This is a genomic window from Tabrizicola oligotrophica, from assembly GCF_011008935.1.
GTDB classification, from domain to species: Bacteria; Pseudomonadota; Alphaproteobacteria; order Rhodobacterales; family Rhodobacteraceae; genus Tabrizicola_A; species Tabrizicola_A oligotrophica.
This window is the reverse complement of the sequence record NZ_JAAIVJ010000008.1, coordinates 1-111,843: the sequence shown is the minus strand read 5'-3', so window position 1 is coordinate 111,843 and position 111,843 is coordinate 1. Positions and strand designations below refer to the sequence as shown.

Annotated in this window: 104 protein-coding genes, 1 tRNA gene, 1 other RNA gene and 1 CRISPR repeat array (1 of these 107 only partly in view); of the genes, 62 read left to right on the top strand and 44 right to left on the bottom strand. The window is 66.6% G+C overall.

Translation table 11 applies throughout. The features are described 5' to 3' along the window. Window positions 1-109 carry the 3' portion of a cytochrome P450 gene (locus G4Z14_RS13730; RefSeq protein WP_164626680.1) on the top strand. The gene continues 1,235 nt to the left of window position 1, outside the view, so the window shows 109 of its 1,344 coding nt (coding positions 1,236-1,344); its start codon lies beyond the left edge, outside the window; the stop codon is at window positions 107-109. An 80-nt stretch (window positions 110-189) separates the two neighbouring features. Here G4Z14_RS13730 and G4Z14_RS13725 read toward each other — a convergent pair whose 3' ends face one another. From G4Z14_RS13725 to G4Z14_RS13680, 10 genes are all read right to left on the bottom strand, one after another. Next, window positions 190-420 carry an N-(5'-phosphoribosyl)anthranilate isomerase gene (locus G4Z14_RS13725; protein WP_164626678.1) on the bottom strand — a complete coding sequence of 77 codons (231 nt, stop codon included), beginning with the start codon at window positions 418-420 and terminating at the stop codon, window positions 190-192. 35 nt (window positions 421-455) lie between these two features. After that, window positions 456-674: a ribbon-helix-helix domain-containing protein gene (locus G4Z14_RS13720; RefSeq protein ID WP_164626676.1), complete on the bottom strand. Its 219-nt coding sequence runs from the start codon at window positions 672-674 to the stop codon at window positions 456-458. Continuing rightward, window positions 671-844, bottom strand: a complete 174-nt coding sequence (locus G4Z14_RS13715; protein WP_164626674.1) for a DUF4169 family protein — start codon at window positions 842-844, stop codon at window positions 671-673. Before G4Z14_RS13715 ends, G4Z14_RS13720 begins: the two co-directional genes overlap by 4 nt. A gap of 3 nt (window positions 845-847) precedes the next feature. After that, window positions 848-2,242, bottom strand: a complete 1,395-nt coding sequence (gene fumC / locus G4Z14_RS13710; RefSeq protein ID WP_164626673.1) for a class II fumarate hydratase — start codon at window positions 2,240-2,242, stop codon at window positions 848-850. An 81-nt stretch (window positions 2,243-2,323) separates the two neighbouring features. Next, complete coding sequence (locus G4Z14_RS13705; protein WP_164626671.1) at window positions 2,324-2,905, bottom strand: class I SAM-dependent methyltransferase; 582 nt, start codon at window positions 2,903-2,905, stop codon at window positions 2,324-2,326. Window positions 2,906-2,921: 16 nt separating this feature from the next. Continuing rightward, complete coding sequence (locus tag G4Z14_RS13700; RefSeq protein WP_164626669.1) at window positions 2,922-3,377, bottom strand: SspB family protein; 456 nt, start codon at window positions 3,375-3,377, stop codon at window positions 2,922-2,924. 64 nt (window positions 3,378-3,441) lie between these two features. Next, complete coding sequence (gene chrA / locus G4Z14_RS13695; RefSeq protein WP_164626667.1) at window positions 3,442-4,695, bottom strand: chromate efflux transporter; 1,254 nt, start codon at window positions 4,693-4,695, stop codon at window positions 3,442-3,444. Next, on the bottom strand, window positions 4,692-5,483 hold the full coding sequence (locus G4Z14_RS13690) for a chromate resistance protein ChrB domain-containing protein (RefSeq protein WP_164626666.1): 792 nt from the start codon (window positions 5,481-5,483) through the stop codon (window positions 4,692-4,694). The genes chrA and G4Z14_RS13690 overlap by 4 nt, the downstream gene beginning before the upstream one ends. Window positions 5,484-5,781: 298 nt before the next feature. Next, window positions 5,782-6,135, bottom strand: a transfer-messenger RNA (tmRNA) gene (gene ssrA / locus G4Z14_RS13685). Between the two features lie 95 nt (window positions 6,136-6,230). Next, the gene (locus tag G4Z14_RS13680) at window positions 6,231-7,283 is read right to left on the bottom strand and encodes an ABC transporter substrate-binding protein (protein WP_164626664.1); all 1,053 of its coding nucleotides are present in this window, start codon (window positions 7,281-7,283) and stop codon (window positions 6,231-6,233) included. Between the two features lie 349 nt (window positions 7,284-7,632). Here G4Z14_RS13680 and G4Z14_RS13675 point away from each other — a divergent pair, with 349 nt between their 5' ends. From G4Z14_RS13675 to G4Z14_RS13645, 7 genes are all read left to right on the top strand, one after another. After that, window positions 7,633-8,865: an aminotransferase class V-fold PLP-dependent enzyme gene (locus G4Z14_RS13675; protein ID WP_164626662.1), complete on the top strand. Its 1,233-nt coding sequence runs from the start codon at window positions 7,633-7,635 to the stop codon at window positions 8,863-8,865. A gap of 166 nt (window positions 8,866-9,031) precedes the next feature. Next, window positions 9,032-10,447, top strand: a complete 1,416-nt coding sequence (locus tag G4Z14_RS13670; protein WP_164626660.1) for a cryptochrome/photolyase family protein — start codon at window positions 9,032-9,034, stop codon at window positions 10,445-10,447. 57 nt (window positions 10,448-10,504) lie between these two features. Continuing rightward, on the top strand, window positions 10,505-11,713 hold the full coding sequence (locus G4Z14_RS13665) for an SAM-dependent methyltransferase (protein ID WP_164626658.1): 1,209 nt from the start codon (window positions 10,505-10,507) through the stop codon (window positions 11,711-11,713). A gap of 18 nt (window positions 11,714-11,731) precedes the next feature. Next, window positions 11,732-12,172, top strand: a complete 441-nt coding sequence (locus tag G4Z14_RS13660; protein WP_164626657.1) for a TrgA family protein — start codon at window positions 11,732-11,734, stop codon at window positions 12,170-12,172. 86 nt (window positions 12,173-12,258) lie between these two features. Continuing rightward, window positions 12,259-13,212: a methyltransferase domain-containing protein gene (locus G4Z14_RS13655; protein ID WP_164626655.1), complete on the top strand. Its 954-nt coding sequence runs from the start codon at window positions 12,259-12,261 to the stop codon at window positions 13,210-13,212. Window positions 13,213-13,234: 22 nt separating this feature from the next. After that, entirely contained in the window at window positions 13,235-13,900 is a 666-nt protein-coding gene (locus G4Z14_RS13650; protein WP_164626653.1) for an NUDIX domain-containing protein, read from the top strand. 59 nt (window positions 13,901-13,959) lie between these two features. Continuing rightward, window positions 13,960-14,631 carry a GntR family transcriptional regulator gene (locus tag G4Z14_RS13645; RefSeq protein ID WP_227751738.1) on the top strand — a complete coding sequence of 224 codons (672 nt, stop codon included), beginning with the start codon at window positions 13,960-13,962 and terminating at the stop codon, window positions 14,629-14,631. A gap of 298 nt (window positions 14,632-14,929) precedes the next feature. On the opposite strand, the gene G4Z14_RS13640 is transcribed toward G4Z14_RS13645, so the two are convergent. The 5 genes from G4Z14_RS13640 to G4Z14_RS13620 are packed head-to-tail and all read right to left on the bottom strand — an operon-like array spanning window position 14,930 to window position 20,728. Continuing rightward, complete coding sequence (locus G4Z14_RS13640; protein WP_164626651.1) at window positions 14,930-15,526, bottom strand: DUF3726 domain-containing protein; 597 nt, start codon at window positions 15,524-15,526, stop codon at window positions 14,930-14,932. Then, window positions 15,523-17,187 carry a hypothetical protein gene (locus G4Z14_RS13635; protein ID WP_164626649.1) on the bottom strand — a complete coding sequence of 555 codons (1,665 nt, stop codon included), beginning with the start codon at window positions 17,185-17,187 and terminating at the stop codon, window positions 15,523-15,525. The genes G4Z14_RS13640 and G4Z14_RS13635 overlap by 4 nt, the downstream gene beginning before the upstream one ends. After that, the gene (locus G4Z14_RS13630; protein WP_164626647.1) at window positions 17,184-18,197 is read right to left on the bottom strand and encodes a membrane dipeptidase; all 1,014 of its coding nucleotides are present in this window, start codon (window positions 18,195-18,197) and stop codon (window positions 17,184-17,186) included. Before G4Z14_RS13630 ends, G4Z14_RS13635 begins: the two co-directional genes overlap by 4 nt. Then, window positions 18,194-19,645 carry an aldehyde dehydrogenase family protein gene (locus G4Z14_RS13625; protein ID WP_164626645.1) on the bottom strand — a complete coding sequence of 484 codons (1,452 nt, stop codon included), beginning with the start codon at window positions 19,643-19,645 and terminating at the stop codon, window positions 18,194-18,196. The genes G4Z14_RS13630 and G4Z14_RS13625 overlap by 4 nt, the downstream gene beginning before the upstream one ends. A gap of 54 nt (window positions 19,646-19,699) precedes the next feature. Next, on the bottom strand, window positions 19,700-20,728 hold the full coding sequence (locus G4Z14_RS13620; RefSeq protein ID WP_164626643.1) for an Ldh family oxidoreductase: 1,029 nt from the start codon (window positions 20,726-20,728) through the stop codon (window positions 19,700-19,702). 54 nt (window positions 20,729-20,782) lie between these two features. On the opposite strand from G4Z14_RS13620, the gene G4Z14_RS13615 reads away from it, so the two are divergent. Then, the gene (locus tag G4Z14_RS13615) at window positions 20,783-21,706 is read left to right on the top strand and encodes a LysR family transcriptional regulator (RefSeq protein ID WP_164626641.1); all 924 of its coding nucleotides are present in this window, start codon (window positions 20,783-20,785) and stop codon (window positions 21,704-21,706) included. An 85-nt stretch (window positions 21,707-21,791) separates the two neighbouring features. Continuing rightward, entirely contained in the window at window positions 21,792-23,186 is a 1,395-nt protein-coding gene (locus G4Z14_RS13610; RefSeq protein ID WP_164626639.1) for an aspartate aminotransferase family protein, read from the top strand. Between the two features lie 48 nt (window positions 23,187-23,234). On the opposite strand, the gene G4Z14_RS13605 is transcribed toward G4Z14_RS13610, so the two are convergent. Beyond that, window positions 23,235-23,603 (bottom strand): YbaN family protein, encoded by a 369-nt coding sequence (locus tag G4Z14_RS13605; protein ID WP_164626637.1) that lies wholly within the window; start codon window positions 23,601-23,603, stop codon window positions 23,235-23,237. 156 nt (window positions 23,604-23,759) lie between these two features. Between G4Z14_RS13605 and rnd the strand changes: the two genes are divergently transcribed. Continuing rightward, window positions 23,760-24,917, top strand: coding sequence for a ribonuclease D (gene rnd, locus G4Z14_RS13600; RefSeq protein WP_164626635.1), 1,158 nt, complete (start codon window positions 23,760-23,762; stop codon window positions 24,915-24,917). Between the two features lie 9 nt (window positions 24,918-24,926). Here the strand turns inward: rnd and G4Z14_RS13595 are convergent, their stop codons facing one another. Further along, window positions 24,927-25,385 (bottom strand): hypothetical protein, encoded by a 459-nt coding sequence (locus G4Z14_RS13595; RefSeq protein WP_164626633.1) that lies wholly within the window; start codon window positions 25,383-25,385, stop codon window positions 24,927-24,929. Window positions 25,386-25,511: 126 nt separating this feature from the next. Here G4Z14_RS13595 and G4Z14_RS13590 point away from each other — a divergent pair, with 126 nt between their 5' ends. Beyond that, on the top strand, window positions 25,512-25,919 hold the full coding sequence (locus tag G4Z14_RS13590; RefSeq protein WP_164626631.1) for a SufE family protein: 408 nt from the start codon (window positions 25,512-25,514) through the stop codon (window positions 25,917-25,919). A gap of 255 nt (window positions 25,920-26,174) precedes the next feature. On the opposite strand, the gene G4Z14_RS13585 is transcribed toward G4Z14_RS13590, so the two are convergent. Both G4Z14_RS13585 and cobT read right to left on the bottom strand, forming a co-directional pair. After that, the gene (locus G4Z14_RS13585) at window positions 26,175-27,980 is read right to left on the bottom strand and encodes an aminopeptidase P family protein (RefSeq protein ID WP_164626629.1); all 1,806 of its coding nucleotides are present in this window, start codon (window positions 27,978-27,980) and stop codon (window positions 26,175-26,177) included. Between the two features lie 74 nt (window positions 27,981-28,054). Further along, window positions 28,055-29,926 carry a cobaltochelatase subunit CobT gene (gene cobT, locus G4Z14_RS13580; RefSeq protein ID WP_164626626.1) on the bottom strand — a complete coding sequence of 624 codons (1,872 nt, stop codon included), beginning with the start codon at window positions 29,924-29,926 and terminating at the stop codon, window positions 28,055-28,057. 65 nt (window positions 29,927-29,991) lie between these two features. Between cobT and G4Z14_RS13575 the strand changes: the two genes are divergently transcribed. Together G4Z14_RS13575 and G4Z14_RS13570 are read left to right on the top strand one after the other, a co-directional pair. After that, window positions 29,992-30,192 carry a type II toxin-antitoxin system HicA family toxin gene (locus tag G4Z14_RS13575; protein WP_164626624.1) on the top strand — a complete coding sequence of 67 codons (201 nt, stop codon included), beginning with the start codon at window positions 29,992-29,994 and terminating at the stop codon, window positions 30,190-30,192. Next, on the top strand, window positions 30,189-30,581 hold the full coding sequence (locus G4Z14_RS13570) for a type II toxin-antitoxin system HicB family antitoxin (protein ID WP_164626622.1): 393 nt from the start codon (window positions 30,189-30,191) through the stop codon (window positions 30,579-30,581). Before G4Z14_RS13575 ends, G4Z14_RS13570 begins: the two co-directional genes overlap by 4 nt. A 180-nt stretch (window positions 30,582-30,761) precedes the next feature. On the opposite strand, the gene cobS is transcribed toward G4Z14_RS13570, so the two are convergent. Then, on the bottom strand, window positions 30,762-31,736 hold the full coding sequence (gene cobS, locus G4Z14_RS13565; RefSeq protein WP_227751737.1) for a cobaltochelatase subunit CobS: 975 nt from the start codon (window positions 31,734-31,736) through the stop codon (window positions 30,762-30,764). Window positions 31,737-31,917: 181 nt separating this feature from the next. Between cobS and msrB the strand changes: the two genes are divergently transcribed. The 3 genes from msrB (at window position 31,918) to G4Z14_RS13550 (ending at window position 34,499) form a co-directional block, all read left to right on the top strand. Beyond that, window positions 31,918-32,376: a peptide-methionine (R)-S-oxide reductase MsrB gene (msrB, locus tag G4Z14_RS13560; RefSeq protein WP_164626618.1), complete on the top strand. Its 459-nt coding sequence runs from the start codon at window positions 31,918-31,920 to the stop codon at window positions 32,374-32,376. Between the two features lie 117 nt (window positions 32,377-32,493). Next, window positions 32,494-32,838: a hypothetical protein gene (locus G4Z14_RS13555; RefSeq protein ID WP_164626616.1), complete on the top strand. Its 345-nt coding sequence runs from the start codon at window positions 32,494-32,496 to the stop codon at window positions 32,836-32,838. Beyond that, the gene (locus G4Z14_RS13550; protein ID WP_164626615.1) at window positions 32,835-34,499 is read left to right on the top strand and encodes a glycosyltransferase family 4 protein; all 1,665 of its coding nucleotides are present in this window, start codon (window positions 32,835-32,837) and stop codon (window positions 34,497-34,499) included. Before G4Z14_RS13555 ends, G4Z14_RS13550 begins: the two co-directional genes overlap by 4 nt. A 115-nt stretch (window positions 34,500-34,614) precedes the next feature. On the opposite strand, the gene G4Z14_RS13545 is transcribed toward G4Z14_RS13550, so the two are convergent. After that, window positions 34,615-35,247: a DnaJ domain-containing protein gene (locus G4Z14_RS13545; protein WP_164626614.1), complete on the bottom strand. Its 633-nt coding sequence runs from the start codon at window positions 35,245-35,247 to the stop codon at window positions 34,615-34,617. Between the two features lie 66 nt (window positions 35,248-35,313). Here G4Z14_RS13545 and G4Z14_RS13540 point away from each other — a divergent pair, with 66 nt between their 5' ends. Continuing rightward, on the top strand, window positions 35,314-35,565 hold the full coding sequence (locus G4Z14_RS13540; RefSeq protein WP_164626613.1) for a BolA family protein: 252 nt from the start codon (window positions 35,314-35,316) through the stop codon (window positions 35,563-35,565). A 32-nt stretch (window positions 35,566-35,597) separates the two neighbouring features. Here the strand turns inward: G4Z14_RS13540 and G4Z14_RS13535 are convergent, their stop codons facing one another. Beyond that, complete coding sequence (locus G4Z14_RS13535; RefSeq protein ID WP_164626612.1) at window positions 35,598-37,739, bottom strand: malate synthase G; 2,142 nt, start codon at window positions 37,737-37,739, stop codon at window positions 35,598-35,600. A 181-nt stretch (window positions 37,740-37,920) separates the two neighbouring features. Here G4Z14_RS13535 and G4Z14_RS13530 point away from each other — a divergent pair, with 181 nt between their 5' ends. Genes G4Z14_RS13530 through G4Z14_RS13520 form a run of 3 tightly spaced genes read left to right on the top strand, consistent with a single transcriptional unit; the run spans window position 37,921 to window position 39,647 of the window. Next, a complete protein-coding gene (locus tag G4Z14_RS13530) occupies window positions 37,921-38,283 on the top strand; it encodes an ArsR/SmtB family transcription factor (RefSeq protein WP_164626611.1) in 363 nt (120 codons plus the stop codon). Continuing rightward, window positions 38,273-38,758: an SRPBCC family protein gene (locus G4Z14_RS13525; RefSeq protein ID WP_164626610.1), complete on the top strand. Its 486-nt coding sequence runs from the start codon at window positions 38,273-38,275 to the stop codon at window positions 38,756-38,758. Before G4Z14_RS13530 ends, G4Z14_RS13525 begins: the two co-directional genes overlap by 11 nt. Window position 38,759: 1 nt before the next feature. Further along, window positions 38,760-39,647 (top strand): SRPBCC domain-containing protein, encoded by an 888-nt coding sequence (locus G4Z14_RS13520; RefSeq protein WP_164626609.1) that lies wholly within the window; start codon window positions 38,760-38,762, stop codon window positions 39,645-39,647. A gap of 112 nt (window positions 39,648-39,759) precedes the next feature. Here G4Z14_RS13520 and G4Z14_RS13515 read toward each other — a convergent pair whose 3' ends face one another. Continuing rightward, on the bottom strand, window positions 39,760-41,238 hold the full coding sequence (locus G4Z14_RS13515; protein WP_164626608.1) for an FAD-binding domain-containing protein: 1,479 nt from the start codon (window positions 41,236-41,238) through the stop codon (window positions 39,760-39,762). A 99-nt stretch (window positions 41,239-41,337) separates the two neighbouring features. On the opposite strand from G4Z14_RS13515, the gene G4Z14_RS13510 reads away from it, so the two are divergent. Then, window positions 41,338-41,685, top strand: coding sequence for an arsenate reductase family protein (locus G4Z14_RS13510; protein ID WP_164626607.1), 348 nt, complete (start codon window positions 41,338-41,340; stop codon window positions 41,683-41,685). 81 nt (window positions 41,686-41,766) lie between these two features. Then, entirely contained in the window at window positions 41,767-44,343 is a 2,577-nt protein-coding gene (pepN, locus tag G4Z14_RS13505) for an aminopeptidase N (protein ID WP_164626606.1), read from the top strand. A gap of 348 nt (window positions 44,344-44,691) precedes the next feature. On the opposite strand, the gene G4Z14_RS18905 is transcribed toward pepN, so the two are convergent. Further along, window positions 44,692-45,180: a transglycosylase SLT domain-containing protein gene (locus G4Z14_RS18905; RefSeq protein WP_227751736.1), complete on the bottom strand. Its 489-nt coding sequence runs from the start codon at window positions 45,178-45,180 to the stop codon at window positions 44,692-44,694. Window positions 45,181-45,498: 318 nt separating this feature from the next. Here G4Z14_RS18905 and gatB point away from each other — a divergent pair, with 318 nt between their 5' ends. Together gatB and G4Z14_RS13490 are read left to right on the top strand one after the other, a co-directional pair. Then, on the top strand, window positions 45,499-47,010 hold the full coding sequence (gene gatB / locus G4Z14_RS13495) for an Asp-tRNA(Asn)/Glu-tRNA(Gln) amidotransferase subunit GatB (protein ID WP_164626604.1): 1,512 nt from the start codon (window positions 45,499-45,501) through the stop codon (window positions 47,008-47,010). Between the two features lie 135 nt (window positions 47,011-47,145). Then, on the top strand, window positions 47,146-47,526 hold the full coding sequence (locus G4Z14_RS13490) for a DUF4177 domain-containing protein (protein ID WP_164626602.1): 381 nt from the start codon (window positions 47,146-47,148) through the stop codon (window positions 47,524-47,526). Between the two features lies 1 nt (window position 47,527). Here the strand turns inward: G4Z14_RS13490 and G4Z14_RS13485 are convergent, their stop codons facing one another. The 3 genes from G4Z14_RS13485 to G4Z14_RS13475 all read right to left on the bottom strand — a co-directional run bounded on the left by G4Z14_RS13485 (window position 47,528) and on the right by G4Z14_RS13475 (window position 52,560). Then, window positions 47,528-48,631, bottom strand: coding sequence for a pyridoxal phosphate-dependent aminotransferase (locus G4Z14_RS13485; RefSeq protein WP_164626600.1), 1,104 nt, complete (start codon window positions 48,629-48,631; stop codon window positions 47,528-47,530). A gap of 232 nt (window positions 48,632-48,863) precedes the next feature. Next, window positions 48,864-51,965 (bottom strand): valine--tRNA ligase, encoded by a 3,102-nt coding sequence (locus G4Z14_RS13480; protein ID WP_164626805.1) that lies wholly within the window; start codon window positions 51,963-51,965, stop codon window positions 48,864-48,866. A gap of 163 nt (window positions 51,966-52,128) precedes the next feature. Beyond that, window positions 52,129-52,560: an Lrp/AsnC family transcriptional regulator gene (locus G4Z14_RS13475; protein WP_164626598.1), complete on the bottom strand. Its 432-nt coding sequence runs from the start codon at window positions 52,558-52,560 to the stop codon at window positions 52,129-52,131. Between the two features lie 440 nt (window positions 52,561-53,000). Between G4Z14_RS13475 and G4Z14_RS13470 the strand changes: the two genes are divergently transcribed. Together G4Z14_RS13470 and G4Z14_RS13465 are read left to right on the top strand one after the other, a co-directional pair. Continuing rightward, window positions 53,001-54,146, top strand: coding sequence for a type III PLP-dependent enzyme (locus tag G4Z14_RS13470; RefSeq protein WP_164626596.1), 1,146 nt, complete (start codon window positions 53,001-53,003; stop codon window positions 54,144-54,146). 106 nt (window positions 54,147-54,252) lie between these two features. After that, window positions 54,253-55,362: a DUF2235 domain-containing protein gene (locus tag G4Z14_RS13465; protein ID WP_164626594.1), complete on the top strand. Its 1,110-nt coding sequence runs from the start codon at window positions 54,253-54,255 to the stop codon at window positions 55,360-55,362. A 6-nt stretch (window positions 55,363-55,368) separates the two neighbouring features. On the opposite strand, the gene G4Z14_RS13460 is transcribed toward G4Z14_RS13465, so the two are convergent. The 3 genes from G4Z14_RS13460 to gltX form a co-directional block, all read right to left on the bottom strand. Next, the gene (locus tag G4Z14_RS13460) at window positions 55,369-56,103 is read right to left on the bottom strand and encodes a heparan-alpha-glucosaminide N-acetyltransferase (RefSeq protein WP_164626592.1); all 735 of its coding nucleotides are present in this window, start codon (window positions 56,101-56,103) and stop codon (window positions 55,369-55,371) included. A 143-nt stretch (window positions 56,104-56,246) separates the two neighbouring features. Beyond that, window positions 56,247-57,542, bottom strand: a complete 1,296-nt coding sequence (gltA, locus tag G4Z14_RS13455) for a citrate synthase (RefSeq protein ID WP_164626590.1) — start codon at window positions 57,540-57,542, stop codon at window positions 56,247-56,249. Between the two features lie 75 nt (window positions 57,543-57,617). Then, window positions 57,618-59,021: a glutamate--tRNA ligase gene (gene gltX, locus G4Z14_RS13450; protein WP_164626588.1), complete on the bottom strand. Its 1,404-nt coding sequence runs from the start codon at window positions 59,019-59,021 to the stop codon at window positions 57,618-57,620. An 85-nt stretch (window positions 59,022-59,106) separates the two neighbouring features. On the opposite strand from gltX, the gene G4Z14_RS13445 reads away from it, so the two are divergent. Continuing rightward, complete coding sequence (locus tag G4Z14_RS13445; RefSeq protein WP_164626586.1) at window positions 59,107-61,284, top strand: ComEC/Rec2 family competence protein; 2,178 nt, start codon at window positions 59,107-59,109, stop codon at window positions 61,282-61,284. A 91-nt stretch (window positions 61,285-61,375) separates the two neighbouring features. On the opposite strand, the gene lexA is transcribed toward G4Z14_RS13445, so the two are convergent. The 7 genes from lexA to G4Z14_RS13410 form a co-directional block, all read right to left on the bottom strand. Beyond that, window positions 61,376-62,062 carry a transcriptional repressor LexA gene (lexA, locus tag G4Z14_RS13440; protein ID WP_164626584.1) on the bottom strand — a complete coding sequence of 229 codons (687 nt, stop codon included), beginning with the start codon at window positions 62,060-62,062 and terminating at the stop codon, window positions 61,376-61,378. Window positions 62,063-62,223: 161 nt separating this feature from the next. Beyond that, a complete protein-coding gene (locus G4Z14_RS13435; protein ID WP_164626582.1) occupies window positions 62,224-63,405 on the bottom strand; it encodes a molybdopterin molybdotransferase MoeA in 1,182 nt (393 codons plus the stop codon). Next, window positions 63,402-63,881 (bottom strand): cyclic pyranopterin monophosphate synthase MoaC, encoded by a 480-nt coding sequence (gene moaC, locus G4Z14_RS13430; RefSeq protein ID WP_164626580.1) that lies wholly within the window; start codon window positions 63,879-63,881, stop codon window positions 63,402-63,404. The genes G4Z14_RS13435 and moaC overlap by 4 nt, the downstream gene beginning before the upstream one ends. Further along, complete coding sequence (gene trpC, locus G4Z14_RS13425; RefSeq protein WP_164626578.1) at window positions 63,878-64,690, bottom strand: indole-3-glycerol phosphate synthase TrpC; 813 nt, start codon at window positions 64,688-64,690, stop codon at window positions 63,878-63,880. The genes moaC and trpC overlap by 4 nt, the downstream gene beginning before the upstream one ends. Before the next feature lie 123 nt (window positions 64,691-64,813). Further along, complete coding sequence (locus G4Z14_RS13420) at window positions 64,814-65,458, bottom strand: uracil-DNA glycosylase (RefSeq protein WP_164626575.1); 645 nt, start codon at window positions 65,456-65,458, stop codon at window positions 64,814-64,816. After that, window positions 65,451-66,479, bottom strand: coding sequence for an anthranilate phosphoribosyltransferase (gene trpD, locus G4Z14_RS13415; protein ID WP_164626573.1), 1,029 nt, complete (start codon window positions 66,477-66,479; stop codon window positions 65,451-65,453). The genes G4Z14_RS13420 and trpD overlap by 8 nt, the downstream gene beginning before the upstream one ends. Continuing rightward, on the bottom strand, window positions 66,476-67,063 hold the full coding sequence (locus G4Z14_RS13410) for an anthranilate synthase component II (RefSeq protein WP_164626571.1): 588 nt from the start codon (window positions 67,061-67,063) through the stop codon (window positions 66,476-66,478). Before G4Z14_RS13410 ends, trpD begins: the two co-directional genes overlap by 4 nt. 377 nt (window positions 67,064-67,440) lie before the next feature. Between G4Z14_RS13410 and cas3 the strand changes: the two genes are divergently transcribed. The 10 genes from cas3 to G4Z14_RS19175 all read left to right on the top strand — a co-directional run bounded on the left by cas3 (window position 67,441) and on the right by G4Z14_RS19175 (window position 82,723). Beyond that, entirely contained in the window at window positions 67,441-69,942 is a 2,502-nt protein-coding gene (cas3, locus tag G4Z14_RS13405; protein WP_164626569.1) for a CRISPR-associated helicase Cas3', read from the top strand. 76 nt (window positions 69,943-70,018) lie between these two features. Further along, window positions 70,019-71,479 carry a type I-E CRISPR-associated protein Cse1/CasA gene (casA, locus tag G4Z14_RS13400; RefSeq protein WP_164626567.1) on the top strand — a complete coding sequence of 487 codons (1,461 nt, stop codon included), beginning with the start codon at window positions 70,019-70,021 and terminating at the stop codon, window positions 71,477-71,479. Further along, window positions 71,476-71,997 carry a type I-E CRISPR-associated protein Cse2/CasB gene (gene casB, locus G4Z14_RS13395; protein WP_164626565.1) on the top strand — a complete coding sequence of 174 codons (522 nt, stop codon included), beginning with the start codon at window positions 71,476-71,478 and terminating at the stop codon, window positions 71,995-71,997. Before casA ends, casB begins: the two co-directional genes overlap by 4 nt. After that, window positions 71,994-73,064: a type I-E CRISPR-associated protein Cas7/Cse4/CasC gene (gene cas7e, locus G4Z14_RS13390; protein WP_164626563.1), complete on the top strand. Its 1,071-nt coding sequence runs from the start codon at window positions 71,994-71,996 to the stop codon at window positions 73,062-73,064. The genes casB and cas7e overlap by 4 nt, the downstream gene beginning before the upstream one ends. Then, window positions 73,064-73,744, top strand: coding sequence for a type I-E CRISPR-associated protein Cas5/CasD (cas5e, locus tag G4Z14_RS13385; RefSeq protein WP_164626561.1), 681 nt, complete (start codon window positions 73,064-73,066; stop codon window positions 73,742-73,744). Before cas7e ends, cas5e begins: the two co-directional genes overlap by 1 nt. Continuing rightward, a complete protein-coding gene (gene cas6e, locus G4Z14_RS13380; protein ID WP_164626558.1) occupies window positions 73,741-74,412 on the top strand; it encodes a type I-E CRISPR-associated protein Cas6/Cse3/CasE in 672 nt (223 codons plus the stop codon). The genes cas5e and cas6e overlap by 4 nt, the downstream gene beginning before the upstream one ends. 23 nt (window positions 74,413-74,435) lie before the next feature. Continuing rightward, window positions 74,436-75,365: a type I-E CRISPR-associated endonuclease Cas1e gene (gene cas1e / locus G4Z14_RS13375; RefSeq protein WP_164626556.1), complete on the top strand. Its 930-nt coding sequence runs from the start codon at window positions 74,436-74,438 to the stop codon at window positions 75,363-75,365. Beyond that, entirely contained in the window at window positions 75,362-75,649 is a 288-nt protein-coding gene (gene cas2e / locus G4Z14_RS13370; RefSeq protein WP_164626554.1) for a type I-E CRISPR-associated endoribonuclease Cas2e, read from the top strand. Before cas1e ends, cas2e begins: the two co-directional genes overlap by 4 nt. Window positions 75,650-75,729: 80 nt before the next feature. After that, window positions 75,730-79,850: direct repeats of the CRISPR family, unit length 29 nt; unit sequence CTGTTCCCCGCCCACGCGGGGATGATCCG. A 315-nt stretch (window positions 79,851-80,165) separates the two neighbouring features. Next, a protein-coding gene (locus tag G4Z14_RS13365) for an IS5 family transposase (protein ID WP_407703833.1) occupies window positions 80,166-80,935 on the top strand; the annotation gives its coding sequence in 2 pieces (ribosomal slippage) (window positions 80,166-80,484 and window positions 80,484-80,935; 771 coding nt in all). Between the two features lie 183 nt (window positions 80,936-81,118). Continuing rightward, window positions 81,119-82,723, top strand: a complete 1,605-nt coding sequence (locus G4Z14_RS19175; RefSeq protein ID WP_164626552.1) for a divergent polysaccharide deacetylase family protein — start codon at window positions 81,119-81,121, stop codon at window positions 82,721-82,723. A gap of 436 nt (window positions 82,724-83,159) precedes the next feature. Here G4Z14_RS19175 and trpE read toward each other — a convergent pair whose 3' ends face one another. From trpE to fabI, 6 genes are all read right to left on the bottom strand, one after another. Beyond that, window positions 83,160-84,668, bottom strand: a complete 1,509-nt coding sequence (trpE, locus tag G4Z14_RS13355) for an anthranilate synthase component I (RefSeq protein ID WP_164626550.1) — start codon at window positions 84,666-84,668, stop codon at window positions 83,160-83,162. A gap of 7 nt (window positions 84,669-84,675) precedes the next feature. Beyond that, a complete protein-coding gene (locus G4Z14_RS13350; RefSeq protein WP_164626548.1) occupies window positions 84,676-86,562 on the bottom strand; it encodes a peptidylprolyl isomerase in 1,887 nt (628 codons plus the stop codon). A 72-nt stretch (window positions 86,563-86,634) separates the two neighbouring features. Then, window positions 86,635-87,813: an aminotransferase gene (locus tag G4Z14_RS13345; RefSeq protein ID WP_164626547.1), complete on the bottom strand. Its 1,179-nt coding sequence runs from the start codon at window positions 87,811-87,813 to the stop codon at window positions 86,635-86,637. 93 nt (window positions 87,814-87,906) lie between these two features. After that, entirely contained in the window at window positions 87,907-88,431 is a 525-nt protein-coding gene (gene gpt / locus G4Z14_RS13340) for a xanthine phosphoribosyltransferase (RefSeq protein WP_164626544.1), read from the bottom strand. Window positions 88,432-88,444: 13 nt separating this feature from the next. After that, a complete protein-coding gene (locus G4Z14_RS13335; RefSeq protein WP_164626543.1) occupies window positions 88,445-89,059 on the bottom strand; it encodes a LysE family translocator in 615 nt (204 codons plus the stop codon). 4 nt (window positions 89,060-89,063) lie between these two features. After that, window positions 89,064-89,885, bottom strand: coding sequence for an enoyl-ACP reductase FabI (fabI, locus tag G4Z14_RS13330; protein ID WP_164626541.1), 822 nt, complete (start codon window positions 89,883-89,885; stop codon window positions 89,064-89,066). Between the two features lie 107 nt (window positions 89,886-89,992). On the opposite strand from fabI, the gene pdxH reads away from it, so the two are divergent. The 24 genes from pdxH (at window position 89,993) to G4Z14_RS13210 (ending at window position 110,997) form a co-directional block, all read left to right on the top strand. Next, complete coding sequence (gene pdxH / locus G4Z14_RS13325) at window positions 89,993-90,613, top strand: pyridoxamine 5'-phosphate oxidase (protein WP_164626538.1); 621 nt, start codon at window positions 89,993-89,995, stop codon at window positions 90,611-90,613. Window positions 90,614-90,739: 126 nt separating this feature from the next. Continuing rightward, window positions 90,740-91,267 carry a cold-shock protein gene (locus G4Z14_RS13320; protein ID WP_164626803.1) on the top strand — a complete coding sequence of 176 codons (528 nt, stop codon included), beginning with the start codon at window positions 90,740-90,742 and terminating at the stop codon, window positions 91,265-91,267. Next, window positions 91,243-91,734, top strand: coding sequence for a DUF192 domain-containing protein (locus G4Z14_RS13315; RefSeq protein WP_164626536.1), 492 nt, complete (start codon window positions 91,243-91,245; stop codon window positions 91,732-91,734). The genes G4Z14_RS13320 and G4Z14_RS13315 overlap by 25 nt, the downstream gene beginning before the upstream one ends. A 40-nt stretch (window positions 91,735-91,774) precedes the next feature. Next, window positions 91,775-91,851, top strand: a tRNA-Pro gene (locus tag G4Z14_RS13310). Between the two features lie 55 nt (window positions 91,852-91,906). Then, entirely contained in the window at window positions 91,907-92,644 is a 738-nt protein-coding gene (locus G4Z14_RS13305) for a hypothetical protein (protein ID WP_164626534.1), read from the top strand. 391 nt (window positions 92,645-93,035) lie between these two features. Beyond that, window positions 93,036-94,415, top strand: a complete 1,380-nt coding sequence (locus tag G4Z14_RS13300; protein ID WP_164626532.1) for a protein adenylyltransferase SelO — start codon at window positions 93,036-93,038, stop codon at window positions 94,413-94,415. A gap of 120 nt (window positions 94,416-94,535) precedes the next feature. Continuing rightward, entirely contained in the window at window positions 94,536-95,096 is a 561-nt protein-coding gene (locus G4Z14_RS13295; protein ID WP_164626530.1) for a helix-turn-helix domain-containing protein, read from the top strand. Window positions 95,097-95,245: 149 nt separating this feature from the next. Next, window positions 95,246-96,433, top strand: coding sequence for a glycine C-acetyltransferase (locus G4Z14_RS13290; protein WP_164626528.1), 1,188 nt, complete (start codon window positions 95,246-95,248; stop codon window positions 96,431-96,433). Continuing rightward, a complete protein-coding gene (gene tdh, locus G4Z14_RS13285) occupies window positions 96,433-97,458 on the top strand; it encodes an L-threonine 3-dehydrogenase (protein ID WP_164626526.1) in 1,026 nt (341 codons plus the stop codon). The genes G4Z14_RS13290 and tdh overlap by 1 nt, the downstream gene beginning before the upstream one ends. Before the next feature lie 266 nt (window positions 97,459-97,724). Then, complete coding sequence (locus G4Z14_RS13280) at window positions 97,725-98,522, top strand: zinc metalloprotease (protein WP_164626524.1); 798 nt, start codon at window positions 97,725-97,727, stop codon at window positions 98,520-98,522. Window positions 98,523-98,675: 153 nt separating this feature from the next. Beyond that, window positions 98,676-99,197 (top strand): tetratricopeptide repeat protein, encoded by a 522-nt coding sequence (locus tag G4Z14_RS13275; protein ID WP_164626522.1) that lies wholly within the window; start codon window positions 98,676-98,678, stop codon window positions 99,195-99,197. Window positions 99,198-99,218: 21 nt separating this feature from the next. Beyond that, window positions 99,219-99,704, top strand: a complete 486-nt coding sequence (locus tag G4Z14_RS13270; protein ID WP_164626520.1) for a prepilin peptidase — start codon at window positions 99,219-99,221, stop codon at window positions 99,702-99,704. Between the two features lie 97 nt (window positions 99,705-99,801). Then, complete coding sequence (locus G4Z14_RS13265) at window positions 99,802-101,322, top strand: pilus assembly protein TadG-related protein (RefSeq protein WP_164626518.1); 1,521 nt, start codon at window positions 99,802-99,804, stop codon at window positions 101,320-101,322. Between the two features lie 353 nt (window positions 101,323-101,675). After that, window positions 101,676-101,879: a hypothetical protein gene (locus G4Z14_RS13260; protein WP_164626516.1), complete on the top strand. Its 204-nt coding sequence runs from the start codon at window positions 101,676-101,678 to the stop codon at window positions 101,877-101,879. Between the two features lie 175 nt (window positions 101,880-102,054). After that, window positions 102,055-103,080 carry a Flp pilus assembly protein CpaB gene (cpaB, locus tag G4Z14_RS13255; RefSeq protein ID WP_164626514.1) on the top strand — a complete coding sequence of 342 codons (1,026 nt, stop codon included), beginning with the start codon at window positions 102,055-102,057 and terminating at the stop codon, window positions 103,078-103,080. A gap of 46 nt (window positions 103,081-103,126) precedes the next feature. Then, window positions 103,127-104,611 carry a type II and III secretion system protein family protein gene (locus G4Z14_RS13250; protein WP_227751734.1) on the top strand — a complete coding sequence of 495 codons (1,485 nt, stop codon included), beginning with the start codon at window positions 103,127-103,129 and terminating at the stop codon, window positions 104,609-104,611. A 13-nt stretch (window positions 104,612-104,624) separates the two neighbouring features. Next, on the top strand, window positions 104,625-104,786 hold the full coding sequence (locus tag G4Z14_RS13245; RefSeq protein WP_164626498.1) for a hypothetical protein: 162 nt from the start codon (window positions 104,625-104,627) through the stop codon (window positions 104,784-104,786). Window positions 104,787-104,869: 83 nt separating this feature from the next. Next, the gene (locus G4Z14_RS13240; RefSeq protein WP_164626513.1) at window positions 104,870-105,337 is read left to right on the top strand and encodes a TadE/TadG family type IV pilus assembly protein; all 468 of its coding nucleotides are present in this window, start codon (window positions 104,870-104,872) and stop codon (window positions 105,335-105,337) included. Next, entirely contained in the window at window positions 105,334-105,945 is a 612-nt protein-coding gene (locus G4Z14_RS13235) for a TadE/TadG family type IV pilus assembly protein (protein WP_321573048.1), read from the top strand. Before G4Z14_RS13240 ends, G4Z14_RS13235 begins: the two co-directional genes overlap by 4 nt. Then, a complete protein-coding gene (locus tag G4Z14_RS13230; RefSeq protein ID WP_164626509.1) occupies window positions 105,942-107,123 on the top strand; it encodes an AAA family ATPase in 1,182 nt (393 codons plus the stop codon). Before G4Z14_RS13235 ends, G4Z14_RS13230 begins: the two co-directional genes overlap by 4 nt. Next, the gene (locus G4Z14_RS13225) at window positions 107,120-107,683 is read left to right on the top strand and encodes a L,D-transpeptidase (RefSeq protein ID WP_164626507.1); all 564 of its coding nucleotides are present in this window, start codon (window positions 107,120-107,122) and stop codon (window positions 107,681-107,683) included. Before G4Z14_RS13230 ends, G4Z14_RS13225 begins: the two co-directional genes overlap by 4 nt. Window positions 107,684-107,709: 26 nt before the next feature. Next, window positions 107,710-109,086: a CpaF family protein gene (locus tag G4Z14_RS13220; RefSeq protein WP_164626505.1), complete on the top strand. Its 1,377-nt coding sequence runs from the start codon at window positions 107,710-107,712 to the stop codon at window positions 109,084-109,086. Between the two features lie 9 nt (window positions 109,087-109,095). After that, window positions 109,096-110,052, top strand: a complete 957-nt coding sequence (locus G4Z14_RS13215; protein ID WP_164626503.1) for a type II secretion system F family protein — start codon at window positions 109,096-109,098, stop codon at window positions 110,050-110,052. Between the two features lie 21 nt (window positions 110,053-110,073). Further along, window positions 110,074-110,997 carry a type II secretion system F family protein gene (locus tag G4Z14_RS13210; RefSeq protein WP_164626501.1) on the top strand — a complete coding sequence of 308 codons (924 nt, stop codon included), beginning with the start codon at window positions 110,074-110,076 and terminating at the stop codon, window positions 110,995-110,997. A gap of 39 nt (window positions 110,998-111,036) precedes the next feature. Here G4Z14_RS13210 and G4Z14_RS13205 read toward each other — a convergent pair whose 3' ends face one another. Beyond that, a complete protein-coding gene (locus G4Z14_RS13205) occupies window positions 111,037-111,774 on the bottom strand; it encodes a CHAD domain-containing protein (protein WP_164626499.1) in 738 nt (245 codons plus the stop codon). Window positions 111,775-111,843: the final 69 nt, after the last annotated feature.

Genomic DNA, 111,843 nt, shown 5'->3' with positions numbered 1-111,843 from the left:
GGCGAAACATTGGCGATTTGAGCGGGTTGCGGGCCGCGATCCGGTACCGGTGGCGCATCTGACAGTGCGGGCGAAGGACGGGATCTGGCTGACCCTTGGCCGCCGCTAGCCAGAGTTTGGACCAAACTCTGGTGCCGGAGTTTGCGCGCAAACTCCGCAAATGATTTCTGTGCGCAGAAATCGCTGCCGTCAGGCCAAGCGTCGGATGGGTTCGTTGTTGCAGAACACCACGAATTGTCCTGCGTTCTCGACAACCGGAAAGCCGCGTCGTTTCATTTCTTCAAGGAATGCGCGGCGGCCATAATAGCGTTCTACGTCGCGCACCTGTCGCCGGACAATGCCGCCTTCCAGGGCGGCTTGCGACGCAAAAAGATGTCTGATCCAGCCTTCGGGCGAGAGCGGGCGAACAAGGTTGGTCATGGCTTTCCTCCTGCCGGAAGCATGCCAAAACACCCTTAACGCGCCGTTAAAGCCCGCAACACCCAAACCCGGATGGCCGAAGCCAGCCCCGCATCGCCGATGCGCCCGGCGTCCACCTCGGCGGCAAGCTCATTCACCGACACCCCGCGCGCCTGGGCAAAGCCTTGAAACGCTTCCCAGAATTCCGCCTCCAGCGAGACGCTGGTGCGGTGGCCCTTCAGGGTCAGCGAGTGTTTGACGGGCCGCCCGGTCATTCGCGTTCATGCCCGTCAAGGTCGCGGCGGGCCTTTTCGGCCCGCGCTTTTTCAAGGTCTTTCTCGGCCTTGGTCCGGCCGAACTTCGCGGCGTTCTCATCGCCCTGCGCGCGGGTCCGATCCCGGTCCCTGGCCTTGCGGGCCGTGCGCAGGTTGATGATTTCGGCCATCGCTCAGCCTTTCGGGCCGATCATGTCCTCGGGCCGCACGATGCGGTCGAAGGTTTCGCCATCGACGTAGCCCAGCGCAATCGCCTCTTCGCGCAGCGTGGTGCCGTTCTTGTGGGCGGTCTTGGCCACCTTGGTCGCTGCGTCATAACCGATGGTGGGCGCCAGTGCCGTCACCAGCATCAGCGATTCCTTCATCAGCTTTTCAATGCGGGCGGTGTTGGCCTGCGTGCCGACCACCATGTTGTCGGTGAACGACCCCGCCGCATCGCCCAGAAGCTGCATGGATTGCAGCACGTTATAGGACATCATCGGGTTGTAGACGTTCAGCTCGAAATGGCCCTGCGACCCAGCAAAACCCACCGCCGCGTCATTGCCCATGACATGGGCGCAGACCATGGTCAGCGCCTCGGCCTGGGTAGGGTTCACCTTGCCCGGCATGATCGACGAGCCGGGCTCGTTTTCCGGCAGGATCAGCTCGCCCAGCCCCGAGCGCGGGCCAGAGCCCAGCAGCCGCAGGTCATTGGCGATCTTGAACAGGCTGGCGGCGACGGTCTTCAGCGCGCCCGAGAACATGACCATGGCGTCATGCGCGGCCAAGGCTTCGAACTTGTTCGGGGCGGTGACGAAGGGCAGGCCGGTGATCTCGGCAATCTGCGCCGCAACGCGGCCGTCAAAGCCGACCTTGGTGTTCAGCCCGGTGCCGACGGCGGTGCCGCCCTGCGCCAGTTCGTAGATATGCGGCAGGCACATCCTGACCCGTTCGATCCCGCGCTCCACCTGCTTGGCATAGCCGCCGAATTCCTGCCCCAGGGTCAGGGGCGTGGCATCCTGGGTATGCGTCCGGCCGATCTTGATGATGTCCTTGAACTCGGCCGATTTCGCCGCCAGCGCCTTGTGCAGCTTTTCCAGCCCCGGCAACAGCACATCGCGCGCCATCATGCCGATGGCCACATGCATCGCGGTCGGGAAAGTGTCGTTCGACGACTGGCCCATGTTCACATGGTCATTCGGATGCACCGGCTTTTTCGAGCCCTTCACTCCGCCCAGCATTTCGATGGCGCGGTTCGAGATCACCTCGTTGGCGTTCATGTTCGACTGGGTGCCCGAGCCGGTCTGCCAGACGACCAGCGGAAAGTTGTCGTCGAACTTGCCCGCGATCACCTCTTGCGCCGCCGCGGCGATGGTCTTGCCCAGATCGGCATCCAGATCCCCCTGTGCGATGTTGACCAGCGCGCAGGCCTTCTTGATGACGCCAAGCGCGCGGATGATCGCGACCGGCTGGCGTTCCCAGCCGATGGGGAAGTTGATGATCGAGCGCTGGGTCTGTGCGCCCCAATACTTGTCGGACGGAACCTCCAGCGGGCCAAAGCTGTCGGTTTCGGTGCGGGTCGCGGACATGGGTCTTGCCTCCTGATGTGTTGCAAGCCTCATAGGGGCAGCGTCGGGAAATTTCAATCGGCATACCGTCGCATACCGATTTCAATGCGTCGCGGACGAAGCTTCCGATTGGCGGTAAAAGCGGAAGATCCGGGCTGGCGGGATGTTGCGCCAGATCCGCGGCCCGGTCGCGACCGCGAGGCCCAGCCGTTCAAGGCTTTCCGGCGGCAACGGCGGCTGCGCGCCATAGGTGAACTGCACCATGGCCCCACCGGGAGCCAGAGTGCCGAAGGCGGCGGCAACGATGGCTTCCCGCAGGGCGGGCGGCATCGACAACAGCGGCAGGCCCGAGATGACCTTGCCCACCCGGTGCGTGCCAAGCAGTTTCGGGGCATCCTGTGCGGGGCCGTGATGCACGGTGACGCCGGGAAAGCGGGCGCGCAGGTGCCGCACGAAATCGCCGTTCATCTCGAAAAGCACCAGATCATGCGGCGCGACACCGCGCGCCAGAATGGCCTCGGTCAGCCGCCCGGTGCCGGGGCCGAACTCCACCACCTTGCCCATCGCGGGGTGAAGGCCTGCGGTCATGCCGCGGGCCAGCCAGGGCGAGGACGGCGAGATCGCCGAAACCTGCCGCGGGTTGCTGATTAGCTGCCGAAGAAAGAGCGTGGTTTCCGAACTCATGCTGTCGCCCATCCGCCTAATGCTTGCGGAACTTGTCGAGGCTGACGACCTGCGCATCGTGCTGCGGCGGCTCGGGATCGTCCTCGGGGTCGTCCTCCTCGTCTTCGTCCTCGTCCTCGTCATGGGTTTCGAACCTGAGGCCGAATTCGACCGAGGGGTCGACGAAGGTGCGCACCGCGTCAAAGGGAATGATGAGCGGTTCCGGGCTGTTGCCGAAGTTCAGCGTGATCGAGAAGCCGTCCTCGGTAACGGTGAGGTTTTCGAACCAGTGCTGGATGACGATGGTCATTTCCGCCGGATAGCGCGCGCGCAACCAGTCGGCGATCTCGACGCCTTCGACGGTGGTGTCGAAGGTGATGAAGAAATGATGCGCGCCCGGCAGGCCATGGGCGGCCACATCCCTGAGAACGGTCTGGATCAGGCCCCGCATCGCCCGATGCATCAGATTGCCGTAATCAATGGATCTCGCCATGCCTGCTCCATTCGCTGCGCTGCGGCCAGCATAGGGGATTCGTTCGTGAAGGGAAGGGGCCGGGTCAGATCAGGGTTGCAAGAGTTGAGGCAAGCGCAGCCGTGGCCAGAACCGCAGGCAGCGGCCAGTGGCGGCGCAGCAAAAGCCAGGCCGCGACGCCTGCAATGCCAAGCGCCACGGGCTTGAGGCTGGTCGGGTCCGGCAGGCTGAGGCGGAGCGGGCCGAGATCAAGCGCGGTGACGGTGCCGAAAATCACATGCAGGGCAAACCACAGCGACAGATTGGCGATGACGCCGACGACGGCGGCCATGATGCCCGCCAGCGCCCCGGCAAGGCGGGGCTGCGCGGTCAGCCGCGCGATATGCGGGGCACCGAGGAAGATCCACAGGAAACAGGGGGCAAAGGTCATCCACAGCGCGACCGCCGCCCCCGCCAGCGCCATGGCCCAGCCCCCGGCGTGCCAGCCCGCCATGAAACCGACGAACTCGGTCACCAGGATCAGCGGCCCCGGCGTGGTTTCGGCCAGTCCCAGCCCGTCCATCATCTCGGCGGTGCTGAGCCAGCCCTGCACCTGTACCACCTCCTGCACCATCCAGGCCAGAACCGCATAGGCACCGCCAAAGGTCAGCAGCGCGAGTTTCGAGAAATAAAGCCCGATCTGCGCCAGCAGTCCGGCCTCGATCAGCCAGAGCGCGGCAAGCGGGCCAAGCCAGACGGCGGACCAGATCAGCGCCGTGCGCAGGCTGTGGTCCCGTCGGGCATGCGGGGCAGGGGAAAGCGGGGCGGTGCCCTTGGCCAGCCACGCCGCACCGGCCAGACCGGCGGCCAGAATGACCACCGGGAAGGGCAGGGCAAGGGCGAAAAGGCCAAGGAAGGCCGCCAGCGCGATCATCCGCTCGGTCCGGCCCTTCAGGGCGCGGCGCGACACCCGCAGCAGGGCTTCGATCACGATGGCGACGACGGCGGCCTGAATGCCCTGAAACGCGGCTGCAACCAGTGGCACGCCGCCAAAGGCGGCATAGATTGCCGACAGCGCCAGCACCACGCAGGCCCCGGGCAGCACGAACAGCCCGCCCGCGATCAGCCCGCCCAGCGTGCCATGGGTGCGCCAGCCGATCCAGGTCGCCAGCTGCATCGCCTCGGGGCCGGGCAGCAGCATGCAGAAGGACAGCGCCGAGAGGTAATCCTTCTCCTCGACCCAGCCATGCTCATCGACGATCTCGCGGTGCATCAGCGCGATCTGCGCCGCCGGACCGCCAAAGGACAAAACCCCGATGCGGGCGAAGGCGCGGGTGAGATCAGCGAGCGAGGGCGTCATTGCGCGCGCCCCGCCGGCCAGTCATGGCCTTCGTCAAACCCGTCGCGCGCCCAGCGATACAAGGCGTCGTAAAGCGGCATCGCCGCCTCCAGCTGTTCAAGGTCATCGCGGTATTGCCGCGACAGGCCGACGGACAGCGCCAGCAACCCGGCCGCCTGTGGCGCAAGGTCGTGGCGGTCGGTGTCGGCGCCGCGCACCACCGTTGCCAGCCGCTCCAGCGCTGGCGTCGACAGGCCGAAATCGGCGATCAGGGCGTCAAAGCTGCACTGCTCGCCGCGATGGCTGAACGTCACGCCTTCAATATCGAAGGGCGTGGCGCCGAAGCGCTCGGCGACGGCGGTGACTTCGGACGGAGCGACGAACAGGAAGCGCGCGGCGGGGTTGAGGAAGCGGCGGATCAGCCAGGGGCAGGCGATCCGGTCGATCTTGGGCCGGTGCCGCGTCACCCACAGCGCGGTGCCGGCGACCAGCGCCATTGGCACGACCGGCAGCCCCGCCTCGCGCCAGGCCACCTGCCCGCCTTCCAGAATTTCGGCCTGCCCGCCATTGGCGCGGATCAGGGCGGCGACGCCTTCGGACAGCTTCCGCCCCCGATTGCAGATGACGACGACCGGGCGGTCGGCCCGCACCGCGCCGGCTTCGCCATAGGGGACAGGCCGGGCGGCCGGAACGAGGAAGGGGTCGGCCGCCAGGTCTTCGGGCAGGCGCACATCCAGCAGCAGGGGCGCGTCGGGCGTGCCGATCAGGCGCAGCAGTTGTGCAGGGGAAATCACGCTCGGTCTGGGCATGGGGCATCCGATCAGAAGAGGGGATGCGACGCTTTGGCCTGACGCCTCACGAGGCGCTCGCTTGGCCCCACGATCCATGAATTAGCGTCAGGCTTGCCACCGGTCAAGCGATCTTGCGGCGCGGGCAGGTTAAGCGGCTGAAATCAGAAAGCTATCTGGAAAAGTGCCGGATTCTGTTGCCAGGCTCCGCCGCCGGTCTGATTGCCGGAGCCCTGGCCAATGTCGGAAAAGGTGCCGGATTCTGTTGCCAGGCTCCGCAGCCAGTCTGATTGCCGGAGCCTTGGCCAATGTCGGGAAAGGTGCCGGATTCTGTTGCCAGGCTCCGGCGGGCCCCGCCTTACGCGGCTAAGCGGAAGGGCTTAGGTTTCGATGTTCGGACCGCTTACGCAGCCAGAGCCATCGGAGCACGGTTGTCGTTGGCAACTGTACTTGTGGTCCGATAACGGTGGTACCTACCGAGCGAAAGCTGGCCTCTTTAGACGTCCGTCGATCCTGTTTCGGCCCCATGCCCGCGCAACGCCGCGTGGATTGGTGGAGCCGCCGGGTACCGCCCCCGGGTCCGAGCCGTTTATTACAGGTGCGTTTATCGCCATAGTCCGGGTTGCCCCGGACAAGGCCAGATATAGGCGCGGGGCGGCTGCGGCGCAAGATCGGCTTTTCCCGGGGCGGGCGCGAAGCGCGGCGGCTGGGCAAAAAGAAAACGCCCGGGCGGGTGGCCCGGGCGTTTCGGTCATGAAGAAGGCCGGATCAGAAGCCGGTCTTGATCAGCTCGAACTCTTCCAGCATGCGCTCGCGCATGGCGTGGTCGATCGGCGTCTGGGCCAGAAGCGTGCCGTCGATCGGGTTCACGTCGGCCGCAACCAGCTCTTCGGCCGGAATGGCGGCCATGGCGGCGTCGTTCGAATGGGCATAGCCGAAGTTGGCCAGAAGCCCCTTGGCCGAGCCATGGTCAAGCCAGGCGTTGATGAAGTCATAGGCCTTGTCTTCGTTGCCGGGCGCGTCCTTGAAGTTGACATAGCCGCAGAACCACGACGAGGCGCCTTCCGCCGCCGTGCGCTGGAAGCCGACGGGGAAGTTCTCCTCGCGCATCAGCGCAATCGAATCGTTCCACGACCAGGCCACCAGCACTTCGCCCGAGGCCATCAGCTGCGACAGCTCCGAGGGGTCCGACCAATAGGCGCGGACGTTCGGATGCACTTCGCGCAGCCAGGCGGCGGCGGCGGCAAACTGTTCGTCGGTGACTTCGGTCCAGTTGGTCACGCCGGTTGCCAGCAGCGCCAGCGACCACACGTCATCGGTGTTGTCGGGCAGCGAGATGCGGCCGGCGTATTTCGGGTCCTTGAAGACGTTCAGGCTGGCGACATCGGCCTCGGGCACGTCCTTGGTGTTCCAGGCGACGGCGGTGTAGGCATAGTCGGTCGGGATGAACCAGACGCCGCCATCATCGGCGAAAATCTTGGAATCCTTGAAACGCGGCGCGATGTTGCCGTATTCCGGAATGCGGCTGACATCCCAAGGCTCGATCAGGTCGGCCTCGCGATACTTGGACACCATCTGTGAGCAGGGGTGCGCCACGTCGGCCTTGAAGCCCGAGGACATCTTCTGGAACGCCTCGTCATCGTCGGCGAAGAAGGCATAGGTCGGCAGCTGCCCATGCTTGGCCACATAGCCCTCGATCAGCGACTGGTCTTCGAAACCTGCCCAGTCAAACACCGTGAGCTCCGCGTCAGCGGCGCGCGCGGCGGTGGAGAAGGTCAGCGCCGTTGCGGTGCTGGCAAGAAGAAGGGACAGTTTTTTCATGGAAAACCTCTGCTGTTGGGGCCCGGCATGTGATTTGATCATATTCCTGCCGTGAGCGGTGGCCATGACGCTATCGGCTGGCCCGGCCGCGATCAAGCCCCTACGCGCAGCTGCGCGGCTTGGGCGCAGGCGCGGCCAAAGCAAACGGCAGGCGGTCGGCGGATTTGCCTTTCCGACGGGGCTTTACCTTCCCCGCGCCGCCGCTTAGCATTTTGGCGATGCCTGCCGCCGGCTTCGGGGGCGGGGTCTGCCCTGTGGCCCCGAACGGGCCGTGGAGGCTTGGCGGGAAGACCTGCCACGGGTGCGCCCGCGTGCCCGTCCCAAGCCCGACAACACACAGGATTCCCAGATGACCCAACTTCTCGACCTCGATTTCGTGCGCGCCCAGTTTCCGGCCTTTGCCTCGCCCGTGCTCTCGAGCCATGCCTTCTTTGAAAATGCCGGCGGTTCCTATCCCTGCCGGCAGGTGGTGGACCGGCTGCACCGCTTCTACCTTGACCGCAAGGTGCAACCCTATGGGCCCTATCCGGGCGCGCAGGCGGGCGGGGCCGAGATGGACGAGGCGCGCACACGGCTGGCGGCGATGATGGGCGTCGCGCGCGAGGAGGTCAGCTTTGGCCCCTCGACGTCTGCCAATACCTATGTGCTGGCGCAGGCGGTGCGGCAATGGCTGCGCGGGACGAATGCGGCCATTGTCGTGACCAATCAGGACCATGAGGCCAATTCCGGCGTCTGGCGGCGTCTGGCCGATGAAGGCATTGAGGTGCGCGAGTGGCAGCTTGATCCGGCGACCGGCAGCCTTGACCCCGAGGCGCTGCGCAAACTTCTGGCCGATGGCCGGGTGCGGCTGGTCGCGTTCCCGCATTGCTCGAATGTGATTGCCGAGATCAACGACGTCGCCGCAATCTGCGCCATGGCGCGCGAGGCGGGGGCGCGGACGGTGGTCGACGGGGTGAGCTATGCGCCGCACGGTTTCCCCGATGTGCCCAGCCTTGGCTGCGATGCCTACCTGTTTTCCGCCTACAAGACCTATGGCCCGCATCAGGGCATCATGGTGCTGCGCGAGGGCTTCGGCATGGACCTGCCGGGGCAGGCGCATTTCTTCAACCACGGCACGCTCTACAAGCGCCACACCCCGGCCGGCCCGGACCATGCCCAGATCGCGGCCTGCGCCGGGATGGCCGATTATGTCGATGCGCTGGCGGCGGCGCATGGGGTGACCGGCGATGCGCTGGCCCGCAACAGGGGCGTGCATGACCTGATGCGGGCGCAGGAGGTGGCGGTGATCGCGCCCTTGCTCGACTATCTGGCGGCGCGCAACGATGTCCGACTGATCGGCCCGCGCGACGCCGCGCGGCGCGCGCCGACAGTGGCGGTGGACCTGGACTGCGCCGCCGAGCCGGTGTCGGAGGCGCTGGGTCGCAACGGCATTGCCTGCTGGGCCGGCGATTTCTATGCCGTGCGGCCCCTGGCGGCGCTGGGCATCGACCGGCAGAAGGGGGTGCTGCGGATGTCGGCCACGCATTACACCAGCGCCGAGGAGGTCAGCCGGCTGATCGCGGCGTTGGACCGGGTGTTGTAAGACAAAGGCGCGCGTGCCGCGCAGGGTTGGTCGTCGCCTCTGGCCTGCGGCCAACCGGCTCCGGGAGGGGGGCGCCGCCCCCCGCTGCGCGCCCCCGGGGATATCTTGCAACAGGTGATGAACCGGAGGCGGTTGGGCTGCGTATGCCTTGAAAGGGGAGCTTTGGATGTCTGAGGCGCCGTTGATCCTGTGGTTCCGCCGCGACCTGCGGCTGGGCGATCATCCTATGCTGGCGGCGGCACGGGCCACGGGGCGGCCGCTGATCCCGGTTTTCATTCTGGACCCCGAGACGGAGGCCATGGGCGCGGCGGCGAAGTTCCGGCTGGGGCTTGCAGTCGACCAGTTCGCGGCGACGCTTGCGGCCCTTGGCAGCCGGCTGATCCTGCGGCGCGGGCCGGCGCTGGCGGTGCTGGAGGCGCTGGTCGCCGAGACCGGGGCGGTGGGGGTGCTGTGGAGCCGGATGTATGATGCGCCCGCGCGCAGCCGCGATCAGGCTGTGAAGGCGGCGCTGAAGGCGCGCGGGCTTGGCGCGACAAGTCACCCCGGCGCGCTGATCTTCGAGCCGTGGGAGGTGGAGACCGGGCAGGGCGGGCCCTACCGGGTGTTCACCCCGTTCTGGAAGGCGGTGCGGGGCCGTCCGGTGCCTGCGGCTCAGCCTGCGCCCGGCGCCTTGCCGGGGCCGGGGCTTTGGCCGCGCTCGGAGCGACTGGAGGACTGGCAGATGGCGGCTGCGATGCGGCGCGGCGCGGCGGTTGTGGCGGCGCATCAGCGGGTGGGGGAGGCCCGCGCCCTGGCCCGGCTGGAGGAGTTTGCCGCCGGGCCGCTGGCGGCCTATGCCGCCGACCGGGATTTTCCGGGGCTGAGCGGCGCGACCAGCGGGCTGTCGGAAAACCTCGCCTGGGGCGAGATCGGGCCGCGCGCGATCTGGCATCGGGGCTGGCGGGCGATGGCCGAGGGCAATGCCGGGGCCGAGACCTTCCTGAAGGAGCTGGTCTGGCGCGAATTCGCCTGGCATCTCTACTACCACTTTCCGCAGATGGACCGGGCGAGCTGGAAGGCCGACTGGCAGGCCTTCCCGTGGCGGGCCGACAATCCGGACGCCGAGGTCTGGCGGCGCGGCCTGACCGGCGAGCCGCTGGTCGATGCCGGCCTGCGCGAGATGTATGTGACGGGCCGGATGCACAACCGCGCCCGGATGATCGTGGCAAGCTATCTGACCAAGCATCTGCTGACCGACTGGCGCGTTGGCCTGCGCTGGTTTGCCGAATGCCTGACCGACTGGGACCCGGCGGCGAATGCGATGGGCTGGCAATGGGTGGCCGGCTGCGGCCCCGATGCCGCACCTTATTTCCGCATCTTCAACCCTGCCGGTCAGGCCGGGAAGTTCGACGCCGACCAGACGTACTGCCGCCGCTGGCTGGCCGAACTTGGCCGCAGTCCGGGGGCAGAGGCGTTGAGCTATCATGCGGCGGTGCCGAAATCCTGGGCGCTGGAGCCGGGGCGCCCCTATCCGATGCCGCTGATCGACCTGACAGAGGGGCGCGCGCGCGCTTTGGCGGCGCTGGCGCAAGGAAAAGCTTGAGTGAAGCGCCATGTTCTGGAAAACTTTCCGCATCGGAAACCCTTGGGGGGAGTTTCTATGGAGGTCCTGGCGTCGGTAGCGGGCCAGCCCGGCCTGCCGCGCTATTTCGCGGCGGCGTTCGACATGGCCCGGAGATTGCGGAATGGCCGGCTGGATTTCGTCCTGCCGGACGGGCGGCGGTTTCGGGCCGAGGGGCAGGGCCCCGGCCCGGCGGCGGAAATCCATGTCCGCGACGGGGATGTCTTTGCCCGGCTGATCCGCGAGGGCGATCTGGGGTTCTGCGAGGCCTATCTGGATGGCAGCTGGACTACGCCCGATCTGCTGGCAGTGATGGATCTGATGCAGGCCGGCAACAACGAGGTGCTGGACGGCTTTCCCGGCATGGTGCTGGTGCGTCTCTATGAGCGGTTGCGCTTCCGGCTGCATGGCAATTCCAGGCGACAGGCCCGGCGCAACATCGCGGCGCATTACGATCTGGGCAATGACTTCTACCGGCTCTGGCTGGATGACAGCATGACCTATTCCTCGGCGCTGTTCCGCTCGGGGCAGGAAAGCCTCGAGGCGGCGCAGGAGCAGAAATATGCCAGCATGGTGGACCGGATCGGCGCGAAACCCGGCGATCACGTGCTGGAGATCGGCTGCGGCTGGGGCGGGTTTGCCGAATATGCAGCGGCAAAGCGCGGGTTGAAGGTGACCTGCCTGACCATCTCGCAGGCGCAATACGATTTCGCCGTGGCCCGCATCGCGCGGGCAGGGCTTGCGGACCGGGTCGAGATCCGCCTGCAGGATTACCGGGATGAAACCGGCAGCTATGACGGCATCGCCAGCATCGAGATGTTCGAGGCGGTGGGCGAGAAATACTGGCCGGCCTATTTCGCCACCCTGCGCGAGCGGTTGAAGCCGGGGCGGCAGGCGACCTTGCAGATCATCACCATCGGCGATGACCGCTTCCAGCTTTACCGCCGCGGCGTCGATTTCATCCAGAAATACATCTTCCCCGGCGGCATGTTGCCCTCGCCCTCGGTGCTCAGGGCTGAGATCGCGCGGGCGGGGCTGGTGTTCCAGAATTCGGTGGAGTTCGGCCAGAGCTACAGCCAGACCTTGCGGCGCTGGTATGAGGTGTTCAACGCCCGCTGGGCCGAGGCGCAGGCCATGGGGTTCGACGACCGGTTCCGGCGGATGTGGAATTTGTATCTGACCTCTTGTGCGGGCGCGTTTCAGGGGGGAAACTGCGACGTGACGCAGGTGACCGTGAAGCGGCCCTGACCTGACCCCGAGGACCGCATGCCCACCGCCCCCAAGCTGACCGCCGCCGTGATCTTTGCGCTTGTCGCGGCCATCGCCGCGCATCTTTTCATCCCGGCGTTGCCCGAAGGCACTCAGGTCAAGCTGTTCCGCGAAATCTCGGCTGCCATCGGGTTTCTCTGTGGCTGGCTCATCATGGGGCGCATGACCGGGCGCGGCATGGTCGAGGCGATCAACCGCGGGCTGGTGACTTCGGTGTCGATCCTGTTCTGGTGCCTGCTGGTGTTCTCGATCTACTTCATGATCCGCAAATCCACCCGCATGATGTATGACGGTCCGATGGAGGCGGTGCTGGGGATTTTCGAGATGATGCTGGAATTCGGCATGTTGCTGAAAAGCCCGGCAACGCCGGTGGCGCTTGCCGCCGGCGGGGTGCTGGGCGGCATGCTGACCGAGGCCGCCAGCCGCCGCTGGAGCTGACGCAGCCCGGCCCGGACGGTTCCGGGGCTTGTGCGGGGCCGGCCCCGCGTTTAGGGTCCGGCGCCGTAAACCGGCGCGAGGACACCATGGCGGATGCAGAGCTGAAAGACGATCTCAAGGGATTGCTTGAGCTTGTCGACAAGACCTTTGGCATCGACCGGGTTCTGGCGGACAAGGGCCGTGACCTCATCAAGGAATATTACGCCCAGTCCGGTCCGGCCTATGAGGCGGCGCATTCCAAAGCCGGCTGCATGCATCTGGCGCTGAACCCGGACGGCGAGTTCTCGTTCGACGGCTATCGCCGCCAGCCGCGCTCGATCGTCAAGGAAATGACCGAGATCGGCGGCAGCCGGGTGCTGGAACTGGGCTGCGGCAAGGGCTTCAACAGCCTGATCGTCGCCCAGCGCCTGCCCGAGGCGACCTGCATCGGAACCGACCTGCTGGAGGATCATCTGGTCAAGGCGCGCGAGCTGGCCCGCGAGGCAGGGGCGTCGAACCTGAGCTATGATCAGGCCAGCTACGAGCCGCTGCCCGATCGTTTCCGCGACATGGATGTGATCTTCGCCGTCGAGACGCTGTGCTATGCCAAGGATATTGACGCCGTGGCGCGCGCCATCGCCGCCGCCCTGCGGCCGGGCGGGCGGTTCGTGATGTTCGACGTTCATTCCTGGCAAGATGCCGACAGCCTGCCGCCCGATCTTTCCATGGCGACGCGGCTTTACGAAACCTCGATGGTGGTGACGCGCGGCTTTATCCGCGCCGGGGCCTGGGAGGCGGCGCTGCAGCGCGCAGGGTTGGCCGTTGACGAAACCCGCGACCTGTCGCGCGCCGTGCAGCCGGGCCTGCGCCGGTTGCAAGGCATGGGGCTGGGCGCGCTGGGCGACTGGAAGAAGCGCCTCGCGCTGAAGGCAATGCCGCAATACATGGCGCGCAACGGCATTTCGGCGCTGCTCGGCCCACTGGTCTATCGCCTGCCCAAGCGCAACCGCGAGGCGGCGCTGTGCTATCAGCGCATCAGCGCCACCAAACCTGCCGCCTGAAACGCCGGGCGAGGGGGAAGCGATGAGATCTGACGACACTGCGCACCGCATCCGCGCGGCGGCGACCACGCCGGCAGAGGTGCGTCGCCGAGCCCTGCCGCAGGATGTGACGGTCGAACGTCGGTCGGAACCCTACAGCCAGTTCTTTGCCCTTGAAGAACAGGATCTGCGCTTTCGCCGCTTTGACGGCGCCATGAGCGCCCCGGTCCACCGCGCCGCCTTTGTTTCGGGCGATGCGGTCACAGTCCTGCCCTATGACGCCGCCCGTGACCGGGTGCTTCTGGTCGAGCAGTTCCGCTTTGGCCCGCATGTGCACGGCGACGCCAACCCCTGGCAGCTGGAGGCCATCGCCGGGCGGATCGACGCCGGCGAAACGCCCGAGGCCGCCGTGCTGCGCGAGGCGCAGGAAGAGGCGGGGCTGCTGCTGGACCGGCTCTTGCCGATTGCCGGCTATTATCCCAGCCCCGGCGCAATGACGGAATATCTCTGGTCCTACCTTGCCCTTGTCGATCTGCCCGACAGCGCCGCCGGCCATTTCGGCCTTGCGACCGAGGCCGAGGATATCCGGGCGCATCTGCTGTCCTTTGACCGGCTGATGGCGCTTTGCACCTCGGGCGAGATCGCCAATGCGCCCTTGCTGCTTTCGGCGCTGTGGCTGGCGCGCGAAAGGCCCGGCTTGCGCGGCTGAGGCCCATCTGTACCCTTGCAACGCTTGCCCCGAGCGGCGTAACTGTGCGGACCTTTTCGATGAGTGCCGCAATGCCCGATGATGCCCGCAAAGTTCCAAGCCACGAGCTGACCTATGTCCGCCTGCGCGACATGGTGCTGTTCGGCACGCTGGCGCCGGGACAGCCGGTGACCATTCAGGGGCTGATCGGCGATCTTGGCGCCGGCATGACGCCGGTGCGCGAGGCGATCCGCCGGCTGACCGCCGAAGGCGCGCTGGAACCGCAGGGCAATCGCCGCGTGACAGTGCCGCGCCTGCAGCCCTCGGTGCTTGACCAGCTGGCCTTTGCCCGCCTGACCATCGAGCCGCAACTGGCGCTGATGGCCGCCGCCCATCTGAGCCCGCGGCTGATCGACCAGCTGGCCGCGCTGGACGGCCGCGTGGACGAGGCAATCCGGACAGGCGACATCACCGGCTATCTGACCGCAAACCACGCCTTCCACTTCGCGCTTTACGAGGCCTCGGGGGCCGGGGTGCTGATCGACATGGCGCGCTCGATGTGGCTGCGTTTCGGCCCCTCGCTGCGGGTGGTGGCGACGCTGGCCGGGGCCGCCGGCCTGCCCGACCAGCATGTCGAGGCGCTGGCCGCGATGCGGGCGGGCGACGGCGCGCGGCTGGCGCGTGCGGTGCATGACGACATCGCGCAGGGCGTGGAAGAGGTCCGCGCGGCGCTGGCGCGCGGCGAGATCTGACCCGCAGCACCGGTTGCGCCCGCCCTCAATCATTGCCCAGCTGGACGCTTCGGCATTGCGCCGGGAGGACGGGGACGGCGGCACGGTGGTTTGCCGCGCCAGAGCCTCCAGGCCGTCAAGACGTGACCGCGACGGACCGGGCCGGACGGGGTGTCCTGCCCTCAGTCATTGTCCAGTATGGCCGCGCCGGCATTGCGACGGCAGGACGCGGACGGCGGCAGAGTGGTTTGCCGCGCCAGAGCCTCCAGTCCGTCAGGGCGCGAGGCCGGCGGGCCGGGCAGGACGGGGTGTCCCGCCCTCAGTCATTGTCCAGCATGGCCGCGCCGGCATCGCGTCGGGAGGATGCGGACGGCGGCACAGTGGTTTGCAGCGCCAGAGCCTCTAGGCCGTCGAGAACCGACCGCGACAGGGCGAGGCGGGCGGCGAAGCCTGCCGCCTGCGCCAAAGTGCCCGGGTGCAGCGACAGCCGCCACCCGGCCGTCCGCGCTTGCCAGCCCGGACCGAAGCTGACGCGGCCCTCCGCCCCGACTTCGGCCACCTCGCCCTGGGCCGAGGTCAGCCGCATGCAGGCGGCTTCGGGCGTGATGCGGTGCAGGAAGGGCAGAAGATAGCCCGGTGCGGCAAGCCCGTCGGGCAGGGGGGCGCCGTCGGGCACTGGCCCGCCCGCCAGCCGGTCGGCCAGCGCCACTCCGGCCGAGATCGGATCCGGCCCACCCGCCAGCCGGTCGGCAAGCCAGAGCGCCGCCCAATCCGCCGCCGGCAGACCCCGGCGCGCGAGCCATTCGGCGGCCCAGCCCGCCTCTTCGGCCAGACCCCAGGACAACCCGGCCCCGCGCGCGGCCTTGGTCACAAGGCTGCGCAGTTCCGACAGCGACAGCGTCACGGTATCGCTCATGCGCTCACCTCATCAGGAAAGGGCAGGCCCTTGAACAGGCTGATGCGCACCCAGCGGTCCGAGCGCGGATCGAAATGCGTGGCGCCGAAGAACGCGAGCTTGCAGCGCAGGATGTCGATCGGCAGCATGTCGGGGGCCAGCAGGTTGTCGCGGATTTCGGCATAGGGCAGGCCGTGCAGGGTCTGCACCCGGCGTATCGTGTGGCGATGTTCGGGATGGGCCAGCAGGAAACCAGCCAGCCCCTCGGCCTCGTCCCGGCCCGCCAGCGCCGCCGAAAGGGCGGCCACCGCCTGCGCGATGCCCAGCGGCTGTTCGCGCTCTTGTCCCGCCTCGGCGCGGCGGTCGCCCAGCCGGGGTTCCAGCTTTTCCTCCGAGACATACCAGAACCGCGCCGATTGCGCCGGATCGGCCAGATCAAGCGCCGACACCCAGGGATAGCCCGCCGCGATCAGCGCCTTCAGCCGGCCGAGCGTCATGCGGGGGTCAATGGCAAAGCCGGTGGCCTCATCGGCATCGAGCCTGTCGGCGAGATCGTCGACCAGCGCCCCGTGCGGTTCGAGCAAAAGCGCCAGCAGGCTTTCCTGCCCCTCCTCGGTCAGGTTCGCCTCGCCCCAAAGCCAAAGCGCGTTCCAAGGCAGCGGGGCGTCGTGGCGCCAGCCGGTTTCGGTCCAGCCCTGCAACTGCGCCAGATCGGTCCGCAGATCGGCCAGCTTGCGGATCTGGGCCGGGTGGTTGCTGTGCCAAAGGGCGGCATTGTCCCGCGCCGCGGCCAGTGCGCTGGCAAAGCCGGCCAGAGTGTCCGGACCCGCCTTGGACAAGGAGCGCACGCGGGCCAGCGCGGTTTCCCGCGCGGTCATCCAGGCATTCAGCAGGGCGGGATGGCGAACAAGGAAGGGCGCCATGCCAAGCCCGGTGGAATTGCCGACACCAAGCCGGCGGCGCAGGGCCGGGTCCAGCCGCACAGCGGTTGCGCCGCTGCGAACGCGGGCGAGATGCTCGGCAATGTCCACGGTGAAGGCGCGGGTCAGCCAGACCGACAGCATCTCGGCCTGAAACGGTGCCTTCAACTCGGGCCGGTCGCAGATCTCGTCCCGGTCGGCTGCGCCGAACTTGCCCGAACCATAGACCGCCGTGGTGCGCATCAGATAGCCCACGGCGTCGATTTCCGCGGCATCGGGCTGGCGACCTTCGGCCAGACGGTCGACCACATGGGAAAACAGCCGCACCGAGCGGTTGGCCCGGCTGAGCGACAGCTCGCGCCCGGAAATCCGCCCGGCCTCCTGCAAGGGCACATTGGCAGCAAGGCGCTGAAGGTCGTCCTCGGTCGGCTCGCCGTCGACAAGGGCAAAGGTCGCGTCCCAGGCGGTGGCGATCACCCGGTCCGAGCGCATGTCGTCGGGCAGGTCATGGGCGAAGGCGACAAGCGAGTAGGTCCGCTCTGGCCCGCGAGCGCGGTAGACTGCGACGCCGACACCCCTGTCATCCACCCGCCAGAGCGGCCGGTCAAAGCGCCAGTCTTCGGTCCGGACGCGCCGCAGCAGCACGCGCAGGAAAGACAACCGCATGGGATGCGCCGATCCCATGCGCGATAGGCGCATCACGGTATCGGGGCTGCGCGGGGCGATGGCCAAGGGCAGGTCCAAAGGGATTTCCCTGTTCATTCCGCCGCCCGTCCTTCCATCTTGCCCGCCGCAAGCGCCGGCCCGAAAGAGCTGGCAAAGAACCGCGCCCAGTTGCCGCCCAGCAGCGCCGCGATCTCGTCGGGGGCAAAGCCCACCGCCCGCAGCCCCTCGCCCAGCCCGCGAAAATCGCGGGTGTCGCGGAACCAGCCGGGCATCGGCGGAAAGCCCGGCGCCTCCTTGCTGCCTTCGCCGTAGTCCACCGTCTTGGACCAGCGCCCGGTCCGCATCCATTCGACGACGCTGTCGGGCTGGTCCTGGCACAGGTCGGAGCCGATGCCGAGGAAATGCGTGCCGAACCGCTCGGCGGTGCGCGCGATCATGGTGCAGAAGGCCTCCCGCGTGCATGTGCTGCCGCCCTGCAGGTGGTGGGGGTAAAGCGAAAAGCCCAGCATGCCGCCGGTTTCGGCCAGGGCGCCGATCACGGTGTCGGACTTGTTGCGCCGGGCGGGATGCCAGACGGCGGGGTTGGCATGGGTGATGGCGATGGGGCGGGTGGACTGGTCCACCGCCGCAAGGGTGGAGCGTTCGGCCGAATGGCTCATGTCGACCACCATGCCGACGCGGTTCATCTCGGCCACCACCTCGCGGCCCATCCGGGTCAGGCCGCTATCCTCGGTCTCGTAGCAGCCGGTCGCCAGCAGCGACTGGTTGTTGTAGCTCAGTTGCAGGAAGCGCAGGCCCAGCCGGTGCAGCACCTCGACAAGACCGATGTCGTCCTCGATGCAACTGGGGTTCTGGGCGCCGAAGAAGATCGCGGTGCGGCCGGTGGCGCGGGCATGGGCCAGATCGGCCGCGGTGAAGCCCTGAAAGATCAGCTCGGGAAAGCGCTCGAACCAGCGATTCCATTGTTCAAGCCGCGCCACTGTCTCGCGGAAGGTTTCGTGATAGGTGAGCGTCACATGCACCGCGTCCAGCCCGCCGGCGCGGATCTGGCGGAAGATGCTCTCCGACCAGTTCGAATATTGCAGCCCGTCGATCACAAAGCTCATTCCGGCACCCCCGCCGCCGTATAGGCGGTCTTGACCGTGGTGAAGAATTCCGCCGCGTAGCGCCCCTGTTCGCGCGGCCCGAAGGACGACTGGCCCCGCCCGCCGAAGGGGACGTGGTAATCGGTGCCGGCGGTGGGCAGGTTCACCATGACACATCCGGCGCGCATGTTGGCGCGGAAATGCGCGGCGCGGGCAAGGCTGCGAGTCATGATCCCCGCCGTCAGGCCGAAGGGCGTGTCATTGGCGATGGCCAGCGCCTCGGCATAGCTGTCGGCGGACAGGATGCAGGTAATCGGCGCGAACATCTCCTCGCGGTTGATCGCCATGTCGTTGCGGGTGCGGGCAAAGATGGCAGGGGCCATGTAATGACCCTCGGTCGCTCGCGACAGCCGGGTGCCGCCAGTCAGAAGCTCGGCCCCTTCGGCGCGGCCCCTTGCGATCCAGTCAAGGTTGGCGGCAAGCTGGCCCGCGCTGACCACCGGGCCGATCTGCGTGCCCTCGGCCAAAGCATGCCCGACGCAGAGCGCCTCGGCCGCCCGGACCAGCTTTTCGGTAAAAGCCTCCAGCACGCGGTCATGCACGATCAGCCGCGAGGCGGCGGTGCATTTCTGCCCGGTGCCGCCAAAGGCCGCATTGGCGGCATGGGCCACCGCGAGGTCAAGGTCGCAGTCCTCCATGATGACCATGGGGTTTTTCGATCCCATTTCCATCTGCAGTTTCGCCCGGTTGCCCAGCACGCGGGCGGCAATGCCGCGCCCGACCTCGGCTGAGCCGGTGAAGCTGACCGCATCCACCCCCGGATGACCGACCAGCGCGTCGCCCACAGTGGCGCCCGGCCCCATGACCACGTTGAACGCGCCCGCTGGCAGGCCCGCCCGCGCGATGATCTCGGCCAGCGCCAGTCCCGAAGCCGGAGTCAGGTTCGCCGGTTTCCAGATCACGGCATTGCCATAGGCCAGCGCCGGGGCGATCTTCCACGCGGCGGTGGCCACTGGAAAGTTCCACGGCGTGACAATGGCGACGACCCCCACCGCCTCGCGCCGGACCTCGATCTCGATGCCCGGCCGCACGCTTTCGGCCTGATCGCCCTGCAGTCGCAGCGCCTCGGCGGCAAACCATGTGAAGAACTGGCCGGCGCGGGTGACTTCGCCCTTGCCCTCGGCCAGCGGCTTGCCTTCTTCGCGCGACAGAAGCGTGCCGATCTCGGTTGCCCGCGCCATCAGCTCGGTGCCGATCGCCATCAGCGCGTCATGCCGGCGCTGGATGCCTGCCGCTGCCCATTTCGGCTGGGCCGCGCGCGCGGCGGCGACCGCCTCGTCCACATCCGCGGCGCTGCCTTGGGCGAACAGACCGACAAGGTCGCCCAGGTCCGAGGGGTTGCGGTTTTCCACCACCTCGGCCCCGTCCCGCCAAGCGCCGGCGATGTAATTGCGTGTTTCAAGCGCCATCTGTCTTTCCCTTCCGGCAAGGCCTCTGCCCCACCTGTCCGCATCCTGTGCCCGTCATCCCCGCCCCAGCCGGGCCGCAAGGTCGGCATCCACCTCGACGCCTTCGATCTCGGTTCTTGCCCGCGCCACCAGCCGCCGGGTGCCGGGCAGCCGCGCGCCCTCCTGCGCGGTGATGGCAAGGGCCAGCCCTTCGATCCGGTCGGCAAAACCGGCGGCAAAGGCGGTGGAGTCGATGGCGATGAAACATTGCCCGGTGCCGGGCGGCCCGCCCGCCGGGCCGGAGAACGCGCTGGCCTCGCGGCTGGGCACCGCGCCGGCAAGGGCCGAGGCCAGAACCTCAACCAGCAGGCCCGCGCCAAAGCCCTTCACCCCGCCCGCCGGCAGCATCGAACCTTTCAACGCCGCCGCGGCATCGGTCGTCGGCTGGCCCTCGGCATCCAGCGCCCAGCCCGGCGGTAGCGCCTCGCCGCGCCGCGCCCGGAGCAGCACTTCGGACTTGGCCACCACGCTGGCCGACTGGTCCAGCACGAAGCGCGCGCCGCCGTGCCCATCGGGTACGGCCAGCGCGAAAGGGTTGGTGCCGATCACCGGCACCTTGCCGCCGACCGGCGAAATCGAGGCCGGGGCGTGGGTGAAGCCCAGCCCGATCAGCCCCGCCTCGGCGATGCGTTCGGCGTGATGGCCAAGAAGGCCGCAGTTGTAGGACCGCCGCAGCGTCAGCGCCGCGATGCCGCACTCCCGCGCGGCCTCGACCAGAACCGGCAGACCAAGATCAATCGCCGGATGCGCAAAACCATGGGCCGCATCGACCACAACCGCCCCGGCGCGCGGCCGGGCAAGCTGCGGCCGGGCTTGCCCGTCGACCTTGCCGCAGCCAAGATGCTCGGCATAGACCGGCAGATACAACAGCCCGTGCGACCGCATCCCGTCGCGTTCCGCCAGCCGGATCGACTGCGCCACCGGCACCGCCTGCGCCCCGGATGCCCCGGCGGCGACAAGGGTGTCAAAGGCCAGCGTCTCGATCTCGTCCAGTGTCAGCCGCACGTCCTGCCCCCCGGGTCTCACTGGCTCCACAAGCCCCATTGCGGACTTCAATTCAACTCAGTAGTTTTGATAAAAACTTAAGGGAAATTGAACATGATCCGGCTGGAGGCCCTGCGTGTCTTTGTCGAGGTCGCCGAACAGGGCAATATCAAGGACGCGGCCGACAAGCTGTTCCGCACGCCCTCTGCGGTTTCGATGACCCTGAAACAGATCGAGGACCGGCTGGGCTGCGCGCTGTTCGAGACCGACCGCAAGTCGAGCCTGACCGAGATGGGACAGTTCCTGCAGGCACAGGCGCAGGGGCTGTTGCGGGATTACGACCGCGCGATGGAGCGGATCGAGGCGCAGGCCAAGGCGCGCAGCGGGCGGCTGCGGCTGGCCTCGGTGCCGTCGGTGGCGGCGATTCTGCTGCCCGGCTTCCTGCAGGGCTTTCTGCGCGAGCGCCCCGATCTGGAAATCGACCTTGTGGACACCGACAGCAGCGATGTCCGGCATCTGGTGGAAAGCGGGCAGGTTGACCTTGGCATCGCCGGCATCGGTCCGGCACGGCCGGGCCTTGGCTGCGAGCCGATCTTCCGCGACCCGTTCCGGCTGGTCCTGCACGCCGACCATCCGCTTGCGGCGCGGGGTGGGACGCTTGACTGGTCCGACCTTGCGGGCGAAGCGCTGATCCTGAACGAGGCGGCGCGGCATCTGCCCTCGGCCGCCTTTCAGGATCTGGCCTCCGAAGCCCGGTTTTCGGTGCGCAACGTCACCTCGCTGGTGGCGATGGTCGGGGCGGGCATGGGGGTGACGCTGCTTCCGGCGCTGGCGACGGTGGCCTTGCCACCCAGCCTGACGGTTCGCCCGCTGCAAGACCCGGCCTGCCTGCGGACCGTCGGCCTCATGTGGCGCGAGGGCAGGGTGCCGAGCCCCGTCGCTGCGCGCTTCCGCAGCGCCTTTGCCGCTGCCGCGCGGCAGAAGGCCGGGGAATTCGGGCTGGAGACGGTAGGGGAAAGGTTCGCCTCACAAATTTGATCAAATTTCTTGAACGCCCCGGGCTTTGATCATATTCTGCATCCAAAGCCCCTGACTCGGGGCCATTGGACCGAAGGGATAGCCCATGAACATGATCACCAACCACATGTCGACGGCCGAGCTGCAAAAGCTGGACGCCGCCCACCACATGCACCCCTTCACCGATGCGAACGGTCTGGCCGCCAAGGGCGCGCGGATCATCAAATCGGCCAAGGGCGTCTATCTGACCGACAGCGAAGGTCACAAGATCATCGACGGCATGGCCGGCCTGTGGTGCGTCAACATCGGCTATGGCCGCCCGGAACTGGGCAATGTCGCCAAGCGCCAGATGGACGAGCTGTGCTATTACAACACCTTCTTCCAGACCACCCATGTCCCCGCCATCGCGCTGGCCGCCGAACTGGCGAAGATCGCGCCTGCGGGCATGAACCACACCTTCTTTGCCGGCTCGGGGTCTGAGGCGAACGACACCAACATCCGCCTTGTCCGCCGCTACTGGCAGGTCAAGGGTATGCCGGAAAAGCGTGTCATCATCGCCCGCAAGAACGGCTATCACGGCTCGACCATGGGCGGCGGCTCGCTTGGCGGCATGTCGCCGATTCATGCCCATGGCGGCAAGATCGACGGCATCCATCACATCGACCAGCCCGACTGGTGGAGCGAAGGCGGCGACATGACGCCCGAGGACTTCGGCCTTGAGCGTGCCCGCCAGCTGGAAACCGCCATCAATGAAATCGGCGTCGACAAGGTTGCGGCCTTCATCGGCGAACCGATCCAGGGCGCCGGCGGCGTGATCGTGCCGCCCGCGACCTACTGGCCGGAAATCCAGCGCATCTGCGACAAGTATGGCATCCTCCTGATCGCCGACGAGGTCATCACCGGCTTTGGCCGCACCGGCAACATGTTCGGCTCCACCACCTTCGGCATTCGTCCGCATATCATGACGATCGCCAAGGGCCTGTCGTCGGGCTACCAGCCGATCGGCGGCTCGATCATCCATGACGAGGTGTTCAACGTGGTCGCCGAGGGCGGCGAGCTCTATCACGGCTACACCTATTCCGGGCATCCGGTGGCGGCGGCGGTCGCGCTGGAGAACCTGCGGATCATCCAGGAAGAGGGCATCGTCGAGCATGTCCGCGACGTCGCCCACCCCTATCTGGCCGAGAAGTGGCACGCGCTGGCCGATCATCCGATGGTGGGCGAGACGAAGCTGGTCGGCCTGATGGGCTCGATCGCGCTGACGCCGAACAAGGCCACCCGGGCGAAGTTCGCCGCCGAGGCCGGCACGGTTGGTTTCAAGGTGCGCGAGCGCTGCTTTGCCAACAATGTCATCATGCGCCACGTCGGCGACCGCATGATCATCGCCCCGCCGCTGGTCATCACGCCTGCGGAAATCGACGTGCTGATCGAACGGGCGAAGAAGTCGCTGGACGAGGCCTACAAGATCGTCAAGGACGAAGGGCTTTTCGTCGCCAAGTAAGGCCGGGCCAATCCGCCCCTTCCCCCGCGGGGAAGGGGAACCGGGCCGTCAGGCGCCGGCCTCCGGCCCGTCGGGCCGGGTCCAGATCCAGCTTCCCATCACGCCCAGAACCCCGGCCTGCAGCGCAAGGATCTTCCAGTCGAGGCCGAGGAGGAGGCTCAGCCCGAGGGCCGCGGTCATCGCGGTCAGGGCCATGCGCTTGGCCTTGGGCGAAATCGCCCGGTAGTCGCGCCAGTCGCGGATCGTGGGGCCAAAGACCCGATGGCCGAGCAGCCAGTCATGCAGCCGGGGCGAAGACTTGGCAAAGGCCGCCGCCGCCAGCAGCATGAAGGGGGTTGTCGGCAAGAGCGGCAGCGCCAGACCCGCCGTGCCAAGGGCGAGGGCCAGAAGGCCGAGGGAGATCCAGACATAGCGCATCGGGGCGGGGCTTTCGCTTGCGGCTTGCCTTTGCTAGCGCAGGCGGGCCGTGCCTGCCAGCCCGCCCCTCGCCTGCTCTTCCCTTTTCCGCCCCCCGCCCCTATAGCGGAAGGGATTGCGGGATGCCCCCGCGCCCCTTGCCGCGAAAGGCCGCCCATGCGGACCATTACCACGACCGAGGACCTCGCCGCATTTTGCGAGGCCGCCAAAGCCGCCCCCTATGTCACCATCGACACCGAATTCCTGCGCGAACGGACCTATTGGTCAAAGCTCTGCCTGATCCAGATGGCGCTGCCCGGCAAGGAGGGCGACGCAGTGCTGGTCGACCCGATCCTTGGTCAGGACATGTCGATGGAGCCGCTTTATGACCTCTTCCGCCACAAGGCGACGGTCAAGGTGTTCCACGCCGCCCGGCAGGATCTGGAGATCTTCTTCGTCGAAGGCAAGGTGTTCCCCGAGCCGCTCTTTGACACCCAGGTCGCCGCCATGGTCTGCGGCTTTGGCGAACAGGTCGGCTATGAGACGCTGGTCAAGAAGATCGCCAAGGAAAACCTCGACAAGACCAGCCGCTTCACCGACTGGTCGCGCCGGCCGCTGACGCAGGCGCAAAGCGAATATGCGCTGGCCGATGTCACCCATCTGCGGGTGATCTACGAATGGCTCGCAAAGCAACTCGACAAGAACGGCCGCCATGCCTGGGTGGACGAGGAGCTGGCGCTGCTCACCGATCCCGCGACCTATACCGTGCTTCCCGGCGAAGCCTGGCAACGGGTCAAGACTCGCACCACCTCGGGGCGGTTTCTGGCCGTGGTCAAGGAACTGGCGCGCTTCCGCGAGGAATATGCGCAGGGCAACAACGTGCCGCGCTCGCGCGTGATGAAGGATGACGCGCTGCTGGAACTGGCCTCGACCCGGCCGGCCAGCATGGAAGAGCTTGGCAAGTCGCGGCTCCTGCAGCGCGAGGGGCGCAAGGCCGAGATTGCCGAGGGCATTCTGGCGGCCATCAAGTCGGGCCTCGAAATGCGGCCCGAGGACATGCCGAAGCCCGATCTGGCGCGCGAGCAATTGCAGGTGAACCCGGCCCTGGCCGATCTCTTGCGGGTGCTGCTCAAGGCCAAGTCGGAAAGCCTTGGCGTCGCACCGCGGCTGATTGCCTCGGCCAGCGAGCTTGACGCCATCGCCGCCGGCGAGCGCAACGTGGACGCGCTGAAGGGCTGGCGGGCCGAGGCCTTTGGCGAGGATGCCATGCGGCTTTGCCGCGGCGAGATCGCGCTGTCGGCCAAGGGCAGCGAAGTGCGGGTGGTCCGGGTCTGAGGCCCGGGCCTAGCGGCTGCTGGAGCGGGCGTTCTCGGCGCCCTGCACCACGATCTGCGTGATGCCTTCCAGCTTGATATGCGACAGATGCGCGGCGGCGGTCACTTCGCGGCTGCGCTCTGCGCCGACGGGTTTCGGCTCGGGCGGCGGCATCAGGCGGAAGTCATAGACCAGAACCCCGTTCTCGTCGACCGGACGGGCCACCAGCTCGGCATCATAATAGCCCTGCATCGGCGACAGCCCGGTGGCGCGCACGATGGCGCCGGTGGGCGTCTGCTCGACCGCCATGCCCAGAACCTGCGCCACCAGCGGGCGCTGCTCGTCGGGCAGCGCGACGCCGAACTCATCCGTCTGCCTCTCTTGCGACCGACCGAACCAGTTGAACGGGTTGAAGCGCGACTCGCGGATCGCCGCGCAAGAGGTCAGGGCCATCACGGCGGTCAGGGCAAGAGTGAGAGGCAGGCGCATCAATCGGGTGTCCTTGCAAGCAGGTTCCTTTGGGTAGCCCATCGGGGGGGCTTTGAAAAGGCCGCTGAGTCTGGACATGGGCCCCCGCACGAATTAGCTCATGGGCACGCAGGAAGGAGCCGCACCATGGCCACAGCCGCCTTTGAAGAGATCGCCGAAACCTTCGAGTTTCTCGACGACTGGGAGGACCGCTATCGCCATGTGATCGAGCTGGGCAAGGCCATGGCGCCCTTGGACGACAGCTTCAAGGTGGCGGGCTACAAGGTGGACGGTTGCGCCAGCCAGGTCTGGCTGCGCCCGGTGATTTCGGGCGGGGTCTTCGACTTTCAGGGCGATTCGGATGCGATGATCGTGCGCGGGCTGATCGCAGTGCTGCACGCGCTATATTCCGGCGTGCCGGTGGGGCAGGTCGGCGCGGTCAACGCCCCGGCAGAGCTGGGGCGTCTGGGGCTGAACGAACACCTCTCCTCGCAACGCTCGAACGGCCTGCGCGCCATGGTCGAGCGTATCCGCAAGGTCGCGGCCGAGGCCTGAGCCTCTTCGTCGGCTGCGCCGCTCATCGGGGCATTGGCCCGACTGGGCAGCGATGTGACGGCGCGGGGCATGATGAACCGTATCCCGCATGGTGTGGCCAGTTACGGCCAGCAGGCCGCCGCATCGGCCTGTGGCCTTCGGACCTCAGCCATGCCTGAACAGCCTTTGCCGCCCAAAGGCTGCACTATGGAACTTCGTCAGTCCGGCGGACGAGCCTTCGCCTCTGGAACCGCGGGCGCGGCGCGGCCGGGCGGCCTAAAGCGGCGCACAGGCCGCCTTGCACCACGCCAGCGCCGCCGGCGACAGCCGCGCACCGAGCTTGTCCAGAACCTCGGCGTGATAGGCGTTCAGCCAGTCCCGCTCACCCGGGGCGAGCATCGCGGCAACGACCAGCCGCCGGTCGAAGGGCGCGAAAGTCAGGGTTTCAAAGCGCAACTGCTCGCGCTCGGCGTCGCCGCCCGGCAAGTCCGGTGCGGTTTCCACCACGATCAGGTTTTCCAGCCGGATGCCGAACTCGCCCTCGCGGTAATAACCCGGCTCGTTCGACAGGATCATCCCCGGCTCCAGCGGCACTTCGGAAATTCGGCTCAGGCGCTGCGGGCCTTCATGCACCGACAGGAAGGCCCCGACACCATGGCCGGTGCCATGGTTGAAATCCTGACCCGCCAGCCACAAGGGCGCGCGGGCGAGAGGGTCAAGATCGCGGCCGGCCAGCCCGGCCGGCCAGCGCACGCGGCTGATGGCAATCGTGCCCTGCAACACGCGGGTATAACAGGCGCGGGCATAATCACCCGGATCGCCCACCGCGACAGTGCGGGTGATGTCGGTGGTGCCATCCAGGTATTGCGCCCCGGAATCCACCAGAAGCAGCGCGTTCTGCGCCACCACGCGGTTCGATTGCTCGGTCACCCGGTAATGCATGATCGCGCCGTTCGGCCCGGCACCGCAGATGGTGTCAAAGCTGATGTCATGCAGCGCATTGGTGGCGCGGCGAAAGCCCTCCAGTGCCTTGACCACGTCGATCTCGGTCAGGCCGCTCTGCGGCAGGCGGGCGTCAAGCCAGCACAGGAATTCCACCACCGCGGCGCCATCGCGTAGATGCGCCTCGCGCATGCCATTGATCTCGCCAGCGTTCTTGCACGCCTTCGGCAGCCGGCAGGGATCATCTGCAAAAGCGACGGTCAGCCCGGCCTCCTCCAGCTCCATGCTGACGGCGAGCGGCGCGGTGGCCTTGTCCACCCGAACCGTCCCCTGCAAGGTGCGCAGCGCCGGCACAAAGGCCGCGACCGGGCGCAGCGTGACATGCTCGCCCAGATGGGCGCGGGTGGCCTCGTCGAACTTCGCGGCTTCGGCAAACAGGCTGACGCGGGCGTCGTCGTGCAGGATGGCATGTCCATGCAGGATCGGGTTGCGCGGCACATCGGCGCCGCGGATGTTCAACAGCCAGCACAGGCTGTCGGGCAGGGTGATGACCGCCGCCGTCTGGCCCGCCTTGCGCAACCCATCGGCCAGCCGCGCGCGCTTGGCCGCGCTGGTTTCGCCGGCCAGTGCGTCGGGATGGGCAAAGGCCCGGCCCATCGGAGCCTCGGGCTGGCCGGTCCAGATCCGGTCGACCATGTTCTCGCAGGACCGCAGCGTGATCCCGCTACTCTGCAACCCGGCCTCCAGTTTCCCGATTTCCTCCGCCGTGTGCAGCCAGGGGTCAAACCCCACCACGCCGCCCGTCATGTTCTGCCGCAGCCAGTCGGCGGGCTTCACCTCGGGCCAGGACACGGGGGTGAAATGGCCAAGGTCCACCTGCCCCTTGACCTGAGTCCGGTAACGCCCGTCGATGAACACCCCCGCCACCGCGCCAAGCACGATGGCAAACCCCGCCGAGCCGGTGAAGCCGGTCAGCCATTGCAGCCGCTCGTCGCGCGCCGCGACATATTCGCCCTGATGCACATCGGCGCGCGGCACGAGAAAGCCCGCCAGCCCCTCGGCGGCCAACACCTCCCGCAGCGCCGCCAGACGGGCCGGACCCTGCGCGGGGTTGGCATGGGACTCGAATGTCTGAAACATCGCGGACTCCTTCAATGTGGTTCAAATATCCTCGGGGGTGAATTGGCGCAGCCAAGAGGGGGCAGAATGCCCCCTTACCCCGCCTTCCGCTGCCCCAGCGCCCGGGCGCGTTTCTTCGGGTCCACCTCGAAGAGGCTCGCCAGCTGTTCGGTCATCGCACCCGCCAGTTGCTCGACATCGGTGATCGTCACCGCGCGCTGGTAATAGCGCGTCACGTCATGGCCGATGCCGATGGCAATGAGTTCCACCGCCCGGCGCTTCTCTACCATGGCGATCACGTCGCGCAGGTGCTTTTCCAGAAAGCTCGCCGCATTGACCGAGAGCGTCGAATCGTCAACCGGCGCGCCGTCCGAGATCACCATCAGGATCTTGCGGGCCTCGGGCCGGCCAAGCGCGCGGCGGTGCGCCCATTCCAGCGCCTCGCCGTCGATGTTTTCCTTCAGGAGGCCTTCTTTCATCATCAGGCCAAGGTTCGGCCGCACCCGGCGCCAGGGCGCATCGGCGGATTTGTAGATGATGTGGCGCAAATCGTTCAGCCGGCCCGGCGCCTGCGGGCGGCCCTGCGCCAGCCAGCGCTCGCGCGATTGCCCGCCCTTCCAGGCCCGGGTGGTGAAGCCCAGAATCTCCACCTTGACCGAGCAGCGCTCCAGCGTGCGGGCCAGCACATCGGCGCAGATCGCCGCAATCGAGATCGGCCGGCCCCGCATCGAGCCCGAATTGTCGATCAAGAGCGTCACCACGGTGTCGCGGAACTCGGTGTCCTTTTCCTGCTTGAAGCTGAGCGGCGTCGTCGGGTTCGCCACCACCCGCGCCAGACGCCCGGCGTCCAGCGTGCCTTCTTCCAGATCAAAGAGCCAGGACCGGCTTTGCTGCGCCTGCAGCCGGCGTTGCAGCTTGTTGGCCAGCCGGCTGACCGCGCCTTTCAGCGGCTCAAGCTGCTGGTCGAGATAGGCGCGCAGGCGTTCCAGCTCGGCCGGTTCGGCCAGTTCCTCGGCGCGGATTTCCTCATCGAAATCCGTGGTATAGACGGTGTAGTTCGGGTCAGCGTCGGAATAGGGCGCAGGCGGCGGCGGCTCGAGCGGCGCCTCGCCCTCGGGCAGTTCGGTCTCGTCGCCTTCCTCCATGTCGGCGCTGTCTTCCATGGTGACCTGCGCCTGGGACTGGTCTTCCTGTTCGTCCTGCGACCGCTCGGGGCTGGCCTCGGTTTCGTCCGAGTCCTGTTCTTCCGAGCCTTCGCTGTCGGGGTTGTCCTGATCCTCCTCGGCCTCGTCGCCGGCCTCGTCCTCGTCGGGCGCATCGGGATCGTCGCCAAGCTGGTCGCCATAGCCGAGATCGGCAATCACCTTGCGCGCAAGACGGGCAAAGGCGGCCTGATCGGCCAGCACATGATCGAGATTGTCGAGCGTGTCGCCCGCCTGCTCCTCGATGAAGCCGCGCCAGAGGTTCATCACGTTCTCGGCCGCCTTTGGCAATTCGCGCCCGGTCGCCAGATGCCGCACCAGATAGCCCGCCGCGACCGACAAGGGCGCCTCGCCGGGGCTGGTCAGGCTGCCATAGCCCTTGCGGTCGGCCTCGAAGGCGATCTTGGCGTCGATGTTGGTGGCGGTGCCGGGCATCACCCGCGCCCCCACCGCCTCGCAGCGGGCGATCTCCATGGCGTCATAGATTTCACGCGCCAGTTGCCCGGTCGGGGCATAGCGGGCCGAGGTCGCGTCATTGTGATATTTGCGGCGCAGCGCGAAGGCATCCGCCGTGCCGCGCGCCAGCATCACCTCGTCGCGCGTCATCCGGCGCGAGACCTGCGGCAGGCGAACGCCTTCCTTGGTCATGCCGGCCGGGTCGACCGAATAGGTGACGGTCATCTCCGGATCATCGGCCATGACCTTGGTGGCCTCGGCGAGGGCCTTCTTGAACGGATCGGCGGGGTTGTCGGTGGGTTTGGTCATTTTGCCGGTCCGGTCTTGACGAGAGGGCGAATTTCGCTATTTATATACACACAACGTGGGGTGAAATGCAGATACCAACCAACAGCCGCGACATCATCCGCAGGCTTGAAGCCGAAGGCTGGGTCTTGGTGTCGTCCAAGGGCTCGCATCACAAGTTCCGCAAAGGGGGGCAGACGGTGATCGTCCCGCACCCGAAGAAAGACTTGCCACAGGGCACGGCACGCAACATCGCGCGCTTTGCCGGATGGCTGAAGGAGATGCCATGAAAACCTATCTTGCGCTGGTCCACAAGGAGGCAGGCACAGCCTTTGGGCTGTCTTTTCCCGATCTGCCGGGGTGCTTTGGCGCAGCCGACGATGAAGGCGGGATTTTGCGGGCGGGGATCGAGGCTTTGGAGCTGTGGTTCGAAGATGCTGCCCCGGTTGCTCCGCGTGGCCCCGAGGCCATCTCGCGGGAGGTGGCCGCTGATCTTGCCGCCGGGGCCTTCCTGATCGCCATTCCCCTGGTGCAACCGCAGAGTCGGCAAAAGCGTGTGAACATCAGTCTTGATGCCGGAACCCTGGACGCCATCGACGCGGCGGCAGAGGGGGTGGGCCTGACCCGATCAGGGTATCTGGTCATGGCCGCTTTGAACGAGATCAGGGGGCAGCATTAAGCGTTCTTGAGCGGATTGGGGCATGGTCTGCCCCGTTGCGCCTGTGGCTGGCGGCCCCCCCTCCCATCCTCCCCCACGAGGGGGGAGGAGGTGCCCCTTGTCGCAGGTCGTTCAACGGTCCGTCCCCATGGCGATGATCGCCTCCCTCCCCCCTTTGTGGGGGAGGGCCGGGGAGGGGGGTTACTTCATCGCCATCGACGCTGCCGATTCCGGCAGTTCCTCGCCAAAGCAGCGCTGGTAGAATTCGGCCACGGTCTGCCGCTCCAGCTCATCGCATTTGTTCAGGAACGACAGGCGGAAGGCGTAGCCGATGTTGCGGAAGATCTCGGCGTTCTGCGCCCAGTTCAGCACGGTGCGCGGGCTCATCACAGTCGACAGATCGCCGTTCATGAAGGCGGTGCGGGTCAGGTCGGCGACGGTGACCATCTGGGAAATGGTCTTGCGGCCCTTCTCGGTGTTGTAATGCGGGCTTTTCGCCAGCACGATCGCGGCCTCGGCGTCGTGGCTGAGATAGTTCAGCGTCGCGACAAGGCTCCAGCGGTCCATTTGGGCCTGGTTGATCTGCTGGGTGCCGTGATAAAGCCCGGTGGTATCGCCCAGACCCACGGTGTTGGCCGTGGCGAACAGCCGGAAATAGGGGTTCGGGGTGATGATCTCGTTCTGGTCGAGAAGCGTCAGCTTGCCGTCATGTTCCAGAACGCGCTGGATGACGAACATCACATCCGCGCGCCCCGCGTCATATTCGTCAAACACGATGGCGACGGGGTTGCGCAGCGCCCAGGGCAGGATGCCTTCGTGGAATTCCGTCACCTGCTTGCCGTCGCGCAGCTTGATCGCATCCTTCCCGATCAGGTCGATGCGGGAAATATGGCTGTCGAGGTTGACCCGCACGGTCGGCCAGTTCAGCCGGGCGCCGACCTGTTCGATATGGGTCGACTTGCCGGTGCCGTGATAGCCCTGGATCATCACCCGGCGGTTATAGGCAAAGCCCGCGAGGATGGCCAAGGTGGTATCCGGGTCGAACTTGTAGGTCGGGTCGACGGCCGGCACGCGGTCGGTGGCCTCGGCAAAGCCTTTCACCTTCATGTCGGTGTCGATGCCGAACACATCGCGGACCGAGATTTCTTCGGTGGGTTTCATCTGGGTCTCGGCCATCGTCATCGTCCATGTGCTAACGCCGGGCAAAGGCCCGCAATCAGGGAAGTTGTGGAGCATATCGGCAGGGGCTGCAAGGGCTGGACTTAACGGTTTTTCGCAACTTGGTGAGGCGCTGTAACCTTTGCTCGCCGGTCGGCCCGGTCATGCTAGCTTTGGGGGGCAACAAGGAGTTAGCCCCATGCAACGCCGCGTTTTCCTGATCGCTTGCCTGGTCGCGCCCGGGCTGGCCCGCACCGCCCGGGCCGAGAGCTTCGACGTCACGCTGACAGATGCCGAATGGCGGGCGCGGCTGTCGCCCGAGGCCTATCAGGTCTTGCGCCACGAGGCGACGGAACGGGCGGGTTCCAGCCCGCTTGACCGCGAAAGCCGGGCCGGGGTGTTCCATTGCGCCGGCTGCGATCTGGCGCTGTTTTCGTCGGCGGCGAAATATGACAGCGGCACCGGCTGGCCGTCGTTCTGGCAGCCGTTGCCGGAGGCCGTCGGCACCCGCACCGACTCCGGGCTGTTCGGCAGCCGCACCGAAGTGCATTGCCGGCGCTGCGGCGGCCATCTTGGCCATGTCTTTGACGACGGGCCGCAGCCGACCGGCAAGCGCTATTGCATGAACGGGGTGGCGCTGGTGTTTCGTCCGGGCTGAGGAGGGCACGGCGGGGCTGCCGGGCATCGGTGGACAGGGCGTGCCGGCGCCGCTAGGGTCCGGCAGAACCGGATTTTGCGGAGCTTGCCCTTGGCCGATTTGTCCCAGCCTTCGCAGTTGACCCTGTCCGTGACCCAGACCCTGCAACAGATCCTGTCCGGGCCACCCAGCCCCACCAGTCTGGAGGCGTCGCTGCGCTATCTGGCGAAATGGCGGGCTGAGCTTGTGGCCAACACGTTTGCGGCGCGCCAGGGGCGCGTGGTCGCTTCTGGCCCGTTCAAGGGAATGGCCTATGTGGTGAAGCGCTTCGCCGCGACGCACAAGGTGACGGAAATCGGCCGCAGGCTGGATGACACGGGGCTACCGGGCTGGATGGAGGAACTCTCCGATCTTGACCGGCTGATCGCGCTTTGGGAATGGCGCGCAGGACCGACCCCCTGGCTTTGGATGGAGAAACAATGACTCGCCCCGAGAACGCCGCGATCTGGTATGCGCAGGACGGGTTCGACCCTGCCGCAAAGGGCATCAACGGCCGTCGCGTGGCGGGGGAGAGCTTTCTCAGGGGCTATCTGCGCCACGCCGAGGTCGAGGAATTCGTGCTTTTGACGAAATTCCCCGAAGAGGTGGAGCCGGTCCGCGCCTTGGCCGAACGCCTGCGCCCCGGCGTGCCGGTCAGAGCAGCGGGGCTGATGCGCCCGCCGTCGATTGCGCCGGTGGAGACCGTCTTTTACCCCAGCCCGAACTATGCGACCGAGGCCTGGCGGCGCGCGCCCTATGGCACGGGGGCCTTTGCTCTGTCGGGGATCACCCACACCACCTCGACGGCGGCGGTGATGGAGGGCTGGATGAACCTGCGCATCGCCCCGGTCGAGGAGTGGGACGCGGTGATCTGCACCTCGAAGGCGGTGCAGGCGAGCGTCAGCTTCCAGCTTGACCTGATCGACGCGCATCTGAAGCGGCAGCTGAATGCCCAGATGCGCCCGCGCCCGATGCTGCCGGTGATCCCGCTTGGCATTCATTGCGACGATTTCGTGCCAGACCCGGCGGCGGGCCACGCGCTGCGCGAGCGGCTGGGGGCGAAGGAGGGCGATGTGGTCTTTACCACCATCGCCCGGCTGACCCCGCATGAGAAGTTCGATCCGCTGCCGATCTATCTGGCGATGCAGGCGGCGCAACGGAAGATGCCGGCCGGGCAGAAGCTGCACATCGCCTTCTGCGGCGTCTTCCGCGAGGATTATTCGCGCAAGGTCTTCACCGAAGGCGCCCGACGGCTGATGCCGGATGTGGGCTTTGCCCTGCTCGACGGCGCAAAGGCCGAGGAGCGCAGGCAGGTTCTGTCCGGCGCCGATGTCTTCATGTTCCTGATCGACAACATCCAGGAAACCTTCGGCCTTGCGCCGATCGAGGCCATGGCGGCCGGTTTGCCGCTCTTGGTGTCGGACTGGGACGGCATGAAGGACACCGTGACGCCGGATGTCGGCTTTCGCGTCACCAGCCGGATGCTGCCCGGCCCGCATCTGGCGCAGGAGGCGCTGCGCTATCAGGGCGGCTTTGACACCTATGTGCAATATTGCTCGCTGACCTCGGCGCTGACCGAGATCGACATGGGCGAACTGACGGCACGGATCCTTGACCTGGCGCTGAACCCCGGGCTGCGCCGCAAGATGGGTGCGGCGGGACAGGCGCGGGCCAGGACCGGCTATGACTGGGCGCAGATCGTGCCGATGATGCAGGCCTTGTGGGGCGAACAGGCGGCGCGGCGCCGGGCGGCGGGCAAGGCGGTGCGCTATGGTGCGGATGCGCTGCCGATGTCGCCGTCGCCCACCGCGCTCTTTGCCAGCTACCCCACGGAAAAGGCGGGCTTTGCCGGGCTGCGGCTGGTGGCACGCGACCTGACCGGGCGGCTGGGGCCGGAAGAGGTGCTGGATCTGCGCGACTATGCCGGGGTAAAGCGGATCTTCGCGCAGAAGGCGCAGGTGCTGGCAGTCCTGCAGGCCATCGAGGCGGCGGGCCTGCAGGGGGCCGAGGTCGGCGGCCTGGCCACGGGCCTGAACCTGCCCGTTCACATCATCGAGCGCATCGCAATGTGGCTGCTGAAATACGATTTCATCCGGCGGGCGTGACGGGTGGGGGCGGGGGTTTTACACTCCCGCGCCGGATTTGTGCCAAATCCCGCTTCCCGTGGAGTATTGTTGCCTGGGGTGTGGAAAATTTAGATGAATTTTCAAAGACCTGCGGTCAGTCCTTGAAGTAGCGGCTGTCCTTGATCTGGTCCCAGGCCCAGACCACCTCCTGCAGCCGCTCTTCGTCGCGGCGGTCGCCGCCGTTCATGTCGGGGTGCAGTTCCTTGATGAGGCCCTTGTAGGCCTTGCGGATATCGGCCTTGGTCCAGGTGTCGCGGGCGTCGAGGATCTCGATCGCCTTGCGCTCGGTCGGCGGCAGTTTGCGGGTGGCGGTGGAGACCACCTTGCCGGGGTTCTGCGTGGCCTTTTCGCCCAGAAGCGCCATCGGGTCGTTGACGCCCAGCCGCTGCCAGGCCCGCCCGTCATCCTTTTTCGAGAAGGGGCGGGTTTCGCGCTCCCACAGCCGGTCCTTGTCCAGCAGCTTCTGGAATTCCTCATCTGACGCGGCGCCAAAGAAATTCCACTTCAGGTTGTACTCTCGGACGTGGTCTTTGCAGAACCAGAAGAACTCATCCAGAATATCGGGCGATTTCGGGGCGCGGTAGGCGCCCTTTTCCTTGCAGCCGGGATAGTCGCAGGCACGTTGCGAGGTCTCGAACGCGCCCGACATGCCGCCCCGGCGGGTGGTCTTGCGCTTGGCCTTGTCGGAGGACACGCGCAGATCGAACTCGAAGGGGGATTTGGACATCGCTTTGGCCTTTCCGACTCGGGGCCACAAGTTTAGGGATTTGCGCGGCAAGGTGAAGGGGGTCTCATGCGGATCGAAAGCGAAATTCGGCAAAGACTTGAACTGGCCTTTCAGCCGACCCGGCTGGAGGTGGTGAACGAAAGCCACCGCCATGCCGGGCATGCGGGCGACGATGGTTCGGGCGAGAGCCATTTCGCAGTGCTGATCCGGGCGGAAACGCTGGCCGCGATGGGGCGCGTGGCGCGGCACCGCGCGGTTCACAAGGCCTTGGGCGATGTGACGACGCGGGTGCATGCGCTGGCGATCGACGCCGGCTGAGGCGCGATTTTCGGCGGCCAGCCGGGGGGCGCTCAGGCCTTTGCCAGAAGCCTGTAGTGGTGCAGCAAGGGCTCGGTATAGCCCGAGGGCTGCGCGCGGCCCTTGAACACCAGATCGCAGGCCGCCTGAAAGGCGATGCCCTGAAAGCCCGGCGCCATCGGCCGGTAGACCGGATCGCCCGCATTTTGCCGATCCACCACGACCGCCATCTTCTGCAGCGCTTCCATCACGCGGGCTTCGGACACGATGCCATGATGCATCCAGTTGGCGATGTGCTGGGCGGAAATCCGGCAGGTCGCGCGGTCCTCCATCAGGCCGACATCGTTCAGGTCGGGCACCTTGGAGCAGCCGACGCCCTGGTCGATCCAGCGCACGACATAGCCAAGGATGCCCTGGGCGTTGTTCTCGACCTCGCGGATCACCTGGTCCTCGGGCCAGCGCCGCCAGGTGGCGAGCGGAATTTCGAGGACGGCATCGACATGGGCGCGGCGGCCGCCGGCGGCGAGCTTGCGCTGCACCGCCTGCACGTCGATCTTGTGGTAATGCAGCGCGTGCAGCGTCGCGGCGGTGGGCGAGGGCACCCAGGCGCAATTGGCGCCGGCCTTGGGATGTTCGATCTTCTGTTCCAGCATCGCCGCCATCAGGTCGGGCATCGCCCACATGCCCTTGCCGATCTGCGCCCGCCCCATCAGCCCGCATTCCAGCCCGATGTCGACGTTCAGCACCTCATAGGCCCCAATCCAGCCCTTGCGCTTGATGAAGTCCTTGCGGCTGAAGGGGCCGGCCTCCATCGAGGTGTGGATCTCGTCGCCAGTGCGGTCCAGAAACCCGGTGTTGATGAAGGCCACGCGGGATTTCGCGGCGCGGATGCATTCCTTGAGATTGACGCTGGTGCGGCGTTCCTCGTCCATGATGCCCAGCTTCACCGTGTTGCGCGGCAGCCCCAGCACCGCCTCCACCCGGTCGAAGGTTTCGGCGGCGAAAGCCACTTCCTCCGGCCCGTGCATCTTGGGCTTCACCACATAGACCGAGCCGTGGTGCGAATTGCGCAGGCCGGTGGTCTTGCGCAGGTCATGGCAGGCGATCAGCGCCGTGACCATGGCGTCCATCAGCCCCTCGGGCACTTCGGAACCGTCGGGCAAGAGGATCGCCGGGTTGGTCATCAGATGGCCGACATTGCGCACCCAGAGAAGCGCGCGGCCCTTCACGGTCAGGGCGCTGCCATCCGGCGCGGTGTAGGTCCGGTCGGGGTTCAGGCGCCGTTCCAGCGTCTTGCCGGCTTTCTGGAAGGTTTCGGCCAGATCACCGCGCATCAGGCCAAGCCAGTTGCCATAGGCCTGCACCTTGTCCTCGGCATCGACGCAGGCGACCGAATCCTCGCAATCCATGATCGCCGACATGGCGCTTTCCAGTTGCACATCGGCCAAGAGCGCCTGATCGCGCCCGCCGATGAAATGCGCCCGGTCAAAGACCAGCTCGACATGCAGCCCGTTGTTCTTCAACAGGATTGCATCGGGGGCCTTGGGGTTGCCCCGGTAGCCGACGAACTTGCCCGGCTGCACCAAAGGCAGGTCGTCGACCAAGAGCGCGCCGTCCTTGACGATATAGCGCCGGGCATCGGCGTGGCTGGTGCCTTCGATCGGGAAGGCCTCGTCGAGAAACACCCGCGCCCGCGCCACCACGCGCGCGCCCCGGCCACGTTCATAGCCCCCCGCCGGCGGAGCGGATCCCATGGCGTCGGTGCCATAGAGGCAATCGTAAAGGCTGCCCCAGCGGGCATTGGCGGCATTCAGCGCATAGCGGGCGTTGGTGACGGGCACCACCAGTTGCGGCCCCGGCACCTCGGCAATCTCGGGGTCGACATTGGCGGTGTCGATCTGGAAGGCCGGGCCTTCGGGCAAGAGATAGCCGATCTCGGTCAGGAAGGCCTTGTAGGCCTCGGGGTCGTGCAATTGCCCGCGCCGGTCGCGATGCCAGCCGTCGATGCGGGTTTGCAGTTCGTCCCGCTTGGCCAGAAGCGCGCGGTTCTTCGGGGCAAGGTCGGTCAGAAGGGCCGCAAAGCCCTTCCAGAAGGCCGCTTGCTCTACCCCGGTGCCAGGCAGGGCGCGGGCATTGATGAAATCGGCCAGCCCCGTGTCGACCTGAAGGCCCTCGATCCCGATCCGCTTGGCCATGGCTGCCCTCCCTCTGCGCTGCCGGCAGGTTAGGCGGGTCGCGCGCGCCGGACAATGAAAAGCGGGACGCGATTGTCAGGGGATCGCGGAAAGCAGTTTCAGCGAAGCGGTGAAAATGAAACTTTGCCATCTGGCTAAGTTTTTGCTTTTCCGACTCGGGGTGTCCGTGTTACTTAGCCATATGGCTAAGCATGATCCCGCCCTTGACCTGATCTTCCAGGCGCTCTCTGATCCCACCCGCCGCGCCATGCTGGCGCGGCTGGGGCAGGGGGCGGCGCCTGTCAGCGAGCTGGCCCGGCCCACTGGCCTCGCCCTGCCCACGGTGATGAAACACCTGGGCGTGCTGGAGGGCGCGGGGCTGATTGCAACGGAAAAATCCGGCCGGGCGCGGCTGTGCCATGCCCGGCCCGAAACCCTGTCGCTTGCCACCGACTGGCTGGCCGAACAGCGCAGCCTGTGGGAAGGGCGGCTCGACCGGTTCGAGGCCTATGTTCAAACCCTGATGCCCAAACCCTCAACCCCGGAGACGCGCGATGAGTGGTGACCTTGACCCCACCCTTGATCTGGTGCTGGAACGCGAAATCGCCGCCCCGCGCGAGCTGATCTACACCTGCTGGACCACGCCCGAACATCTGGTCCACTGGTTCGTGCCGCGCCCGCATCGGGTGACGGCCTGCCATCTCGACGTCCGCGTCGGCGGCGCCTGCAACACGACCTTCGAGGTCGAGGGCAACATCATGGAAAACAACGGCGTCTATCTTGAAGTGATCCCGAATGAAAAGCTGGTGTTTACCGATGCCTACACCGTCGGCTGGAAGCCCGCGCCCGAGCCCTTCATGACCGCCATCTTGACCTTCGAGGATGCCGGTCCCGGCCGCACCCGCTATCGCGCGGTGGCCCGGCACCGCAATGCCGAAACCGCCCGCCAGCACGAGGCGATGGGCTTTTACGACGGCTGGGGCACAGTGGTGACGCAGCTTGAGGACTATGCCCAGGGCCTGATGAAGAAGGGGGCGTGACATGCCGGGTGAACCCTCTGGCCCCTTCGCCACACTGCGCTTTGACCAAGATGTCGCGGCCCCGGTGGCGACCCTGTGGGAGATCTGGACGGCCCCGGCCGCCCGCGCGCTGTGGTCCGCGCCCTCGCCCGAGGTGACGGTGGACTACCTTGAAAGCGCGCGCGGGGTGGGTGGGCGCGAAGTGTCGCTGTGCAAGGTGGCGGGCGAGCCGGATGTGCGCGTCGAGGGGGTCTGGCTGGCGCTGGAGCCGGGCCAGCGGTCGGTCAATTCCGAGGTGGTGTCCTGTCAGGGCACGACGCTTTCTGCCGCCCTCGTCACCGCCGGGTTCAGCGGCGAGGGCGACACAAGCCGCATCAGCGTAACGGTGCAGCTGTCCTCGCTGGCGCAGGACATGGCCGAGGGCTACCGCCACGGCTTTGGCGGCGGGCTGGCCAATCTGGCCGAGGTGTCGGCCCGCTCGATGCTGTTGAAACGCGCCATCAAGGCGCCGCTGGACCGGGTCTGGGGCGCATGGATCAACGAAAAGACCCTGCCGCAGTGGTGGGGGCCGGAGGGGTTTTCCTGCCGCACCACCCGGATCGACCTGCGCACCGGCGGCGAATGGGTGTTCGACATGATCGGCCCGGATGGCACGGTTTACCCCAACCATCACCGCTATGACCGGATCGAGCCGCAGTCCCGCATCGACTACCGCCTGCTCTGGGGCGAAAACGGCCCGAAGCACGCCGATGCCTGGATCGAATTCGCACCGATCGAGGGCGGCACCGAGGTGACGCTCGGCATGGCCATGGCCACGGCCAGGGAATGGGCCGAGGCCAAGGGCTTTGGCGCCGAGGCGCTGGGCCTGCAGACGCTTGGCAAACTCGCCCGCTTCATCGGGGCGGAGTAAGGTCTTTCATCTGTTTCAAAATATCCTCGGGGGGAGTGGTCCGGCCCGGCCGGACCGCGTGGGGGGCAGACAGCCCCCCGCCACGGCCGGCGGGCGGATGTCCGCTGCGGGCTCAGAGGTCGAAACTCATCTGGGCCGAGGGTTTGCGCGCCGCAGCCCGGCGCGGCGGGCGGGGGGCAGTCGCCGCCGCTTCCTCCCCGCGCCCGGCCATCCGGCGCAAGGACCAGATCGCGGCGCGCGCGGCCTTTTGCGCCGCCTGCGGGTCGACGACGGGTTCAGGATAGCGCCGCCCGGCAAGCGACTGGAAACCCGGCCATTTCCACGGCTCCTGCAGACAGGCATCCGGCACCGGCGCCAGTTCCGGCAGCCAGCGGCGGGTGAAGACGCCAGTCGGGTCTTGCGCCATCCCCAGCCGGACCGGGTTGCACAGGCGCGGCAGGTGAGTCGCTACGACGCCCGCGTGCAGCTGCACCTGCGGCCAGTGGATGCCGGGCTCGTAATCGGTGAACAGCCGCGCAAGAATCGGCCCGGTCGCCCGCCAATCCAGCCCGAGGTAATGGGAGGCCGTCGCCATCACCATCGCCCGCATCCGGAAATTCAGCCAGCCCGTGGCCCGCAGATAGCGCAGGCTGGCGTCCAGAAACGGCAGCCCGGTTTCGCCAGCTTCCCAAGCCGCCAGCCGCCCTGCATCGGGCAGCCGGGCGCGCAGGCTCTCGGCGGCGCGCAGCTGGCAGGCGGTTTCAAGGCCGGGCTGGTCCTCCAGCGTCTGGATGGACTGGTCGCGCCAGAGGAGGCGGTGTTGAAACCCGGTCAGGGCGCCCGGCCATTGCCCGCCGGGCCGCGCGGCCTGTCGCGCCGCAGTGGCCTGCACCGTCTCGCGCAGCGACAGGGTGCCAAAGGCAAGATGGGGCGACAGGCGCGAGCATGCGCGCTCGCCCGACAGGGGCGAGGACATCGCAGTGCGGTAGGGCTCGCCGCGCAGCGTCAGGAAGCTGTCCAGAAGCCGCAGCCCTTCCTCGCGCCCGCCGCGCTGGCGGTGCGGGCAGCGATCCTCGGGCAGACGCAGGGCGCGGGCGGTGGGAAGGAGGCCGGCCTCTACCCCGTCGACCGGGCGCAAGCCCTGGGGCAGGGGCAGCGCCGGGGCGGCCATGAAATCCTCCCGCCTTGCCCGCCAGGTGTCCCGGCGGGCCAGCTGCCGGATGACCCCCGATTGCGGCAGTTCCACCCGGTCAATCCCCGCTCCGCGCGCCCATTGCGCCACCCGACGGTCGCGCGCATGGCTCCAGGCGTTGCCGGTTTCCTCATGGCTGACGATCCGGCTGATCGCATGGCGCAGACAAAGCCGCGACAGGACCTCCACCGCGTCGCCGGTGCGCAGCGCCAGGGTCAGCCCCGCCGCAGCCATCTCGGCCCGCAGGCTGGCAAGGCTTTCCGCGACAAACTCCCATTGCCGGGCCGAGGCATCCGGCCCGAACCAAAGCTCCGGCTCGATGATATAGACCGGCAAGACCGCGCCCATCCCGGCCGCGAGGGTCAGCGCCGGATGGTCGGCAAGCCGCAGGTCGCGTTTCAGCCAGACGAGAACATTCATGGAACATTGGTGTAACGCCGCCACGCGATTCGTAAAGGGTGAAAGCGCTTTTCTCGGGCGGCGACCCGTGGCAGGAAGGGGCAGATCAGGGGGCCTGCCATGACGATCACCATCTATCACAACCCCGCCTGCGGCACGTCGCGCGCTGTGCTGGCTGCGATCCGCGCCACCGGGCAGGAACCAGAAGTCGTGGAATATCTGAAGCTTGGCTGGTCGAAGCCCCAGCTTCAGGCGCTGTTTGCCGCCGCCGGCGTCACCGCGCACGAAGCCCTGCGCCGCGCAAATTCCCCGGCTGCCGGGATGGGGCTGACCGCCGAGGGTGTGACCGCCGACCAGATTCTGGATGCCATGGTGCAGCTGCCCGGCCTTGTGCAGCGTCCCTTCGTGGTGACGCCGAAGGGCAGCGCGCTCTGCCGTCCCGCCGACAGGCTGGCCGCCCTGCTCTGACCTCGGTGCCTTGGCCCCGGTGCCTTGGCCCCTTGCGGCGGCCCGCAAAGGGCGCAAGTCTGCGGCCAAAGGAGTGCCCCCATGACCGCAGCCGACCCGCGCACCGTCTATCTGGCCGATTACCAGCCCTTTCCCTTCACGCTTGACCAGGTGAGCCTGACCTTCCGGCTGGCGCCGCGCGCGACGCGGGTGCTGGCGCGGCTTGCCTTTGCGCCGAATCCGGCCCGCCCCGGCCGCCACGACCTGCGGCTGAACGGCGAGAATCTGCGGCTGGTTTCGGCGGCGGTGAACGGGCAGGCGGTGTCGCCCGCAGTCGATGCCGAAGGCCTGACCATCGCCGCCGCCGACCTGCCGACGGGCGCTTTCACGCTGGACACCGAAGTCGAGATCAGCCCGGAAACCAACACCGCCCTCGAAGGGCTTTACATGTCGAAGGGCATGTACTGCACGCAATGCGAGGCCGAGGGGTTCCGCAAGATCACTTATTACCCCGACCGCCCCGACGTGATGGCGCGGTTTGCCGTGCGCATCGAGGGCGAGATGCCGGTGCTGCTGTCGAACGGCAACCCGCTGGGGCAGGGGCCGGGCTGGGCGGAATGGGACGACCCCTGGCCGAAGCCGGCCTATCTCTTTGCGCTGGTCGCGGGCGCGCTTGTCGCCCATCCGGGGCAGTTCACCACCGCCTCGGGCCGCGATGTGGCGCTGAACATCTGGGTTCGACCGGGCGATGAAAACCGCTGCGCCTGGGGGATGGAGGCGCTGAAGAAGTCGATGGCGTGGGATGAAGATGTCTATGGTCGCGAATACGACTTGGACATTTTCAACATTGTGGCCGTCGATGACTTCAATATGGGCGCGATGGAGAACAAGGGGTTGAACATTTTCAACTCCAAGGTGGTTCTGGCCAGCCCCGACACCGCCACCGACGACGACTTTGCCCGCATCGAAGCGATCATCGCGCATGAGTATTTCCACAACTGGACCGGCAATCGCATCACCTGCCGCGACTGGTTCCAGCTTTGCCTGAAAGAGGGGCTGACGGTGTTCCGCGACCAGCAGTTCTCGGGCGACATGCGCAGTCCTGCGGTGAAGCGGATCGAGGATGTCCTGACCCTGCGCGCCCGCCAGTTCCGCGAGGATCAGGGCCCGTTGGCCCATGCGGTGCGTCCCGAAAGCTTTGTGGAAATCAACAATTTCTACACCGCGACCATCTATGAGAAGGGCGCCGAAGTCATCGGCATGCTGAAGCGGCTGGTGGGCGACGCGGCCTATGCCCGCGCGCTCGACCTCTATTTCAGCCGCCACGATGGCGAGGCGGCGACGATCGAGGACTGGCTGAAGGTGTTTGAGGATGCCACCGGCCGCGATCTGACCCAGTTCAAGCGCTGGTATTCCGAAGCCGGCACACCGCGGCTCAAGGTGCAGGAGGCCTGGGCGGCGGCGCCCGCCGGCGGCACCTATACGCTGACCTTTACCCAGGTGAACCCGCCCACTCCAGGCCAGAGCGCGAAGGGGGCCAAGGTGATCCCGATTGCTGTCGGCCTTCTCAATCCCAATGGCGACGAGGTGGTGCCGACTACAGTGCTTGAGATGAACAAGACTGTGCAAAGCTTTGCTTTCGAAAACCTTTCCGCGCGACCTGTTCCCTCGATCCTGCGCGGGTTCTCCGCGCCGGTGGTGCTGGAACGCGAGGTGCCCCAAGCCGAACGCGCTTTCCTTCTGGCGCATGACACCGATCCGTTCAACCGTTGGGAGGCGGGTCGCGCGCTGGCCAAGGATGTTCTGGCGCGGATGGTGACACAAGGGGCGAAACCGACTGCCGATCTTCTCGACGGCATGGCGCGGCTGGCCTTCGACGACAGCCTTGACCCGGCCTTCCGGGCGCTGGCGCTGCGGCTGCCGTCGGATGACGACATGGCGGCCACTCTGCACGCCGCGGGCCATGTCCCTGACCCCGCCCGCATCCACGCCGCCCGCCGCGCCCTGGGGCTGGCGCTGGCCGAGAGGCTGGCACCGGGGCTGGACGGGCTGGAGCGCAGCTGCCGGGGGACGGGGGAATTTTCGGCCGAGGCCGGGCCGGCCGGCAAGCGCGCGCTGCGACTTGCCGCGCTGGCCTTCCTGACCCGGCTGGATGGCGGCAAGGCGGCCAGCACCGCATTTGTGCAAGCGTACAACATGACCGAGAGCTTCGGCGCTCTGGCAATCCTTCTGGAAAATTGCCATGGCGATCAGGAGCTTGCAGCCTTTGGTTCACGCTGGACGCATGACCGGCTGGTGATGGACAAATGGTTTGCCGTGCAGGTTGGCATGGCCGCGCCTGAGGCGGCGGCGGCCACTGTCGCCCGCCTGACCGCCCGGCCCGATTTCGACATGAAGAACCCAAACCGCTTCCGCGCGGTGATCGGAGCGCTGACGACCAACCATGCGGGCTTTCACCACGACAGCGGTGCGGGCTATCAGACGCTTGCCGATTGGCTGATCCGGCTGGACCCGCTGAACCCGCAGACCGCGGCGCGGATGTCCACCGCCTTCGAGACCTGGCCGCGCTACGACGCCGACCGGCAAGAGATGATCCGGGCCGAACTTGCCCGCATCCTCGCCACACCCGGCCTCAGCCGCGATCTGTCGGAAATGGCGGGGCGGATGCTGGGGGCGTGATCCGAGTGCGCCGCACCTCCGCCAGCGGAGGCGCGGCACGTCTTTGTCTCGCCTCTGGCGGTTCCCGCCAACCGGCTCGGTGCCATGCTTCGCAGAGGATATTTGCACCACATTGAAGGCGCCAGGTCGTCGCGGGCAACCGCACCTCGGGCCTTGCGGGGCAAGGGGGGAGGTGCGGTGCCTTCAACGTGGGCGGTCATCGGGATCCCTCCCTGTACCGCAGGAGCAGTTTGGCCTCGACTGGTTAAGAAAGACTTCACCGCCTTCAATGTGGCGAAAATATCCTCAGGGGGTGAGCGCGGCACGCGCGAGGGGGGCGGAAGCCCCCCTGGTCCGGTCGGGGTGCCGCTATTGGCAGTAGCTTTGCGCGCGAGTCCAGCCGGCGATTTCGGCGCGCTTGGCGGCCTTGCGCAACGGCATCCAGTCGCGCCCGACCCCCCGGTTGCCCGGACCGGCCACCACCTCGTCCTGGGCGACATGGTGGGCGATCATCTCGACCGCGCATTCCAGATTGGCCGCGCCGTCCTTCAGCGCCCCGGCGCTGGTGGCCGTGCAGCCATAGTTGCGGGCCGAGCCGGGCGAGATCTGCATCAGCCCGATATAGCGCCCGCCGCCGCCCGCGGCCGTCGGATTCCAGCTGCTTTCATATTTTGCCACCGCTGACAGCATCCCTGCCCAGAAGGCGCGGCGGTCGGCGAGGCCGTTCTCCTCGTAGCCCGGACACCAGGTCTCGATGTCGGCGGGCACCTGCGCGGCGAGGGCGGCATCCTGTGCTGCAATGGCGGCGAGGCTGCGGGCGGTCCACTCCGCCGCTTCCGGCCGGTGATCCCAGCGCATTGCGGGCCTCTCGCCGGAGGACAGCAGCGCGCCCAGTTTTGGCAGGCCGGCCGGAACGCAGGCCGAAAGCGCAAGCGCGAGGACGGGAAGGGCGGCGACGGGACGGAAACGCGGCAAAGCGGGCTCGGGGTTGTTGCGGACCGCTTGGCGATGCCCTCGCGCGGGGGCGCTTGTCCAGCATTCCGGCAAATCCGGTCGCCCATCGGCGGGTTCTTGCCGCCTTTCGCGCCGGACCAAGGCCGGTTTGCCCGCCCGCCGCCCCTTGCCGCGGCAGCTGTCTTTGCCTAAGACGAAGGCAATCCAGCCAAGGGGTTTGCCATGCTTGACCTGACCTATACCGCGCCGAAACCCAAGGTGATTGCCGGGGCAAAGCACGATTGGGAACTGGTGATCGGCATGGAGATCCATGCGCAGGTCTCCTCGAACGCCAAGCTGTTTTCCGGCGCCTCGACGCAGGTCGGCGCCGAGCCGAACTCCAACGTGGCTTTCGTCGATGCCGCCATGCCGGGCATGCTGCCGGTCATCAACGAGTTTTGCATCGAGCAGGCAGTGCGCTCGGGGCTGGGGCTGAAGGCGCAGATCAATCTGGTTTCGGCCTTTGACCGCAAGAACTATTTCTACCCCGACTTGCCGCAGGGCTATCAGATCAGCCAGCTCTACCACCCGATCGTGGGCGAGGGCGAAGTGCTGGTGGAACTCGCCCCCGGTGTCGCCCGCCGGGTGCGGATCGAGCGCATCCATCTGGAGCAGGACGCCGGCAAGTCGATTCACGACATGGACCCGACGATGTCCTTCGTCGATTTCAACCGCACCGGCGTTGCGCTGATGGAGATCGTCTCGCGCCCCGACATCCGCGGGCCGGAGGAGGCGGCGGCCTATGTCTCGAAGCTGCGCCAGATCCTGCGCTATCTTGGCACCTGCGACGGCGACATGCAGCACGGCAACCTGCGGGCGGACGTGAACGTCTCGGTCTGCAAGCCCGGCCAGTATGAGAAATATCAGGAAACGCAGGACTTCAGCCATCTCGGCACGCGCTGCGAGATCAAGAACATGAACTCGCTGCGCTTCATTCAGGCCGCCATCGACTATGAGGCGCGGCGCCAGATCGCCATCATCGAGGATGGTGGTTCGGTGATGCAGGAGACCCGGCTTTACGACCCGGACAAGGGCGAGACCCGGTCGATGCGCTCGAAGGAAGAGGCGCACGACTATCGCTATTTCCCCTGCCCGGACCTGCTGCCGCTGGAGATCGAACAGGCCTGGGTCGACCAGATTGCCGCCACCATGCCGGAACTGCCCGACGCCAAGAAGGCGCGCTTCATGGGCGATTTCGGGCTGACCGACTATGACGCCAATGTGCTGACGGCCGAGGTGGATTCGGCAGCCTTCTTCGAGGCGGTGGCGCAGGGCCGCGATGGCAAGATTGCCGCGAACTGGGTCATCAACGAGTTGTTTGGACGTCTGAACAAGGAGGGCCGCGCGATTGCCGACAGCCCGGTTTCCGCGGCGCAGTTGGGCGGGATGCTCGACTTGCTGGCCAAGGGCGAGATCACCGGCAAGATGGCCAAGGATCTGTTCGAGATTCTCTGGACCGAAGGCGGCGACCCGGCGGAGCAGGCCGCCAAGCACGGCATGAAGGCCGTGACCGACACTGGCGCCATCGAAAAGGCGCTGGACGAGTTGATTGCCGCCAACCCCGATCAGGTGGAGAAGGCCAAGGTCAATGCCAAGCTCGCCGGCTGGTTCACCGGGCAGGTGCTGAAGGCCACTGGCGGCAAGGCCAACCCGGCGGTGGTCAATGCCATGGTGGCGCAGAAGCTCGGTCTTTGAGCGACGGGGCAGGCGCCCGGCCCTGCAACCGGCGGGGTGGCGCCTCTCCGCCGGCTTTGCCGGAAAGCCCTGCGCTGCCTTGGCCTTGCGGGGCGAATCTGTGTAGATTGCCCGGCATTGCCGATGGAGACGCCCATGCCCCGCTATGAGTTCAAAGTCATTCCCGCCCCGCGCCGGGGAGAAAAGGCCCGCGGGGTGAAGACGACCGAGGACCGCTTCGCGCTGGCGCTGACAGCGCTGATGAACGAGATGGGGGCGCAGGGCTGGGATTACATCCGCGCCGATACCCTGCCCGTCGACGAGCGGTCGGGCCTGACCGGCACCAAGACCAGCTATCAGAACCTTCTGGTGTTCCGCCGGGTGCTGGAGGCCGAGGTCCCGCGCCCTGCGGACCCCCGCCCCGAGACCGGACAGGACGCAGCCTTTGTGGCAACCCGCCGGCTCGGGCCGGCCGAGGTCAGCCCCGGCGCGGCACCGCCAGTCGGCCCGGCCTCGCCCGACATGGCCGCGGAATGACCTAGCGGGCGGCCTGCAGCGCCCGCGGCAGGCAGTCTTCAAAGATGTCCAGCGCTGCCTTGTCGCCGACGCTGACGCGCAGGCAGCGGTCCAGTGGCGCGACGCCCGGCATGCGGACAAAGACGCCAAGCCCGGTCAGTTCGCGCAAGGTGGCGCGGGCGAAATCGCCGTCGCGGCCAAGGTCCATCGTCACGAAATTGGTGGCCGAGGGCAGGGCGGTCGCGCCATTGGCGCGGGCGATGGCGGCCAGCCGGTCACGGCCTTCGGCGACGCCGGCCCGCACCTTTGCCAGCCAGTCCTGATCGGCCAGCGCCGCCAGCGCCCCCGCCTGCGCGATGCGGCCCATGCCGAAATGGTTGCGGATCTTGTCGAAGGCCCGCGCCAGGTCCGGGGCGCAGATCGCATAGCCGACGCGCAGGCCCGCCATGCCGTAACCCTTTGAAAAGGTACGGAAGCGGATGACGCGGGGATCGTCCGGTGCGATCATCGGCGCGGTGCCGGGCGGGGCGAGGTCGATATAGGCCTCGTCCAGAATGAGCAGGCTTTCAGGCGGCAGCGCCGCGACCATGGCTTCGATCACCGGGCCGGCGTGATGGCTGCCCATCGGGTTGTCGGGGTTGGCGAGATAGACCAGTTTCGGCCGGTGCGCCCGGGCGCAAGCGACCAGCGCCTCGGGGTCTTCATGGTCGCCCTTGTAGGGCACGCGGATGATCTCGCCGCCAAAGCCCGCGACGTGGAAGGGAAAGGTCGGATAGGCGCCGAGCGAGGTGACAACCTTGTCACCCGGCGCAATCATCAGCCGGGTGAGATAGCCCAGCAGCCCGTCAATCCCTTCACCGACAACGATATGGTCCGGGCGGCAGGCGTGATGCGCGGCAAGCGCGGCCTTCAGCTCGAAAAGCTCGGGGTCGCCATACATCCAGACTTCTGTCGCGGCCTTGGCCATGGCCGCGATGGCGTGGGGCGAGGGGCCGAACAGGCTTTCATTGGCACCAAGCCGGGCGCGGAACGGGCGGCCAAGGCTGCGCTCCTGCGTCTCAGGGCCGACGAAGGGCACGGTGGAGGGCAGCGAGGCGGCAAGCGGGGTGAGGCGTAGGGCTGTCATGGCAACAGGGAAGCGCAAAAATCCGGTCCGGGCAAGACGCGGGCGGAATTTGGCGCAAATTCCGCGGTCGATTTCTGGCGCAGAAATCGGGGACAGGGGCCCGGAGCTTGCGCCAAACTCCGCCGCGATTTCCGCGCCGGAAATCGCCTGCCGGAAGAAGAAGGGGGGCTGTCTGCCCCCCTTCTGGCCTGCGGCCATTCAACCCCCCGAGGATATTTTCGAACAGATGACCTCAGCCGATTTCGGCGAGCCGGCTGGCGGCAGCCTGCAGCTTGGCGGCCTCGTCCTCGCGGGCTTCCAGATTGGCGCGGGCCTCGTCGATCACCTCTTCGGGGGCAGATTTGACGAAATTGGGGTTGTTCAGCCGCCCCTTGAGGCCACCGATTTCCTTCATCAGCTTGTCCATGGCCTTGGCCAGCCGCGCCTTTTCCTCGGCAATGTCGATCAGACCTTCGAGCGGCAGGGCAAAGCCCGCGCCCTCCATGGCGATGGCGATGGAGCCTTTCGGCGCCGGCCCTTCGCTGAAGCCTTCGATGCGCGCCATGCGGCGGATCAGGGCTTCGTTGCGCGCCCAGGCCGCGCGGGCGGCGGGCGAAAGTTCGGTTGCCACCAGATCGCATTTCAGGCCGACCGGCACATGCACCTGCGCCCGCGCCGAGCGGATTTCGTCGATCAGCCCGGTGACGAAGCCCATCTCGGTCGCCGCCGCCGCATCGGTCAGGTCGGCGAAGGCTGGCCAGTCGGTATGGACCAGCCGCTTGGCGCGGATTCCGGTGGTGGACCAGAGTTCTTCGGTGAGGAAGGGCATGAACGGGTGCAAAAGGATCATCGACTGATCCAGCACCCAGGCCATGGTGGCGCGGGTCTCATCCGCATGGGCGCCATCGAAGAGCGGCTTGGCAAATTCGACATACCAGTCGCAGACCTTGCCCCAGACGAATTTGTAAAGCGTGTCGGCGGCCTGGTCGAAGCGGAAGTTTTCCAGCGCCTCGTTCACCTCGGCCAGGGTGCGGGCGGTTTCTCCGATGATCCAGCGGTTGGCAGTGGCCTCGGCCCTGGGGGCGGCGTTCTGGGTGGCATGGCCCTCCCAGACGCCGTTCATCTCGGCAAAGCGGCAGGCGTTCCACAGCTTGGTGCCGAAGTTCCGGTAGCCGGCGATGCGCTGGGTGTCGAGTTTCAAGACGCCGCCAAGCGAGGCCATCGCCGCATTGGCAAACCGCAGCGCGTCGGCGCCGAATTCGTCGATGATTTCCAGCGGGTCGATGACATTGCCCAAGGATTTCGACATCTTCTTGCCCTTGGCGTCGCGGACAAGCCCGTGCAGATAGACGGTGTGGAACGGAATCTGGTCCACCACCGCCAGCTGCATCATCATCATCCGGGCGACCCAGAAGAACAGGATGTCGGCCCCGGTCACCAGAACGCTGGTCGGGAAATACCGCGCCAGTTCCGGGGTGGGTTCGGGCCAGCCCAGCGTGCCGATCGGCCAGAGGCCCGAGGAGAACCAGGTGTCCAGGACGTCGGGGTCGCGCCAGACCGGGTAGGCCAGATGCGTCGGGTCCTGGCTCAGGTTGTAATCGGCCAGCGACTGCGCCAAGAGCGTCACGGCGGCGTGGCGATTGGCGACCTCGACCACGCGGCAGGCGTTCAAGGGATGCGGCAGGGCGGCGAGATCGTCGCGGAACGCCTCGGTCACAGTGGCGAAATCGGCGGCGCAATGATGGCGGGCTTCGCGTTCGCTCGGACCGCCATCGCCGAGGATGGTGAGCAGTTCCACCTCGTCCAGCGCATCGTCGCCTTCGTCATCGGTGAAGCTGCCCGGGTCGAGCGCCAGCCCATACCACACCGGAATCTGGTGGCCCCACCACAGCTGGCGCGAGATGCACCAGGGTTCGATGTTCTCCAGCCAGTGATAATAGGTCTTTTCGCCCGAGTCCGGGATGACCTTCGTCTTGCCGGTCCGCACCGCCTCCAGCGCGGGTTCGACGATCTTGGCGGTGTCGACGAACCACTGGTCGGTCAGCATGGGTTCAATGACGACCTTGGAGCGGTCGCCAAAGGGCTGCATGATCTTCTTGTCCTCGACGAAAGGCAGGTTCTTCCAGTCTTCCGCGTTGGTCTCCGGGTCGATCGACTTGACCTTGACCACGACGGACAGGCCTTGCGCATTGATGTCGGCCACCACCAGCTTGCGCGCCTCGAACCGGTCCAGCCCGCGGTATTTCTCGGGCACGAGGTTCAGGCTGTCGACTTCGGATTCGCTGGTCGCAGAGCCGGCGGCGATCTCGCGGGCGCGCCGCACGGCGATGTCATAGGCCGCACCATCGGCCCGCATCCGGCCGCGGCTGTCCATCAGCCGGTAGCAGGGCAGGGCGTTGCGCTTGGCCACGCCATAGTCGTTGAAATCATGTGCGCCGGTGATCTTCACCGCGCCCGAGCCGAAATCCGGGTCCGGGTATTCGTCGGCAATGATCGGGATCAGGCGGTCACAGAGCGGCAGATGCACCATCTTGCCGACGATCGGGGCATAGCGTTCGTCACTGGGATGCACCGCCACCGCGCCGTCGCCCAGCATGGTTTCGGGCCGGGTGGTGGCGATCGAGATGTAATCGCGCGTCTCGCGCAGGGTCACAGTGCCGTCGGCGTCCTTCTCGACATAGTCATAGGTTTCGCCGCCCGCGAGCCGGTATTTGAAATGCCACATGTGGCCGGCGACTTCGGTGTTTTCCACCTCAAGGTCGGAAATCGCGGTTTCGAAATGCGGGTCCCAGTTCACCAGCCGCTTGCCGCGATAGATCAGCCCCTTGCGATACATCTCGACAAAGACCTTGATCACGGCGTCATGGAAGTTGCCGGCCTCGCCCGCCGGCGCCCCCGGTGCGCCCGACATGGTGAAGGCCTCGCGGTCCCAGTCGCAGGAGGCGCCGAGCCGCTGCAACTGGCCAATGATGGTGCCGCGCGATTTGACCTTCTGCTGCCAGACCCGGGACAGGAACGCCTCGCGCCCCATTTCGCGGCGCGAGGGTTCGCCGTTCTGCGCCATCTCGCGCTCGGTCACCATCTGGGTGGCAATGCCGGCATGATCGGTGCCGGGCTGCCAGAGCGTGTCATCGCCGCGCATCCGGTGCCAGCGCACCAGAATGTCCTGCAGCGTGTTGTTGAAGGCATGGCCCATATGCAGGCTGCCCGTCACGTTCGGCGGCGGGATCATCACCGAAAACGCAGGGTGTCCCGGCTTGGCATTCGCCCCGGCGCGGAAGGCCTTTTCCTCCAGCCAGAGCTTCGAAATCCGGGCTTCGGCCTCGGCGGGGGAGAAGGTCTTTTCCATCGGCATCGCGGGCATCCTCACATCGTCCCGCAGGCTTTAGCCAATCACGGGCAAAAGGCCAAGCGGCAGTGCTTCCTCTTGGCCCAAATACTCCCGCCGGAGGCTGCATGCTGTCCCTCCGCGCCCCGGTCGGCCGGAAGGGCTGGCAAAGCCCGCCGCTGGTTTCCGCTCAGACCGCCCGATCCAGCCGGGTCGACAGGTGGATCAGGCTTTCGGAGGATTTGACCCCGGTCAGCGCGCCGATCTGGTCCAGCACCGAATCCAGCACCTGAGTGTTCGAAGCGGCGACCTGCAACAAAAGGTCGAACCGGCCCGAGGTGGTGAAGACCCGCTCCACCTCGCCGATGCCTTTCAGCCGGGTCAGGATCGCGGCCTGCGAGCGCGGCTCGATGGTCAGCAGCACGCTGGCGCGAAGCCGTCCCTGCCGCGCCGCCTCGCCCAGTTTCAGCGTGTAGCCGGCGATGATTCCGGTGGTCTCCAGCCGCTCCAGCCGGGCCTGAATGGTGGAGCGCGCCACTTTCAGCCGCCGCGCCAGCGTGGCCACCGACATGCGGGCATCGGCCCCCAGCAGCGTCAGAATGTTGCGGTCCAGATCATCCATGCAGGTCGCAGCCCCGTTTCGTCAGATTGCCTTGCATAGCAAGCAATTCGACCGGTTGGCCAGAGCCTTTTGCCCGAACGGCGCCCGCGGGCGGGTCGTACTGGCGGGTTGGAAATTTGATCATCTCCGTCTGGAAATTTGATCATGTTTCCGCACTGCCACGACAGGCGCTGCCCGACACGCCCGGTCGGGGCGCTTTTCGGGGCAAACCTTGCACAATGTATCGAAATGCTGTCGTTATGCCGTCAAAATCAGGCAGAAATGTAGTTTTAACCGGTGAAGTTGTACCCCATATGCGGCATCCTCAGTTGCAGGAAAAGGGCGGCTCATACGCACCTGGCCTGGTTGGAAAAACCACGCGGGGGCCGAGTCCGTCCATACCATATCTGGTGTGGCAATGGAGGAGGACACGCATCTTGTTGGCAGAAAGGATCACGCCGATGGGACTGTCCAAGACGATCTGGACCAATCCGACCGAATTCCTGAAGACGCAAAGCCCGGAAAACCCGGTGCTGTTCTTCGCCCCCAGCGCCGTGCAGGCCGTGGCGCGCAAGTTTCTGACGGGCTTTCCCGGCCTTGTCACCTATGCCGTCAAATCCAATCCCGGCGAGGAGATGATCGAGAATCTGGTCGCCGCCGGGGTCAGGGGCTTTGACTGCGCCTCGCCCTTCGAGATCGACCTGATCCGTCGTCTCGCCCCCGATGCCGCGATTCATTACAACAACCCGGTGCGCTCGCGCTCCGAGATCGCCCATGCCGTTGCGCGGGACGTGAAGTCCTATTCGGTCGACAGCCACAGCGAACTGGCCAAGCTGATCGAACTGGTGCCGGCGGCAGGTTGTGAAATCTCGGTGCGTTTCAAGCTGCCGGTGGCCGGCGCCGCCTATAACTTCGGCGCCAAGTTCGGCGCGACCGAGGATGTCGCGGTCGAGCTGCTGAAAACGGTGGCGGCAGCGGGCTATATCCCCTCGATCACCTTCCACCCCGGCACGCAATGCACCGATCCGAACGCCTGGGCGGCCTATATCCGCGAGGCGGCGGTGATCGCCCGCAAGGCCGGCGTCAAGATCGCCCGGCTGAACGTCGGCGGCGGCTTCCCGAACCACCGCGCCGTGGGCGTGGCACCGCAGCTGGATGAAACCTTCGCCACCATCGACCGCGTCGCGACCGAGGCCTTCGGCACAGACCGTCCGGCGCTGGTCTGCGAGCCGGGCCGCGCGGTGTGCGGCGACGCCTTCACCCTTGCCGCGCGCGTCAAGGCGGTGCGGGATGGCATCCATGTCTTTCTCAATGACGGGCTTTATGGCTCGCTCTTTGAACTCGGCCAGATCGGCATCATTGACCGCATCACGGTTCTGACGCCCCAGGGCGAGCAGCGCAAGGGCGCGGTGCATGGCCGGGTCTGCTTTGGCCCGACCTGTGATTCGGTGGACCGCCTGCCGGGCGATGTGCCCCTCCCCGATGACATCGCCGAGGGCGATTTCGTGATCTTCGAAGGCATGGGCGCCTATTCCACGGTGACCAACAGCCGCTTCAACGGCTTTGGCGAGCTGGCGATGGTCACGGTTCTGGGCCAGAAACTGTAACTTTCCGCGGAAATTTCAGAACCGTGTGGCGGGCACCCCTTGCGGGTGCCCGTTTTGCGTCATTTTCTTAACCTTGTTCTGTCTATGATGGAGCTGTGGCCGCCTGATGTGGCCGATTGCGGTTTGGGGGTGTGCCACGTCTCTGGTCGAACGCATCGCGCTTTGGTGGCGGGGCAAGCCCGTCGCCACTGCCGAACCCGCCGCGCCGCCGGCGCCGGGGCGGCAAAGAGGTGTTGTCGATCATGTCATCATCCTTGACGGCACGCTCTCGCTGCTGGAGCCGGGATATGAGACCAACGCCGGGCTTTTGCTGAAACTCCTGCTGGAAGATCAGAAGGGTGTGCATCGCCGGGTCTATTACGAGGAAGGCCTGCAATGGGAGGGCATCCGCCACGCCTGGGGCTTCCTGCAGGGCCGCGGCCTCAGCCGCCAGATCTCCCGCGCCTATGGCTGGCTGGCCAGCCAGTATCGCCCCGGCGACCGGATCTTCCTGTTCGGCTATTCGCGCGGGGCCTATGCGGTGCGCAGCCTTGCCGGGGTGATCGACCGGGTCGGGCTGGTGCGGCGCGAAAAGGCGGTGGAGCGGGTCATCAAGCTTGCCTATCGCCATTACCGCATGGGACCGGAGCGCCCGGCGGCGCAGGCCTTTGCCCGCGCCTATTGCCACCCCGAGGCCGCGATCGAACTGGTGGGCGTCTGGGACACCGTCAAGGCGCTGGGGCTGCGCCTGCCGCTGCTGTGGATGCTGACCGACCGGAAATACCGCTTTCACAATCACCACCTTGGCGCCTCGATCCGCCACGGCTTTCAGGCGCTGGCCCTGCATGAGACGCGGGCGGTGTTCGATCCGGTGATGTGGGATTGCCCGCCGGGATGGGAGGGCAATGTGCAGCAGGTCTGGTTCCGCGGCGGGCATTCCGATGTGGGCGGGCAGGTGGGCACCTATCCCGCCGCACGGCCCCTGGCGAATATTCCGCTGGTGTGGATGCTGGAGCGGGCCGAGGCGGTTGGTCTGCGCCTGCCGCAGGGGTGGCACGGGCGGTTCCCCTGTGATCCTTCGGCGCCGATGATGGGCACGACGCGGGGCTGGGCGAAGCTGTTCCTGTTGCGCCGCCCGCGCGTGGTGGGGCGCGATGTGTCGGAGGCGATTCACCCGACAGCCGCAGGTGAGCGCCCCTTCAGCTGGATGCCCTGGCCGCTGACACGTCTGTTCTGAGCGGTGTCAGGGCAGGCGGGTCGACAGGAAGAGCCCGGCGTAGATCAGCCCGATCAGGAGGGGTTGGTGCAGGAGATAGATCACCAGACTGTGCCGCCCCGGCCAGGCGAGCCGGCGCAGGCCGGCTGTGTCGGGCCGGGCCAGCCAGCGCAGGGCGCCAAGCTGATCGGCAAGCTTCGCTGCGGCAAGGCCCAGTAGAAACGGGCCGACCCAGGGAAACAGCGGTTCGAAATCGACAGTCAGCGCCGGCTCGGTCGCAAGGCCAAGGAAGCGCAGGAGGGGCGCGTTGAAGGCCGGCGAGGGCAGCAGGTAGCTCGCGGCCATGACTGCCGTCCCGCCGAGCGCGATGACCGGCACCGGCAGGCGCAGCACGGCCAGCCCGATCAGGCTGCAGACGGCGATGCAATGCAGGATGCCGAAATAGACGAAATACTCGGGCAGCGCCGCGTAGGTGCCCGCGCTGACCAGCGCCGCCGCGGCAACGAGTTTGCCCCAGCGTCGCCAGAAGGCGGGCCAGCGCAGGCCGGCGCCATGGGCCAGCCAGAGCGAGGCGCCGGCGAGAAACAGGAAGCTGCCCGCCACGATCCGGGCGTGCCAGTAGAAGACCGGATGCAGCGTGGTGCCATAGGGCAGGAGGCCGAACATCTGCAGGTCAAAGACCAGATGGAAGGCCGCCATGCCTAGGAGGGCTGCGCTGCGGGCGATGTCGAGGCCGATCAGGCGGCCGCTGTCTTGGGTCAAGCGTCGTGACCGGGGGTTTCACACCCCCGGACCCCCGTGGGATATTTGGGAACAGATGAAGACATGGTGGTTTTGAGCGCCGGGCGCAACGCAAAAGGGCGGTCCACGCCGGACCGCCCTGCTGTCATGCGCGTCTTTCCGCCTCAGCGATGGCGGGTGTCGACATAGTCGCGCTTCGCGGCACCGACGTAAAGCTGGCGCGGGCGGCCGATCTTCTGGTTCTTCTCGCCGATCATCTCTTTCCACTGGCTGATCCAGCCGACGGTGCGCGAGATGGCGAAGATGGGCGTGAACATCGAGGTCGGGAAGCCCATCGCCTCGAGGATGATGCCCGAGTAGAAGTCGACGTTGGGGTAGAGCTTTTTCGAGATGAAATAGTCATCCGACAGCGCGATGCGCTCCAGTTCCTTGGCGACCTGCAGGAGCGGGTTGTTCTCGATGCCGAGCAGGCCCAGCACCTCGTCCGCCGACTGTTTCATCACCGTCGCCCGCGGGTCGAAGTTCTTGTAGACCCGGTGGCCGAAGCCCATCAGGCGGAAGCCCGAGTTCTTGTCCTTGGCCTTGGCGACATATTCCGGGATGCGGTCGACAGTGCCGATTTCCTTCAGCATTTCAAGGCAGGCCTGGTTGGCGCCGCCATGGGCCGGGCCCCAAAGGCAGGCGATGCCGGCGGCGATGCAGGCAAACGGGTTGGCGCCCGACGAGCCGGCCAGACGCACTGTCGAGGTCGAGGCGTTCTGTTCATGGTCGGCGTGCAGCATCATGATGCGGTCCATCGCCTTTTCGAGGACCGGGTTGACGACATAGTCCTCGGTCGGCACCGCAAAGCACATGTGCAGGAAGTTGCCGGCATAGGACAGCGCGTTCTTCGGATAGACGAAGGGCTGGCCGATCGAATACTTGTAGGCCATGGCGGCGATGGTCGGCAGCTTGGCGATCATCCGGATCGAGGCGACTTCGCGGTGCCAGGGGTCGTTGATGTCAAGGCTGTCGTGGTAGAAGGCCGACATGGCGCCGACGACGCCGACCATGGTCGCCATCGGGTGGCTGTCACGGCGGAACCCGCGGAAGAAGTTGTGCATCTGTTCATGCACCATCGTGTGCTTGGTCACACGCGCTTCGAAGTCCTTGAGCTGGGCAGCGGTTGGCAGTTCGCCGTAAAGCAGCAGATAGCAGACCTCGAGGTAATGCGAGTGTTCGGCCAGCTGTTCGATCGGATAGCCGCGATGCAGCAGCTCGCCCTTGTCACCGTCGATATAGGTGATCGTGCTTTCGCAGGCCGCCGTCGAGGTGAAGCCAGGGTCGAAGGTAAAGACATCAGCCTGGGCATAAAGCTTGCCGATATCGACGACTTCCGGCCCGAGGGTCGGGGCGTAGACCGGCAGGTCATAGGTCTTGCCGTCAAGGCTGAGCGTTGCGGTCTTGGTCTGTTCGGCCATCTTCCGTCCCCATCAAAGGCTCCGGCATGGGCCATGCCGGGCGGCGTTCCTGGTTTCCGGCTCTGGGCGGTGGGGTCAGGCCCCGGCGTCCAGCAGCCGTGCAATCGTCTCATCACGACCGATGACCAGCATCATGTCGAACACGCTGGGCGTGGCTGTCCGTCCCGCCAAGGCCGCGCGGAGCGGCGCGGCGAGCTTGCCGAAACCGATCCCGTTTTCTGCGGCAGCATCGTTGAGGATGGTTTCCAGCCCTTCCTTTGTCCAGCTAGCATTTTGCAGGCGCGGCGTCAATGATTTCAGTATACCACGGGATACCGAATCCAGAGTCTTCGCCGCCGCCTCGTCCGGCGCCACCGGGCGCGACGTTAGCGCAAACTCTGCCTTTTCAAGCAGTTCCGGGAAGGTTTTCGCCCGGTCCTTCACGCAGTACAGCCCCCGCGACAGCCGGTCGCGCTGGGTGTCGGTCAGGGCGGGCCGCCCGGCGGCGACAAGGAAGGCCTCCAGTTCATGCAGCAGTGCAGCATCGGCGGTCATCGCCAGGTGATGGCCGCAGGTGTTTTCCAGCTTCCTGAAATCCAGCCGGGCCGGCGCGCGACCGATTCCCTTCAGGTCGAACATCGTCATCGCCTCGGCGCTGGTGAAGATCTCGGCGTCGCCATGCGCCCAGCCAAGCCGCGTCAGATAATTGCGCATCCCCGCCGCCGGATAGCCCATGGCCTGATATTCCTCGACCCCGGTCGCGCCATGGCGCTTGGACAGCTTTTTGCCATCGGGGCCGTGAATCAGCGGGATATGGGCCCAGACCGGCACCGGCCAGCCCATCGCGTCATAGACCATCTGCTGGCGGCCGGCGTTGTTCAGATGGTCATCCCCCCGGATCACATGGGTCACGCCCATGTCGTGATCGTCCACCACCACGGCGAGCATATAGGTCGGCGTGCCATCCGAGCGCAGGACGATCATGTCGTCCAGAGTTTCGTTCCGGATCGTTACGATTCCCTGAACCTCGTCGCGGATTTCCGTCACCCCGTCGCGCGGTGCCTTCATGCGGATCGCATAGGGCGCATCGGGGTAGCTTGCAGGGTCGGCATCGCGCCAAGGGCTTTGAAAGACGGCGTAGGAGGCGCCTTTCGCCTCGGCCTCGGCGCGGAAGGCGGCGATTTCCTCGGGCGTGGAAAAGCATTTGTAGGCGGTGCCGCGGGCCAGCATTTCATGCGCCACCTCGGCATGGCGGCCGCGGCGGTCGAACTGGCTGACCACCTCGCCGTCCCAGTCAAGGCCCAGCCAGCTCAGCCCCTTCAGAATCGCCGCGGTCGCCTCGGGGGTGGAGCGTTCGCGGTCGGTGTCCTCGATGCGGAGCAGGAACTTGCCGCCGCGTCCGCGGGCGTAAAGCCAGTTGAACAGCGCCGTCCGCCCGCCGCCGATGTGCAGAAACCCGGTGGGCGAGGGGGCGAAGCGGGTGACTACCTGGGAGGTCATGCGGCGTTAACCTTTCGGAAACCAAGAGGGCATTAGGATCGGCAGAGCTTTAGGCAATCGCGGGGCGCAAAACAAGGTGGCGGGGATGACGCGCTGGCTTCTCTGGCCGCTGTACCGGCTGCTTGACATGCGGGGGCTGCTGTTTCCGTGGGTGCCGGTGTTTCTTGGCGCGGGAATCGGGCTGTGGTTCGGACTTGCGCAGGAGCCGGGGATGCTAAGCTATGGCGCGGCGGCGCTCGGGTTGGGGTGCTGCCTCGGATTCTGGCGCCATGGGCCGGAACTCGCGCATCCGCTGGCCGTCATTGCGGCCTGCCTGCTGGCCGGGTTTCTGGCAGCGGGGGCGCGGGCGCATCTGGTCGCCGCCCCGATGCTGGAGCAGCCCTATGCCGGCCCGGTGCAGGGCCGCATCGTCGAGATCGACCGCTCGCAGTCCGACGCGCTGCGGCTGACGCTGGACCATGTTGTGCTGGAGCTGCCACCCGACAAGACCCCGGCGCGGGTGCGGATTTCGCTGCACGGCGAGGTGCCGGTGCCGGATCCGGATCCGGGGCAGGTGGTGCTGCTGACTGCCCGCCTTGCCGCACCGGAAGGGCCGACGGAACCGGGCGGCTTCGACTTTCGCCGCATGGCGTTCTTCGATGGTCTGGGGGCGGTCGGCTACAGCCGTACGCCGGTGGTGGTCTGGGAAGACCCCGCCCCCGGCACGCAGCTGGTGAACCGGCTCAGGATGCGGCTGTCGCGCGGGATCATGGCGGCCCTGCCGGGCGATGCCGGAGCCTTTGCCAGCGGGGCGATGACCGGCGACAGGTCGGGGATTTCCAAGGAGACGGTCGAGGCGCTGCGCGATTCGAACCTCGCGCATCTGCTGGCGATTTCGGGCATGAACATGGCCTTCCTCACCGGATTTGTCTTTGTGCTGTTGCGCCATGGGCTGGCGCTGGTGCCGCCGCTTGCGCTGCGGGTGAACACCAAGAAGCTGGCGGCGATCGTGGCCTTTGCGGTGGCGTTGTTCTACCTGCTGCTGTCAGGGGCAAATGTGGCAACCGAACGCGCCTTCCTGATGGTCTCGGTGATGCTGGGCGCGATTCTGTTCGACCGGCGCGCGCTGACCCTGCGGTCGGTGGCGCTTTCGGCGGTGGTGCTGCTGGTGTGGCAGCCCGAAAGCCTGACGGAACCGGGGTTCCAGCTGTCCTTTGCCGCGACCGTCGCCCTGATCGCGGGCTTTGGTGCGCTGGAGGGCCGGGTGATGCGCGAACGCCTGCCGCGCTGGGTTCTGCCGGTGTTCACGCTGGTCCTGTCCTCGGTCATCGCCGGGGCGGCGACGGCGCCCTACGCGGCGGCGACCTTCAACCGGTTCACCGATTACGGGCTGGTGGCAAACCTGCTGACCGTGCCGGTGATGAGCCTTCTGATGGCGGCGGGGGCGGTGGCGGCGCTCTTGGCGCCCATCGGTCTTGCCGCGCCGGCGCTGTGGCTGATGGAACTGGCGGCGCGCTGGATCCTGTTCGTGGCGCACTGGATCGCCGGGCTGGAGGGCGCGGTCACACCCATCGTCGCGCCGGGGCCATGGGTCTTGCCGCTCTTGACCGTCGCGGGCTGCTGGCTGGTGCTGATGCGGGGCCGAGTGCGGGGGTTGTCGCTGTTGCCGCTGGCCTTGGGGGCGGCGCTCTGGGCCATGACCGGGCGGCCGATCCTGCTCATCAGCGGCGATGGCGCGCTGGTCGGTCTCATGGGGCCGGAGGGGCGGGCGCTTTCGGCCGAAAAGGGGGCGGGGTTTACCGCCGGGGCCTGGCTGGAAAAGGACGGCGATCTTGCCACCCAGGCCGCGGCCTTCCTGCGGCCTGGGTTTTCCGGGCCAAAGACGGCGCGGGGCTTTGTGCTGCCGGATGAAAGGCCAGACGTGACGCCAAGCGAGCCGCCAGGTGCCCCCCACCCCCAGCTCCTCCCCACGAGGGGGAGGGGAGCCGAGAGATGCCCCGCGGGCGCAGAGTGCGGCGGGCCGTTCAGAGGTATCGTCCTGACCGGAAAGACCCCCGATCTGGCCGCCGCCTGTGCCGCCGCCGATCTGGTGATCCTTGCCAGCGATGCCGCCGGACGGGCGCCGGAGGGCTGTCGCCTGATCGACCGGGCGCTGTTGCGCAAGACCGGGGCGCTGGCCCTTTGGCGGGGGCGCGAAGGCTGGATCCTCCTGCCCGCGGCGCGGGCGGGCCGCATCTGGACGGGAAAGGCCGGATTGCCCGACCTGCCGGACCTCGTCTGGTGATCCGGGGGCGGCGCGGCTAATGGTATCGGAGCCGCCCCGCGCGCGGCGACTGGCCGCCCGGCAGCGGAATGGCGCGGGCCGGGCGGTTGCGTCAATAGCTCCGGATCAGCCCGACCAGCCGGCCCTGCACCTTGACCAGGTGATCGGGAAACACCCGCGTCTCATAGGCTGGGTTGGCCGCCTCGAGCGCGATCATGTTGCCCTTGCGGCGGAAGCGTTTCAGCGTCGCCTCGTGATCTTCAACCAGCGCCACCACGATATCGCCGCTCTCGGCGGTGTCCTGTTCGCGGATCACCACGATATCGCCATCGTTGATCCCGGCCTCGATCATCGAATCGCCCTTCACCTCCAGCGCGTAATGCTGGCCGCGGCCCGACAGCATGCTGCCCGGCACCGCGACATGGTGCGAGACATGGGAAATCGCCTCGATCGGGACGCCGGCGGCGATGCGGCCCATCACCGGCAGTTCCATTGCATAGACCGCCTCGACCGGCATCGCCCCGCGCGGCGGGTCTACCTTGTCGCCGGCGATCACCTTGGGGGTGAAGCCGGGCTTTTCCATCGCCTCGGGCAGCTTGACGATTTCCAGCGCCCGGGCGCGGTGCGCCAGGCGGCGGATGAAGCCGCGTTCCTCCAGCGCCGTAATCAGCCGGTGGATGCCGGATTTCGAGCGCAGGTCAAGCGCATCCTTCATCTCGTCAAACGAGGGGGGAACACCGTCACGGTCCATCCGGGTCTTGATGAAATCCAGAAGTTCCAACTGCTTGCGCGTGAGCATGCCCGCACCCCGTGGCTTGTGTTTCCGATATGTTCTGCCCTTGTTCCCGCATTGTGTCAAGCCATTCCGCGCGGGCCTTTCATGCTGACCTTTCATACTGGCCCAAATATCCCCGCGCGGAGCGCAGACTGCGGGCAGGCCGAGGCGCGGCACCGGCAGGATCAGAGCGGCAGGTAGTCTACCACCTCGCCGGCGCGGCGCGGCCCGTCGCCAAGCGGGCGGATCAGCAGGGCATCGGCCTCGGTCAGGATGCGCAGCAGCGCGGAATCCTGCGACACGAAGGGGGCGATCAGGGGCAGCCCGTCGCCGGGCGACAGGCGGGCGCGCATGTAATGCACCCGCGGGCCGGCGGGGCCGACATCCTCGGCCAGCACCGCGCGGGCGGTCGGGGAGGCGGCGGCGGGCAGGCCCTGCATCGCCCTGAGCATCGGCAGAAGAAACAGGTGGCCGCAGACGATGGCCGAAACCGGGTTGCCGGGCAGGCCCAGCATCAGCGCCGCGCCCAGCCGCCCGGCCATCAGGGGCTTGCCGGGCCGCATGGCGATCTTCCAGAACGCCCGCTCCAGTCCCATGCCCTCGGCAACCCGGCCGACAAGGTCATGGTCGCCAACCGACGCGCCGCCGATGGTCACGATCAGGTCGGCGCCCTCGGCGAGGGCGAACACCTGCCGCAGGTCGTCCTCGGTGTCGCGGGCGATGGGCAGAAGCCGCACCTCGGCGCCCTCGGCCCGCGCCATGGCTTCCAGCGCAAACAGGTTCGAGGCGACAATCTGCTCGGGGCCGGGGGTGTCGCCGGGCATCACCAGTTCGTCGCCGGTGGCGATGATCGCCACCACCGGGCGGCGGGCGACCGGAATGTCGGCAATGTTCATCGCGGCCAGCAGCGCAAGGTCATTGGCGCGCAGGCGGCGGGGCGCGGAAAGCGCGTCGCCAAGGGCGAAATCCTGCCCTCGCCGGCGGATATTGTCGCCGGGGCGGGTGGCAGCGTTGACGGTGATCGCGCTGCCGGAAACCGTGACATCCTCTTGAATGGCAATGGTTTCCGCGCCTTCCGGCAGGGGGGCGCCGGTGAAGATGCGGGTGGCCTGATCGGGGGAAAGCCGGCCTTCGAAGGCATGGCCAGCCCCGGCCTCGCCAATGACGCTATAGCCGGCCCCGGCGGCGCCTGCGCGGCCAAGCGCGTAGCCATCCATGGCCGAGGCGTCGAATGGCGGCTGGGTCAGGCGCGCGGTGGCGGCGGCGGCCAGCACACGGCCCGCGGCCTGCCGCAGGGGCACGGTCTCGGCCGGCAGCGGCGTGACTAGGGCGAAACAGCGCTGAAGCGCTTCCTCGACAGTGATCATTCCTGTGCCTCAAACCGGCCGGACTTGCCGCCGTCTTTCAGGATCAGGCGGATGCCTTCGATCCGCATGGATTTTTCCACCGCCTTGACCATGTCGTAGATCGTCAGGCAGGCCACCGAGACGGCAGTCAGCGCCTCCATCTCCACTCCGGTCTGACCGCCGGTCTTCACCGTCGCCTCGACGACGATGCCGGGCAGGCTGGCGTCGGGGGTCAGCTCGACCGCGACCTTGGTGATCGGCAGGGGGTGGCAGAGCGGGATCAGATCGGCAGTCTTTTTCGCGCCCATGATGCCGGCCAGCCGCGCCACGCCCAGGACATCGCCCTTCTTCGCGGCGCCAGAGGTGACAAGCGCCAGCGTCTCGGCCGACATCACCACATGGCCCCGCGCCACCGCGACGCGCGCCGTCACGGGCTTGCCGGACACATCGACCATATGGGCCTGACCCTGATCGTCGAAATGGGTGAGGCCGCTCATGCGCCGTTCTCCGAGGTCAGCGGCCGGGACAGGATGGCGCGGGTGGCGGCGGTCACGTCGGCCTGCCGCATCAGCGCCTCGCCGATCAGGAAGCAGCGCGCGCCATAGGCGGCGACATCGGCCAGATCGGCGGGGGTGAAAAGCCCGGATTCCGAGACGATCAGCCGGTCCTCCGGCACATGGCGGGCAAGCTGCCGCGTGGTGTCGAGCGTGACTTCGAAGGTGTGCAGGTTGCGGTTGTTGATGCCGATCAGCGGCGATTTCAACTGCGTCGCGCGGTCAAGCTCGGCCCGGTCATGCACCTCGATCAGCACATCCATGCCAAGGGCGAAGGCGGCGGCCTCCAGCTCTTGCGCCTGTTGGTCGCTGACCGAGGCCATGATGATGAGGATGCAATCGGCCGACAGCGCCCGCGCCTCGGTCACCTGATAGGTGTCGTAGAGGAAATCCTTGCGCAGGCAGGGAAGTTTCACCGCATCATGCGCGGCGACAAGAAAGCTGTCCTCGCCCTGAAACGACGGGGTGTCGGTCAGCACCGAAAGGCAGGTGGCGCCACCGGCCTCATAGGCGCGGGCCAGCGCCGGCGGGTCGAAATCGGCGCGGATCAGGCCCTTGGAGGGGCTGGCCTTCTTGATTTCGGCAATCAGCCCGTAGCCTTGCGCCGCCGCTTCGGTCAGCGCACGGGCAAAGCCGCGCGGGGCGGGGGCGGCCTTGGCCGCATCCTCGACCGCGGCGAGCGGCCGGGCGGCCTTCCGCGTGGCGACCTCCTCGAGCTTGTAGGACTTGATCCGGTCAAGAATGGTCGACATCGGGTTTCCTCTTGGCTGGCGCCCCGGGGGTTTCACACCCCCGGACCCCCGTGGGATATTTCAGCCAGTATGAAAGGCTGGCGTTGTCTTGGGTCTAGCGCGGCCGGGCAGCGAAGGGAAGCCTTACGCGGACCAGTCGACGGGCTGCTCGCCGCGGGCGGCGAGCCAGCGGTTGACGGCGCTGAAGGGGCGCGAGCCGAAAAAGCCGCGATGGGCGGAGAGCGGCGAGGGATGGGGGGCGGTCAGGAACAGGTGGCCAGTGCGGGGCAGGCGGGCGCAGAGCTTTTGCGCCGGGGCGCCCCAGAGGATGAAGGCCTTTGGCCCGTCGTCGGCAAGGGCGGTGAGGATTTGCGCCACAAGCGGCTCCCAGCCCCAGCCCTTGTGGCCATTGGCGGCGTTCAGGGGCACGGTGAGGACGGTGTTGAGGAGGAGAACGCCTTGGGTCGCCCAGCCGGTCAGGTCGCCATCGGCCTTGCTCTGGCCGGTGTCGGCGGCAAGCTCGGCGAGGATGTTGTGCAGCGAATGCCGTGGCCGTTCGCCCGGCGGGAAGGAAAACGCCAGCCCGGTGGCGCGGCCCGGCGTGGAGTAGGGGTCTTGGCCAAGGATCACCACCCGGGTTTGCCCGCGCGGCGTCAGGCGCAGGGCGCGGAACGGGTCGGCGGGTTGCCAGCCCGGCGCGGTGGCAAGGCGGGTGGCAAGGGCGGGCCAGTCGGCGGCAAAGAACGGCAGGTCGGCCCAGCTCTCGGGCGGGGCCGGGATCTCAGCCATGCGCGACCGGGGCGTGGGTGATCCGGGCCAGCGCCTCGATCTTGGCCTTGGCCTTGCCGGAATCCAGGCTTTCGCGGGCGATTTCAACGCCTTCCTTCAGGGTCTTCGCTTTGTCCGCCACCACCAGCGCGGCGGCGGCATTGAGAAGCACCGCATCGCGGAAGCCGCCCTTGGCGCCGTCGAGAAGCGCGCGGAAGGCCACGGCGTTTTCCGCCGGGGTGCCGCCCTGGATCGCCTCGAACGGGTAGGCGGGCAGGCCGGCGTCTTCGGGATGCACCGTGAACTCGCGGATCTCGCCGGCGTCAAGCTCGCAGACCGGCGAGGCGGCGACGATCGACAGCTCGTCCGAGCCATCGCCGCCATGCACCAGCCAGGCCTTTTCAGACCCCAAGGCACGCAGGGTTTCAGCCATCGGGCGGATCAGCGCGGCGGAAAACGCGCCGGTCAACTGCCGTTTCACCCCGGCGGGGTTGGTGAGCGGGCCGAGGATGTTGAAGATCGTCCGGGTGCCAAGCTCCATCCGCACCGGGGCGACATGGCGGGTGGCGGGGTGGTGCATCGGCGCCATCATGAAGCCGATGCCGGCCTCTGCAAGGCAGCGCTCCACCACCTCGGGGCCGACCATGACATTGAGGCCCATCTCGGTCAGCGCATCGGCCGCGCCGGATTTCGACGACAGGTTGCGGTTGCCATGCTTGGCCACCGGCACGCCGGCGCCCGCGACGACAAAGGCGGTGGCGGTCGAGATGTTGAGCGTGCCCTTGCCGTCGCCGCCGGTGCCGACGATGTCCATCGCGCCCGCCGGCGCCTTCACCGCATGGCATTTCGAGCGCATGACGAAGGCGGCGGCGGCGTATTCGTCCACCGTCTCGCCGCGGGTGCGCAGCGCCATCAGGAAGCCGCCCATCTGGGCCGGGGTCGCCATGCCTTCGAACAGCGCGCCAAAGGCGGCCTCGGCCTCGGCCCGGGTCAGGGGGCGGGTGGCGGCGATGCCGATCAGGGGTTTGAGAACGTCACTCATGCCGGCACCCGTTCGCGCGCGGCGTCAAGGAAGTTCTTCAGAAGCTGGTGGCCATGTTCAGAAGCGATGCTTTCGGGGTGAAACTGCACGCCCTCGATCAGCTTTTCGCGGTGGCGCAGGCCCATGATGGTGCCGTCCTCAAGCCAGGCCGTGACTTCAAGGCAATCGGGCAGGGTGGCGCGGTCGACGATCAGCGAGTGATAGCGGGTGGCAAGGAAGGGCGAGGGCAGGCCGCGGAACATGCCCTTGCCCTCATGGTGCATGGCGCCCATCTTGCCATGCACGATCTCATGGCAGCGCACGACATTGCCGCCAAAGGCCTCGCCAATGGTCTGGTGGCCAAGACAGACGCCAAGGAGCGGCACATCGGCGGCGGCGGCGGCCTTGGTCAGCGGAATGCAGATGCCGGCCTGCGCCGGATCGCAGGGGCCGGGCGACAGCACGATCAACTCGGGGCGCAGCGCAAGCGCATCCTGCACCGACAGCGCGTCATTGCGCACCACCTTCACATCCGCGCCGAGTTCGCCCAGATAATGCACAAGATTGTAGGTAAAGCTGTCGTAGTTGTCGATCAGAAGCAGCATGTCTCACACAACCGTTTGTTTTTGTTTTGCTTCTTTCCTTGAGTTTCCACTTGATACCCGCAAGGATACCCGCTTTTTTCTTGGATACCCCTGCAAACCTGCCCAAACGGTCGAAGCTTTCCCCGGACTTATCGCTGATACGCCCGGCGGTGTAAACTGCGCGGCGCATGGGGACGATCTGCGAGGCGGGGGGCAGACGGCGGGCCTGCTGTCGGTGGTGGTCAACGTGAAGGAGAGGTCTGGGCGGTTCGATGTTTCGACAGTGACCGGCCTTTACCACCCCGCAATGTGTAAAGCATGGTCCGCCGAGTTGAATTGGTGCGCCGCTCACCTCATGGTGTCGCGGGCATGGAAATGTTACTTGGGACGAATTGGCGATGCAGGATTATCACGAATGGCCCGGCAAGAGCGCTATGGCCGAAGGCGGGCCAGAGCATCCTGCCGTTTATCACATGTTGGACGTGGCCGCCGTGGCGGAACGATTGATTGCTCCCTTCGGCCATCCCGCCCCGTTGCGGGATGCGCTGATATTGCTGGTTGCGCTGCACGATCTGGGCAAGATCAGCGAGAGCTTTCGTGACATGATCCTGACCGGTGCCTCACAGACCTTCAGGCACTGGGAATTGACCGAGGTTCTGCTGCTCTTGAATGACACTGGACTGGCCCGACGGCTCGCGGGGAGCTTTGAGGTCAGGCTGGCGCTTTATGCTGCCGTATCCGGGCATCATGGCCGGCCCTCAGACCGGGGCGTGCTTTGGGATACATTTCTGTCGCCCAGAGAGCCAATGGAGCGTTACAAGGCCCGTCTGGCGATAGGCTGCGGCAACGCGACGGCCGCGTCCGTGATCGAAGCGTTTTGTGACCTTTGGCCAGATGCATCGTTGGAGGGTCTGAGCGATCAGCAGGCCACGACGTTGTCGTGGTGGCTTCCGGGGTTTTGCGCGGCGGCCGATTGGGTGGGGTCAAATACTGCGTGGTTCCAGCCCCAGTCATTTGGTCTCTCCCTGCCGGAGTATCTGGCCAAGGCCCGCCAGACCGCCGCTGTGGCGGTTGCCGGGGCCGGGTTGGCCGGCTGCCGAGGCAAGCCCGGCGATCTGTTCAATTTCGCCTTGCGCCCGATGCAGGCCGCTTGTCGTGATCTGCCGTTGCCGGATGGGCCAGCGCTGGCTGTGATCGAGGACGAGACCGGCGCGGGCAAGACCGAGGCGGCGCTTCTGCTTGCGCACCGCATGGTGCTGGCGGGCAAAGGGCGGGGGATCTTCTTTGCCTTGCCGACCATGGCGACCGCGGATGCGATGTTTGCCCGGGCAGGCGATATCCTCGGGCGGATGTTTGATGCACCGACGCTGACGCTTGCCCATGGCCGGGCGGGGCTGTCGGTGACGTTCCGTGATCTGGTAGAGGGCGGGGCCGCGGGCGAGGATGCGCCGAGTTGCACCGGTTGGCTGGCTGAATCGCGCCGTCGCGCCCTCTTGGCCGATGTCGGGGTTGGCACGATCGATCAGGCCTTGTTGTCGGTTCTGCCGGTGCGTCACCAATGTCTGCGCCATTTCGGGCTGTCGTCGAAGATCCTGATCGTGGACGAGGTGCACGAGATGGGAGAGCCCTATATCGCCACCGAACTTGAGCGGCTTTTGCAGATGCACCGGGCAGCGGGCGGATCGGCGATCCTGCTGACGGCGACCCTGCCGCTGGCCTTGCGGGAAAGGCTTCTGGCGGTTTATGGCGGCGCCGGGCCGGGGGCGGCCTATCCGGCGCTGACCGTCGCCGGGGCGGCGGCGGTGACCGAATTTGCCCGGGATGGACGCACGCTGAAAGGGCCAGTAGCGATCCAGCGGATCGACTGTGCCGAGGCCGCGGTTGATATCATTGCAGCCTCTGCCGCGCAGGGGGCGGCCTGCGTTTGGGTCCGAAATGCCGTCGATGACGCAATCGCGGCTGTCGGCACCTTGCGGGCGCGGGGCATCAAGGCCAGCTTGCTTCATGCCCGCTACACCTTGCACGACCGCAAGCGGATCGAGTCCGAGGTTCTGGCCCGTGTCGGCAAGGACGGTGCAGGGCGCACGGGTTATGTTCTGGTGGGCACGCAGGTTCTGGAAGCCTCGCTCGATCTCGACTTCGATGTGATGCTGTCCGACATCGCCCCCGTCGCAGCGCTGATCCAGCGGGCCGGGCGGCTTTGGCGGCATATGGACCGCAGGCCTGCCGATGCGCGCCCGGTTGCAGCGCCGGTCCTGCAGGTACTGTCGCCCGACCCGGAGGCGGTGCCGGACGCACGCTGGCTGCACGGCACGTTGGGCGGGGGTGCCTTTGTCTATTCGGTTGCCGATGTCTGGCGCAGCGCGCGGGTTCTGTTTGCGGCAGGCCGGATCGACGCCCCCGCCGGTTTGCGCGCCCTGATCGAGGCGGTGCATGGCGAAGATGCCGAAGCGGTGCCCGACGCCCTGATCCCCGCCGAAACCGAGACGCAAGGCAAGGACGCGGCGGCCAGGACCCATGCCATCCAGAACCTTGTCCGCTTGGAGGACGGGTTTCGCAGGGCGGGCAGGGGGGCGGATGATGCCACCTATCCCACCCGCTTGGGCGAAGAGACCCGTACCCTCGTGCTGGCGCGGCGCGAGAGCGGTGCCTTGCGACCTTGGGCGCCGGGATGCGGCGTCGAGGCCTGGGCGCTGTCCGAGGTTTCGGCCAGCCGCCGCCGCCTTGACCGGCTGGCGCTGCCCGAGCAGTCCGCCCCCGAAATCGCCGCCATTACCCGCGATTGGCCGGAGTGGCGGGCAGGTCAGGTGCAGGTCTGTCCGGTGGCAGAGGACGGCACGATCTGCGAGGGCTTGCGGTATGATGAAGCGCTTGGTCTGGTGATTGGCGAGAAAGGCTGAGGCACTGCGTCAAACGGCCCATTTACTTTTGTTTTCAACTCCGGTCTTCTATCTGGGATTGAAGTAAGGGTTTCATATGTCGCTTAATCTGATTGTTGATCCATGGATTCCCGTGCGCTGTGCCGATGGATCGCGGCAGGTCATCGCACCCTGGCAGATGGCCGAGGCGGAGATTGTCGCGCCGGATTGGCCGCGCCCAGATCTGAACATCGCCTGTCTGGAACTCTTGATCGGGCTGGTCTTCATGGCCGATCCGCCCGCCAGTGACAGCGACTGGCGGGCGCGGCTGGCGCCAGACCCGGCGCGGCTGCGCGCCCGGCTGGAACCCTTTGCCCCGGCTTTCAACCTTCTGGGCGAGGGGCCGCTGTTTCTGCAGGACTTCGAGCCGCTGGTGGGCGAGGCCAATCCGCCGGACATGCTGTTCATCGACAGTGCCGGGGCCAATACCGCCCGCAACAATGCCGATGTGATGGTGCATCGGGACCGCTATGACCGGCTGGATCTGCCGCTCGCGGCGATGGCGCTTTACACCTTTCAGGCCTTTGCGCCTTCGGGTGGAGCGGGAAACCGCACCTCGATGCGCGGCGGCGGTCCCTTGGTGACGCTGGTCGATCCCGAGGGCGGCTTGTGGCGCCGGGTCTGGGCCAACATGCCTTGCGGCGCGCCCTCGGCCCCTGCCAACCTGCCGTGGATGCGGCCAACGCGGGTCTCCGACAAGGGCCTTGAGGTGCTGCCTCCGGATGGCCAGCTGTTTGGCGTCGAGGCGTTTTTCGGCATGCCGCGCCGGTTGCGGCTGCACGCTGACGCGGCGGGGGTGACCGGCGTGATCCAAAAGCCCTGGGGCACGAATTACGCCGGCTGGGTGCATCCGCTCAGCCCCTATTACCGAATGAAACAGGGGGCAGAGCTCTTGCCCAAACATCCCCGCGCCGGGCGGTTTGGCTATCGCAACTGGCAAGGCGTTGTAGCCGATGTGCCGGGCAGTGATCTGAGCCAGCGTGCCCGCTGTCTGGAAGATTACCGCCAACGCGGCGGCGAGGTGCAGGTCATCGTCGCCGGCTGGGCGATGGATAACATGAAGCCACGCGATTTCATCCTGTCGCAGGCGCCGCTTCCTGATCTGACGGTCGAGGAGGCGGTTGCCCTGAACGCGCTGATCCTTGGCGCCGAGGCGGCAGGCGTCGCCTTGCGCGGTGCGCTGGAGCCGGTCCTGGCCGCAGGCGAGGCGCACGAGGCCGAGCGGGAGGCGTTCTTCATCGCCACCGAAGCGCGGTTTCTGGCGCATCTCGACACTCTGCGCGCCGGGGGCGACCCGCGCGCCGACTGGCTGGCCGATCTGCGCAATCAGGCGCTGGCGCAGTTTGATGCGCTGGCCGTGCCGGGGATCGACCAGCGCGAAACCGACCAGATTGCGCGCCTCGTCAACGCGCGCAAATTCCTTGGCCTCGCCTTCGCGGGGCACGGCAAGCAGGGCAAGACGCTCTTTGAGGCACTGGGCCTGACCCTGCCAGAGAAAAAGAAGGGGAAATCCGCATGAGCGAGCGGGACATGAGCGGCAGGGACAAGGGGCCGGGCGCCATCGCGCTGGGCTGGTGGTCGCGCGAAATCGCGCCGCGCGACATTCCGGCGGCCCGGGGGCTGGCCGCGCGGCTGCGGCGGGCGGCTCCACTGGCGGTGCTGTGCGAACCCAAGGTGCAGGATCTGGCGCAGGCGCTGGGTATCGGCCCGGGTCAGGCCGAGCGGCTCGTGCAACTGGCAATGCTGCTGGCCGAGGTGCGCGAGCATGGCGGTGAGACCTTGGCCAGGCGGCTGGGGGGCGATGAGCCCGTGCTGTCACCCTTTCGCTTCCAGCGCCTGATGCGCGCCGAGGGCGACGAACTGACCGATCACCTGCGCCGCGCCATCCACATGGCCGATCACCGCTGCAACTTGGCCGCGCTGGCTGCTGACCTTCTGAACTGGGAGGCTGCCCGGCCGCGCTGGTGTTTCCATTATTTCGGGGCCGATGCCCCCATTGAGCCGCCCGTCAAAGAGACCGAGGAGAAGACCGCATGACGACCTTCGTGCAATTCCACCTGCTGACCAGCTATGGCCCGTCGAACCCCAACCGCGACGATCAGGGCCGCCCGAAACAGGCGGTGATCGGCGGGGCGCCCCGGCTGCGAATGTCGTCGCAATCGGTCAAGCGCGCGCTGCGCGAAAGCAGCTTTTTCGCGCTGGATCTTGCAGGAAACATCGGCACGCGTACCAAGCAGCTTCAGTCGCGGCTGTCGGAATATCTCGTGAACAGGGGGCATTCCGAAAAGGCTTCTGTCGAGGCCGCGCGGACCGTTGCCGAGGTTTTCGGCAAACAGGACGGCACCAGGGCCACAACTTTGGCCTTCATCTCGCCCGAGGAATGGAAGCTTGCCGAGGATCTGGCGGAAAAGGCAGCGGCGGGCGAAACCCTGCCCAAGGACAAGGACCTGAAAAAGCTGGTGCTGCGGCGGGCCGACGGGGCGGTGGATATTGCAATGTTCGGCCGGATGCTGGCCGATGACGCCGATTTCAACCGTGATGCGGCGGTGCAGGTCGCCCATGCCGTCACCACCCACAGCGCCCATGCCGAAGAGGACTGGTATTCGGCGGTCGACGACCTGAACAAGGCCGAGGACACTGGCGCGGGCCATCTGGGCGAGACCGCTTTCGGGTCCGGCATCTATTACCAGTATGTCTGCGTGAACTGCGATCTGCTGGTCGAGAATCTGGGGGGAGATGCCGAACTGGCGACGCGCGGCATCGAAGCGCTGGCGCGCGCGCTGGCCCAGACCACGCCGAAGGGCAAGCAGAACAGTTTCGCCCATCATCCGATGGCGTTCTACTACCGCGCCGAACGCGGCACGCGCGCCCCGCGCGATCTGTCGGGGGCGTTTTTCACTCCGGTTGAACGCAAGCTGTCCGACCTCAAGGTCAACAACCTTGAACAGGGCTCGATCAAGGCTTTGGAGCAGACGGCGGACCAGATCGACAGGTGCTATTACGACGGCACGGCCGAAGCGTTCCTCCGGTTGAACACGCTGGATGGGGACGGCAGGCTGGATGAGATCGTGCGCTTTGCCGGCGATGCGGTGCGGGGCGTGTGATGCAGCCGTTCCTGATCTTTGGCCTGACTGCCAGCCTGGGCGCGATGGGCGAGCTGGCGGGGCATGAGCGGCGTGGCGCGCTGTCCTGGCCGGGCCGCTCGGCCGTCATCGGGCTGATGGGCGCGGCGCTGGGCATCCGCCGCGACGGTGACTTTTCGGCACTGGATGCGTTGGCAATCACCTTGGGCATCTTTGACGACGGCACGCCGCTCCGCGATTACCACACCATCGAAACGGTGCCTTCCGCCGCCGCCAAGTCCCCCAATTCCCGTCCTGAGGCGCTTGTCTCGGCGCGCGGACGGACCAACACCACCATCACCCTGCGTGATTATCGCACAGGGCCGCTTTACGGCGTGGCGGTGAGTGGCGAGGGGCTGGAGGCCATTGCGGCGGCGTTGAATGCGCCCGGTTTCACGCTCTATCTGGGGCGCAAATCATGCCCGCTGGCCGCGCCGCCGGGCGCGCGCGTTGTGCAGGCCGCATCGCCCGCCGATGCCTTGGCGCAGATGGTCGTTCCGCCCTGGCGCAGTGAAGGCCCGCATGCAGTGCGGCTCTGCTGGCTGATCGAAGACGACCCGCAAGGTGAGGTGATCCATGACCTGCCGCTGGATCGAACCCGCTGGCACTTCGGCCCGCGCCGGGTGTCGCGTGTTCCTGTCGGGGCAGGGGACGTGACATGAGCCTGTATCTCAGCCATATCCGCCTGTCGCGCAAACCGGCGGCACAGGCGCTGGCCCCGTTGCTCCTGCCTTCCGCCCTCGGCGCGCGGCGCTCGGCCCAGCACAATCTGCTGTGGTCGGTCTTCACCGATGGCCCGGACCGTCGCCGCGACTTTCTATGGCGCGAGGAACGCGACGGCAGCTTTCTTGCCCTGTCAGCCCGCCCGCCCCTTCAATCCGACCTGTTTGAACCCCACAAGGTCAAGGATTTTGCGCCGGCACTCGATGGAGGCGACCGGCTGGAGTTCCAGTTGCGCTGCAACGCCACGCGGCAAAAGCGGGATGGTCAGCGGGTCGATCTGGTGATGGACGCGCTTCACGCTCTGCCACAGGAGGCGCGGGCCGGGGAACGCATGCGTCTGGCATCGCAAGAAGGCAGCGCATGGCTCGCACGTCAGGGCGAGAAAGCCGGGTTCAGGGTGATCACCGCCGAGGCCGAGGATTACGGCACCGAGGTCTTGCCCGGGCATCGCGGACCGCGAAAGGGGCAAAAGCAGTTCGGCATCCTTGACCTGGTCGGGCGCGTCGAGGTCACGGAGCCGGCAGCGTTCCGCGCGCAACTGGCGCTGGGCTTTGGCCGCGCCAAGGCCTTTGGCTGCGGGCTGATGCTGATCCGGCGGGCCGCATGAGCGGGGCGGGGCAGGGTGGCGGGATGCCGGGACTTGCCCCGCCATCGCCCATCCCGCTGAAGGATCGCGCGGCGCTGATCTTTGTCGAACACGCCCGGCTTGACGTGCTGGACGGTGCCTTCGTCGCCGTCAATGCCGATGGCACGCGCACCCAAATTCCCGTCGGCGGCCTTGCCGGGATCATGCTGGAGCCGGGCGCGCGCATCAGCCACGCCGCTGTGGCCTTGGCCGCAAGGGTCGGCACCCTGATTACTTGGGTGGGCGAAGGCGGGGTTCGGCTCTATTCTGCGGGCCAGCCCGGGGGCGCGCGCTCTGACCGTCTGCTCTGGCAGGCGAAAATCGCGCTCGACGATGCCGCGCGTCTGCGGGTGGTCCGCAAGATGTATGCGCTGCGTTTTGCTGAGGACGCCCCTTCGCGCCGCTCCATCGACCAGTTGCGCGGTATCGAAGGCGTGCGGGTCCGGGAAACCTACGCCTTGCTTGCCCGGCAGCATGGGGTCGACTGGAAGCGCCGCCACTATGACCACACCGACTGGGAAGCCAGCGATGTGCCGAACCGCTGCCTTTCGGCGGCGACCGCCTGCCTGCACGGGCTGTCGGAGGCCGCGGTGCTGGCCGCAGGCTATGCCCCGGCGATCGGGTTTCTGCATTCCGGGAAACCGCTGTCCTTCGTCTATGACATCGCCGATCTGTTCAAGCTTGATACCGTAGTGCCAGAGGCGTTCCGCATTGCGGGTCTGGCGGCCAAGGGCAAGCTGGACATGTCGCCCGATCGCGCCGTGCGCCTTGCCTGCCGCGATTCCTTCCGCAAGACCGGCCTTCTGGCCCGCATCATCCCGGCCATCGAAGAGGTCCTGTCCGCCGGCGACGTCCCGCGCCCAGATCCGCCGCCCGAGGCCATGCCGGTCGCCTTCGAGGCGGGCCAGAGCGGCGATGAGGGCCATCGCGGATGATGGTCGTGGTCGTCAGTAACGCCCCACCCCGCCTGCGCGGCAGGCTTGCCGCCTGGCTGGTGGAACTGCGCGCCGGGGTCTATGTCGGCGACTATTCCGCCCGCACCCGCGAGATGATCTGGGAGCAGGTGCAGGCCGGTCTTGAAACCGGCGATGCCGTCATGGTCTGGAAGGCCCCGACCGACCAGGGCTACGACTTCAGAACCCTTGGCAAGAACCGCCGCATGCCTGTCGATTTCGATGGCCTGAAACTGGTGAGTTTCGCGCCTCTCGACACCCCCTGACACCCCCAAACTCCGGTTCCCGCATCGGTGCGCTCTTTGACATTGTGAAAACCCTTGCAGAACAATAAGCTGCAACAAGACTGTTCCCCGCCCACGCGGGGATGATCCGGATTGTGGGGCGGGGGAAATATCTTCCGGTTCCTGTTCCCCGCCCACGCGGGGATGATCCGCGACGGCAACACGGCGAAACCTGCCGCAAACACTGTTCCCCGCCCACGCGGGGATGATCCGGATCGCGTCCTTGTTGCGCACGATCAGGTCGGCTGTTCCCCGCCCACGCGGGGATGATCCGTGATCGACCGCAGCGAGGTGGCGGTGCAGGGCCTGTTCCCCGCCCACGCGGGGATGATCCGAACTTCCTGCAGAACGCGGCCCGGCCTGATTTCTGTTCCCCGCCCACGCGGGGATGATCCGGGCCACCATGCGCGACGCCTGCCACGGGTGCACTGTTCCCCGCCCACGCGGGGATGATCCGTTCTCGCCTTTGCCGTAACGCATGGTTCCTTCCTGTTCCCCGCCCACGCGGGGATGATCCGCCCGTTACCGCTGGTGCCGAACAGAATAGCCCCTGTTCCCCGCCCACGCGGGGATGATCCGGTTGAGGATGCCAGCCCAGAGGAGAGGGAAGCCTGTTCCCCGCCCACGCGGGGATGATCCGGGCGGTAGGAGTGAACGTGAGTATGTTCCTTGCTGTTCCCCGCCCACGCGGGGATGATCCGTGAGGCGAAACTCGCGATGTAGGGTTTACATGCTGTTCCCCGCCCACGCGGGGATGATCCGGGGCGGGCTGTGCGCTACACGCGGCAGTATTCCTGTTCCCCGCCCACGCGGGGATGATCCGATGATCGGGCGGTCAGCCATGGTTGGCCTCCACTGTTCCCCGCCCACGCGGGGATGATCCGGAACTGACGATGCCGATGGAGGAAATGCAGCTCTGTTCCCCGCCCACGCGGGGATGATCCTGAGCATGGACTATCAAACTCCCCGCAATACGCCTGTTCCCCGCCCACGCGGGGATGATCCGCTGGCTCTGTCGGATGATCCCGGCACGGTGGCCTGTTCCCCGCCCACGCGGGGATGATCCGAAGTCAGCGCGGCATCGGGCATTCCTCGGGCTCTGTTCCCCGCCCACGCGGGGATGATCCGCCTTCCTGAAACCGTCCAACAGCTGCAGCATACTGTTCCCCGCCCACGCGGGGATGATCCGAATGAAATCACCTGGTAAACATCCCCGATACCCTGTTCCCCGCCCACGCGGGGATGATCCGGCGAGGTTGTTCGCTCCGACATGCTGGCCCAGCTGTTCCCCGCCCACGCGGGGATGATCCGATCCGAGAATTCCGTCGATTGCGTATCCGGCACTGTTCCCCGCCCACGCGGGGATGATCCGCGACAAGGCCGAGGCCGAGGCGCTGGTCAACGCTGTTCCCCGCCCACGCGGGGATGATCCGATCATCGAGCAAGCGGCGGCTGACCTGCCGGCCTGTTCCCCGCCCACGCGGGGATGATCCGCCGCTGGCGCTGATCCGCCGCACCACCAGCGACTGTTCCCCGCCCACGCGGGGATGATCCGATCACCTATTCCGGTTGTGCCACAGCGCTGAGCTGTTCCCCGCCCACGCGGGGATGATCCGGTAGGTATGGCGGCGCAGGACCGACGAGAGTGCTGTTCCCCGCCCACGCGGGGATGATCCGCCCGCCGCGATCCATTCGCCGATGGTGCCGAACTGTTCCCCGCCCACGCGGGGATGATCCGGCACAGGGTCAGGCGCGGTCGGAATGACCGCAGCTGTTCCCCGCCCACGCGGGGATGATCCGACCTCGTTCTTGGCCAAGGACACGCTGACGCTCTGTTCCCCGCCCACGCGGGGATGATCCGTATGCGGCGGAGGACCTTGCGGCGGCGGTGACCTGTTCCCCGCCCACGCGGGGATGATCCGTGACGCTGGCCGGGCTGGCTGGCCCGCATGGCAAGACTGTTCCCCGCCCACGCGGGGATGATCCGAGTGCCTCCTTGACCTGATCGCCGCCGTCGAGCTGTTCCCCGCCCACGCGGGGATGATCCGCATCACAGGGACCAAATTAATACCACGCGCCGCTGTTCCCCGCCCACGCGGGGATGATCCGTTGGAGGGCCGTTGCTGTGAAGCCTCTCCCCTCTGTTCCCCGCCCACGCGGGGATGATCCGCTGGACCCGGCGGGCACGGTGCATGCGCCGCTCTGTTCCCCGCCCACGCGGGGATGATCCGTTCGGTATCTCGTGGCGGGCGAATATGGCGAGCTGTTCCCCGCCCACGCGGGGATGATCCGCGTCATTGACCGGCTTGCCAGCATCTTCCGGCCTGTTCCCCGCCCACGCGGGGATGATCCGGATTTGGCAGACTGGCAGGCGCGCGCCAGGCACTGTTCCCCGCCCACGCGGGGATGATCCGCGGACCTACGTGAACTACGGGTTCTCGCGGGCCTGTTCCCCGCCCACGCGGGGATGATCCGGCGAGGACCGACGAGGACAACTCTTGACACCCCTGTTCCCCGCCCACGCGGGGATGATCCGCCACCCCGTCGTTGGGGGCGGCGTTGGGGCGGCTGTTCCCCGCCCACGCGGGGATGATCCGACGCCATCCAGACGCCAGCATCGCTTGTGGTGCTGTTCCCCGCCCACGCGGGGATGATCCGCGCCGGGCCAGAGGCTGTTGAAGGCCGGGCTGCTGTTCCCCGCCCACGCGGGGATGATCCGGGCTGCGAATTTGGCCTCAGCCGTTTTGCTGCCTGTTCCCCGCCCACGCGGGGATGATCCGGCCCCGCTTTTGCTCGAGAATAACGGGTCGATCTGTTCCCCGCCCACGCGGGGATGATCCGATCACCTATGCCGGTTGCGCCACGGCGCTGAGCTGTTCCCCGCCCACGCGGGGATGATCCGCTGCGGGCCATAGTGTTTCACCGCCGCCGCCCCTGTTCCCCGCCCACGCGGGGATGATCCGTTGCCGGCCGCATCGCGGACCGACACGCCAAGCTGTTCCCCGCCCACGCGGGGATGATCCGGCAATGCTGCGCCGCCGAGGCTTGCCCCCAGCCTGTTCCCCGCCCACGCGGGGATGATCCGCTAACGGGGAATACGTCAAGTTTGCAGACGGGCTGTTCCCCGCCCACGCGGGGATGATCCGCGCGATCACCCTTGCCATGAAGGCCGGGCTAACTGTTCCCCGCCCACGCGGGGATGATCCGCGGGCAGGGCGCACCTGTCCGCATCTGGATCACTGTTCCCCGCCCACGCGGGGATGATCCGGGGACAAGCAACATTTCAACCTTCCGAAAAGGCTGTTCCCCGCCCACGCGGGGATGATCCATGCTCGGTTTGACCGCGTAAGGGGGCCTGAACCTGTTCCCCGCCCACGCGGGGATGATCCGCCCAAAACCTGACCGAGCATGAAGCGCTGATGCTGTTCCCCGCCCACGCGGGGATGATCCGTCCGTGCAAGTGGGAAATTGATGGGCGTGTGTCTGTTCCCCGCCCACGCGGGGATGATCCGTCTTCATCAGATGAACCCCATCGCTGCCTGCACTGTTCCCCGCCCACGCGGGGATGATCCGGACATCGAGAACCGCGACTGGAAAACCGGCTTCTGTTCCCCGCCCACGCGGGGATGATCCGTTGTATAGCCAGCGCCGATAGAGCTATCATTACTGTTCCCCGCCCACGCGGGGATGATCCGCGCGTCAGCATGGCCGATCTTGCGCGCATGACCTGTTCCCCGCCCACGCGGGGATGATCCGATCACGACCAGCGGGGAGCGGCTTATCCGCATCTGTTCCCCGCCCACGCGGGGATGATCCGCGTGTAGATCGCCTGCCCCTCGGTGGCGATGCCTGTTCCCCGCCCACGCGGGGATGATCCGGGGGGAAACCAAATGACCTCAGCCGACAAAACCTGTTCCCCGCCCACGCGGGGATGATCCGCCTTGCCATGCGGCCAGACGTGGCGGCGAAGACTGTTCCCCGCCCACGCGGGGATGATCCGATGAATGAATACAGTGTCTTGGCTATGCCTTTCTGTTCCCCGCCCACGCGGGGATGATCCGGCGGCCAGAAAATCGGCTGACGCCAAGTATCACTGTTCCCCGCCCACGCGGGGATAATCCGAGTGCGTCCGCGCTGAAACGGTCTTGGGCCGCCTGTTCCCCGCCCACGCGGGGCTGACCCGACCGATCTCAGTTTCGACGACCGGTTCATTATCTGTTCGCCGCCCACGGTAGGGCAGGAGGGTCTTTGAGAGGTGGCGCCGTCGGTTCTTTGGAACCGGCATTCGGAAGAATCCCAGCATTATCTCGACCGTCTGTGACCTGTGCGCCGTCATTGACGCCCAGCCCAATGGAGCGGTACCACCACCTCGGCGCCGACGGTCTGTGCGCACTGCTTCGGCAAGGCCCGCGAGCGGAAACGGACCGAATGCCCTAGGGTCAGGACCCATTGATTATCCGCTCGTGCCGTGATTCAGCCTCCGGAAGGAGACCGATCAATGAGCAACCTTTTCTGGCTGAGCGAGGCGCAGATAGCGCGGCTGCAGCCCTTCTTCCCCAAGAGCCATGGTAAGCCACGCGTCGATGACCGACGGGTGTTGAGCGGCATTATCTTTATCAATCGCAATGGGTTGAGATGGTGCGATGCACCGAAGGAGTATGGCCCTCCGAAGACCCTCTACAACCGTTGGAAGCGGTGGAGCGACAAGGGGGTCTTCGCCCGGATGATGGTTGGTCTGGCCTCCCAGGCCGCCGTTCCGAAGACGGTGATGATTGACGCGACCTATCTCAAGGCGCATCGCACGGCGACCAGCCTGCGGTCGAAAAGGGGGGACCAGACGACCAGAGGGGCCGTCTGATCGGGCGAACCAAGGGTGGCATGAACACCAAGCTACATGCCGTAGCCGATGCCGATGGCCGCCCGATCCGGTTCTTCATGACCGCAGGCCAGGTCAGCGATTACACCGGTGCAGCGGCCCTGCTGGGCAGCCTGCCAAAGGCGGACTGGCTGCTGGCCGACCGCGGTTATGACGCTGACTGGTTCAGGGAAGCGTTGAAAGACAAGGGGATAAAACCCTGCATCCCCGGCCGGAAGTCTCGCGGAAAACCAATCAAGCATGACAAGCGACGCTACAAACGCCGCAACAGGATCGAGATCATGTTCGGAAGGCTCAAGGACTGGCGACGCGTCGCCACCCGCTACGACAGATGCCCGAAGGGCTTCCTCTCCGCCGTCGCCCTCGCCGCAACCGTCATGTTCTGGCTATGAAACGAGAACGAGTCCTGACCCTAGTCTTCGATCAGAAGCAGCATCTTGCTTGGCCTTGGCGGATAGGGGATGAAGGGCGCGGGCAGTCGGGCTATAGATGCCCAGAGCGGGCAAGGGGCGTCAAGGCCCAATGGCCGGACTTGCTGTCGGGCGAGCTGGAGGCGAAGCGTGGTGCGGAATTTCGTGACAGGTGTCCTGTGGGGCGGTGTGGTGGCTGCAGGCGGTCTTGCCGTGGTCAGCCTGCTGACACCGATCCGCACCGAGACCGGGGCAGAGCCGCAAGAGAGCGCCGGGCCGATGACGCCTGAGCCTGCCGGACCGCAGGAGGCCACCCCGGAGGCCGTGCCGGCACCGCCGTCTGTCGCGCCGGGTAACGCGCCGCCGCAGGTCGTGGCCGATCCCGAACCGCTGGCCGAGACCGAGACCGCGACTGAACTCGACGAGCCGTTGTTGCGCCCGCTGGCCGCGGCAGGAGCGCCCCCGCCCGCCTCTGTAGTGCCGGACATCGCCGAACCGGCCACACCCGCCGAAACCCCCAAGGTCGATCCCGCGCCAGTTGCGCCGGAGACCCCGGAGCCGGCGGCCAAGGCCGAAGCAGCGACGGAGCCTGCTGCGGCGCCGGAAGTGGGGGGGGGCGAGGCGCCCGAGCCCGCAGAGGCCCCGTCGGCCGAAGTGCCGGCCGAAGGCGGGGGGGAAACCGCACAGGAGCCGAAACCCGAGGACGCCGAAGCCGAAGCATTGGTGCCGGAGGCCCCGGCCAGCCCGGCAGCGGAGGCGGAAGGCGCGGACTTGCCGCAGGTGGAGGCGATGCCACCTGCCGCCGCCGAGCCTGCCCCGTCCGAGGCCGCCCCTTCCGAGACCGCCACGGCGACCGCCCCCGAGACCGGAACCCCGGCCGCCGGTACACTTGCCCCGGATGCCCAGCTCGGCGAAAGCACGGTTGACGGCGTGACGACCGGGCGTCTGCCCTCGATTGCGGCGGCGCCGGAAGCTGGCCAGCCCGACGCGCCGATCCCGGAGGCCAGCGCCCCGGCAATCCCCACCCTGCCGACACCCGCCCCGGACGCTGCAGAGGAGGCGCCCGCTCTGGTCCCGGCAGAGGCCCCGGCCGATCTGCCGCCGCTGCGCCGCTATGCCCGGCCCTTTGAAAATCCCGACGCCAAGCCGCTGTTCGTCATCCTTCTGGTCGATACCGGCGCGGCGGATGTGCCACGGGCGGAGCTTGCCGCGCTGCCTTTCCCGGTGACCTTCGTGCTGGATCCGATGGCCCAGGGGGCTGCCGAGGCCGCGGCAATCTACCGCGCGGCGGGGCAAGAGGTGGTGATGCTGGCGACCGGCATTCCGCAAGGCGCAACGCCCGGCGATCTGGAACAAAGCTTTGCCGGGCTTGAGGGCAGGCTGCCCGAAGCCGTGGCGCTGATCGACACGGCAGCGGCGGCGTTTCAGGAGGACCGCAAGCTGTCTGCCGAGGTGGTGACGCTGCTTGCCGTGCAGGGCCGCGGGCTGATCACCTTTGATCGCGGCCTCAACGCCGCCGATCAGGTTGCCCGCCGCGAGGGCCTGCCCAGCGCGACGATCTTCCGCAGCCTTGACGACGACGGCGAGGAGGCCCCGCTGATCCGCCGCTACCTTGACCGCGCGGCCTTCAAGGCGGCGCAGGAGGGCGAGGTGGCGGTGATCGGCACGGCGCGGCGGGAAACCATCACCGCGCTGCTGGAATGGACGGTCGAAGGCCGCTCTGCCTCGGTGGCGCTGGCCCCGATCACCGCCTTGATGGATGGCAGGTAACAGGCTGGATGACCTCGACGGCGGCGGTGCCGGAGGCAAGGCTGCGGCACGGGGTTTGTCGCGCCCGGTGAGCCGGGGCGCGGCATGCTGGGCGGCCGCCCCGCACCCGCGGCGCAAGGCCCGCAAGCGCTTCTGCCCGGCTTGTCCGAGACGGTGCCGGATGCAATAGGGGAAGATCCATCGTCTGCGGCGCGGTTTCATGCAGCCCCGCGGGATTCCGGGGCAAGGCGCCCGTGCGTCCGGTTGACCTGATTGTGGGGCGGGGCCGTCGGCGCCAAGCGGTGCGCTGCGGGCAGCTGAAGGCTCGCGTGGTCCCGAGACCTGCGGGGGGGGCTTGGCCTGCCCCCACCCCGCGCCGGGGAGGAAAGATCTGTCCGGCAAACCCGCCGCGGGCGCGCGTCGCCAAGCCGGGTATGGCCTGCGCCGCCGGTCGGTGTCAGCCGTTGCCGCGGCGGGTGAAGAGGCCCGCGTCTTCCGCCGCCCGGCGCAGGGCGCGGGACTTGTTGACGGTTTCCTGATATTCCGCCTCGGGGTCGCTGTCATAGACCACGCCGCCCCCGGCCTGAATGTACAGCGTCTCGTCCTTCAGAACCGCCGTGCGCAGCGCGATGCAGAAATCCATCTCGCCGTTGCAGGCGAAATAGCCCACCCCGCCGCCATAGACGCCGCGCTTTTCCGGCTCCAGTTCGTCGATGATCTCCATCGCCCGCACCTTGGGAGCGCCCGAGACCGTGCCGGCAGGCAGGCCGGCGAGCAGGGCCGACAGCGCGTCCTCGCCCTCGGCAATCTCGCCCACCACGTTCGACACGATATGCATGACGTGGCTGTAACGCTCGATGATGAACTTCTCGGTCGGCCGCACCGTGCCCACCTTCGCCACCCGGCCCACATCGTTGCGGCCAAGGTCCAAGAGCATCAGGTGTTCGGCGAGTTCCTTCTGGTCGGCCAGAAGATCCAGCTCCAGCGCCTTGTCCTCCTCGGGCGTCGCGCCGCGCTTGCGGGTGCCGGCGATCGGGCGGATCGTCACTTCGCCATCGCGCAGCCGGACAAGGATTTCGGGGCTGGCGCCCACCACCTGAAAGCCGCCGAAGTTGAAGAAGAACATGAAGGGCGAGGGGTTGGTGCGGCGCAAGCTGCGGTAAAGCGCGAAGGGCGGCAGCTCAAACCGCTGTTTCCAGCGCTGCGAGGGCACGACCTGAAAGATGTCGCCGGCGCGGATGTAGTCCTTGGCCTTCTCCACCGCGGCCTTGTAGCCCGCATGGCTGAAGTTCGATTGCATCTCGCCGACCGGCGCCGCCTCGCCCAGATCACGCTGGGCGGCCGGCGCGCGGTCAAGATCGCGCAGTGCGTCCATCACCCGCTCGGCCGCCTGGGCATAGGCGGCGCGGGCCGACAGGCCGGAGGCGACCCAGGCCGGGGCGACCAGCGTCACCTCGCCCTTGACCCCGTCCAGCACGGCGACGACCGAGGGGCGCATCAGCACCGCATCGGGCAGGCCCAGGGGGTCGGGGTTGACGTCGGGCAGGTGTTCGACCAGCCGGATCATGTCATAGCCGAGATAGCCGAACAGCCCGGCCGACACCGCCGGCAGGTCTTCGGGCAGCTCGATCCGGCATTCGGCCAGCAGCGCGCGCAGCGTGGTCAGCGGATGGCCCGGCAGATCGGCAAAGGCCGCCTTGTCAAAGCGCGCCTCGCGGTTGATCCGGCTTTGCTCGCCGCGGCATTCCCAGATCAGGTCGGGTTTCATGCCGACGATGGAATAGCGTCCGCGCACCTCGCCACCCGTCACCGATTCCAGCATGAAGGTGTCGGTCCGCGCCTCGGCCAGTTTCAGCATCAGGCTGACCGGCGTGTCGAGATCGGCGGCAAGCCGGGCAAAGACCACCTGATTGCGGCCTGCGTTCCATGCCTGTTCAAAGGCCTCGAAAGTGGGTTCCAGACGCATTGCGGCTTCAGTTCCCCATCTGGGTGTTGACGGCGTCGATCATCTGCTGGTCAAGCGAGATGCCGGCGGCTTGCGACACCGCGCCGGTGAACAGCGTCGAGATGTCGGTGGCAATATCGCGTTCGACATTCTCGACGATCGCCGCGCGCAGCGCCTCGCCATCCTCGCTGGTGGCATCGGCAGGGGCGATGCTGTCAAGCCGCACAAGCGCGACATAGCCGCCGTCCTCGATCAGCCGCACTTCGCCCTGGGCCATGGCGAAGGCCGCTTCCAGCACCGCGGGCGGGGCATTGTCAAGAACGGCCTGCCGGTCCTTGGGTTCGACCGATGTCACCGCGCCCTGGGTTTCCAGCCCGGCCCCGCCGTCAACGGCGGCCTTGAGGCTGGCGGCCTTGGCCGACAGCGCCTTGGCCAGCGCGGCAGCGCGGGTTTCGGCGGTCACGCGTTCGGTGATCTTGTCCAGGGCCACCGGCGCGGGCGGCACGGTTTCCAGCATTTGCAGGGCGACCAGACCGCCATCGTCCATCAGCACCGCCTCGGCGAAATCGCCTTCCTTGACCGCATCGGCGGCCTTGCGGAAGGCGGCATAGCCGGTGATCGCGTCGTTGTCGGTGGCGCCCGCGGCATAATCGGTGGTGCCAAGCTCCATGCCGAATTCCTTCGCCAGCTCCTCCAGCGTCGCGCCGCCGGCCAAGAGGTCGTCAATCGCCTCGACCTTGTCGGCAATCGCCTTGGCGGCGGCCTCGGTCTGCAAGGCTTTCAGCAGCTCGGGCCGGGCCGCGTCATAGGTGGTTTCCTGTGCGGCCAGAACTGCGTTCATCCGGTAAAGCGCCGGGCCAAGCGCCGAGGGCAAGGGACCGACAACGCCGGGGCCCTGCAGCGCGAACACCGCCTCGCCGGCCTCGGCAAGCTCGGCCCGGGTCACATCGCCCATGTCGATGTCATCGAGCGTCAGGCCGCGCTCCTTCACCAGATCCTCAAACGGGGTGCCCTGATCGAGCCGGGCCTTCGCCTCGGCCGCCGCCGCCTCGTCGGAAAAGACCAGCCGTTCGACCAACCGCTTTTCGGCAATGACGAACTCGTCCAGCCGCGCCTGATAGGCGGCTTTCACCTGATCCTCGGGCACTTCCAGTGTGGCGCCCAGCGTTTCGGGCAGAAGTGCTGCATATTGCAGGCGCTTGGCCTCGGGGCGGGTGTAGCTGGCGATGTTGGCGTCGTAATGCGCCTTGACCTCGGCCTCGGTCGGCGCAGGCAGCGGCGCGTCAAGCGCAGCTTCGTCCAGAACCAGCAAGGTCAGCCCGCGCTTCTCGCCGGCCCAGCCAAAGACCGTGTCGGTCAGCGTCGCGGGCGCCAGAACGCCGCCGGCCACTGCGCCAGTCAACAGCGAGCGTGCCACGTCGCGGCGGATGGTGGCCTCGAAATCGGCCTCGTTGGTGTTGTTCTGCTTCAGCGTCTGGCCATAGGCGGCGCGGTCGAAGCTGCCATCCAGACCTCGGAAGGCGGCGATCTTGCCAAGCTCGGCGGCCACTACGGCGTCGCCGACCGACAGGCCGATCCTTGCCGCCTCATTGTCCAGCGCGGCGCGGTTCACCAGCCCCGCCAGCGCCTGCCGGTCGATGCCCATGGCACGGGCATCGGCCATGGAGATCGGCGTGCCGAATTGCCGCGACAGCGCGTTCACCTGATTTCGCACCTCGCGGGCATAGTCATTGGCGGTGATCTCGGTGTCGCCGACCTGGCCCACGGACGACGCGCCGCCGCCGAAATTCTCGACCCCAAAGCCGCCAAGCCCGGCGATCAGCATGGCAAGCAGCACCCAGACCAGAACGCCGGCGCCGCGCTTCTTCCTGCGGGGAGCGTCATCGCTGTCGGTGTGGTGCGGAGCTTTGGACATGGGTATGCTTTCCCTGTTGGGCCGGTGCTGCTGGACTGTCTATGCGGTCAGGCGGTGGGGGGCAAGATGGGCCTAGGGCCGCCAGCCCGCCAGACGCCGGAACATTTCCGCGATGCCGGCGGTGTCGGCATTGGCAAAGGCGATGCGGATCTGGCGCTTGCCGGCCTCGGAGCCTTCGGGCTGGAACATGGTGCCGGGCAGCATCAGAAGCCCCGCCTCGGCCACCAGCCGCTTGCAAAGCGCGTCCGAGGCCAGCGGGAACGGGTGTTCGACATAGGCGAAGTACGCGCCGCAGCCGAGCAGCTTCCAGTCGGGCAGGGCGGAGAAGCCCCCGACCATGGCGGCGCGGCGGGCAAGGATTTCGGCACGTTCGCCGGCGACCCACTGGCTGAGGTTCCGCATTCCCCAAAGCGCGCCGATCTGGCCAAGCTGGCTGGGACAGATGGCGACGGTGTCGAGGAATTTCTCGATTTCCGCCAGCCGGTCCACCCCCGCCACCACCGCGCCGACGCGGTGGCCGGTCAGCCGGTAGGTCTTGGAAAACGAATAAAGATGGATGAAGTCGCGCGCCCAGTCGGGATCGGTGAACAGATCATGCGGGCGGCCTGTGCGGCTGTCAAAGTCGCGGTAGGTTTCGTCGACGATCAACGCCAGCCCATGCGCGCGGGCAAGGGCGTGGAAGGCGGTCAGGGTTTCCGCCGGATATTCCGCCCCGCCGGGGTTGTTGGGCGAGACCAGCACAATGGCGCGGGTGCGGTCGGTGATGAGCTTTGCCGCCTCTGCAGCCACCGGGATCAGCCCCTCGCCGGCGGGCAGCGGCACGGTGCGGACGCCCTGCATGTCAAGCCACATCTTGTGGTTGAAATACCACGGCGTCGGCAGGATCACCTCGTCGCCGGCGCCGGCAAGGGTGGACATCACGGCGCAGAAGGCCTGGTTGCAGCCCTGGGTGATGGCGACCTGCTCTGCCGCGATCTGCCCGCCATAGGCCGCCGACCACTGGCTCGCGATCTCGGCGCGCAGCGCGGGCAGGCCAAGGACGGGGCCGTAAAGATGGGCGTCGGGATTGTTCAGCGCCGCCTCGGCCAGCGCCTGGCGCAAGGCAAGCGGAGGCGTGTCGACCGGCGCGGCCTGGCTGACGTTGATCAGCGGGCGCTCGGGCGGGAAGGTCACGCCGGTAAGCCAGCGCCGCGCCTCCATGACGGGCGGCGGGAAGGTGGTGGCCATGGCGGGATTCAGCGGGTGGGTCATCTGTGTCAACCTATGCTCATCGTCGGCTGCGCCGCTCTTCGCGGATGCCCTGCGGTCGCCCCCGACGAGAAGCCGGAGGCGCCCGAGGAGTTGTCAGTCCTTGCCGCGGAACGGCTGGACATATTGCAGCGCCATGTCCCAGGGGAAGAAGATCCAGGTGTCCTGGCTGACTTCAGTGATATAGCTGTCGACCATCGGCTTTCCGCTCGGCTTGGCATAGACCGTGGCGAAATGCGCGTTGGGATACAGGCTGCGCACCAGTTCCAGCGTCTTGCCGCTGTCGACCAGATCATCGACGATCAGGATGCCGGTGCCGTCGCCCATCAGATCGGCCTGCGGGCTTTTCGTCACCTTGGCCTCGTGGCGCTGATCGGCCGCGCCGCCGCCCGAGTGGTAGGAAATCACCGAAATGCTGTCGACGACGCGGATGTCCAACTCGCGGCTGACGATCATCGCCGGCACGAGGCCACCGCGGGTGATGCCGACCACGGCCTTCCAGGTGCCGCCTTCGCCCGGACCCTTGCCATCCAGCCGCCACGCGAGCGCGCGGGCGTCGCGGTGGATCTGGTCCCAGGAGACGTGGAAGCCCTTTTCATGCGGCAGGCGGTCGGCGGACATCGGCAAACTCCCTTCAGGTGGCGACGATCTTGACCCCCAGAAGCGCCAGCGCGCCCCCGAAGCTGCGGTCGATCACGGTTTTCAGGCTGATATAGCGGGCGCGGGTGCGGTCGGCGGCGAAGATCCGGGCCACAAGGCTGTTCCACAGGGTTTCGGCGGTGAAGATCACCGCCAGCAGCAGGCCCAGCACCCAGAGCGGCGTGCCTTCCTGCAAGGTGCCGAGGAAGATCGAGGACATCACCACCACCGCCTTGGGATTGGCAAGATTGGTCCACAGCCCCAGCCGGTAGGCCCCGAGCGCCGAGCGCGGCACCGGGCGGGCGTCCTCGGTCAGGAAGGGTTTCGGGGCGTCGCGCCAGAGGTGCCAGGCCATCCACAAAAGATAGCCCGCGCCGCCGATCTTCAGCGCCCAGAGCAGTTTGGGGGCGGCGGCGAACACGAGGTTCAGCCCGAACATCGCCGCCAGCGCCCAGAACATCGCGCCGGTCGCGATGCCCATCGCCAGCATCACCCCGGTCCGCGCGCCTTCGGTCAGGCCGGTGCGGGCGGCCATCAGAACGGCCGGGCCGGGGGAAATGGCGGCGAAGGTCACCAGACCGGCAAAGGTGAGGAAGGCGGCGAGCGTCATCTGATCAGTCCTTGCGGCCCGTCACCACGTCGATGTCGGGCGCGTCCACCGCCTTCATGCCGACGACGTGATAGCCCGCGTCGACATGCAGGTTCTCGCCCGTGGTGCCAGAGCCCAGATCGGACAGGAGATACAGCGCGGCCTTGCCGACCTCGTCCTGCGTCACGTTGCGGCGCAAGGGCGAGTTCAGTTCGTTCCACTTCATGATGTAGCGGAAATCGCCGATGCCCGAGGCGGCCAGCGTCTTGATCGGGCCGGCGGAAATCGCGTTCACCCGGATGCCGTCCTTGCCGAGGTCTTCGGCGAGATACTTGACCGAGGCCTCAAGCCCGGCCTTGGCCACGCCCATCACGTTGTAATGCGGCATGACCTTTTCGGCGCCGTAATAGGTGAGCGTCAGGAGGCTGCCGCCTTCGGTCATCATGGCCGCCGCGCGCTGGCAGACGGCGGTGAAGGAGTAGACCGAAATGTCCATCGTCATCAGGAAGTTCTGCCGCGAGGTGTCGACATAGCGGCCACGCAGTTCGTTCTTGTCGGAAAAGCCGATGGCATGGACCAGAAAGTCGATCTTGCCCCATTTCGCGGCCAGTTCGGCAAAGAGGGCATCCATCGACGCCTCATCCGACACGTCGCATTCGACGAAGGTGTTCATCCCGATCGAGGCGGCCAGCGGCTCCACCCGCTTTTTCAGCGCCTCGCCCTGATAGGAAAACGCGATCTCGGCGCCCTGCGCGGCCAGTTGCTGGGCGATGCCCCAGGCAATGGATTTGTCATTGGCCAGCCCCATGATGAGGCCGCGTTTTCCGGCCATTAGTCCCATTGACATTCGGTTGCCCTCGTCCACCCTTGATTGTGAAAGAGACGAATAGGCCAAAGCCCAGCCTCTCGCAAGGGCGGCGGGTGTGGCCCCGGAAGGAAGCCGGAAGGAAGACGATGAGCGACAGAACCGGAATTTTTGCGGGCGACGATCCATTTGCCATCGCCCGCGCCTGGCTGGCCGAGGCCGAGACGACCGAGCCGAACGACCCCAACGCCATTGCGCTGTCCACCGTGGACGCCAGCGGCATGCCCAACGCCCGCATGGTGCTGCTGAAGGAAATCGAGCTTGGCGGCGCGGGCGGCGGGGCCTTCGTGTTCTATACCAACTACACCAGTGCCAAGGGCCGCGAGATCGAGGCTGCGGGCAAGGCGGCTTTCGTCATGCACTGGAAGTCGCTGCGCCGCCAGATCCGGGTACGGGGGCTGGTCAGCCGGGAAGAGGGGGCGCAGGCGGATGCCTATTACAGTTCGCGCTCCTTGCAATCGCGGCTTGGCGCCTGGGCCAGCCACCAGTCGCAGCCGCTGGCCTCGCGGGCTACGCTGATGGCCGAGGTGGCGAAGGTGACGATCACCCAGGGACCGATGCCGAAACGTCCGCCGTTCTGGGGCGGTTTCCGCATTCAGCCGCTGGAAATCGAGTTCTGGGCCGATGGTGCGTTCCGGCTGCACGACCGCTTCCGCTGGACGCGCGCCACCCCGGGCGGGGCCTGGGAAATCCTCCGTCTCAACCCCTGAATTTCACGCTTCGCGAGTGGAGATCGCCCTGCTCCTGCCCAAAAGGATAGATTGAATTGGCTTGCAAGTCAGTATGGTTTGGCGGCATGAGTGCATGTGGGCTTTATCTGGGGAAACGGCTCGAAGATGATGGAAGAAGAAAGCGCAACGCACGTCGTGCAGGGGCGCGTGAAGTGGTTTGATCCTGCAAAGGGATTCGGGTTCATCGTTGCCGACGGTGAGGACTCCGATATCCTTTTGCACGCCAATATCCTGCGCAACTTTGGCCAAAGCTCGGTGGCCGATGGCGCAGGCATCACGGCCAGGGTGCAGCGGACCCAGCGGGGCATCCAGGCGGTCGAAGTCCTGAAGATCGAGCCACCGGCCGGGGTGCCTTTCCCGCTGAGCGACGAGGCCGAGAACGAAAACCTGGCGAATCTGGGCGATCTCGCGATCGAGCCGGCGCGGGTGAAGTGGTTCGACAAGGGCAAGGGTTTCGGCTTTGCCAATGTCTTCGGTCTGGCCGATGACGTGTTCATCCATATCGAGGTTCTGCGCCATTCCGGCTTTGCTGACCTGCAGGCGGGCGAGGCCGTGGGCCTGCGCATCGTCGAGGGGCGGCGCGGCCGCATGGCGGTGCAGGTGCTGTCATGGGATTCGGCGCTGCGCGGCTGATCCCCGGCACCGTGCTTGCCGTCTGGGCAGGGGCGGCGGTGGCGGGCGCGGATTGCGCCCCCGGTCAGGCAGAGCTGCGCACCGCCGCGGGGGTCGTGCAGCGCTTTTCGGTGGAGATTGCCGACGATCCGGACGAACAGGCGCGCGGGCTGATGTTCCGCGAGCAGATGGCCATGGCCTCGGGGATGCTGTTCGTGTTTCCCGAACCCAAGCGCGCCACCTTCTGGATGAAGAACACGCCGCTTGCGCTGGACATCATCTTTGTCGATGCGACGGGCCTTGTGACCCGGGTGCAGGACATGGCCGAACCGATGAGCGAGGCCCTGATCGACGGAGGGCCCGGCGTGGCCTATGTGCTGGAAATCAACGGCGGGCTGGCGGGGCCGATGGGCATTGCGCCCGGCGCGGTGCTGCGTCACCCGGCCGTTCCGGCCGACCGCGCGCTTTGGCCTTGCACCGCACCCTGAGCCTTTTCATTTGCCGCGCGCCGGGTTAGGAAGCGGGCATCGGGGCGTAGCGCAGTCTGGTAGCGCGACGGTTTTGGGTACCGTAGGCCGGGGGTTCGAATCCTCTCGCCCCGACCATTTCAGCAAGTCCTTTTGCGGCCCGACGGTCCGTGGCCGCCCGTCCGGAGCCGTCATGACCCTTGCCCCTCGCGCGCTTGCCCTCCTGCTCGCCCTTGCCTGCCCGCTGTCCCCGGCCTTCGCCGAGGAGGCCTGCCTGACGGCAGAGACGCTGAAATCCGGGGTGGCGGTCACAGTCGAGGGCGGGGCGGTCCAGGTCTACCGTGCGAAGGGGCGCGATGTGCTGGCCTCGATCCCGGTGCCGGCCGGCGGCAATGGCTTCAGCGCCGAGCTGGTTCTGGCGCGCGGGCTGCATGTGGTCTCCGACCACCGCACCGAGCATGAAGGCGCGTCCGATCTGGCCGAGGGCGAAGTTCTGGTGGGCGGCAATGACGGCGGCACGACGACGACACTTTATGCCTATCCGAACCTGCCGAAACCGGGCAAGGACTGGGCCGGCCGCCTGCGCCTGAGCCGCGATCAGGACGGCCCCTCGATCGGGCCGCAGCCGCGCATCAAGGGCACGGTCGCCGCGCAGGTGCGCTATCTCGCCGAAGCGACGGTGACGATCTCGGGCTGCGCCTATCGCATCCAGCCGGTCGAAACCGTGCTGACCGTGAAGGAGGACAGCCGCTTTACCCTCGACGGCGCGCCGCAGCCGGGCATCGCCGGGGCGGCGGACGAGATGCTTTTGACCCGCCGGCAGATCTGGTTTCCCGATCTGGGCTTTGCCGTCATCACCCGCGAAAGCGGGCTCGATGCCGGCTGGTCCGAGGCCTGGGGGCAGGGGATCATCGGGCTTGCCGCCAACTGACGCCGCGCGGCGGCCCTGCGATTGTTTCCGCTGCAGGACAGGCTGTTTTCATTGCCGCGTCGCGCAAGAGGCGAATTCGCCGCCCGCCCGTGCTATCACAGGATTACCCTGTATTCTTGGTGGCGATATGTTTGAGACTGCCCTCAGAAGGTGCGTTGCACCGCTTGGGCCAGTCAGGACGGCTATGCCTTGGGGCGAGCTTCTTGTTCTGGTGGCCCTTGTTTGTCTGATCTACCCGATTTGAGTTCGAGCCGCTTGCGACTTTTGCCTTGATCGGCCTTTTTGCCTGGTTTGCTGTTTCCGTCCTTTCCCTGCACGCGAATTGTCCGGTGCCGCTTGTCGTCACCGGGCGGTCGCGCCATATGCCATGGGGAATGGAAGGGAGCGGCGCATGATCCGGTTCGACAACAGCTATCTGCGTGACCTGCCGGGAACCTACCTGCGGCTGGCGCCCGAGACGGCGCCGGCGCCGCGCCTGCTGGCGTGGAACGCAGCGCTGGCGGCCGAACTCGGGCTGGAGCCCGAAGTCAGGGCGCATGCGGCCGCCTGGTTTTCCGGCGCCGATCCGGTGCCGGGGGCCGACCCTGCGGCGCTGGCCTATGCCGGCCACCAGTTCGGCGGTTTCTCGCCGCAGCTTGGCGACGGGCGGGCGCATCTTCTGGGCGAGGTACTGGACGGGCAGGGCCGGCGCTGGGACATCCAGCTGAAAGGCTCGGGCCGCACGCCGTTTTCGCGCGGTGGCGATGGCAAGGCGGCAGTCGGGCCGATGCTGCGGGAATACCTGATCTCCGAGGCGATGGCGGCGCTGGGCATCCCGACGACGCGGTCGCTGGCGGTGGTGGCCACGGGCGAGACGGTCTGGCGCGACGGCGCGGCCCTGCCGGGCGCAGTGCTGGCGCGGGTGGCCGCAAGCCATATCCGGGTGGGCACGTTCCAGTTCTTCGCGGCGCGCGGCGAGGCGGACAAGCTGCGCGCGCTCGTGGATTACACCATTGCCCGGCACTATCCGCAGCTTGCCCCCGGCGATGGGCTGGGCCTGTTTGACGCCGTGCTGCGGACGCAGGCAAAGCTCATTGCGCAGTGGATGGGGGTGGGCTTCGTGCATGGGGTGATGAACACCGACAACATGGCGCTGTCGGGCGAGACCATCGACTATGGCCCCTGCGCCTTCATGGAAGCCTATGCGCCCGGCACGGTGTTTTCCTCGATCGACCGGCAGGGGCGCTATGCCTATGGCAACCAGCCGCTGATCCTGGGCTGGAATCTGGCGCGGCTGGCGGAATGCCTGCTGCCGTTCTTCGATGCCGACGAGGAGCGGGCGGTGGCTCTGGCCAATGACCGGCTTGGCGCGATTGCCGGGATCTACCGGGAGGCGTTTCTGGCGGTGATGGCGGCGAAGCTGGGCCTTGCCGCGCCCGAGGCCGGGCTGGTCGATGATCTTCTGGCGCTGATGCCGGGGCAGGACTGGACGCTGTTCTTCCGTGGCTTGGGCGAGGGGCGGACGGCTGCGCCGGAGTTTGCCGCATGGGTCGAGCGCTGGCGGGCGCTGTCGCCCGATCTTGCCGCGATGCAGGCGGTCAACCCGGCGGTGATCCCGCGCAACCATCTGGTCGAGGCGGCCTTGCAGGCGGCAAGCGCGGGCGACATGGCACCGTTTGAGGCGTTGCTGGCCGAAGTGCGCCGCCCCTTTGCGCCCGCGACGGGGCGCGAGGGCTTTGCCCTGCCGGCGCCCGAGGGCTTTGGCCGCTACGTCACCTTCTGCGGCACCTGAGCCTCCTCGGGCGCGCGGCGCGCTTCTCGTCGGGAGCGCTTCCTGTCTGGGGGCACTTCTTCTCCGGGGGCGCCAAGTTGCGGTTGACGGCGGGCGGCGCGGGCGGGCAGGGTGGCGGCCATGAACCCGCGTTCCGACATCCATGACCGGCTGGCCGCCTCCTTGCGCGACGCGCGCAAGGCGCGCGGCTTGTCGCTGGACGCGGTGGCCAAGCTGTCGGGTGTGTCGCGCAGCATGGTCAGCCAGATCGAGCGCGGCGAATCCTCGCCCACCGTGGCAACCTTGTGGAACCTGACCCAGGCGCTGCAGGTGGATTTCGCGGGTCTTCTGGAAGGCAAGCCCGAACCGGGCATCGTAGTGATCCGCGCCGCAAGCGCCCCGGTCATTCTGGGACGCGGCAAGTCGGTGTCGATCCGCATCCTGTCGCCCGCCGAGGCGGTGGGAGAGCATGAGGTTTATGACCTGAGTTTCGGCCCCGGCGGCGCCCTGGAAAGCGAGCCGCATTCGCCGGGCTGCCGCGAGCATCTGACGGTGGTTGAAGGCGCGTTGCGGGTGCGCTCGGGCGAGGAGGAAAGCCTGCTTGGCCCCGGAGATACCGCGCGCTACCCCGCTGACCGCGACCATGCGATCCGGGCCGAAGGCGGACCGGCGCGCGCCATTCTGATCGTGCAGGACAGTTGAGCGGGGCGGAGCGGGGGTTTCACACCCCCGAGCCCCCGTGGGATATTTGAGCCAGTCTGAAAGGAATTTCCACTTTTGCGGATGTTTTCCGTTATCTTGACATCTCTGGGCGCCGCAGGCAGTATCCGCTAAATTGGAGGATTTCCGTCATGACAGAAAATCGGTTTCTGGATCACCTTGCCGCCACGCTGACCGAGATCGAGGCTGACGGCCTGATGAAGCGCGAGCGCCTGATTGAGGGCGCGCAGGGGGCGCATGTGCAGGTCGGCGGGCGGCGGATGCTGAACCTGTGCGCCAACAACTATCTCGGGCTGGCCGATGATCCGCGGCTGATCGCGGCGGCGGAGGCGGCGATGGCGAGCCATGGTTATGGCATGGCCTCGGTCCGCTTCATCTGCGGCACGCAGGATCTGCACCGCGCGCTGGAGGCCCGGATCGCGCGGTTTCTGGGGATGCAGGATGCCATCCTGTTCGCGGCCTGTTTCGACGCCAATGGCGGGCTGTTCGAGCCCCTGCTGGGCGAGGAGGATGCGATTGTTTCGGACAGTCTGAACCATGCCTCGATCATCGACGGCATCCGGCTGTGCAAGGCGCGGCGCTATCGGTTCCAGAATGGCGACATGGCCGATCTCGAGCGTCAGGTGAAGGCCGCGCGGGAGGGTGGCGCGCGGTTCGTGATGATCGCCACCGACGGGGTGTTTTCCATGGATGGCTATCTGGCCGACCTGAAGGAAATCCGCCGGATCGCCGATGCCCATGACTGCCTGACCATGGTGGACGATTGCCACGCCACGGGGTTCATGGGGCCCGAGGGGCGCGGCACGCCGGCCCATGCCGGGGTGCAGGTGGACATTCTGACCGGCACGCTGGGCAAGGCCTTGGGCGGGGCGCTCGGCGGCTATATCGCCGGGCCGCAGCCGGTGATCGACCTCTTGCGGCAGCGGGCGCGGCCCTATCTCTTCTCGAACGCCCTGCCGCCGGCGGTGGTGGGGGCGGCGCTGGCAGCGCTTGATCTGGTCGAGGGCGCGGACGGGCTGCGCGCCGATCTTTTCCGCAATGCCGCGCATTGGCGGGCGGGTCTTGCGGCGGCGGGCTTTACGCTGTTGCCCGGCGAGCATCCGATCATCCCGGTGATGATCGGCGAGGCGCCGAAGGCGCAGGCCTTTGCCCGGGCGCTGGATGCGCGGGGGGTGATGGTGTCGGCCTTCTTCTATCCGGTGGTGCCGCATGGGCGGGCGCGCATCCGCACGCAGATGAATGCGAAGCTGACCTTGGACGATCTGGATTTTGCGCTGGAGGCGTTTGCCTCGGCGGGACGCGAGACGGGGGTGCTGTGATGAAAGCCTTGGCAAAAGTGAAGCCTGAAGTCGGCTTGTGGCAGGTCGACCGGCCGGTGCCGGAGATCGGGCCGGAGGATGTGCTGATCAAGGTGAAGAAGACCGGGATCTGCGGCACCGACATCCATATCTGGAACTGGGACGACTGGGCGGCGCGCACTGTGCCGGTCGGGTTGGTGACGGGGCATGAGTTTGCCGGCGAGATCGTCGCCAAGGGGGCGCTGGTCGAGGGGTTGGAGATTGGCCAGCGCTGCTCGGGCGAGGGCCACCTGATCGGCAAGCTTTCCCGCCAGTCCCGCGCCGGCAAGTTCCACCTTGACCCGGCGACGCGGGGGATCGGCGTCAACGAACAGGGCGCCTTTGCCGAATACCTGCGGCTGCCGGCCTTCAACGTGGTGCCGCTGCCGGACACCATCGACGACGAGATCGGCGCGATTCTCGATCCCTTGGGCAATGCCGTGCATACGGCGCTGTCCTTCGATCTGGTGGGCGAGGACGTGCTGATTACCGGCGCCGGGCCGATCGGCATCATGGCCGCCGCAGTGGCGCGGCATGTCGGCGCGCGGCATGTGGTGATTACCGACGTGAACCCCGCACGGCTGGAGCTGGCGGCGCAGGTCGCCGATGTGGTGCCGGTGAACGTGGCCGAGACCGATCTGCGCTCGGTCTATCCGTCCTTGAAGATGTCTCAAGGCTTCGATGTCGGCATGGAGATGAGCGGCAACCAGCAGGCGCTTGACCAGATGGTCGACAATCTGGTGATGGGCGGGCGCATTGCCATGCTCGGCATCCCGCCGGGGAAATCGCCGGTGGACTGGAGCCGCATCGTCTTCAAGGCCATCACCATCAAGGGGGTCTATGGCCGGGAAATCTTTGAAACCTGGTACAAGATGATCGCCATGCTGGAAAACGGCCTGGACGTGCGCCGCGTCATCACCCACCGCTTCAAGGCCGACGACTTCGTGACCGGGTTCGAGACCATGCGCTCGGGCCTGTCGGGCAAGGTGGTGCTGGACTGGGGCTGAGGCGGCAGGCCCGGCCCCCGCGTCCCGTGCCGGGGGCTTTGCCGCGCGGCAGGGCGTGGGTGGCACTTCAGCCGGCTCAGGTGCGGGCATGCCCGCGGGGGAGGCGCCAAGGTGTGACCGTGATCGCGGCTTGGCGCGCGGCGGCCTTTGGCCATGCGCAAATCGACGCTCATACCGGGGCCAATTGACAGATTCCTAACACATTGGGCGCAAAAAAAGGACAAACCCGTTTGGGAATCATGGCCTGTCACGATGGGAGATCTGGCATGACCGGTGTTGTCGCAGTTTTCGTATTCGCCCTCTTTGCCATGGTCGTGATGCGGCCGGGGCGGGTGGTCACCGGGGAAAACGTGCTGATCTCGCGCATCGAGTACCGGTCGTTCTGGCTGGGGCTGGCCTTCTTCGCCATCGTCTTTTCCCTGTTCAAGGGGCCGCATGCCTTCGGGCTGGTGGCGGGCCTGCTGGTGCATGAACTGGGCCATTTCCTTGCCTATCGGGCGCTTGGCCATGACGGTGCCCGGTTCCGGGCCCTGCCCATGGTGGCAAGCCTGTCGACCTCGGACAAGGCGACGCGCTCGGATGCGGAAGAGGCGTTCATTGCGCTTGCGGGCGCCGGCCTGTCGCTGGTGCCGATGGTGCCGCTGGTCGGCATCGGGCTCCTGCTTGACGCGGAAAGCTCGGCCCTGCACCCGATCCTGATGTCAATCGGCGGCACGATTGCCGCGCTCAACGCGCTCAACCTCCTGCCGCTCTGGCCGCTGGATGGCGGGCGGTGCCTCGCGCTCATCGGGCGCAGCCTGATGCCGCGCAAGACGGTACTTCTGTTGCTGGCAACCTCGGCCTTCGCCACGGCGCTGGGCTTTCATGTGCAATCGACCACGCTGCTGATGACCTGCCTGGTCGGGGCGCATTTCCTCTATCACCCCGAGGCGCTGGCCCCGAAACACGCCGCCATGCCGAAAAAGACCGCGGTGCTGGTGTTCCTGACCTGGGCGGCGCTGATGGGGGCGCATATGGCGGGGGGCTGGTGGCTGCTGAACTGGTTCTTCTTCAGCGGGTTGTAAGGCGCGGGCGGGGTGAAACCGGCCCCAGCGTGACATCACTGCACTCATTGCCCGGAATTTCGCGGCTTTGCGCAACTTCCTGTCGCCCGCTTATGGACAGCGCCGGGCAAAAAGCGCAGATTTCCGCCAATGAAAAATTTTCATGGGGCAGTTATGCGCAGACTCCTTACTGGTGCGGCCGTTTTGGCCCTTGCTGCCTGCGTCGATGGCACGCCGGGCGACCTTTCGGGGTTTGGCGACAGGGCTACCACGATCACCGACACGGCGAACCGCGACTACTATCCGGACGACCAGCACATCGTTTCGGCCAAGCTGCAGTTCAAGCAAGAGAACTATGGCAAGGCCGCTTCGCTGTTCAAGCAGGCGCTTGAGGTCGCCCCGACCGATCCCGAGGCGCTTCTGGGCTATGCCGCGGCCAATGACATGCTGGCCCGCTTCGACCAGTCCGATCTGGCCTACCGACAGCTGAAGCCGATCATCGGCAATACCGTGGTGTTCCACAACAACTATGGCTATTCGCTCTTGCTGCGGGGCAACCTGCAGGGCGCGCGCCAGCACTTCCTTGCCGCCTATGAGATGGCCCCCGACAATCCGCATGTCGCCAACAATCTGGAACTGCTGCGCAATTCGGTGAACTACCAGCGCCGCGCCAAGGGCGATCTGCAGGGCATCTGACCGGTGCCTGTTCCGCCGCAGATGGGCGTCTTGCTGACCGGTCTGGCCGCGCTGGCCATGGTGGCCTGCGCGGGGATGTTCCTGCGCATCGCCTGGGTGGATTTCCAGAGCCTGAAGATCCGCAACCGTGACGTGCTGTACCTGCTGGGGCCGGCGCTGATTCTGGCCGCCACCCGTGACAGCGCCGGGATTCTGGCCGACCTTGGCGCGGCGGGGCTGCTGTTCGCGCTTGGCCTTCTGGCTTGGCTCTTGCGGATGATGGGGGCGGGCGATGCCAAGCTTTACTTCCCGCTGGGCCTTGCCGTCGGCTGGGCGGGGCTTGGCGCCTATGCCCTTGGCCTGATCCTTGGCTCCGTGCTGCTGCTTGTGGTCACCAAGGCCGGGGCGATCTTTCCGCCCGGCCGGTTCCGCGACCGCCTGATGCTGTTCCGGTTGCGCCGCACCTATCCCTATGGCGTGCCGATGTCGTTGGCGGCACTGGTTGCGATGGTTTCGGCGGGCGTCTGATGCTCCGCTGTTTACGCAAGGCCGATGTCGCGGCATAATGCCCGCGATTGTTGACTGGATCGGTCTCTTTTGGCTGTGGCAAACACCGGAGGCGCAAGTGATTGGATTTGTGAAATCTGAGCGGGGCTATGCCCTGACGCTGGGTCTGGTCATGCTGCCCGCCTTCATCCTGATGACGGTGCTTCTGGTCGACCTTGGCCGCGGCAACAACGCCCATGCCGACCTGCAGGCGGCGGCCGATGCCATGGCGCTGGCCGGCGCGCGCGAGCTGGATGGCGGGGTCGACGCGATCGATCGGGCCACCGCTGCCATGGGCAACGTGTCGAACAGTGTCAGCTTCCTTGGCCAGTCGGTCGAAGGCGCGCGCATCACCCTGGCGTTCGGTGGCGACGGCGGCGACTATGCCGTGACCTTCCTTGACGGGATCCCGGCCAGCGACGACACGGCGATCGACGCCGACTATCTGTCCGGCCACGCCACGACTGACGGCGCGCTGGCCTATTACGTCCATGTCGTCGCCCAAAGCGAGGATCTGTCGACGCTTGGCGGCATTCTGGGCGATGTGCCGGTCGGGGCGGTTGCCGTGGCGACCTCCGCCACGGCGGCCTGCGATGTGACGCCGCTGTTCATCTGCAACCCGTTTGAAAGCGAAGAGATCGACCTGCAACAGGCCTTCGCCGATGGCGATCTTTACTCCCGGCTGATCCGCCTGCACCCCAAAGGCTCTGACACCGCCTCGCCGGGCAATTTCGGCTTCCTGCAAGTCACCGGGCACAATGACAACACCACGGCCTCGGCCAATGCGATCCGCGACATCTTCGCCGGGGAATACAACCCGACCTGCTATTCGCAGCGGATGGTGACGACCAAGCCCGGCGCGGCGACCGGCATCGCGCAGGGGCTGAATGTGCGGATGGACATCTATGAAGGCAACATGGGCAATGCCGCCGACGACTATCCGCCGGATATCAATGTGCGCAAAGGGTTCGTCAGACGCGCGACTGGCCCGAACAATGCTTGCAACAAAGGCCCGGCCACAGATCCGACTTGGGCGCAGGCCTTTCCCGATGACAACACGATGAGCCCGCCCGGTGACGGCGCGGCGGGGGCCTTTGTCGGCTCGGGGATCTGGAACATCGACACCTATTGGCAAGTCAACTTCCAGACTACCCCGCCGGAGGCTGTGTTTGATGCCGCCAACTATCCCGGTGGCGCGCTGCCGGACGGGCTGGTGCCGTCACGCTATGACGTTTACAGCTACGAGATTGCCAACAATCTGGTTGATACCTTGTCGCAAGGCAATTCGGCCGCTCCTGAAAATGGCGATTTCAAGGAACGTGGCACCCCGATCTGTTCCGCCAGCAAGACCAACCCCGCGCCCCCCGAAGCCGGACGCCGCGTCATCTTTGCCGCGATCATCGACTGCGGGGCGGAGGCTGACAACGGAGCCGATGACATGCGGGTCAATTCCTATGCCTCGCTGTTCCTGACCCGCCCCATGCTGCCGAACAGTTCCGGCGACGGCACCATCGACGTCGAGATCATCGACATCACCGGCTGGGGCGGCAATGGCTCGCTGGACGAATTTGTCCGCGATGAAGCGATCCTGGTGCGCTGAATCCGCCTTCAGACCTCTGGTCGATTCGCCCGCGATTCGCGGCAGTTTCAATCTGTGGCCTTTGATTTGACCAATTTTCAACCGGGGGTTGCTCATCAATGATGGGTTAATGGCCCGAGTGTTAATGATTGAAAAACAATGCCATCAATTCGCCACAAAGCTGCACCATGTTCCCGTGAAATAGGGCATTTTCTTGACAGGACTGCCCGCTTGTCGCCATAGTCGGCGCAAGGGCATGGCCCGGAATTTTTAAAAAGTGATTGGTTGGCCAGTAGACGTGATTGATGCAGCTATGTTCAGGCAGGCGGGGTGGCGTTGTTGTCTGGATGTCTCGCAACGAAATGGAGTTCAAAATGTTCTATATTGCCAAATACCTGGTCGCGCGCATTCGCAAGGAAGAGGATGGCGTGGCGCTGTCGGAATACCTCATCCTCCTCGGCCTGCTCGTTGGCGGTGTGATCGCCGCGGTCATCCTGTTCGGCACCAACCTGACCACCGCCTGGAACGCCTGGGCCGGCTGGATCGTCACGCTCGATGACGCCATCCCGGCTCCCTGATATGGGTGGATTGCGCGGTTCGGCCTGAACGGGGCGAACGGCAAACGCCCTGACCCAAGGGGTCAGGGCGGCTCGACAAGCCGCGGAGAATCGGCGTTGAGGTTTTGGGCAGGCAAGGGCAGAGTTCGATCAGGCAGCAATGCCGCGCGAATCTCTGCGAAGGAATGGGGCAGGCATGCGTACATCGACCCTTCTGAGTCTTCTGGTGGCCGCGATCCTCGGGATCACGGCCGTTCTGGGCGTTCGGTCCTGGCTCGCGGACCAGCGCGCCGAACTGGCGGCCTCGACTGACGGTCCGGCCTCGGACGCCCGGCAGACCATCGTCGTCGCCAGAGAGGCGATGCGATTTGGCGAGCGTGTGGTGCCGGAAAAGCTGGAAGTCATTCCATGGGGCAGCGCCACCCTGCCGGACGGCGCCTTCAAGACCGTCGAGGAGATCGGCGACAATTCCGAGGAAACCGCGCGCTTCGTGCTGTCCTCGATCGAAAAGGGTGAACCGGTGCTTGGCAGCCGCATCACCAACCCCGGCCAGCGCGCGAAGCTTTCCACCGCCATCAAGCCCGGCCTCAAGGCGCTGTCGATCCGCGTTAATGACGTGGCGGGCGTCGCGGGCTTCGTGCTGCCCGGCGACCGGGTGGATGTGCTGCTGACCCGCAGCGAGAACAACAATGCCGAAGAGGCCTATGTCGACGTGCTGCTGCAAGGCGTGCGGGTGCTGGCGATCGACCAGATCGCCGACGACCGCAAGGACCAGCCGTCGGTGGTGCGCACCGTGACCTTCGAGGTTTCCACCGAAGAGGCGCAGAAACTGACGCTCGGCTCGTCGATCGGCACGCTGTCGCTGGCGCTGCGCAATGTGGTGTCGTCGGATGTGGAGCAAAGCCAGCGGGTGACGCTGGCCGAAATGTCGAAATCCTCGGCCGCTGCGGCGCTGGAATCGGATCTTGAGGCGATGGCTGCCGCCGAGCGTGCCGCCGCCGAGGGCCGGGCCGGCGAACAGGAGGCCCGCATCGCCTCGCTGGAGGAAATGGTGCGCTCGCTTGGCGGCAACGTCGATGCGCGGCTTGAAGAGCTGAAGGAAGAGCTGACCAAGCCCGCGCCGGAGGTGGTAGAAACACCACCGCAGCCGACTTTCGTGACCGTGGGCGTTGTGCGCAATGGCGCGCGGCAGGATTATGTGGTTCTCTCTGGTGACAATTGAGCAGCTCAAGAACAACAGCCCTCAAGGGCACGACGGGACAGACAGAATGCTGAAGATGGGCCACTCTGCGAATTTCAAACGGATCACGTCATTTCTGGCCGCAGGGCTTGCCCCTGTCGCCGTTCTGCTGGTTCTGACTGTCCTGACCCTTGGGGCGGCGCCCGCCATGGCGCAGGAGCGGTTTGTCTCGCTGGGGCAGGGCGCGCCGGTGACGACGATCACGCTGAAGCCGGGCTTCACCATGACGATCATCACCAACACACCGTTCAACGATGTGGTGGTGGGCGACGCCAATGTGGCCGACGTCTTTCCGCTGACCGGCGCCTCGGCCTATGTGCAGGGCCGGACCGCGGGGGCGACCAACATCAGCTTTTACGACGCCGACAAGAAGCTGATGGGCAGCGCCATCCTGAAGGTCGAGGTGGATTTCGCCGAGCTGAACCGCGCGATTTCCAGCGCCGTTCCCAGCGCCAATGTCGACGTCGACAACATCAACGGCCGGATCCGGCTGTCGGGCGCGGTCAAGGACGGGGTTGATCTGAAGCGGGTGCTGGAGATTGCGATGCAGTTCTCCACCGATCCGGTGGTCAACGCGATCCGTGTGACCGATCCGCAGCAGGTGCAGCTGGATGTGCGCATCATCGAGATCAGCCGCACCTCGGGCCGCGAGCTGGGGGTGGAACTGAACGCGACCAATGCCGGGGTCAGCCGCGGCAGCACGGGCGGCGTGCCGGATCCGGCTACCGGACATGTCACGGATGGCATCGTGTCGGGCAATGCGCCCTTCGGCAGCTTCATCGGCAACCTGTTGCAGATCGCCGGGACCGAGATCGACGCGGTGATCAACGTGCTGGAGGGCCGGGGTCTTGCCCGCCGTCTGGCCAACCCGACGCTGGTCACGACCAGCGGAGTGGAAGCGAATTTCGTCGTCGGCGGTGAGGTTCCGATCACCAGCGCGGTGGCGGGGGAAAACGGCGTCATGGCGACGCAGACCGATTACCGCGAATATGGCGTCCGGCTGAATTTCATCCCGGTGGTGATGGATGACGGGCTCATCAGCCTGCGCATCCGCCCCGAGGTCAGCGACATTGACACCTCGGTCACGGTGAATGGCCAGCCGGCCTTTATCTCGCGCAAGGCCGATACCACGGTGACGCTGCGCGACGGGCAAAGCTTTGCCATTGCCGGGCTGTTGCAGGTCGACAACGAGCGCAACCTGAAACAGGTGCCGTGGATGGGGCAGATTCCGGTCCTTGGCGCGCTGTTCCGCTCCTCGGCGTTCCAGAAGAAGGAAACCGACCTGGTGATCCTGGTCACGCCGCGGCTGGTCAAGCCCGGCACGCCCGCCGAACCGCTGGCCTCGCCGCTGGACAACTCCCGCTCGTCGAACGATGTCGAGATGTTCCTGCTTGGCATGCTGGAAGTGGACAAGCAGATGATCCGTGCCTTCAAGAACGGCGATGGCACAGTCGGCCCCTATGGACATATCATTGATCTGGAATTTGACGATGCGGTCATCAAGAAGCAGTAAGATCCTCGCGGTTTTGATCTTCGTGTCGCCGCTTGCGGGCTGTGCGGATTATCTGAACCACAGCGACACCATTACCTTTGGCGCCGGCGATGCCGCCGAAGCCAATACGGCGATCCAGACCATCTATCCGTTTCCGAACAACGTTTCGAATACAGACGTCACGATTAGCCCGTAACCCGCCGAACTCCGCCGGGTAGATACCGCTTGACCTCTGGGGTGCGAAAAGGGGAGGCGGGCGCGTTTTGAGGATGCCTTGCGATGTATCGTGTCATTCCGAGATGGATATCGCGCCTCTGGGCCGAGGAAGCGGGCGCGGTGCTTGCCGAAACCATCATCGTGGTGCCGGTCCTCACGGTCATGACAATCGGGACGCTGGAATTCGCCAATATCTTCTGGCAGCGGCAACAGATGCAGATCGGGGTGCGCGACGCCGTGCGCTACTGGTCGCGCTGCCGGCCAACCTTCAATGCCTGCACGGTGACAATGGCCCGCAATATCGCCTTTTACGGCAATGCCGCGGGGACCGGGTCGCTCAGGGTGCCGGGGTGGGATGAGGCCGACGAGCTGACGCTGGCGCCGGCCGAGCCGCCGACCAGCCCCGATGCCACCTCGATGGTGACCGGCGTTGGCACCGTCACCTATGTCACCTCGCCGTTCTTCGGCGCGCTTGAGATTGACGCCATCAGCTTCAGCTACACCTACAGCCAGAGGTATATCGGATGGTGAGGCGGCGGCGCTCCCTGGCGGATGACAGCGGCGCAGTCCTGATCGAGGGCCTGCTGGTCGTCCCGATCCTGATGCTTGTCATGGCGGCCATGGTCGAGCTTGGCTTCCTGATGTTCCAATGGAACCAGACGGTAAAGGCCATGCAGATCGGCGCGCGGCAACTGGCGGTGTCCGATCCGATTCTGGCCAACCTTGACGCCTTCGCCGAAGACCTGGGAGACATAGATGCCGGGCGTCCGATGCCGGCCGCCATCGTGACCGTCAGTTGCGGTGCGGGCGCTGCCGCCTGTGACGCCGACGGCATGGGCCGCCTGATCGAAGGCAGCGATGGGGTCTGTGATCCGGATCTGGCCGGCAGCGTCAGCGGCATGTGCGATTTCTTCCCGGTGATTTCCGCCGACAATGTCCGCGTCACCTATGAACGCGCCGGTCTTGGCTATGTCGGGCGCCCGGCCGGGCCGGTGCTGACGATTCGGGTCGAAAGCGTCGGCCTGACCTTTGATTTCCTGATGCTGGATGCGCTGATCGGTGCAAACGTCATCACCATGCCGGCGCATGCCGTCACCATTACCAGCGAAGACCTTTCCTCTGTCGGAACACCCCCATGAACGCGCAAGACCTCATCACCACGGAACCCAAGAGCCGGATGCGGAAGATGACCGCTTTGGTCGTGGATTGCGGCCACCCGGATTTCTCACTCCTGAAAGCGGCGACCGAAGAGCTTTCCAACGTGACGATGCATCTGGCCAGCAGCCAGAATGTGCTGGCGCGGCTGCGCGACGTGACGCCGGATATCGTGGTGCTGGACATCGCGGAGTTCAGCGCCGAGCGGGCCGAGCTGATCGACGGCCTGCGTGGCCAGTCGCATGACCTGCCGATCATCGTGGTGTCGGATGCGCTGGATGACCAGCAGGTGCGGCGGCTGATGAAGCTGCGCGTGCATGACTGGCTGCGCCATCCGCTGTCCACGGTCGATCTGCACAACGCGATCATCAGCGGCGCGCGGTCGTCCAAGCAATCGACCAACCGGGTGCATGCCGTGACCTCGGCCAATGGCGGGGCGGGCGCGACCACGGTGGCGGTGATGCTTGCCGACCTTCTGGCGCGCAGCACCGAGACCAAGCGCAATGGCGTCGGTCTTTTCGATCTCGACTTTTCCACCGGCGCCTGCGGCGATCTGTTGAACATGGAGAACACCTTCAACCTCGACAGCGTTCTCAGCAACCCCGGCCGGGTCGATGCCGAGTTCGTCAGCCTGATCCAGCAGCGCCACCCGCACGGCTTTTCGCTCTATTCCTTCCGCAAGCCCGAGCTTGTCACCCATCTGAACTGCTATGAGCTGGTGCTGCGTCTGCTGGACGCCGTGACCGCGCAGCATGGTCATACGGTTCTGGACATTCCCTATTACGAAACCGACTGGCGGCAGGATGTTCTGGCCGAGGTGAACAGCCTGACCATCGTGTGCGAGTTGAACCTGCCCTCGATCAAGCAGGCGCTGGCGCTGCGCAACCAGCTGCATGCCGAAGGCGGCCGGCTGCCGCAGGCGCATATCCTCATCAACAAGCGCCGCAAGGGGTTTTTCGGCAGCCAGCGCATTGCGGAATCGCGCATCAAGCAGCTTCTGGGGGAAATTCCCTACAGCTATCTGCCGAATGAGGACGAGGCGCTGTCCGAGGCGATGGACCGGGGCATTCCGCTGAGCGAGCTGAACCGGTCTTCGCGGTTCCTGAAGGAACTGGCGCGCTTTGCCGTGCAGAAGCTGCACATCGAAGGGGTCAAGGCATGATCTGGCTGGCACTGGCCGCAGTCGTGGCGGCGCATTCCCCGCCGGCCGACAGCGCAGCGCTGCCCGATCTGCACCGCGTCGAGATGAAGTCGGTGCCGCGCGATCATGGCAAGGTGACGCGCGAGGTGGTGGATTTCCAGACCACCGAGGCCCCCGGCACCCTGATCATTTCCAACGCCGACCGCACGCTGCATCTGGTGTTGGGCGATGGCCGGGCGGCGCGCTACCGCATCAGCGTCGGCAAGGACGGTTTCCTGTGGACCGGCACCGTGGTCGTGGGCCGCAAGGCGGAATGGCCGGAATGGCGCCCGCCGGCCGAGATGCGCCAGCGCAACCCGGCCCTGCCCGAGCATGTGCCCTCTGGCCCCTACAACCCCTTGGGCGCGCGGGCGATCTATCTTTATCGCGGCGGCGGCGACACGCTGTATCGCATCCACGGCACCAACACCGCCGAAACCGTCGGCGGCTATGAGACCTCGGGCTGTTTCCGGCTGAGCAATGCCGATGTCATGGAGCTTTTCGAACAGGTCAAGGTCGGCACCAAGGTGATCGTGCAATGAAGCCCTTTTCAATCAGGAGGTCGTAGATGGTCGGCCGGTTTTTCCGCAAGCAGGGCGAACAGGCGCCCGAACCCCACGCTGTCGAGGAGGTTCCCTCCCCGGTCCTGACCGTTGAAGCCCAGGCCGCGCCCGAGGTGGACATGGTGTCCGAACGGGTGAACCTGCACCGCTTCCTGCTCGACAAGATCAACCTGACGGTTCTCGATACGCTGGAGACCGTGCAACTGCATGACGAATTGCGCCCGATGGTGCGCGACTACCTCAAGATCCAGAACGTCGCGCTGAATGCCCGAGAGCTGGACAGCCTCGTCTCGGATCTGGCCGACGAGATGCTGGGCCTTGGTCCGATCGAGCCGCTGCTCAAGGACGATTCCATCGCCGATATCCTGATCGTCGGCCCCAAGACGGTTTACATCGAACGCTATGGCAAGCTGCTTCTGACCGACGTCCGCTTCAAGGATGAGCGTCATCTCTTGCGCATCATCAACAAGATCGTCGCCTCGGTCGGACGGCGGGTCGACGAAGCCTCGCCGCTGGTCGATGCCCGTCTTGCCGACGGCTCGCGCGTGAACGTGGCGATCCGGCCCATCGCGGTCGACGGCCCGCAGGTCTCGATCCGGAAATTCTCGCGCCGGCCCTTCAACCTGTCGACGCTGGTGAGCAAAGGGGCGCTGCCCGAAGGCATGGCGCAGCTTCTGGCGGCGGCGGTCGAGGGCAAGGTCTCGATGCTGATCTCCGGCGGCACCGGCTCGGGCAAGACCACGATGCTGAACGCGCTCTCGGGCTTCATCCCGCATGAGGAACGCCTTGTCACCATCGAGGACGCGGCGGAACTTCAGTTGCAGCAGAAACACGTGGTGCGGATGGAAACCCGCCCGCCGACGCTGGAGGGCAAGGGCGAGGTGACCCAGCGCGATCTGGTGAAGAACGCGCTCAGGATGCGTCCCGACCGCATCATCATCGGCGAGGTGCGCGGCGGCGAGGCCTTTGACATGCTGCAGGCGATGAACACCGGCCATGAAGGCTCCATGAGCACGATCCACGCCAACAACACCCGCGATGCCATGTCGCGTCTGGAACAGATGGTCGGCATGGCCGGCATGCCGATGTCGCAGCTCAGCATCCGGTCGCAGATCTCCTCGGCGATCCACATGGTCTTGCAGTTGAACCGCATGCGCGACGGCAGCCGCCGTGTCACCGCCATCTCGGAACTGACCGGGCTTGAAGGCGAGGTGATCCAGATTCAGGACATCATGCGCTACAACCGTGTCGGCGTGGACGAGAACGGCCGGATCTTCGGCGAGTTCCGCGCCACCGGCATCCGGCCGCGCTTCCTGCAGGAAATCGCGACCATCGGCCTCAAGGTCGATCCCAAGATCTTCGATCCAACCGTCAAGCAATGAACAAGGCGCATGTCCCTTCTCATCATCTATGCCTTTGTCTTCTCCTCGGTCCTGATTGCGGGTGATACCCTGCTGCGCCGCCTGTTGGCGCGCAGGGCCGCAAGGCAAGAGGTCAATGAACGGCTGATCCGGCTGGCCCGGGGCGGCGGCGATCACGAAGCGGCCTATCGCTCGCTTCTCAAGGACCGGTCGCTTCTGGCCTCCTCGGCCGAGGGCGATCTGCTGCGAAGCCTGCGCAAGCTTTATGCGCAGACCGGCCTGACCCTTTCGGGGCGCCAGAAGGTGCTTTACGCCCTTGCGCTGGTCAGTGCTTCGCTGGTTCCGGTGTCTCTGGTCGTCGGGACCTGGCTCTTGCGGGTGCCGCTCGCGCTCGCCTTGGCGGTCGGGCTGGCCTATGTGATCCTCGCCTACCTGCGGATGAAGCGGGTCAAGCGGTTTGTTCAGCAACTGCCGGCGGCCATCGACATCATCGTGCGCTCGCTGCACGCCGGCCACCCGCTGAACGCCGCCGTGTCGCTGGTCGGGCGGGAAATGCCCGACCCGGTGGGCAGCGAGTTCGGCATCCTGACCGACCAGCTGACCTTTGGCTCGGAGTTCGACGAGGCCTTCTACAGCCTTTACGAGCGGGTGGGGGCGGACGAGCTTAACCTGCTTGCCGTGACTGTCAGCGTCCAGCGCAACACCGGCGGCAACCTGTCGGAAATCCTGGAAAACCTGACGGCCATGATCCGCGACCGGCTGATGCTGAAGAACAAGATCCGCGCGATTTCGGCAGAGGGGCGGTTCACCGCAGTCCTGATGTCGGTCTTTCCCGGCATCCTCTATCTCATCATCAGCACCTTGGCCCCGGATTACTTCGACACGATCTGGGAAACCGGCCATGGCACTGCGATCGTCGTGGGGACCATCCTGTACATGTGCATCGGCATCTACATCATGAACCGCATGGTCCGGTTCGATTTCTGACGGCCCGAGGGAGAGTTCCGCATGACCGACATTCTCATCCTGTCTGCGATCTTCCTCGCGGTCGTTCTGTTCGTCTTCGCCTTGCTGAACTATCTCGCCGGGCAGCGGCAGATCCGGCGCAATATCGAACAGGTCACCAATGTCCGGGGCGGCAAGGTCTATGACCCGGACGCGCTTTTTGCCGAAGACAACGATTCCATCGCCTATTTCATGGATGTCCAGCGCCGCAACCAGCCGGATTCGCTGGAGATGCGGCTGATCCGCGCCGGGTTCTTCACCCGTGACGCGCTGCGCAGCTTCAACCTCGTGCGGTTTCTGGTGGCGGCCCTGGTGTTCGTGGGCGTCTGGTACATCGGCCAAAGCCTGCGCGATACCGGCAATCCCGCCGTGCCGCTGGTCTTCGCCGCGGTGTTGAGCGGGGCGTCGATCATCGTCTCGAACATCGTGCTGGAGCGGATCGGCAAGCGGAACGTGCGGATGTTTCGCCGGTATTTTCCGGATTTCCTTGATCTGATCATCGTCTGCGTCGACGCCGGCATGAGCATCGAGGCCTCGCTTGACCGGGTGGCACGGGAATTCCTGCGCAGCCAGCCGAGTTTCGGTCTGCATCTGGCGGTGGTCAGCCTTGAGGTGCGGGCCGGGCGCAGCTTGCACGAGGCGCTGAGCAACCTTGCCATGCGGATCAATCTGGAGGAGGTCCGCACGCTGGCCGTGCTGTTCCGCCAGTCGCAGGAGCTGGGCAGCAGCGTCATCAAGACCCTGCGCGTCTACAGCTCCGAAATGCGCCAGATCCGCCTGCTGCAGGCCGAGGAAAAGGCCAACGCGCTGCCGGTCAAGATGCTGTTGCCGCTGGCGGCCTTCCTGTTTCCGGTCAACCTCGTGATGGTGCTGGTTCCGGTCCTGATCCGCATCGTGCGGATGATCTCGACAATGTCGCCGGGCTGAACCGGCTGCGCCGGAGAAAGAGAGTCTGCGGCTCGCTGGTCAGGCCACCGCAGGGACTGGCTGCCACCAGGGCCCCTGCGCCTGCAACGCTTGCCAGTCCTGCGCCGCCCGCTCTTGCGGCGGGGCGAGATCGGACGGATCGTCATGGCCCAGCGACCGGGCAAGCGCGGTATCGGTCATCTCGCCCAGATCGTCCTGCAAGGTGCGCAGCGTCGCCAGAAAGCGCTCCTGCGCGGCGCCCGGCCAAAGATCTTCAAAGAATTCCGTCAGATAGCGCAACATCTTCAGATCCTTGCGCAACTCGTGCTGTGTGCGGGCGCGCATCTGCCGCAGGTCGGGCCCGTTGCCAAGGCAGGCCGCCCAGGCCCGGTTCAGCGCCGCCTTGGCCTGCACCGCCACCGGCGCTTCGCGCAACGCCCCGGCCTTCTTGCCGCCGCGCCGCCAGCCCTTGCCCGCCAGCCGCCGCAGCACCGCCGTTCGGAAGCCCTCGGCCTTCTTGCGCTTCAGATGCTTGCGCGCCCTGCGGCGCTGATGGGCGGCCTCGTCGCGGGTGGCCTCGGCATTCTGCGCTTCGGCAAAGCGCAGCGCCATGACATCGGCATCGCGCACCTCGCCCAGAATCCGGAACAGGGCGCGGGATTTGTCTTGCAGGGTGTCGGCCAGGTCTTCGTCCAGAATGGGATGAAAGGCCTTCAGCGCCGCGCGCAGCCGCCGCAGCGTGCGTGTTCCACGCGATGGTGGACAGTCAATCCATGGGATGATGGGCGCGGATTCCACGCGAAGGTGGGCAGTCTTTCCACGGGATCGTGGGCAGGTTTGACCGGCAATCAAACGGCATAGGCTCCC

Excerpts from the sequence above, each read along its gene's own strand:
- cas1e (WP_164626556.1), top strand. The coding sequence starts at position 74,436 with ATGCCGGGACTTGCCCCGCCATCGCCCATCCCGCTGAAGGATCGCGCG.
- G4Z14_RS13690 (WP_164626666.1), bottom strand. The coding sequence starts at position 5,483 with ATGCCCAGACCGAGCGTGATTTCCCCTGCACAACTGCTGCGCCTGATC.
- G4Z14_RS13540 (WP_164626613.1), top strand. The coding sequence starts at position 35,314 with ATGCGGATCGAAAGCGAAATTCGGCAAAGACTTGAACTGGCCTTTCAG.
- G4Z14_RS13675 (WP_164626662.1), top strand. The coding sequence starts at position 7,633 with ATGACCCAACTTCTCGACCTCGATTTCGTGCGCGCCCAGTTTCCGGCC.
- G4Z14_RS13410 (WP_164626571.1), bottom strand. The coding sequence starts at position 67,063 with ATGCTGCTTCTGATCGACAACTACGACAGCTTTACCTACAATCTTGTG.
- G4Z14_RS13655 (WP_164626655.1), top strand. The coding sequence starts at position 12,259 with ATGGCGGATGCAGAGCTGAAAGACGATCTCAAGGGATTGCTTGAGCTT.
- pdxH (WP_164626538.1), top strand. The coding sequence starts at position 89,993 with ATGAGCGACAGAACCGGAATTTTTGCGGGCGACGATCCATTTGCCATC.
- G4Z14_RS13240 (WP_164626513.1), top strand. The coding sequence starts at position 104,870 with ATGTATCGTGTCATTCCGAGATGGATATCGCGCCTCTGGGCCGAGGAA.
- gpt (WP_164626544.1), bottom strand. The coding sequence starts at position 88,431 with ATGTCCGCCGACCGCCTGCCGCATGAAAAGGGCTTCCACGTCTCCTGG.
- G4Z14_RS13260 (WP_164626516.1), top strand. The coding sequence starts at position 101,676 with ATGTTCTATATTGCCAAATACCTGGTCGCGCGCATTCGCAAGGAAGAG.
- G4Z14_RS13680 (WP_164626664.1), bottom strand. The coding sequence starts at position 7,283 with ATGAAAAAACTGTCCCTTCTTCTTGCCAGCACCGCAACGGCGCTGACC.
- trpC (WP_164626578.1), bottom strand. The coding sequence starts at position 64,690 with ATGTCGACCATTCTTGACCGGATCAAGTCCTACAAGCTCGAGGAGGTC.
- G4Z14_RS13630 (WP_164626647.1), bottom strand. The coding sequence starts at position 18,197 with ATGAGCTTTGTGATCGACGGGCTGCAATATTCGAACTGGTCGGAGAGC.
- trpE (WP_164626550.1), bottom strand. The coding sequence starts at position 84,668 with ATGCGTCTGGAACCCACTTTCGAGGCCTTTGAACAGGCATGGAACGCA.
- G4Z14_RS13290 (WP_164626528.1), top strand. The coding sequence starts at position 95,246 with ATGACAGAAAATCGGTTTCTGGATCACCTTGCCGCCACGCTGACCGAG.
- G4Z14_RS13490 (WP_164626602.1), top strand. The coding sequence starts at position 47,146 with ATGCCCCGCTATGAGTTCAAAGTCATTCCCGCCCCGCGCCGGGGAGAA.
- gatB (WP_164626604.1), top strand. The coding sequence starts at position 45,499 with ATGCTTGACCTGACCTATACCGCGCCGAAACCCAAGGTGATTGCCGGG.
- G4Z14_RS13445 (WP_164626586.1), top strand. The coding sequence starts at position 59,107 with ATGACGCGCTGGCTTCTCTGGCCGCTGTACCGGCTGCTTGACATGCGG.
- casB (WP_164626565.1), top strand. The coding sequence starts at position 71,476 with ATGAGCGAGCGGGACATGAGCGGCAGGGACAAGGGGCCGGGCGCCATC.
- G4Z14_RS13545 (WP_164626614.1), bottom strand. The coding sequence starts at position 35,247 with ATGTCCAAATCCCCCTTCGAGTTCGATCTGCGCGTGTCCTCCGACAAG.
- gltX (WP_164626588.1), bottom strand. The coding sequence starts at position 59,021 with ATGACCTCCCAGGTAGTCACCCGCTTCGCCCCCTCGCCCACCGGGTTT.
- fumC (WP_164626673.1), bottom strand. The coding sequence starts at position 2,242 with ATGTCCGCGACCCGCACCGAAACCGACAGCTTTGGCCCGCTGGAGGTT.
- casA (WP_164626567.1), top strand. The coding sequence starts at position 70,019 with ATGTCGCTTAATCTGATTGTTGATCCATGGATTCCCGTGCGCTGTGCC.
- G4Z14_RS13230 (WP_164626509.1), top strand. The coding sequence starts at position 105,942 with ATGAACGCGCAAGACCTCATCACCACGGAACCCAAGAGCCGGATGCGG.
- G4Z14_RS13515 (WP_164626608.1), bottom strand. The coding sequence starts at position 41,238 with ATGAATGTTCTCGTCTGGCTGAAACGCGACCTGCGGCTTGCCGACCAT.
- G4Z14_RS13660 (WP_164626657.1), top strand. The coding sequence starts at position 11,732 with ATGCCCACCGCCCCCAAGCTGACCGCCGCCGTGATCTTTGCGCTTGTC.
- pepN (WP_164626606.1), top strand. The coding sequence starts at position 41,767 with ATGACCGCAGCCGACCCGCGCACCGTCTATCTGGCCGATTACCAGCCC.
- G4Z14_RS13610 (WP_164626639.1), top strand. The coding sequence starts at position 21,792 with ATGAACATGATCACCAACCACATGTCGACGGCCGAGCTGCAAAAGCTG.
- G4Z14_RS13625 (WP_164626645.1), bottom strand. The coding sequence starts at position 19,645 with ATGGCGCTTGAAACACGCAATTACATCGCCGGCGCTTGGCGGGACGGG.
- cas2e (WP_164626554.1), top strand. The coding sequence starts at position 75,362 with ATGATGGTCGTGGTCGTCAGTAACGCCCCACCCCGCCTGCGCGGCAGG.
- chrA (WP_164626667.1), bottom strand. The coding sequence starts at position 4,695 with ATGACGCCCTCGCTCGCTGATCTCACCCGCGCCTTCGCCCGCATCGGG.
- G4Z14_RS13475 (WP_164626598.1), bottom strand. The coding sequence starts at position 52,560 with ATGGATGATCTGGACCGCAACATTCTGACGCTGCTGGGGGCCGATGCC.
- G4Z14_RS13550 (WP_164626615.1), top strand. The coding sequence starts at position 32,835 with ATGACTCGCCCCGAGAACGCCGCGATCTGGTATGCGCAGGACGGGTTC.
- cas6e (WP_164626558.1), top strand. The coding sequence starts at position 73,741 with ATGAGCCTGTATCTCAGCCATATCCGCCTGTCGCGCAAACCGGCGGCA.
- G4Z14_RS13615 (WP_164626641.1), top strand. The coding sequence starts at position 20,783 with ATGATCCGGCTGGAGGCCCTGCGTGTCTTTGTCGAGGTCGCCGAACAG.
- G4Z14_RS13210 (WP_164626501.1), top strand. The coding sequence starts at position 110,074 with ATGACCGACATTCTCATCCTGTCTGCGATCTTCCTCGCGGTCGTTCTG.
- G4Z14_RS13335 (WP_164626543.1), bottom strand. The coding sequence starts at position 89,059 with ATGACGCTCGCCGCCTTCCTCACCTTTGCCGGTCTGGTGACCTTCGCC.
- G4Z14_RS13220 (WP_164626505.1), top strand. The coding sequence starts at position 107,710 with ATGGTCGGCCGGTTTTTCCGCAAGCAGGGCGAACAGGCGCCCGAACCC.
- rnd (WP_164626635.1), top strand. The coding sequence starts at position 23,760 with ATGCGGACCATTACCACGACCGAGGACCTCGCCGCATTTTGCGAGGCC.
- gltA (WP_164626590.1), bottom strand. The coding sequence starts at position 57,542 with ATGGCCGAACAGACCAAGACCGCAACGCTCAGCCTTGACGGCAAGACC.
- cobT (WP_164626626.1), bottom strand. The coding sequence starts at position 29,926 with ATGACCAAACCCACCGACAACCCCGCCGATCCGTTCAAGAAGGCCCTC.
- G4Z14_RS13530 (WP_164626611.1), top strand. The coding sequence starts at position 37,921 with ATGGCTAAGCATGATCCCGCCCTTGACCTGATCTTCCAGGCGCTCTCT.
- G4Z14_RS13315 (WP_164626536.1), top strand. The coding sequence starts at position 91,243 with ATGGGATTCGGCGCTGCGCGGCTGATCCCCGGCACCGTGCTTGCCGTC.
- fabI (WP_164626541.1), bottom strand. The coding sequence starts at position 89,885 with ATGTCAATGGGACTAATGGCCGGAAAACGCGGCCTCATCATGGGGCTG.
- G4Z14_RS13665 (WP_164626658.1), top strand. The coding sequence starts at position 10,505 with ATGGAGGTCCTGGCGTCGGTAGCGGGCCAGCCCGGCCTGCCGCGCTAT.
- G4Z14_RS13250 (WP_227751734.1), top strand. The coding sequence starts at position 103,127 with ATGCTGAAGATGGGCCACTCTGCGAATTTCAAACGGATCACGTCATTT.
- cas3 (WP_164626569.1), top strand. The coding sequence starts at position 67,441 with ATGCAGGATTATCACGAATGGCCCGGCAAGAGCGCTATGGCCGAAGGC.
- G4Z14_RS13225 (WP_164626507.1), top strand. The coding sequence starts at position 107,120 with ATGATCTGGCTGGCACTGGCCGCAGTCGTGGCGGCGCATTCCCCGCCG.
- cas7e (WP_164626563.1), top strand. The coding sequence starts at position 71,994 with ATGACGACCTTCGTGCAATTCCACCTGCTGACCAGCTATGGCCCGTCG.
- G4Z14_RS13485 (WP_164626600.1), bottom strand. The coding sequence starts at position 48,631 with ATGACAGCCCTACGCCTCACCCCGCTTGCCGCCTCGCTGCCCTCCACC.
- G4Z14_RS13270 (WP_164626520.1), top strand. The coding sequence starts at position 99,219 with ATGGGCGTCTTGCTGACCGGTCTGGCCGCGCTGGCCATGGTGGCCTGC.
- G4Z14_RS13535 (WP_164626612.1), bottom strand. The coding sequence starts at position 37,739 with ATGGCCAAGCGGATCGGGATCGAGGGCCTTCAGGTCGACACGGGGCTG.
- G4Z14_RS13510 (WP_164626607.1), top strand. The coding sequence starts at position 41,338 with ATGACGATCACCATCTATCACAACCCCGCCTGCGGCACGTCGCGCGCT.
- cas5e (WP_164626561.1), top strand. The coding sequence starts at position 73,064 with ATGCAGCCGTTCCTGATCTTTGGCCTGACTGCCAGCCTGGGCGCGATG.
- G4Z14_RS13705 (WP_164626671.1), bottom strand. The coding sequence starts at position 2,905 with ATGAGTTCGGAAACCACGCTCTTTCTTCGGCAGCTAATCAGCAACCCG.
- G4Z14_RS13720 (WP_164626676.1), bottom strand. The coding sequence starts at position 674 with ATGACCGGGCGGCCCGTCAAACACTCGCTGACCCTGAAGGGCCACCGC.
- cpaB (WP_164626514.1), top strand. The coding sequence starts at position 102,055 with ATGCGTACATCGACCCTTCTGAGTCTTCTGGTGGCCGCGATCCTCGGG.
- G4Z14_RS13590 (WP_164626631.1), top strand. The coding sequence starts at position 25,512 with ATGGCCACAGCCGCCTTTGAAGAGATCGCCGAAACCTTCGAGTTTCTC.
- cobS (WP_227751737.1), bottom strand. The coding sequence starts at position 31,736 with ATGGCCGAGACCCAGATGAAACCCACCGAAGAAATCTCGGTCCGCGAT.
- G4Z14_RS13645 (WP_227751738.1), top strand. The coding sequence starts at position 13,960 with ATGAGTGCCGCAATGCCCGATGATGCCCGCAAAGTTCCAAGCCACGAG.
- G4Z14_RS13420 (WP_164626575.1), bottom strand. The coding sequence starts at position 65,458 with ATGGCTGAGATCCCGGCCCCGCCCGAGAGCTGGGCCGACCTGCCGTTC.
- lexA (WP_164626584.1), bottom strand. The coding sequence starts at position 62,062 with ATGCTCACGCGCAAGCAGTTGGAACTTCTGGATTTCATCAAGACCCGG.
- G4Z14_RS13295 (WP_164626530.1), top strand. The coding sequence starts at position 94,536 with ATGAACCCGCGTTCCGACATCCATGACCGGCTGGCCGCCTCCTTGCGC.
- G4Z14_RS13650 (WP_164626653.1), top strand. The coding sequence starts at position 13,235 with ATGAGATCTGACGACACTGCGCACCGCATCCGCGCGGCGGCGACCACG.
- msrB (WP_164626618.1), top strand. The coding sequence starts at position 31,918 with ATGCAACGCCGCGTTTTCCTGATCGCTTGCCTGGTCGCGCCCGGGCTG.
- G4Z14_RS13470 (WP_164626596.1), top strand. The coding sequence starts at position 53,001 with ATGGGACTGTCCAAGACGATCTGGACCAATCCGACCGAATTCCTGAAG.
- G4Z14_RS13570 (WP_164626622.1), top strand. The coding sequence starts at position 30,189 with ATGAAAACCTATCTTGCGCTGGTCCACAAGGAGGCAGGCACAGCCTTT.
- G4Z14_RS13480 (WP_164626805.1), bottom strand. The coding sequence starts at position 51,965 with ATGCCGATGGAAAAGACCTTCTCCCCCGCCGAGGCCGAAGCCCGGATT.
- G4Z14_RS13585 (WP_164626629.1), bottom strand. The coding sequence starts at position 27,980 with ATGTTTCAGACATTCGAGTCCCATGCCAACCCCGCGCAGGGTCCGGCC.
- G4Z14_RS13215 (WP_164626503.1), top strand. The coding sequence starts at position 109,096 with ATGTCCCTTCTCATCATCTATGCCTTTGTCTTCTCCTCGGTCCTGATT.
- G4Z14_RS13605 (WP_164626637.1), bottom strand. The coding sequence starts at position 23,603 with ATGCGCTATGTCTGGATCTCCCTCGGCCTTCTGGCCCTCGCCCTTGGC.
- G4Z14_RS13280 (WP_164626524.1), top strand. The coding sequence starts at position 97,725 with ATGACCGGTGTTGTCGCAGTTTTCGTATTCGCCCTCTTTGCCATGGTC.
- G4Z14_RS13725 (WP_164626678.1), bottom strand. The coding sequence starts at position 420 with ATGACCAACCTTGTTCGCCCGCTCTCGCCCGAAGGCTGGATCAGACAT.
- G4Z14_RS13520 (WP_164626609.1), top strand. The coding sequence starts at position 38,760 with ATGCCGGGTGAACCCTCTGGCCCCTTCGCCACACTGCGCTTTGACCAA.
- G4Z14_RS13435 (WP_164626582.1), bottom strand. The coding sequence starts at position 63,405 with ATGATCACTGTCGAGGAAGCGCTTCAGCGCTGTTTCGCCCTAGTCACG.
- G4Z14_RS13350 (WP_164626548.1), bottom strand. The coding sequence starts at position 86,562 with ATGTCCAAAGCTCCGCACCACACCGACAGCGATGACGCTCCCCGCAGG.
- G4Z14_RS13670 (WP_164626660.1), top strand. The coding sequence starts at position 9,032 with ATGTCTGAGGCGCCGTTGATCCTGTGGTTCCGCCGCGACCTGCGGCTG.
- G4Z14_RS13345 (WP_164626547.1), bottom strand. The coding sequence starts at position 87,813 with ATGACCCACCCGCTGAATCCCGCCATGGCCACCACCTTCCCGCCGCCC.
- G4Z14_RS13320 (WP_164626803.1), top strand. The coding sequence starts at position 90,740 with ATGATGGAAGAAGAAAGCGCAACGCACGTCGTGCAGGGGCGCGTGAAG.
- G4Z14_RS13635 (WP_164626649.1), bottom strand. The coding sequence starts at position 17,187 with ATGAACAGGGAAATCCCTTTGGACCTGCCCTTGGCCATCGCCCCGCGC.
- G4Z14_RS13305 (WP_164626534.1), top strand. The coding sequence starts at position 91,907 with ATGACCCTTGCCCCTCGCGCGCTTGCCCTCCTGCTCGCCCTTGCCTGC.
- G4Z14_RS13595 (WP_164626633.1), bottom strand. The coding sequence starts at position 25,385 with ATGCGCCTGCCTCTCACTCTTGCCCTGACCGCCGTGATGGCCCTGACC.
- tdh (WP_164626526.1), top strand. The coding sequence starts at position 96,433 with ATGAAAGCCTTGGCAAAAGTGAAGCCTGAAGTCGGCTTGTGGCAGGTC.
- G4Z14_RS13640 (WP_164626651.1), bottom strand. The coding sequence starts at position 15,526 with ATGAGCGATACCGTGACGCTGTCGCTGTCGGAACTGCGCAGCCTTGTG.
- G4Z14_RS13620 (WP_164626643.1), bottom strand. The coding sequence starts at position 20,728 with ATGGGGCTTGTGGAGCCAGTGAGACCCGGGGGGCAGGACGTGCGGCTG.
- G4Z14_RS13700 (WP_164626669.1), bottom strand. The coding sequence starts at position 3,377 with ATGGCGAGATCCATTGATTACGGCAATCTGATGCATCGGGCGATGCGG.
- G4Z14_RS13525 (WP_164626610.1), top strand. The coding sequence starts at position 38,273 with ATGAGTGGTGACCTTGACCCCACCCTTGATCTGGTGCTGGAACGCGAA.
- moaC (WP_164626580.1), bottom strand. The coding sequence starts at position 63,881 with ATGAGCGGCCTCACCCATTTCGACGATCAGGGTCAGGCCCATATGGTC.
- G4Z14_RS13715 (WP_164626674.1), bottom strand. The coding sequence starts at position 844 with ATGGCCGAAATCATCAACCTGCGCACGGCCCGCAAGGCCAGGGACCGG.
- G4Z14_RS18905 (WP_227751736.1), bottom strand. The coding sequence starts at position 45,180 with ATGCGCTGGGATCACCGGCCGGAAGCGGCGGAGTGGACCGCCCGCAGC.
- G4Z14_RS13275 (WP_164626522.1), top strand. The coding sequence starts at position 98,676 with ATGCGCAGACTCCTTACTGGTGCGGCCGTTTTGGCCCTTGCTGCCTGC.
- trpD (WP_164626573.1), bottom strand. The coding sequence starts at position 66,479 with ATGAGTGACGTTCTCAAACCCCTGATCGGCATCGCCGCCACCCGCCCC.
- G4Z14_RS13465 (WP_164626594.1), top strand. The coding sequence starts at position 54,253 with ATGTGGCCGATTGCGGTTTGGGGGTGTGCCACGTCTCTGGTCGAACGC.
- G4Z14_RS13300 (WP_164626532.1), top strand. The coding sequence starts at position 93,036 with ATGATCCGGTTCGACAACAGCTATCTGCGTGACCTGCCGGGAACCTAC.
- G4Z14_RS13575 (WP_164626624.1), top strand. The coding sequence starts at position 29,992 with ATGCAGATACCAACCAACAGCCGCGACATCATCCGCAGGCTTGAAGCC.